General features: G+C 59.1%; 101 protein-coding genes and 1 pseudogene (2 of these 102 only partly in view). 79 read left to right on the top strand and 23 right to left on the bottom strand.

Features of this window, described 5'->3' with window-relative positions:
• The 13 genes from ACLI1O_RS06845 to ACLI1O_RS06785 all read left to right on the top strand — a co-directional run.
• Positions 1-442 carry the 3' portion of an acyl-CoA thioesterase gene (locus ACLI1O_RS06845; RefSeq protein WP_239268278.1) on the top strand. 437 nt of this gene lie to the left of the window's left edge, so only the last 442 of its 879 coding nucleotides appear in the window; its start codon lies beyond the left edge, outside the window; the stop codon is at positions 440-442.
• Positions 443-534: 92 nt separating this feature from the next.
• Positions 535-1,290 (top strand): YebC/PmpR family DNA-binding transcriptional regulator, encoded by a 756-nt coding sequence (locus ACLI1O_RS06840; RefSeq protein ID WP_023022595.1) that lies wholly within the window; start codon positions 535-537, stop codon positions 1,288-1,290.
• 193 nt (positions 1,291-1,483) lie between these two features.
• The gene (gene ruvC, locus ACLI1O_RS06835; protein WP_411706784.1) at positions 1,484-2,056 is read left to right on the top strand and encodes a crossover junction endodeoxyribonuclease RuvC; all 573 of its coding nucleotides are present in this window, start codon (positions 1,484-1,486) and stop codon (positions 2,054-2,056) included.
• 81 nt (positions 2,057-2,137) lie between these two features.
• Positions 2,138-2,746 carry a Holliday junction branch migration protein RuvA gene (gene ruvA, locus ACLI1O_RS06830; RefSeq protein ID WP_239268276.1) on the top strand — a complete coding sequence of 203 codons (609 nt, stop codon included), beginning with the start codon at positions 2,138-2,140 and terminating at the stop codon, positions 2,744-2,746.
• Positions 2,747-2,782: 36 nt separating this feature from the next.
• Positions 2,783-3,862, top strand: coding sequence for a Holliday junction branch migration DNA helicase RuvB (gene ruvB / locus ACLI1O_RS06825; RefSeq protein ID WP_239268274.1), 1,080 nt, complete (start codon positions 2,783-2,785; stop codon positions 3,860-3,862).
• Between the two features lie 89 nt (positions 3,863-3,951).
• Positions 3,952-4,302, top strand: coding sequence for a preprotein translocase subunit YajC (gene yajC / locus ACLI1O_RS06820; RefSeq protein ID WP_239268272.1), 351 nt, complete (start codon positions 3,952-3,954; stop codon positions 4,300-4,302).
• Positions 4,303-4,613: 311 nt separating this feature from the next.
• On the top strand, positions 4,614-6,497 hold the full coding sequence (gene secD / locus ACLI1O_RS06815; protein WP_239268270.1) for a protein translocase subunit SecD: 1,884 nt from the start codon (positions 4,614-4,616) through the stop codon (positions 6,495-6,497).
• 2 nt (positions 6,498-6,499) lie between these two features.
• Positions 6,500-7,672 (top strand): protein translocase subunit SecF, encoded by a 1,173-nt coding sequence (gene secF, locus ACLI1O_RS06810; protein WP_411706783.1) that lies wholly within the window; start codon positions 6,500-6,502, stop codon positions 7,670-7,672.
• Positions 7,673-7,744: 72 nt separating this feature from the next.
• Positions 7,745-9,520 (top strand): ABC transporter substrate-binding protein, encoded by a 1,776-nt coding sequence (locus ACLI1O_RS06805; RefSeq protein ID WP_239268266.1) that lies wholly within the window; start codon positions 7,745-7,747, stop codon positions 9,518-9,520.
• 50 nt (positions 9,521-9,570) lie between these two features.
• Complete coding sequence (locus ACLI1O_RS06800; RefSeq protein ID WP_239268264.1) at positions 9,571-10,116, top strand: adenine phosphoribosyltransferase; 546 nt, start codon at positions 9,571-9,573, stop codon at positions 10,114-10,116.
• A gap of 85 nt (positions 10,117-10,201) precedes the next feature.
• Complete coding sequence (locus ACLI1O_RS06795) at positions 10,202-12,496, top strand: RelA/SpoT family protein (RefSeq protein ID WP_284869392.1); 2,295 nt, start codon at positions 10,202-10,204, stop codon at positions 12,494-12,496.
• 193 nt (positions 12,497-12,689) lie between these two features.
• Complete coding sequence (locus tag ACLI1O_RS06790; RefSeq protein WP_239275215.1) at positions 12,690-14,774, top strand: bifunctional metallophosphatase/5'-nucleotidase; 2,085 nt, start codon at positions 12,690-12,692, stop codon at positions 14,772-14,774.
• A 109-nt stretch (positions 14,775-14,883) separates the two neighbouring features.
• Complete coding sequence (locus ACLI1O_RS06785) at positions 14,884-15,456, top strand: DUF421 domain-containing protein (RefSeq protein WP_410755690.1); 573 nt, start codon at positions 14,884-14,886, stop codon at positions 15,454-15,456.
• A 102-nt stretch (positions 15,457-15,558) separates the two neighbouring features.
• On the opposite strand, the gene ACLI1O_RS06780 is transcribed toward ACLI1O_RS06785, so the two are convergent.
• A complete protein-coding gene (locus ACLI1O_RS06780; protein ID WP_239268258.1) occupies positions 15,559-15,906 on the bottom strand; it encodes a hypothetical protein in 348 nt (115 codons plus the stop codon).
• A gap of 319 nt (positions 15,907-16,225) precedes the next feature.
• On the bottom strand, positions 16,226-17,110 hold the full coding sequence (locus ACLI1O_RS06775; protein ID WP_239275217.1) for a peptidylprolyl isomerase: 885 nt from the start codon (positions 17,108-17,110) through the stop codon (positions 16,226-16,228).
• 156 nt (positions 17,111-17,266) lie between these two features.
• Between ACLI1O_RS06775 and tpx the strand changes: the two genes are divergently transcribed.
• From tpx to hisS, 3 genes are all read left to right on the top strand, one after another.
• Positions 17,267-17,764, top strand: a complete 498-nt coding sequence (gene tpx / locus ACLI1O_RS06770) for a thiol peroxidase (RefSeq protein WP_239268254.1) — start codon at positions 17,267-17,269, stop codon at positions 17,762-17,764.
• Between the two features lie 169 nt (positions 17,765-17,933).
• A complete protein-coding gene (locus ACLI1O_RS06765) occupies positions 17,934-18,569 on the top strand; it encodes an MBL fold metallo-hydrolase (protein ID WP_239268252.1) in 636 nt (211 codons plus the stop codon).
• Between the two features lie 5 nt (positions 18,570-18,574).
• Positions 18,575-19,858, top strand: coding sequence for a histidine--tRNA ligase (gene hisS / locus ACLI1O_RS06760; RefSeq protein ID WP_239268250.1), 1,284 nt, complete (start codon positions 18,575-18,577; stop codon positions 19,856-19,858).
• 65 nt (positions 19,859-19,923) lie between these two features.
• Here hisS and ACLI1O_RS06755 read toward each other — a convergent pair whose 3' ends face one another.
• From ACLI1O_RS06755 to ACLI1O_RS06740, 4 genes are all read right to left on the bottom strand, one after another.
• The gene (locus tag ACLI1O_RS06755; RefSeq protein ID WP_284771480.1) at positions 19,924-21,333 is read right to left on the bottom strand and encodes an L-serine ammonia-lyase; all 1,410 of its coding nucleotides are present in this window, start codon (positions 21,331-21,333) and stop codon (positions 19,924-19,926) included.
• A gap of 169 nt (positions 21,334-21,502) precedes the next feature.
• Positions 21,503-22,171: an FMN reductase gene (locus tag ACLI1O_RS06750; protein WP_284771481.1), complete on the bottom strand. Its 669-nt coding sequence runs from the start codon at positions 22,169-22,171 to the stop codon at positions 21,503-21,505.
• A gap of 3 nt (positions 22,172-22,174) precedes the next feature.
• Positions 22,175-23,287, bottom strand: coding sequence for an LLM class flavin-dependent oxidoreductase (locus ACLI1O_RS06745; protein ID WP_284771482.1), 1,113 nt, complete (start codon positions 23,285-23,287; stop codon positions 22,175-22,177).
• 96 nt (positions 23,288-23,383) lie between these two features.
• The gene (locus ACLI1O_RS06740) at positions 23,384-24,253 is read right to left on the bottom strand and encodes a neutral zinc metallopeptidase (RefSeq protein WP_284771483.1); all 870 of its coding nucleotides are present in this window, start codon (positions 24,251-24,253) and stop codon (positions 23,384-23,386) included.
• A 241-nt stretch (positions 24,254-24,494) separates the two neighbouring features.
• Here ACLI1O_RS06740 and aspS point away from each other — a divergent pair, with 241 nt between their 5' ends.
• From aspS to ACLI1O_RS06660, 16 genes are all read left to right on the top strand, one after another.
• Positions 24,495-26,321, top strand: a complete 1,827-nt coding sequence (aspS, locus tag ACLI1O_RS06735; protein ID WP_023030669.1) for an aspartate--tRNA ligase — start codon at positions 24,495-24,497, stop codon at positions 26,319-26,321.
• A gap of 125 nt (positions 26,322-26,446) precedes the next feature.
• Positions 26,447-27,661 carry a phosphotransferase family protein gene (locus tag ACLI1O_RS06730; RefSeq protein WP_005279032.1) on the top strand — a complete coding sequence of 405 codons (1,215 nt, stop codon included), beginning with the start codon at positions 26,447-26,449 and terminating at the stop codon, positions 27,659-27,661.
• A gap of 31 nt (positions 27,662-27,692) precedes the next feature.
• Positions 27,693-29,078 (top strand): replication-associated recombination protein A, encoded by a 1,386-nt coding sequence (locus tag ACLI1O_RS06725; RefSeq protein WP_284771484.1) that lies wholly within the window; start codon positions 27,693-27,695, stop codon positions 29,076-29,078.
• A gap of 127 nt (positions 29,079-29,205) precedes the next feature.
• The gene (gene alaS / locus ACLI1O_RS06720) at positions 29,206-31,890 is read left to right on the top strand and encodes an alanine--tRNA ligase (RefSeq protein WP_284771485.1); all 2,685 of its coding nucleotides are present in this window, start codon (positions 29,206-29,208) and stop codon (positions 31,888-31,890) included.
• Between the two features lie 9 nt (positions 31,891-31,899).
• On the top strand, positions 31,900-32,451 hold the full coding sequence (gene ruvX, locus ACLI1O_RS06715) for a Holliday junction resolvase RuvX (RefSeq protein ID WP_284771486.1): 552 nt from the start codon (positions 31,900-31,902) through the stop codon (positions 32,449-32,451).
• Positions 32,452-32,488: 37 nt separating this feature from the next.
• Positions 32,489-33,682 (top strand): endolytic transglycosylase MltG, encoded by a 1,194-nt coding sequence (gene mltG, locus ACLI1O_RS06710; RefSeq protein WP_284771499.1) that lies wholly within the window; start codon positions 32,489-32,491, stop codon positions 33,680-33,682.
• Between the two features lie 35 nt (positions 33,683-33,717).
• A complete protein-coding gene (locus ACLI1O_RS06705) occupies positions 33,718-34,536 on the top strand; it encodes a shikimate dehydrogenase (RefSeq protein WP_284771487.1) in 819 nt (272 codons plus the stop codon).
• Between the two features lie 71 nt (positions 34,537-34,607).
• Entirely contained in the window at positions 34,608-35,009 is a 402-nt protein-coding gene (locus ACLI1O_RS06700; RefSeq protein ID WP_284771488.1) for an A24 family peptidase, read from the top strand.
• 61 nt (positions 35,010-35,070) lie between these two features.
• Positions 35,071-36,282: a chorismate synthase gene (gene aroC, locus ACLI1O_RS06695; protein WP_284771489.1), complete on the top strand. Its 1,212-nt coding sequence runs from the start codon at positions 35,071-35,073 to the stop codon at positions 36,280-36,282.
• Positions 36,283-36,822, top strand: a complete 540-nt coding sequence (locus tag ACLI1O_RS06690) for a shikimate kinase (protein WP_278724120.1) — start codon at positions 36,283-36,285, stop codon at positions 36,820-36,822.
• 55 nt (positions 36,823-36,877) lie between these two features.
• Positions 36,878-37,948: a 3-dehydroquinate synthase gene (gene aroB, locus ACLI1O_RS06685; protein ID WP_284771490.1), complete on the top strand. Its 1,071-nt coding sequence runs from the start codon at positions 36,878-36,880 to the stop codon at positions 37,946-37,948.
• Between the two features lie 2 nt (positions 37,949-37,950).
• Entirely contained in the window at positions 37,951-38,379 is a 429-nt protein-coding gene (gene aroQ, locus ACLI1O_RS06680; RefSeq protein WP_284771491.1) for a type II 3-dehydroquinate dehydratase, read from the top strand.
• Between the two features lie 133 nt (positions 38,380-38,512).
• Positions 38,513-39,619, top strand: coding sequence for an aminopeptidase P family protein (locus ACLI1O_RS06675; RefSeq protein ID WP_284771492.1), 1,107 nt, complete (start codon positions 38,513-38,515; stop codon positions 39,617-39,619).
• A 139-nt stretch (positions 39,620-39,758) separates the two neighbouring features.
• Positions 39,759-40,322 carry an elongation factor P gene (gene efp / locus ACLI1O_RS06670; RefSeq protein ID WP_023017433.1) on the top strand — a complete coding sequence of 188 codons (564 nt, stop codon included), beginning with the start codon at positions 39,759-39,761 and terminating at the stop codon, positions 40,320-40,322.
• A gap of 9 nt (positions 40,323-40,331) precedes the next feature.
• On the top strand, positions 40,332-40,970 hold the full coding sequence (gene nusB / locus ACLI1O_RS06665) for a transcription antitermination factor NusB (RefSeq protein WP_284771493.1): 639 nt from the start codon (positions 40,332-40,334) through the stop codon (positions 40,968-40,970).
• Between the two features lie 90 nt (positions 40,971-41,060).
• Positions 41,061-41,915 (top strand): PPK2 family polyphosphate kinase, encoded by an 855-nt coding sequence (locus ACLI1O_RS06660; protein ID WP_284849660.1) that lies wholly within the window; start codon positions 41,061-41,063, stop codon positions 41,913-41,915.
• A 134-nt stretch (positions 41,916-42,049) separates the two neighbouring features.
• Here the strand turns inward: ACLI1O_RS06660 and ACLI1O_RS06655 are convergent, their stop codons facing one another.
• The 3 genes and pseudogenes from ACLI1O_RS06655 to ACLI1O_RS06645 all read right to left on the bottom strand — a co-directional run bounded on the left by ACLI1O_RS06655 (position 42,050) and on the right by ACLI1O_RS06645 (position 44,459).
• The gene (locus ACLI1O_RS06655) at positions 42,050-42,571 is read right to left on the bottom strand and encodes a YbjN domain-containing protein (RefSeq protein ID WP_284771495.1); all 522 of its coding nucleotides are present in this window, start codon (positions 42,569-42,571) and stop codon (positions 42,050-42,052) included.
• A complete protein-coding gene (locus tag ACLI1O_RS06650; protein WP_005283185.1) occupies positions 42,564-43,055 on the bottom strand; it encodes a YbjN domain-containing protein in 492 nt (163 codons plus the stop codon). The genes ACLI1O_RS06655 and ACLI1O_RS06650 overlap by 8 nt, the downstream gene beginning before the upstream one ends.
• Positions 43,056-43,241: 186 nt before the next feature.
• Positions 43,242-44,459, bottom strand: a pseudogene (locus tag ACLI1O_RS06645) (IS3 family transposase).
• Between the two features lie 337 nt (positions 44,460-44,796).
• On the opposite strand from ACLI1O_RS06645, the gene ACLI1O_RS06640 reads away from it, so the two are divergent.
• The 4 genes from ACLI1O_RS06640 to ACLI1O_RS06625 all read left to right on the top strand — a co-directional run bounded on the left by ACLI1O_RS06640 (position 44,797) and on the right by ACLI1O_RS06625 (position 52,151).
• A complete protein-coding gene (locus ACLI1O_RS06640; protein WP_284772339.1) occupies positions 44,797-48,150 on the top strand; it encodes an AAA family ATPase in 3,354 nt (1,117 codons plus the stop codon).
• Between the two features lie 631 nt (positions 48,151-48,781).
• Positions 48,782-50,416: an IS21 family transposase gene (gene istA / locus ACLI1O_RS06635; RefSeq protein WP_239275901.1), complete on the top strand. Its 1,635-nt coding sequence runs from the start codon at positions 48,782-48,784 to the stop codon at positions 50,414-50,416.
• A gap of 2 nt (positions 50,417-50,418) precedes the next feature.
• Positions 50,419-51,216, top strand: a complete 798-nt coding sequence (locus tag ACLI1O_RS06630) for an ATP-binding protein (RefSeq protein WP_349837246.1) — start codon at positions 50,419-50,421, stop codon at positions 51,214-51,216.
• 437 nt (positions 51,217-51,653) lie between these two features.
• Positions 51,654-52,151, top strand: coding sequence for a 3'-5' exonuclease (locus ACLI1O_RS06625; protein ID WP_284771925.1), 498 nt, complete (start codon positions 51,654-51,656; stop codon positions 52,149-52,151).
• Between the two features lie 39 nt (positions 52,152-52,190).
• On the opposite strand, the gene ACLI1O_RS06620 is transcribed toward ACLI1O_RS06625, so the two are convergent.
• Positions 52,191-53,534: a TIGR01777 family oxidoreductase gene (locus ACLI1O_RS06620; RefSeq protein WP_284771924.1), complete on the bottom strand. Its 1,344-nt coding sequence runs from the start codon at positions 53,532-53,534 to the stop codon at positions 52,191-52,193.
• Between the two features lie 145 nt (positions 53,535-53,679).
• Here ACLI1O_RS06620 and pyrR point away from each other — a divergent pair, with 145 nt between their 5' ends.
• The 25 genes from pyrR to whiA all read left to right on the top strand — a co-directional run bounded on the left by pyrR (position 53,680) and on the right by whiA (position 81,301).
• Complete coding sequence (gene pyrR / locus ACLI1O_RS06615) at positions 53,680-54,288, top strand: bifunctional pyr operon transcriptional regulator/uracil phosphoribosyltransferase PyrR (protein ID WP_411706782.1); 609 nt, start codon at positions 53,680-53,682, stop codon at positions 54,286-54,288.
• Positions 54,285-55,241 (top strand): aspartate carbamoyltransferase catalytic subunit, encoded by a 957-nt coding sequence (locus ACLI1O_RS06610; protein ID WP_284771922.1) that lies wholly within the window; start codon positions 54,285-54,287, stop codon positions 55,239-55,241. The genes pyrR and ACLI1O_RS06610 overlap by 4 nt, the downstream gene beginning before the upstream one ends.
• 37 nt (positions 55,242-55,278) lie before the next feature.
• Entirely contained in the window at positions 55,279-56,616 is a 1,338-nt protein-coding gene (locus ACLI1O_RS06605; RefSeq protein WP_284771921.1) for a dihydroorotase, read from the top strand.
• 42 nt (positions 56,617-56,658) lie between these two features.
• Positions 56,659-57,819 (top strand): glutamine-hydrolyzing carbamoyl-phosphate synthase small subunit, encoded by a 1,161-nt coding sequence (gene carA, locus ACLI1O_RS06600; RefSeq protein WP_284771920.1) that lies wholly within the window; start codon positions 56,659-56,661, stop codon positions 57,817-57,819.
• A 25-nt stretch (positions 57,820-57,844) separates the two neighbouring features.
• Positions 57,845-61,186 (top strand): carbamoyl-phosphate synthase large subunit, encoded by a 3,342-nt coding sequence (gene carB, locus ACLI1O_RS06595; RefSeq protein ID WP_284771919.1) that lies wholly within the window; start codon positions 57,845-57,847, stop codon positions 61,184-61,186.
• Positions 61,170-62,009 (top strand): orotidine-5'-phosphate decarboxylase, encoded by an 840-nt coding sequence (gene pyrF / locus ACLI1O_RS06590; RefSeq protein ID WP_284771918.1) that lies wholly within the window; start codon positions 61,170-61,172, stop codon positions 62,007-62,009. Before carB ends, pyrF begins: the two co-directional genes overlap by 17 nt.
• A gap of 259 nt (positions 62,010-62,268) precedes the next feature.
• Positions 62,269-62,592 (top strand): integration host factor, actinobacterial type, encoded by a 324-nt coding sequence (gene mihF / locus ACLI1O_RS06585; protein WP_023017443.1) that lies wholly within the window; start codon positions 62,269-62,271, stop codon positions 62,590-62,592.
• A gap of 8 nt (positions 62,593-62,600) precedes the next feature.
• A complete protein-coding gene (gmk, locus tag ACLI1O_RS06580) occupies positions 62,601-63,170 on the top strand; it encodes a guanylate kinase (protein ID WP_005283138.1) in 570 nt (189 codons plus the stop codon).
• Between the two features lie 39 nt (positions 63,171-63,209).
• Complete coding sequence (rpoZ, locus tag ACLI1O_RS06575; RefSeq protein WP_005279075.1) at positions 63,210-63,512, top strand: DNA-directed RNA polymerase subunit omega; 303 nt, start codon at positions 63,210-63,212, stop codon at positions 63,510-63,512.
• Between the two features lie 138 nt (positions 63,513-63,650).
• Complete coding sequence (gene coaBC / locus ACLI1O_RS06570; protein WP_284771917.1) at positions 63,651-64,904, top strand: bifunctional phosphopantothenoylcysteine decarboxylase/phosphopantothenate--cysteine ligase CoaBC; 1,254 nt, start codon at positions 63,651-63,653, stop codon at positions 64,902-64,904.
• Between the two features lie 97 nt (positions 64,905-65,001).
• Positions 65,002-66,234 (top strand): methionine adenosyltransferase, encoded by a 1,233-nt coding sequence (gene metK / locus ACLI1O_RS06565; protein WP_284771916.1) that lies wholly within the window; start codon positions 65,002-65,004, stop codon positions 66,232-66,234.
• An 11-nt stretch (positions 66,235-66,245) separates the two neighbouring features.
• On the top strand, positions 66,246-68,276 hold the full coding sequence (locus ACLI1O_RS06560) for a primosomal protein N' (protein ID WP_411706781.1): 2,031 nt from the start codon (positions 66,246-66,248) through the stop codon (positions 68,274-68,276).
• Between the two features lie 52 nt (positions 68,277-68,328).
• A complete protein-coding gene (gene def / locus ACLI1O_RS06555; RefSeq protein WP_284771914.1) occupies positions 68,329-68,844 on the top strand; it encodes a peptide deformylase in 516 nt (171 codons plus the stop codon).
• A 75-nt stretch (positions 68,845-68,919) separates the two neighbouring features.
• Positions 68,920-69,861, top strand: coding sequence for a methionyl-tRNA formyltransferase (gene fmt, locus ACLI1O_RS06550; RefSeq protein WP_284771913.1), 942 nt, complete (start codon positions 68,920-68,922; stop codon positions 69,859-69,861).
• Positions 69,858-71,462 (top strand): RsmB/NOP family class I SAM-dependent RNA methyltransferase, encoded by a 1,605-nt coding sequence (locus ACLI1O_RS06545; protein ID WP_411701706.1) that lies wholly within the window; start codon positions 69,858-69,860, stop codon positions 71,460-71,462. The genes fmt and ACLI1O_RS06545 overlap by 4 nt, the downstream gene beginning before the upstream one ends.
• Before the next feature lie 10 nt (positions 71,463-71,472).
• Complete coding sequence (gene rpe / locus ACLI1O_RS06540) at positions 71,473-72,141, top strand: ribulose-phosphate 3-epimerase (RefSeq protein WP_284771912.1); 669 nt, start codon at positions 71,473-71,475, stop codon at positions 72,139-72,141.
• 11 nt (positions 72,142-72,152) lie between these two features.
• Positions 72,153-73,175, top strand: coding sequence for a bifunctional diaminohydroxyphosphoribosylaminopyrimidine deaminase/5-amino-6-(5-phosphoribosylamino)uracil reductase RibD (gene ribD, locus ACLI1O_RS06535; protein ID WP_284771911.1), 1,023 nt, complete (start codon positions 72,153-72,155; stop codon positions 73,173-73,175).
• Between the two features lie 38 nt (positions 73,176-73,213).
• The gene (locus ACLI1O_RS06530; protein WP_284771910.1) at positions 73,214-73,828 is read left to right on the top strand and encodes a riboflavin synthase; all 615 of its coding nucleotides are present in this window, start codon (positions 73,214-73,216) and stop codon (positions 73,826-73,828) included.
• A gap of 11 nt (positions 73,829-73,839) precedes the next feature.
• A complete protein-coding gene (locus ACLI1O_RS06525) occupies positions 73,840-75,117 on the top strand; it encodes a bifunctional 3,4-dihydroxy-2-butanone-4-phosphate synthase/GTP cyclohydrolase II (RefSeq protein ID WP_284771909.1) in 1,278 nt (425 codons plus the stop codon).
• Positions 75,114-75,587 (top strand): 6,7-dimethyl-8-ribityllumazine synthase, encoded by a 474-nt coding sequence (ribH, locus tag ACLI1O_RS06520; protein ID WP_411706780.1) that lies wholly within the window; start codon positions 75,114-75,116, stop codon positions 75,585-75,587. The genes ACLI1O_RS06525 and ribH overlap by 4 nt, the downstream gene beginning before the upstream one ends.
• A 32-nt stretch (positions 75,588-75,619) precedes the next feature.
• The gene (locus tag ACLI1O_RS06515) at positions 75,620-76,168 is read left to right on the top strand and encodes a PH domain-containing protein (RefSeq protein ID WP_005279101.1); all 549 of its coding nucleotides are present in this window, start codon (positions 75,620-75,622) and stop codon (positions 76,166-76,168) included.
• 3 nt (positions 76,169-76,171) lie between these two features.
• On the top strand, positions 76,172-78,241 hold the full coding sequence (gene uvrC, locus ACLI1O_RS06510) for an excinuclease ABC subunit UvrC (protein ID WP_411706779.1): 2,070 nt from the start codon (positions 76,172-76,174) through the stop codon (positions 78,239-78,241).
• A 44-nt stretch (positions 78,242-78,285) separates the two neighbouring features.
• On the top strand, positions 78,286-79,167 hold the full coding sequence (gene rapZ / locus ACLI1O_RS06505; RefSeq protein ID WP_172596749.1) for an RNase adapter RapZ: 882 nt from the start codon (positions 78,286-78,288) through the stop codon (positions 79,165-79,167).
• Between the two features lie 23 nt (positions 79,168-79,190).
• Positions 79,191-80,168, top strand: a complete 978-nt coding sequence (locus ACLI1O_RS06500; protein ID WP_411706778.1) for a gluconeogenesis factor YvcK family protein — start codon at positions 79,191-79,193, stop codon at positions 80,166-80,168.
• A 143-nt stretch (positions 80,169-80,311) separates the two neighbouring features.
• The gene (gene whiA / locus ACLI1O_RS06495; protein WP_284769763.1) at positions 80,312-81,301 is read left to right on the top strand and encodes a DNA-binding protein WhiA; all 990 of its coding nucleotides are present in this window, start codon (positions 80,312-80,314) and stop codon (positions 81,299-81,301) included.
• A 174-nt stretch (positions 81,302-81,475) separates the two neighbouring features.
• Here the strand turns inward: whiA and ACLI1O_RS06490 are convergent, their stop codons facing one another.
• A complete protein-coding gene (locus ACLI1O_RS06490; RefSeq protein ID WP_239268202.1) occupies positions 81,476-83,122 on the bottom strand; it encodes an L-lactate permease in 1,647 nt (548 codons plus the stop codon).
• A 568-nt stretch (positions 83,123-83,690) separates the two neighbouring features.
• On the opposite strand from ACLI1O_RS06490, the gene gap reads away from it, so the two are divergent.
• The 4 genes from gap to secG all read left to right on the top strand — a co-directional run bounded on the left by gap (position 83,691) and on the right by secG (position 87,308).
• Positions 83,691-84,698 carry a type I glyceraldehyde-3-phosphate dehydrogenase gene (gene gap, locus ACLI1O_RS06485; RefSeq protein ID WP_284771906.1) on the top strand — a complete coding sequence of 336 codons (1,008 nt, stop codon included), beginning with the start codon at positions 83,691-83,693 and terminating at the stop codon, positions 84,696-84,698.
• A gap of 128 nt (positions 84,699-84,826) precedes the next feature.
• Positions 84,827-86,044 carry a phosphoglycerate kinase gene (locus tag ACLI1O_RS06480; RefSeq protein WP_411706777.1) on the top strand — a complete coding sequence of 406 codons (1,218 nt, stop codon included), beginning with the start codon at positions 84,827-84,829 and terminating at the stop codon, positions 86,042-86,044.
• A 46-nt stretch (positions 86,045-86,090) separates the two neighbouring features.
• Entirely contained in the window at positions 86,091-86,873 is a 783-nt protein-coding gene (gene tpiA, locus ACLI1O_RS06475; RefSeq protein ID WP_239275225.1) for a triose-phosphate isomerase, read from the top strand.
• 198 nt (positions 86,874-87,071) lie between these two features.
• Positions 87,072-87,308, top strand: coding sequence for a preprotein translocase subunit SecG (gene secG / locus ACLI1O_RS06470; RefSeq protein WP_005279116.1), 237 nt, complete (start codon positions 87,072-87,074; stop codon positions 87,306-87,308).
• Between the two features lie 145 nt (positions 87,309-87,453).
• Here secG and pgl read toward each other — a convergent pair whose 3' ends face one another.
• The 5 genes from pgl to tkt form a co-directional block, all read right to left on the bottom strand.
• Positions 87,454-88,215, bottom strand: a complete 762-nt coding sequence (gene pgl, locus ACLI1O_RS06465; protein WP_239268194.1) for a 6-phosphogluconolactonase — start codon at positions 88,213-88,215, stop codon at positions 87,454-87,456.
• Positions 88,216-88,262: 47 nt separating this feature from the next.
• On the bottom strand, positions 88,263-89,198 hold the full coding sequence (locus tag ACLI1O_RS06460; RefSeq protein WP_239268192.1) for a glucose-6-phosphate dehydrogenase assembly protein OpcA: 936 nt from the start codon (positions 89,196-89,198) through the stop codon (positions 88,263-88,265).
• A gap of 14 nt (positions 89,199-89,212) precedes the next feature.
• Positions 89,213-90,745, bottom strand: a complete 1,533-nt coding sequence (zwf, locus tag ACLI1O_RS06455; RefSeq protein WP_237800863.1) for a glucose-6-phosphate dehydrogenase — start codon at positions 90,743-90,745, stop codon at positions 89,213-89,215.
• A 99-nt stretch (positions 90,746-90,844) separates the two neighbouring features.
• Complete coding sequence (tal, locus tag ACLI1O_RS06450; protein WP_239268190.1) at positions 90,845-91,930, bottom strand: transaldolase; 1,086 nt, start codon at positions 91,928-91,930, stop codon at positions 90,845-90,847.
• A gap of 32 nt (positions 91,931-91,962) precedes the next feature.
• Complete coding sequence (gene tkt / locus ACLI1O_RS06445) at positions 91,963-94,035, bottom strand: transketolase (RefSeq protein ID WP_239268305.1); 2,073 nt, start codon at positions 94,033-94,035, stop codon at positions 91,963-91,965.
• Between the two features lie 364 nt (positions 94,036-94,399).
• On the opposite strand from tkt, the gene ACLI1O_RS06440 reads away from it, so the two are divergent.
• Positions 94,400-95,344, top strand: a complete 945-nt coding sequence (locus ACLI1O_RS06440; RefSeq protein ID WP_239268188.1) for a heme o synthase — start codon at positions 94,400-94,402, stop codon at positions 95,342-95,344.
• A 53-nt stretch (positions 95,345-95,397) separates the two neighbouring features.
• Here the strand turns inward: ACLI1O_RS06440 and ACLI1O_RS06435 are convergent, their stop codons facing one another.
• The 5 genes from ACLI1O_RS06435 to mptB form a co-directional block, all read right to left on the bottom strand.
• Complete coding sequence (locus ACLI1O_RS06435; RefSeq protein WP_239268186.1) at positions 95,398-96,366, bottom strand: quinone oxidoreductase family protein; 969 nt, start codon at positions 96,364-96,366, stop codon at positions 95,398-95,400.
• 57 nt (positions 96,367-96,423) lie between these two features.
• Positions 96,424-97,452 (bottom strand): COX15/CtaA family protein, encoded by a 1,029-nt coding sequence (locus ACLI1O_RS06430; protein WP_239268184.1) that lies wholly within the window; start codon positions 97,450-97,452, stop codon positions 96,424-96,426.
• A 70-nt stretch (positions 97,453-97,522) separates the two neighbouring features.
• Entirely contained in the window at positions 97,523-98,287 is a 765-nt protein-coding gene (locus ACLI1O_RS06425; RefSeq protein WP_239268182.1) for an ABC transporter permease, read from the bottom strand.
• 83 nt (positions 98,288-98,370) lie between these two features.
• Complete coding sequence (locus ACLI1O_RS06420) at positions 98,371-99,300, bottom strand: ABC transporter ATP-binding protein (protein WP_411706776.1); 930 nt, start codon at positions 99,298-99,300, stop codon at positions 98,371-98,373.
• A gap of 6 nt (positions 99,301-99,306) precedes the next feature.
• A complete protein-coding gene (gene mptB, locus ACLI1O_RS06415; protein ID WP_239268178.1) occupies positions 99,307-101,031 on the bottom strand; it encodes a polyprenol phosphomannose-dependent alpha 1,6 mannosyltransferase MptB in 1,725 nt (574 codons plus the stop codon).
• Positions 101,032-101,246: 215 nt separating this feature from the next.
• On the opposite strand from mptB, the gene ACLI1O_RS06410 reads away from it, so the two are divergent.
• From ACLI1O_RS06410 to ACLI1O_RS06370, 9 genes are all read left to right on the top strand, one after another.
• Positions 101,247-101,984 carry a helix-turn-helix transcriptional regulator gene (locus tag ACLI1O_RS06410; protein WP_239268176.1) on the top strand — a complete coding sequence of 246 codons (738 nt, stop codon included), beginning with the start codon at positions 101,247-101,249 and terminating at the stop codon, positions 101,982-101,984.
• On the top strand, positions 101,981-103,420 hold the full coding sequence (gene sufB, locus ACLI1O_RS06405) for a Fe-S cluster assembly protein SufB (protein WP_005283048.1): 1,440 nt from the start codon (positions 101,981-101,983) through the stop codon (positions 103,418-103,420). The genes ACLI1O_RS06410 and sufB overlap by 4 nt, the downstream gene beginning before the upstream one ends.
• A gap of 4 nt (positions 103,421-103,424) precedes the next feature.
• On the top strand, positions 103,425-104,579 hold the full coding sequence (sufD, locus tag ACLI1O_RS06400) for a Fe-S cluster assembly protein SufD (protein ID WP_239268174.1): 1,155 nt from the start codon (positions 103,425-103,427) through the stop codon (positions 104,577-104,579).
• Between the two features lie 28 nt (positions 104,580-104,607).
• The gene (sufC, locus tag ACLI1O_RS06395) at positions 104,608-105,366 is read left to right on the top strand and encodes a Fe-S cluster assembly ATPase SufC (protein WP_005279139.1); all 759 of its coding nucleotides are present in this window, start codon (positions 104,608-104,610) and stop codon (positions 105,364-105,366) included.
• 46 nt (positions 105,367-105,412) lie between these two features.
• Complete coding sequence (locus ACLI1O_RS06390; protein WP_239268172.1) at positions 105,413-106,657, top strand: cysteine desulfurase; 1,245 nt, start codon at positions 105,413-105,415, stop codon at positions 106,655-106,657.
• On the top strand, positions 106,657-107,109 hold the full coding sequence (gene sufU / locus ACLI1O_RS06385) for a Fe-S cluster assembly sulfur transfer protein SufU (protein ID WP_005279143.1): 453 nt from the start codon (positions 106,657-106,659) through the stop codon (positions 107,107-107,109). Before ACLI1O_RS06390 ends, sufU begins: the two co-directional genes overlap by 1 nt.
• Positions 107,110-107,517 carry a metal-sulfur cluster assembly factor gene (locus ACLI1O_RS06380; RefSeq protein WP_239268170.1) on the top strand — a complete coding sequence of 136 codons (408 nt, stop codon included), beginning with the start codon at positions 107,110-107,112 and terminating at the stop codon, positions 107,515-107,517. It abuts the gene before it with no gap.
• Between the two features lie 94 nt (positions 107,518-107,611).
• Positions 107,612-109,243: an ABC-F family ATP-binding cassette domain-containing protein gene (locus ACLI1O_RS06375; protein ID WP_239268168.1), complete on the top strand. Its 1,632-nt coding sequence runs from the start codon at positions 107,612-107,614 to the stop codon at positions 109,241-109,243.
• Positions 109,244-109,248: 5 nt separating this feature from the next.
• Positions 109,249-110,577 (top strand): DUF2254 domain-containing protein, encoded by a 1,329-nt coding sequence (locus ACLI1O_RS06370; RefSeq protein WP_411706775.1) that lies wholly within the window; start codon positions 109,249-109,251, stop codon positions 110,575-110,577.
• Positions 110,578-110,636: 59 nt separating this feature from the next.
• Here ACLI1O_RS06370 and ACLI1O_RS06365 read toward each other — a convergent pair whose 3' ends face one another.
• Both ACLI1O_RS06365 and ACLI1O_RS06360 read right to left on the bottom strand, forming a co-directional pair.
• Complete coding sequence (locus ACLI1O_RS06365; protein ID WP_239268164.1) at positions 110,637-112,001, bottom strand: PFL family protein; 1,365 nt, start codon at positions 111,999-112,001, stop codon at positions 110,637-110,639.
• A gap of 1 nt (position 112,002) precedes the next feature.
• Positions 112,003-112,272 carry an ACT domain-containing protein gene (locus tag ACLI1O_RS06360; RefSeq protein WP_239268162.1) on the bottom strand — a complete coding sequence of 90 codons (270 nt, stop codon included), beginning with the start codon at positions 112,270-112,272 and terminating at the stop codon, positions 112,003-112,005.
• 115 nt (positions 112,273-112,387) lie between these two features.
• Between ACLI1O_RS06360 and ACLI1O_RS06355 the strand changes: the two genes are divergently transcribed.
• From ACLI1O_RS06355 to ACLI1O_RS06340, 4 genes are all read left to right on the top strand, one after another.
• Positions 112,388-113,056: an NAD(P)H-binding protein gene (locus tag ACLI1O_RS06355; protein ID WP_239268160.1), complete on the top strand. Its 669-nt coding sequence runs from the start codon at positions 112,388-112,390 to the stop codon at positions 113,054-113,056.
• 18 nt (positions 113,057-113,074) lie between these two features.
• Complete coding sequence (locus ACLI1O_RS06350) at positions 113,075-114,052, top strand: nucleoside hydrolase (RefSeq protein WP_239268158.1); 978 nt, start codon at positions 113,075-113,077, stop codon at positions 114,050-114,052.
• Positions 114,053-114,175: 123 nt separating this feature from the next.
• Complete coding sequence (locus ACLI1O_RS06345) at positions 114,176-114,922, top strand: ECF transporter S component (protein ID WP_126319066.1); 747 nt, start codon at positions 114,176-114,178, stop codon at positions 114,920-114,922.
• On the top strand, positions 114,922-115,343 hold the 5' portion of the coding sequence (locus ACLI1O_RS06340) for an energy-coupling factor transporter transmembrane component T family protein (protein WP_239268156.1). Its footprint extends 271 nt past the window's final position; 422 of the gene's 693 nt are visible here — the first part of the coding sequence; the start codon lies at positions 114,922-114,924; its stop codon lies beyond the right edge, outside the window. Before ACLI1O_RS06345 ends, ACLI1O_RS06340 begins: the two co-directional genes overlap by 1 nt.

Genomic DNA, 115,343 nt, shown 5'->3' with positions numbered 1-115,343 from the left:
GTGGACCGATTGGGATATCCGTTTGGTCCCTGATGAAGGCCGCGATGATGCCGCCGCGGAGGTAACCGGTGCTGGATATCGCCATATTTGGTTCCGCAATACCGGCGAGCTTGGGAGTGACCCCGCATTCCACCGCGCTGCGTTGACGTATATGTCCGATATGACCCTCATTCGGTCGGCGCTCATTCCGCACCAGGGGGAGAAGATCCAGTTGGCAAGCCTTGACCATGCGGTGTGGTTTCTCCGCCCCTTCCGCGTGGATGAGTGGCTGCTTTATGAGCAGGTATCGCCCACAGCGTCGCAAGGCACGGCCATCGCGCGCGGTAAATTATTCACTGAACAGGGCGAACTCGTCGCGCTGGTCAAACAGGAGGGCTTGACGCGGTTCCTCGATGAGGACCTAGGCAGCGGTTCCGCCCACGGCAATTGGCATAACGTCTAGAAAAGCTTGCGTATCCTGGGGGCGCTTTTCCCAGTTCGTGCAGGGCACGTATAATTGTCACCAGATTTAGAACCCAATTAGAAAGGGACTTAATGTCAGGCCACTCAAAATGGGCAACTACCAAGCACAAGAAGGCTGCCAATGACGCCAAGCGCGGCAAGGAATTTGCCAAGCTCATTAAGAACATTGAAGTGGCGGCGCGAACCGGCGGTGGTGATCCTGCGGCCAACCCAACGCTCGATGACATGATTAAGAAGGCCAAGAAGGCCTCCGTCCCCAATGACAACATCGAACGCGCCCGCAAGCGCGGTTCTGGTGAAGAAGCCGGTGGTGCTGACTGGGAGACCATCATGTATGAGGGCTATGGCCCCAACGGTGTCGCAATGCTGATTGAATGCTTGACCGATAACCGCAACCGCGCGGCTACCGATGTCCGCACCGCGATGAGCAAGAATGGCGGCAACCTGGGCGAATCTGGCTCGGTTGCTTATATGTTCTCCCGCACTGGGTATGTCTTGGTGGAAAAGGGTGAGCTGAGCGAGGATGACGTCTTGATGGCGGTCCTCGATGCCGGCGCCGAAGAGGTCAAGGACCAGGGCGAGAAATTTGAGATCATCTGCGCACCCACGGATGTGCAGGCTGTCAAGGAGGCCCTCAAGGAAGCCGATATTGAGGTCGATGACTCCGATAATGATTTCCGTGCCTCCGTCGAGGTTCCCCTCGAGGCCAATGACGCCAAGAAGATCTTCCGCCTCATCGATGTCTTGGAAGAATCCGACGACGTCCAGAACGTATATACCAATATGGACCTCTCCGATGAGGTACTCGCAGAACTCAACGCAGAGTAAGAATACTGCACATAGTGGGGCACTAGCTCGGTGGCGGCACTTCGCGCATGCGAAGATTCCGGTGCCGAGCTTTTGTTGTGTTTTTATTGGGACAGCCTAACATTCACGTCGTGTTGTAGAACATGTGTGTGTAAGACATAATAGGGAATTAAGACTAGAAACGACGAGGCCGCGGAACGGGGAGTGGGCGGGTGTGAATATCGAAGGCATGCGCGTGATGGGCATCGACCCTGGGCTCACTCGCTGTGGCCTGTCCGTAGTCCAAGCAGGCCGCGGGCGCGCAATTCTTCCCGTCTCCGTGGGCGTGGTGCGAACCCCGAGCGATAAGGATCTGACCAGGCGGCTCCTGCGGCTCTCTGTTGCGGCCAAGGAGTGGATGGACGATTATTCGCCGGATGTGGTTGCCATAGAGCGCGTCTTCGAACGCGGCCAGGTCTCAACAGTCATGCAGACTGCTCACGTCGTAGGAGTCCTTGTGCTCGCAGCCGCCGAGCGGGATATTCCGGTTTATATGTACACCCCGTCAGAGGTAAAAAAGGCCATTTCTGGTAATGGGCGCGCGGATAAGAAGCAAATGACGACCATGATCACCCGTATCCTGGGGCTTACGGAGCCGCCCAAGCCTGCGGATGCGGCGGATGCATTGGCGCTGGCCGTCTGCCACTGCTGGCGCGCGCCAGCGATCGTGAGAATGGATAGTACCGGGTTAGGGCTTGGCGCAAAGACCAGCGGCGTCCGCGGGCGGGGGAAGGGTGTTCAGCCCTAGCGCGCCACACCCCACAGGTTAAGTTTTGTTCATTATTAGGTCATGTTGAAAGCGCACACAGGTAGGAAGGCACGGTAGAAAATGATTGCGGCATTGCGGGGAGAGGTACTCCACATTGGTTTAGACCACGGCGTTATTGAATGTGGCGGTGTGGGCTATAAGTTCTTAGCCACCGCAAAGACGTTGGGAACCTTGCGCCGCGGAGAAACAGCCTTTGTGCTGACTACGTTGGTGGTCAAGGAAGACGCATTGACCTTATACGGTTTTACCAGCGACGATGACCGCGAAATGTTCCAAGTGCTGCAATCCGTGTCCGGCTTGGGGCCCAAACTGGCCTTGGCCGCGTTATCCGTCATGGGCGCAGAAGAGCTGGCCGCAGCCATTGGCGGGGAGGATGTTAAGGCGCTGCAGTCTATCCCGGGCGTCGGCAAGCGCGTGGCCCAACGCCTTACCCTGGAGCTAAAAGATAAGGTAAAGCGCTTTGCTGGAACTCCCGCGCCCGATGCTGCACCGGAGGCAACAGGTGCCGGTGACCCAGTTGTCGATAGTGTCACTGAAGCCCTCTTGGGCCTAGGATTTACTGAGAAGGCGGCTCGCCCCGTGGTGGAGGCGGCATACGCCGAAGCCCCTGCGGCGGATACGTCGACCTTGCTGCGCGCGGCCCTGGCCCAGCTGGGTAAGCAAGGCTAAAAGAACACGACGTCAAGAAGACACAAAGGCTACAGCATGTCCGATATTGAGCGCACCGAGTTCAACCTCCCAGAGGGGATGAGTAAGGCGCACGAATCCCAGCACAATAGTGATGTGGAAGCCACCGCTCACGCAGAAGAACACGATATCGAGCGCTCCCTGCGCCCCAAGTCCCTGACGGAATTCATTGGGCAGCCCAAGGTGAGGGAGCAGCTGTCCCTCGTGCTCACGGGCGCGAAGAACCGCGGGGTCACCCCGGATCACGTCCTGTTATCGGGACCGCCCGGTCTGGGTAAGACCACCATGGCGATGATCATTTCGCAGGAACTCGGCACCTCGCTGCGCATGACTTCGGGCCCAGCGCTGGAACGAGCGGGAGATCTCGCGGCCATGCTTTCGAACCTCATGGAAGGCGACGTGCTTTTTATCGATGAGATCCACCGCATCGCCCGGCCCGCCGAAGAAATGCTCTACATGGCCATGGAGGATTTCCGAATCGATGTCATTGTGGGCAAGGGGCCGGGTGCTACCTCGATCCCCTTGGAGATCCCGCCGTTTACGTTGGTCGGGGCCACAACGCGAGCGGGAATGCTTACCGGTCCGCTGCGGGATCGCTTCGGCTTTACCGCCCAAATGGAGTACTACAGCACCGAGGATCTCACCCATGTGATCAAGCGTGCGGCACATATCTTGGACGTCGCCATCGATGATGATGCCGCCGTAGAAATCGGCTCGCGCTCGCGCGGCACCCCGCGCATTGCCAACCGCCTGCTGCGCCGCGTGCGCGATTATGCGGAGGTCAATGGCACCGGACGCATCGATCTTTCCGCCGCGCAGGGGGCGTTGGAGGTATTCGACGTCGATGAAATGGGCCTGGACCGCCTGGACCGCGCCGTCCTCAATGCCCTGATCAATGGCCATGGTGGCGGGCCTGTGGGTGTTAATACCTTGGCCATCGCCGTGGGTGAGGAACCTTCTACCGTGGAGGAGGTGTGCGAGCCGTACTTGGTTCGCGCCGGCATGATTTCGCGCACCGGGCGGGGCAGGGTAGCCACCGCGGCCGCCTGGCAGCACCTGGGCCTGACGCCGCCCGATGGCGCGATTGGGTTGTTTTAGGCAAGCGTGGGCACCTCGCTGGTGCGGCCGCAGAGGTGGAACCGGCTCATGGTTTTTGTGAACGAAACGGTCTGGCATACTGGAAAGTTATGGAAATCATCTTTCTCATCATCATTGTCATTTTGTTCATCATTCCTTCCTTTATGGCGATGCGTAAGCAACGCCAGCGCCAAAACGACATGCAATCGCTGCAAAACTCCCTACAGGATGGAGACCGCATCGTGACCGCTGGCGGTGTACACGGCGTGGTGCGCGGAACCACCGATACCAGCGTGGACCTCGAGGTTTCCCCGGGCGTTACCCTCACCTTTGACAAGATGGCGGTGGTGCGCACGGAAAGCGAGGCCCAGAAACTTGACCGCGGTGGCGCAGACAACGCTGAAAGCAATAATGATGATGGATTCAACGGCGAAGAGGGCGAGCACTCCAACGACCGTTAATTCCTTATTAGCGCCGGCGACCTCTGTGGAGGAAGACATTAGCGCCGGCGACCTCTGTGGAGGAAGACGCGGGCGCACTCCCTGTGCACGCGCGGGGAATTCTCTAGGCCCGCCATTGGCTTATGAGAAACGTAGAACCTGACACATTTTCGCTGAATCGCGGACCCTGTTAAGGAAAATGTTGTTCCATGACGTACGATTGTGCGTTGTTAACGTGCCCGCGCCGAATCGGGCGGGCCGTATTTAATGTTTAATCACCCTGGTTTGCAGTGCACAGGAGAATATCGTTGTCCGCATCATCTCGAGGCGCTATGAAAAATAGGAACCGCCAATGGCCAAAGCGCGCCCTCGCGCTTTTTGGACTCATCGTGGTCGTTATCTATGCGCTGGTCTTTTTCACCGGAAACCGCCAAGCCACCCCAAAGCTAGGCATCGACCTGCAGGGCGGCACCCGCGTTACCTTGGCGCCCCAAGGTGAAGACCCCACCCAGGACCAGCTACGGCAGGCGCGCAATATTTTGGAACAGCGCGTGAACGGCATGGGCGTTTCTGGTTCCGAGGTCGTCATCAACGGCAATACCCTCGTCATCACCGTACCGGGCGAGGATGCATCCCAAGCCCAGGCGGTGGGGCAGACCTCCCAGTTGTACTTCCGCCCGGTGGCGCAACCCTCTGCGCCGGACATGGACAAGCTCGACAAACAGCTGGAGGATATGGCTAACCGCTGGGTCAAATACGGTGTCCTAGATAAGGACGAAGCCAACAAGAAGTTGGAAGACGTCACCAATGCCGTTGCCCAGCAAGAAGCGCAGGCTGAGGGTAAGGAACCGAAGGATGTCAAGGCACCGAAGGTTTCCGCTAAGCCCTTGGACGAGCCGTCCAACTCCATTGAGCAGACAGAGCGTCGCGATGAAGTCACCGAAATGTTGTTGAAGGACCGCCAATCGGACGATCCGACAACGCAAGCAGCGGCCTCTTCGCTCCTGACCTGCCAGGGCTCCGCTGACCCACTGGCTGGTGCGGACGATCCGTCCAAGCCTTTTGTGACCTGTGATTACGACAGCGGCACTCCCTACGTCTTGGAGCCAGCCCCGTTGCTCAACGGTGTTGAGGATGAAGACGGTACCCGTTTGACGGGTAATGAGATTGATACCAATTCCCCGATCAACGGTGGCCTGAACCCACAGTCCGGTCAGATGGAGATCAGCTTCTCCTTCAAGACTGGCGATGGCCCGAACGGCTCCCAGACCTGGGCTGACCTTACGCAGGAGCACCTGAACGACCAGATTGCCATCACCCTTGACTCGGCCGTCATTTCGGCACCTGTCATCCAGGGGGCTACCCCGTACGGTTCCGCTACCTCCATTAACGGTGAATTTAGCCAAGAAGAAGCCAATAACCTGGCCAATAATCTGCGCTACGGTGCATTGCCGCTGTCCTTTGCCGGCGAAAACGGCGAGCCCGGCGGCACCGTGGAGTCCATTCCACCGACACTGGGTAAGGCAGCCCTCGAGGCCGGACTGTGGGCTGGCTTGGCAGGCTTGATTTTGGTCATCCTTTACTCCTTGTACTACTTCCGAGCGCTCAGTGGTGTGTCCGTCATCTTCCTGCTCGGCTCCGGCCTGCTGACCTACGGCGCCATCGTGTTGCTGGGTCGTTGGATCGGGTACTCGCTCGACCTGTCCGGTATTGCCGGTTTGGTCATTGGTGTCGGTGCAACCGCGGACTCGTTCGTGGTCTACTACGAGCGCATCAAGGATGAGCTCTTAGAGGGCAGAACCTTCAGGTCCGCAACGCAGAAGGCCTGGGAGCGCTCGCGCAGCACCATCGTGACCGGTAACGCGGTGACGTTGATCGGTTCTGTCATCGTCTACTTCCTCGCCATCGGTGAGGTAAAGGGCTTCGCGTTCACCTTGGGCTTGACCACGATCTTCGACTTGGTCGTCTCCTTCTTGGTCATGGCACCGGTAATGCAAATAATCGGCCGCCGTCCAGCGGCAGCCAAGCCATCGATGAATGGTTTGGGCGGAATTTATGCGCTAATTGAAGAGCGGCGCGAGCGCGGCTACTACGGAGATTCCCGCGCTGCCGCTGGTGCGTCGCAGGCGCGCTCCACTGAAAATTCGGCATCCGTTGGCGCCAAATCGTCAGAGAGTTCTTCGCCCTCAGCAGCCGCGGAAGATGAGGAGAAATAATCATGGCCGTATCGACTAAAAATAAGATTTCCCGTTTAGATCGCCTCTATGAAGACGAGCGTGGCTATGACTTCATTGGCCACACCAAACGGTGGTACGGGATTACCGCCGCGCTCCTCGTCGGCGCCATCGCCGCCATCCTGATTCGCGGATTTACCCTTTCCCTCGACTTTGAGGGAGGAAGCACCTTGTCCATGCCCGCTGGGGACTTGAAAGAGGACGAGGTAGCTACCGTCTTTGAGGACTCCACCGGCGTTGAACCCGAACAGGTTCGCATCGTCGGCGCCGGCGATTCTGAGACGCTTGAAATCACCTCGGAGCGCTTGAGTCAAGAAGAGGTAGACAGCGCCCGGTCTGCCATCTACGAGGAATTCCAACCGAAGGATGAAAACGGGGAGGCCACCCCAGACGCCATCGGTTCTTCCACCGTGTCCGAATCGTGGGGCTCCTCGATTACGCAGCGCATGATCCTCGCCATGGTCGTATTCCTCGTTGCAGCGACCATCTATGTGGCGGTGCGCTTGCAAAAGATTATGGCTTTTGCCGCCATTTTGGCGCTGATTATCGATGGCATCGTCATCGCCGGTATCTACGCCCTCTTCGGCTTTGAAGTTTCTCCCGCCGTCATCATCGGTTTGCTCACCGTCCTGACCTTCTCCATCTATGACTCCGTCATCGTCTTTGACAAGGTCAATGAGAATACGGCGGGGCTGGAAGGCCAACGTTCTAAGACCTATGGGGAACTCGCCAACTTGGCGATTAACCAGACGGTCATGCGTTCCATTTCCACCTCCATCATCTCCGCGCTGCCTATTATCGCGCTGTTCGTCATCGCCGTATGGCTTATGGGCATCGGTACGCTGCGCGATTTGGCGCTGATCCAGCTCATCGGCGTCATCGAGGGTATTTTCTCCTCGATTTTCTTGGCTACCCCGTTGGTGGTGACGTTTGCTAATTGGACTAAGCGCGTCAAGCAGCACACGCAGCGTGTGCTGGATTACCGCGCGGGTAAGTCTGAGGACGGTGAACCGGCGGACGCGGGTTCTGCAAAGCGCAAGGTGGTTACGCCTTCCGATGTCGGGGCCAAGACGCACAAGGAAGTGGCAGAAGAACAAACTGATCACGGCAGCAGTGCCTCCGGCCATACAGGTGCTACGTGGCGCCCGGGCCGCTAAATGCCCTTGAACACGGCATAATCAGGCAGAGTAAGGCTTGGTCTTTTTAGGAGAAAAGGGGTTGTGCGTACCGTGGAACGCAGATTAGGCACCACACGGTGGTGGGGGCGCCGTCCCAAAATCATGGCGGTTGCAGCAGGGCTTTCCGCCCTGGCGCTGGTAGCGGCCTCGTGCAGTAGTGAGGAATCTGAGGGCGGTGACCAGGCCTCGCCCGCCGATCCGGAGTCCTATAACTACCCCGGGTATATGGTTAACTCTCAGCTGACCACGACGAATGCGGGCACCGCCTTCGGCAGCACCACCTCAGCGGCCCAACTTTCGGCGCGGCTTTATCCCGGTCTTTTTGTGCCGGGCCCCTCCGGACAGCTCATTCCCAATGCGGATTTGGTAGAGACCGAAGAGCTTCCGCCGGCAGCAGATAGTGATCAGGAAAGCGTGCGTTTGACGCTTGCTGATGACGCCACGTTCTCCGATGGTGCGCCCGTCACCTGCGATGATTACCTGCTTTCCTATACGGCTGGCACGCACCCGGTTGAATTTGCCTCGCATATGCCACTAATGAATGACATCGCCGATATCGAGTGCACACCGCAGAGCAAAGCCTTTACGCTGACTTTCCAGAAAGACCAGGGACATCGGTGGCGCCAAATGTTTGGCCCTGGCACCGTTATGCCTGCGCATGCGCTTGCGCAGAAGACGGACATGAGCATGGAGGATCTCAACGCGGCCCTGCATGCAGGAGACATGGCGGCGCTGCAGCCAGTAGCGGAATTGTGGCGCTATGGTTTTTCTACAGCCAAGGATGACTTTGACCCACAGCTGCAGGTGTCCTACGGCCCATTTACCGCGGATAAGATTGGTGATTCCGGCGAGGTCTTTTTAAAAGCCAATGAGCAGTATCGCGGCGACAAACCTGCCTTGGATCGCCTTGTCATATGGCCGGGTACTGCCAACGCACAGGAACTTGCGGATAAGGGCGTTCTCAAGGTGGCAGATTCCGCCACCGCGGCGCCCGATTGGCTTTCAGGGAACGCGGTTAAGGACGCAGAATCCGAGGAAGGCAACGACGCCTCAGAATCCACAAACGGATCTGGCTCGAATAAAGAAAGCGACTCCAATGCGGAGGGCTCCGCGGGCACAGAGAATGCCGAGTTTGAGACGATCACCAAGGTGGGCCTGCAAACCGATACGTTGACGCTGTCGCAGGCCGGGATTTTTGCGGAGCCTTCTGCTAGAAAGGCATTTGCTGCTTGCGTCGACCAAGCGGCGTTAGCACAAAAGAGCTCCGAAATATCTGGTGTCGATGTTCCCCCGGCTTATGTGCGCACCGTCTCTGTCCAAGATCCGGTGGCCCAAACGCTAGGCTCGGTGGCGAAGGACCACGAGGGAACGGACATGGCTGCGGCCGGCCAGTTGAACGGGTCCACCATCAGGGTGGGCTACGTTGGCCCGGATAAGCGCTATCAGGCGATGGTTGATGCGCTGCGCGCCTCTTGCGAGCCGGCGGGGATTACCATCGAGGATGCTGCGGCGGAGAACCTATCGCAGTTTTATCTCAACCCTGATCCGGAATCGGGGCAGCCAACCATTGATGCCTTCTTGGGCCCAGTCGATCCGCTGACCGAGTACTCCGCCGCTGATTCCAGTATTAAAAATTCCGTTCAGCTCAAGGAGCAGGAAGAGCAGCTGTGGGAGAGTGTTCCCTCCATTCCAGTCGCTGCGCAGCCGCGCGCGTTTATCGTTCACCGCGACGTGGAGGGTGTCCTGCCGTACACTGGCGTCTCGGGCATCGGCTGGAATATGGATCGTTGGCACGTGCCGGCAGAAGAACCTGTGGAGAAGGCCTAGGCCTTTTCGTTTTTAAATTTATTCTCGCTATTTAATTCTCAAGGAAGATGATGACTTCTCACTATGAATCAGCAGCACAAGCTTTGCGCGACAAGGTGCGCCTTGTGCAGGACTTTCCAGAAGAAGGAATTCTTTTTGAAGACCTCACACCGGTATTAGCCGATCCTGAGGCATTTCGGGCCGTTGTTGATGGTCTCGCGGCCGCCTGCGAGGAGCTGGGCGCGGATCTTATCGGCGGCCTGGATGCCCGCGGATTCTTGTTGGGCTCTGCCGTGGCGTACAAGCTGGGCTTGGGTATTTTGGCCATCCGCAAGAAGGGCAAGCTTCCACCGCCGGTATATACCGAAGAATACGAGCTGGAGTACGGCTCGGCCGCATTGGAGATCCCAGCCAGCGGCGTCGATGTGAAGGGCAAGCGCGTGGTGCTTGTCGATGACGTCCTGGCCACCGGTGGCACCCTCCACGGCGCCAAGCTGCTGCTCGAGTCTGCAGGCGCCGAGGTCGCGGGCAACGTCGTGGTGCTAGAAGTTAAGGGTCTTAATGGACGCGAACGCTTATCGGGCCCGCCGCTCATTGTGCTGGATGACGCTGACTAAGATGGTGTGTCTAAGCTAGATCACACGATCTGGAAAGGCGCTGCAGCCAGCAGTACAGGCTGCGGCATTGTGAAGGGCGGTAGAGATGGCCACGGATAAGTCAGCAAAACGCCAGGCTAATAACGGGATGCGGAGCATGTCTGCCCGGCTTGCTCGGTCACTGACCGGCGGGCGGGTCAAGATTAACCCCGCGCTCGATCCCCTCATGTCCATTCACCGGAAATTCCACCCCAAAGCGGATGCGGAACTACTCAACGCTGCCTATAACACCGCAGAAAGGTTGCACGAGGGAGTATTCCGCAAGTCGGGCGAGCCGTATATTACGCACCCCCTGGCCGTAGCCACGATTGCCGCGGAAATTGGTATGGATACCACCACCATCGTTGCAGCGCTCCTGCACGATACGGTGGAGGATACCGATTACACGCTTGAAGATCTGACCCGCGACTTTGGGCCAGAAGTCGCCCGGCTCGTTGATGGCGTGACCAAACTGGACAAGGTGGCCTTGGGTGCAGCGGCCGAGGCTGAGACCATCCGGAAGATGATCGTCGCCATGGCCAACGATCCGCGCGTGCTGGTCATCAAAGTCAGCGACCGTCTGCACAATATGCGCACCATGCGCTTTTTGCCGCCGGAAAAGCAAGCTAAGAAGGCACGCCAGACGCTAGAGGTCATCGCCCCCTTGGCCCACCGTCTGGGCATGGCGAGCGTGAAATGGGAATTAGAGGATCTGTCTTTTGCCATCCTCTATCCCAAAAAGTACGACGAAATCGTCCGCATGGTGGCAGAGCGTGCGCCCTCGCGCGATCGCGCCTTGAAGGAAATCATCAACCAAGTTAGCGCCGCCTTAAAGGAAAACGGCATCGAGGCTGAGGTAATGGGCCGGCCGAAGCACTACTGGTCCATCTATCAAAAGATGGTCGTGCGCGGCCGCGAGTTCGCGGAGATTTTTGACCTGGTGGGCATCCGCGTACTGGTGGATGACATCAATAGCTGTTACGCCGCCATTGGCGTCGTGCACTCCATTTACCAGGCTCTGCCTGGGCGTTTTAAGGATTATGTTTCCTCCCCGCGCTTTGGCGTCTACCAGTCTCTGCACACCACGGTGCTCGCGGACGGCGGAGCAACCCTAGAGGTGCAGGTCCGTACGCACGAGATGCACTACAACGCCGAATTCGGCGTCGCCGCGCACTGGCGCTATAAGGAAACCAAGGGGAAGAATTCTGGGCATCAAGAAGAGGTGGACCAGATGGCCTGGATGCGTCAGCTGCTGGACTGGCAGAAGGAAGCGGCAGATCCCAATGAGTTCCTCGATTCCTTGCGCTATGACCTGACGGCGCGCCAGATCTTTGCCTTTACCCCAAAGGGCGATGTGGTGGATCTGCCGGCGGGTTCCACCCCGGTGGATTTTGCCTACGCCGTGCATACGGAGGTCGGCCACCGCTGCATTGGCGCCAAGGTCAACGGCAAATTGGTGGCGCTAGAATCGCCGCTGAAATCCGGCGACAAGGTAGAAATCTTTACTTCCAAGGATCCCAACGCCGGCCCATCGCGCGATTGGCAGGAATTCTTGGTCTCGCCGCGGGCCAAGGCGAAGGTACGGCAGTGGTTTGCCAAGGAAAGGCGCGAGGAACACCTCGAAGCCGGACGCGATGCCTTGGCCTCTGAGGTGCAGCGCGGCGGCTTGCCGATGCACCGCCTGTTTACTGCCAGCTCCATGAAGCAGGTGGCAGAACAGCTGCACTATTCTGATGTCGATGCCCTGTACACGGCCATCGGCGCAGGCCACGTCTCCGCACAGCACGTGGCCAACCAATTGGTGGCCATGTTCGGCGACCGCGATGATGCCGTGGATGCCCTGGCCTCCCGAACCCCACTCTCGGAGCTCGAGCAGTCCCGCGCGCAGCATACTAAGGACTCCGCCTCCGGCACCGGCATCTTGGTGGAGGGAAGCCCCGATGTCATGGCTAAGCTTGCGAAGTGCTGCCAGCCGGTGCCTGGGGACGCCATTTTTGGTTTTGTCACCCGTGGCGGGGGAGTATCCGTGCACCGTGCGGACTGCGCCAACGCGGAAAAGCTCAAATCTGAGCCGGAGCGCATGCTGAAGGTGGAGTGGTCCTCTGGCACCTCTTCTACCGGCGCCTTTTCCGCAACTCTGCAGCTTGAGGCGTTGGACCGCCAGGGCCTGCTGTCTGAGCTGACGCGGGTTCTAAGTGATCAAAACATCAATGTGTTGACGATGAATTCTAACCGCGGCGAGGACCAAATTGCCACGATGCGGTTTACCTTCTCTGTATCGGATACCAAACAGCTGGGTTCCTTGATGACGACGTTGCGCAATACCGAAGGCGTCTTTGACGTCTACCGCGTGACTGCCTAACCGCCTGACCGCCCGGCTACCTCCCTGTGCGGTTGCTCGACAGAGCAACGCGCGGGCGACGCGCACGTGACGATTGCGTGAACTCTTGGCGGAAGAAAGGTAAAAGCCCATTTCACGGGCTTCATGCTTCCTGCGAATGGGTTAAGAAAGCGGTATATATTGTCTGAATACTTTCTACGACACAGGAGTAACTATGCAGTTCCGCCGCATTGGCCAGTTGGTGGCCGCTACTACCGCCACCGCCGTCGCGCTCTCCGGCACACACGCCCTAGCGCAGGAGGATACGACCACCATCTCGGTCACCAATATCACTGACCTGCACGGCCACTTGGAAGATGGCCTGAGTGACCCTGCTAAGGCGGGCGATGAGATTGGTGTGGCTCGCCTGCAATCGCTTATCAAGCAGGTCAATGAAGGCCAAGAGTTCAACCTCACCTCTTCGGGCGATAACGTGGGCGGATCTGCATTCGTTTCGGCCATCTCTGATGACAAGTACACGCTAGAAGCGCTCAACGCCATGGGGATGAAGGTCACCGCAGTGGGCAACCACGAATTCGACAAGGGCACTGAGGACCTAACGGACCGTATCCAGCCCGCTTCTGACTATCCCATCCTCGGCGCCAATGTGTTAAAAGACGGCAAACCGCTTTTGGACGCCTCCCATGTGGAAGAAATCGACGGCGTAAAGGTCGGCTACGTCGGCACCGTCACCCAGAACACCAAGTTCAAGGTATCTGCGGCAAAGATTCCGGGCGTCACTTTTACCGATCCAGTCGAGGCAACGAATAAGGAGGCCACCCGCTTGAAGGAAAGCGGCGAGGCAGATGTCGTGGTCTCCCTCTTCCACGAAGACGCGGAGGAATACGCAGAAGGCTTCAACAAAGACGTCGATATCCTCTTTGGAGGCGATACCCACCAGACCACCCAGGGAACGCAAGAGCGCGACGGCGCCCTGCCACTGCAGTGGGCGCAAGGCTACGAGTACGGCAAGCTGCTTAACGATGCCGATATTACCTTCGACAAGGCCGCGGGCGAGGTAAAGAAGATTGAGCTCAAGCAGTACGATGCGACTGATGCGGCGCAGGTAGAGCCGGATGCTGAGATTGCGGGCATCGTTAAGAAGGCACAGGATGAGGCCGAGGTAAAAGGCTCGAAGACCGCTGGCACAGTCGAAACCGACTTATTCCGCGGCTCCGATGAGGGGCAAAAGCCAGGTTCCAACCGCGGTGTCGAGTCCACCCTGAATAACTTCATCGCTGACGGGCAACGTTATGCCATGAGCAAGCAGGTTGGCGAGGACATTGATCTTGGCGTGATGAACGCCGGCGGTGTGCGTGCCGATTTACAGGGCGGCGATGTCACATACAAGGACATCTTTGAGGTCCAGCCGTTTGGTAACTCGGTTATTACCGCGAAGGTCTCCGGCAAGGACTTCATCACCGCTTTAGAAAACCAGTGGCAAGATGGAAGCAGTCGGCCGCGTCTAGCCATGGGGCTGTCCAATAACGTCCAGGTGGTCTATGACCACACGGCATCCCACGGCGAGCGCGTCAAGTCCGTGACCATCAATGGCGAGCCCCTCGACGCGGATAAGGACTATTCCATCGCGCTATCGTCCTTCCTCGCCTCCAGCGACAGCGAAAAGGGTGGCGATGGCTACTTTGAGGCAGGCTCCATCAAGGACAAGAACGATGTGGGATACATGGATGCCCAGGCCATGATCGACTACATCGCCTCCGGTGAGTCCGAGGTCCGCAAGGGGCAGGGCCAGATTGGCGCCCACATCGATGGTGACATTGCCCCGGGCAAAGAAATCACCGTCGATCTGTCCAGCTTGAATTACACCAGCGAGGGAGAGCCCATGGCCAAGACCGTCACGGTGAAGCTTGGTGATGAGGAAGCAACCGCCAATATCGATAATTCCAAGCAGGAAGGCGATGACCAATTTGGCGAGCGCGGACGTGCGCAAGTGACGCTTAACGTTCCAGAAGGCCTGACGGGCTCCCAAAACCTAGAAATCACCACCGATGCAGGCACGCAAGCGATCCTGCCCGTGAAAGTGGACGAAGCCGGCGGTGACGAGGCCGGCTCCCAAGAGGATGGTTCAGAGGATGAAGACTCCCCGAAGCTCCCGCAAGGCTCGTCTATTGGCGGCGCAGCCCTTGCCATCGTGGCGGCACTAGCGGCAGGAATCGCCTTTATTGGTTTGAACCCCCAGGTGCTGCCGGCACCACTGCGGTCCATCTTTGATGACCTGCGCAAGACCTTTCACATCTAATTAGGGATCCAAATCCTGTGGATACGCGAAAAGCGCTTTTCCTCGCTTAAAGGGGGAAAAGCGCTTATTTTTCTGTGCTGTGTCGTGCATCCTAGTAACCTCAAAAGCCGTGGATATCTTTGAACGGTTTTTACGCGAGGCTACTTTTCAACTAGGAATCGAGCTACATCGAGTTCCTGTTGTCATGTTGTCTACATTAGGCATCTATCTCGCCTTTATGGTCTTGGTGAAGCTTTTTGGTTCCCGCGTATTGACCTCCATGACGGCCTCTGACGCGATCATCATCATTATGTTCGGTGCTGTTGCCGGGCGTGTGATCATTGGTGTTCCACCTACACTAGCGGCGGGTGTTATCGGGCTGACCACACTGATGGCCTTGGAAGCTGCATTCGGGACCATTCGCAAGGTAGTGAAATGGACGCGGTTTTTAGATCGGCGTCCAGTCCTTATCGTCTTTCAGGGCGAGATGATTGACGATAATCTCACCGTTTCCCATATCACTCGCTCTGACGTGTATTCCGCGGTGCGAAAGGCTGGTTTAGCCCGCATGGAAGACGTTCAGATTATGGTTTTAGAGCCCACCGGGCACATATCTGTCATCAAGAATGGTCAGGACATAGACCCAGATATCTTTAATGACCTCGTTGGCTCTGGGTATATCAAACAGGCCAAAGAGTCTTAAAGAATTGATAGAGGGGGAAGAACTTCAGGACTACTTTTCGTACAACCGCCGTGCAGATAAATAAGAGCACGGCGGTTAATCGCCCTCAAGAGGCATCAACGTCTAGAAAGGAAGTTTGAAGTTCTTTAGAAGGTCATCGATGTTGATGTACTTATTGGCGAACGCGAAGAGAGTGCCCAGTGCGCCGACAGCAGCAGTAATGACTTCGATCCAGGCCTTGACGGACTCAGGATTCGCGTCCTTGGAAGACAAGGCTTGCGTATTCTTGGCGTCGTTTTTCTTGTTTGCATCAGAATCAATGTTCTGGCTAGGAGTGCTGGTGGAGGCAGTAGAAGAGCCTTGAGCAACGGTATTCACATTCTCCGCGGCAGTGGCCACGGTGGTGCCAGCGAGAGTAACGGATAGGGCGGTTGCGCCGGCGAGGAAGGCCTTGCGGGAGAAAAGCTTCATTGTGTTTCCTGTCAAGCTTGTGGTGTTCAAATTTTTTGGATATTAGACGGCTGCGTAGCTGTCTGAATTACCCGAGCTAATTTTAATAAAAAACATTATCAATAAGGAATGGGGGTGTTTGGAGGGGGTGATTAATGCAGATGGTGTGAATGGGAAGGATGTGCTTTCTGGAGCTAAGCGAGGTAGAAGGGTATTTAAGGAAAAGCATCGGATATGAAAATTCCCCAGCGCCACGCCACGATATAGTTCGTGCAGTGTGCTGGGGTGAGGCAAATGTAGAGGGAATGGGGGAGGCATCGGCAAGCGCCGATGCCGCAGACTAGGCCTTTACCGTAGCCTTTTTGATCTTTACCTCTTCTGCAGGCTTGCCATCCTCTTGGCCGCCTGGATTGCTACCTTGGTCACCGGTGTCTACGCCGGCCTCGGCAATCTTGTCTAGGGTCTTGAGGCCTTCTTCAGTGATGGTGCCGAAGTAGGTATAGTTAGGAGGTAACTCCGAGTCATCGTAGTTAAGGAAGAACTGGGAGCCGTTGGTATCTGGGCCGCTATTGGCCATAGCGACGGAGCCGCGGGGGTAGACAACTGGGTTCTGCGCGTCCTCGTCATCAGTTTCATCGGTGGGGTATTCATCAGCAAAGCTGAAGCCCGGGCCGCCGGCACCGGAACCGGTGGGGTCGCCGCACTGGAGCACATTCAAGCCACCGGAGGTCATGCGGTGGCAGACGGTGTCATCGTAGAAGCCGGAGTCAGCCAGTTCCGAAATGGCGTGGGTAGTACAAGGCGCAGTGGCGCGGTCTAGGTCCATCTCGATCGGGCCCTGGGTGGTATCGAAGGATACAGTAACAGTGCCCTCGGTGGATATATCCTTGCCGTCGGGCTTCTTGGCACCGTGGCCATCCTGCCCATTGTCCTTGTACTCGCACTGGACGGTTGCAGGCAGGGCTTCCGCGCGCTTGCCGCTCAAGGGCTCTGCCTTGGGTGCTTCCTGCGTGGTCTGTGCTTCCGAGGTATCTTCCGCCTGGATTTCGCCCTCAGAGTCATCGCGGGTGGAGAGGAAGTAAATCCCTCCGGCGATGCCGAGGATGACGACGAGCGAGGCTAAGGCGACGCCAAAAGGACGAGTCTTTTGTTTGCGGTCACGGGACTTTAGTTCGCGGTCGAGCTTGTGCAGCGCGTCTTCTCCGCGCTTTTTATTATCTGGCACCGTGGGACAACCTTTCTAGCGATTATCGGTGACGTGTCTCAACTAGGACGATTTTAGCGGCTTTGCGGCCATGGGGATGACTTGGCTCGGGGATTGGCTTAAGCAATAAGCGGAGAGCTATAGCGGGGAAGCAAAAGTATCAGTACGCTCGGGGCCATGGCTGAAGTTAATTTTTCTGACGAACCTACCCAAACCGCTGGTGAACTTCCCGCAGTAGGGGAGTCCATCCCAGAATTCACTCTCGTTGGCACCGACCTCTCTGAGGTCACCAAAAAGGATTTCGAGGGCAAGCGCCTCGTTATCTCGATTTTCCCATCCATCGATACCGGCGTGTGCCAGCAGCAGTTGCGCACCTTTAATGAAAAGGCTGCGGGCTTGGACAACACCGTTGTCTTGTCCGTCTCCCGCGACCTACCTTTTGCACTGGATCGTTTCTGCGCCGCAGAGGGCATTGAAAACGTGGACACCGCCTCCGATTTCCGCTCCGATTTTGGCGAGAAGTTCGGCGTGACCTTGCAAGGCTCCCCGCTCAAGGGCCTTTTGGCACGCTCCGTTGTGGTCACCGACGCTGACCACAAGGTCATCTACAACGAGTTGGTGCCAGAGGTAACCACTGAGCCGGACTACGATAAGGCACTTGCCGCCCTGCAATAAAGCTTTAAGCTGGCAGGATATTTAAATCTAGCACCCAGCCTTTCCCCATAACCCACCGTGGCTGTGGGGGTGAAGGCTGGGTGCTTTTTGCATGCTTGCGGGGCCCTTGAGTTCAGAGGGGCGCTGCGTTCGGGAGCGCTGTGGGTGCAGGTCTCGTTAGACTTAAAGCATGGAGATTCAAGGATTTACCGCGGGCCCATTTAGCACCAATACTTATATCGCGGCGGAGGGAAAGCGCGCTTTCATCGTGGATCCAGGCATGGATTCCACGTCGCAGGTTCTAGCGTACGACTATGACTATGAAGCCATCGTGCTCACGCACGGGCACATTGACCACACTCGCGAGGCCGGTGACTTGGCGCAGGAGCTCGATATCCCCGTTTATATTCATCCCGCAGATAAGTTCATGTTGGATTCTGGGGAGGGTGTTTCCGCCCAGGCACAGGAGTTATTCCACGCCTCGAGAATGGTGCCCATTTCCGATCTCCGCGAACTCCACGGTGGGGAAGAACTGGAGCTAATCGGGCATACATTTACCCTCCAGCACGCGCCTGGGCATTCGCCGGGGTGCGTATTGATCATTTCGGATACTTTTGCCCTTACCGGGGACGTACTTTTTGCCGGGGGAATGGGGCGGGTCGATCTGCCGGATTCTAATCCACAGGCCATGCTGGACTCATTGGCGGGACCGGTGTGGGATTTAGACGATAAGCTGGACATTCTTCCCGGCCACGGCCCAACCTCGACCATGCGTCAGGAGAGGGCGACCAACCCATTCCTGCGAAAATCCCATGGGGTAGTCTAGTGACCATGAGTGAAGAGAAGCGGTTCCAGGCACTGTCCGCACCGAAGGGTGTGCCAGACTATTTCCCACCAGAGTCTGCGACTTTTTATAAGGTCCGCCAGACCATGGTGGAACAGGCGCATCTTTCCGGCTTTCAGCACATTGAATTGCCCATTTTTGAAGATACCGCGCTCTTTGCCCGCGGCGTGGGCGAATCTACCGACGTGGTCTCCAAGGAGATGTACACCTTTGCAGATCGCGGCGATCGCTCAGTGACCCTGCGCCCAGAGGGCACCGCGGGTGTGATGCGCTCGGTCATTCAACACAATCTGGACCGCGGTCAGCTGCCGGTAAAGCTGAACTACAGCGGGCCGTTCTTCCGCTATGAGCGCCCGCAGGCAGGGCGCTACCGCCAGCTTCAGCAGGTTGGCGTGGAAGCCATTGGCGTCGACGATCCCGCATTGGATGCGGAGGTCATCGCCCTGGCGGATCGCTCCTATAGGGCCCTGGGACTTTCCGGGTACCGCCTGGAATTGACCAGCTTGGGCGACCGGAATTGCCGGCCCGCCTACCGCGAAAAGCTGCAGGAATTCCTGTTTAAGCTGGACTTGGATGAGGAAACCCGCCGCCGCGCGGAGATCAATCCCTTGCGCGTCTTGGACGATAAGCGCCCAGACATGCAGGAGCAGCTTGCCGATGCCCCATTGATGCTCGACTACCTCAACGCCGAGTGCCGCGAGCACTTTGAGACCGTAACCGGCATGCTGGATGATATGGGTGTTGCCTACGAAATCAACCCGCGCATGGTGCGCGGCTTGGACTACTACACCAAGACCTGTTTTGAATTCGTCCACGATGGCCTGGGTGCGCAATCCGGTATTGGCGGCGGTGGCCGCTACGACGGGTTGATGGCGCAGCTTGGCGGCCAAGATCTCTCGGGCATCGGCTATGGCCTCGGCGTCGACCGCGCCATCCTCGCCCTTGAAGCGGAGGGAATCACCTTAGAAGGCAGTGATTCCCGCGTGGACGTCTACGGCATTGCCTTGGGCGCAGCGGCCAAGCGCCGCATGACCGGGATCATCAATGACCTGCGCAAGGCGGGAATCGCCGCGGACATGTCCTTTGGTGATCGCGGCCTTAAGGGGGCGATGAAGGGCGCTGACCGCGCGGGCGCGCGCTTTGCTCTGGTCTTGGGAGACCAAGAACTAGACAATGGCACCGTCGCCGTGAAGGACTTGGCCGCCCACGAACAGCGCGATGTTGAACTATCGCAGCTGGTTGCCATTCTGGGGCAGGATCTAGAAGGCTAAACGCAGGATCAAAAAAGGGGGCACCGAAATTACTCGGTGCCGCCCTTTTATGTGCTTTTGACTGATTAGCACTCCACCTGGGAAACGCTAAAGCCCATCGTCTTGGCCAAGCCGCCGAGGGAGGTCTCCTTGTACTTGGAGAGCATATCGCGGCCCGTATCCGCCATGGTTTGTACGGCATTATCTAGGGTGACGTGGTGGGTGCCTTCACCCATCATCGCCATGCGGGCGGCGTTAATGGATTTCACCGCGCCGATGGCGTTGCGCTCAATACAGGGGATCTGCACTAATCCACCTACCGGGTCACAGGTAAGGCCGAGGTTGTGTTCAAGGGCGATCTCTGCCGCATTTTCTACCTGGGCAGGCGTTGCACCAAGGAGTGCTGCCATTCCCGCAGCGGACATGGACGAGGCGGAGCCGACTTCTCCCTGGCAGCCCACCTCGGCGCCGGAAATTGAGGCATTTTGTTTGATGATCATGCCGATTGCGCCGGCGGTGAGCAGGTAGCGGCGTGCGGATTCGCGGCAGAAGCCACCATGGAAATCGCGCGCATAGTGCAAGACTGCGGGAATGATGCCGCAGGCGCCGTTGGTGGGCGCGGTGATAACGCGGCCGCCCGCAGCGTTTTGCTCGTTGACCGCTAAGGCGAAGAGGTTGACCCATTCCATGGCGGAAAATCCAGAGTGTGGGTCATTTTTCTGCTCGAGCAGCTGCGCATACATCTTGGGGGCACGCCGCGGCACTCGGAGACCACCGGGCAAGAGGCCCTTGGTGGAAATGCCATCGGTCACGCATTCGCGCATGATGTCCCATACGAGGTCCAAGTGGCGCAGGACAAAATCCGCGCCGCCCTCGTCCTGATGAAGTACTTCCTCATTGGCGAGGACGATTTCCCAAATATCTTTGTCGTTGGCCTCGCAGAGGTTGAGCAGTTCTTCACCGGTGGTGAACTCATAAGGCACGGTATCTTCTACGGTTGCTGCGGCAACGCCGGCGGGTACCTCGTGGCTATCGGCCATCTCCGCGTCTAACTCTTTGCGGGAGAGGATGAAGCCACCGCCGACGGAGAAGTACTGCTCGTCTTCAGCCAAGATAGTGCCATCAGCATCCCAGGCCTTGAAGATCATGCCGTTGGGGTGCTGGGGCAGTGGCTCGTTCTCAAAGGCAATTTCGTAGTCGACGGAGCCGGACGGGCCGGAGATGTTGCCTTCACTGGGGATTATGCCGCCGGCTTGTGGCTCGGCATCGATGGGAACGGTCAGCGGCTCCCAACCGGCGAGTCCCAGAATGACGGCGCGGTCGGAGGCGTGGCCGCGCCCAGTGGCGGCAAGCGAACCGCGCAGCTCCGCGGAGACGCGGGCGGGATGGGTATCGAGGGATTCTAGAAATTGCTTCGCGGCGCGCATCGGCCCAACCGTGTGTGAGGAGGAGGGACCAATGCCGATGGCGAAAATGTCAGTAACGCTAATAGTCATGGTGAAAGCCTTAAGAAACCTTTCTTGGTAGCAAGAGAGTTATCAGTCCAAGAGCATGAAAAAGAGATTTTCTCAGGCGCGGGGATTCAAGTGGAACATTTCTAAAATTCAAGCGTAGAGAAATATGTGACATGTATCAATTTTAGAATATGCGATAGGTATTGCGGCGCTAGTGCTTTCCGTCGTATTGGGACAAAATTTCCTCGAAAGGCAGAAATTCCTCGTCCACTCCGATCCCAGTGGGGCGGGAATGGGGTCCGGGCTTAGGGGCATCGGCAAGCCCGGCGACCCGATCCGTTGGGCGGATCATCTGATCTGCAAGCTGGGTGGCGGCGCGCTCGATGCGGCTGCGAATGCGCGCGCCCTCGGCGGTGCCCAGATCTTCTGTTGCCTGGAAAATGCCGGTGGGAACGACGTGGGCGTGCAGGTAATTCAATAGGGGGCGCAGCGCATAGTCCAAGATGAGCGCGTGGCGCGGTGAACCGCCCGTAGCGGCAACGATGGTAGGCAGTTCCTCCAAGGCGTGCGAATCCAGAACATCAAAAAACATCTTGAACAGCCCGGAGTAGCTTCCTTGGAACGCGGGCGTGACGGCAATAAAGCCATCGGCCGTAGACAGCAGCTCTTTCGCTTCATCCAAGTGGGGCGTCGGGGCCGCCCAATTGGTCATGGCCGTGGCCAATTCAGAAGCAAGGGTGCGCACCTCAATGATGTGGGTGTTCACGCCTTCACCGCGTGCGGAAATCTTTGCCTCGGTGGCTTCTGCAATAGTCTCAGCTAATTGCCGGGTAGATGATGGCTCCGATAGCCCGGCCGTGAGGACAACCAAAGATCGCATTGTTTAGTCCTCCTTTCCAGGGCTTACGCGAAAGTGTGGGGAATCTGGGTGCTGCTTGAGCGTGGCATGCGTTGGTGGGTCTGAGGGTACATGGTCTGGTCGCCGCTGCTCAAAGCGTCGGCGGAGCTCTGGGACGACTTGAGTGCCAAGAATTTCTATCTGCTTGAGCACCACTTCTTGCGGCAGGCCCGCGTGATCGATGAGGAAGAGCTGGCGTTGGTAATCGCCCACGTAGTCCGCAAATTTCAGGGTGCGCTCAATAACCTGCTCTGCGGTACCCACGGTCAGCGGGGTGTAGTCAGTAAACTCCTCCAGGCTAGGCCCGTGCCCGTACACGGGTGCGTTATCGAAGTACGGGCGGAAGAACTTCTTGGCTTCCTCTTCAGTATCGCCAATGAATACCTGGCCGCCGAGACCCACGATGGCTTGGTCGGCCTGACCGTGGCCATAGGAGGCGAAGCGGCGCCGGTACATGGTGACCATCTTGGCCGTGTGTTCCTGATTCCAGAAAATATTATTGTGGAAGAACCCGTCGCCATAATAGGCCGCTTGTTCTGCAATCTGTGTAGAGCGAATTGAGCCGTGCCATACAAACGGCGGGACGCCATCGAGGGGCGCCGGGGTAGAGGTAAACGCCTGCAACGGGGTGCGGAATTTGCCCTCCCAGTTGACGCTATTTTCGCGCCACAGGCGGCGCAGCAAGTGGTAATTTTCCACGGCCAAGGGGATGCCTTGGCGGATATCTTTGCCAAACCACGGGTAGACGGGGCCGGTATTGCCGCGTCCCATCATCAGGTCCACACGGCCGCCGGAAAGGTGCTGCAAAAAGGCGTAATCTTCCGCGATCTTTACCGGGTCATTGGTGGTAATTAGCGTCGTGGAGGTAGAAAGCTGCAGGCGCTTAGTCTGCGCCGCAATATAGGCCAGGTGGGTCGTCGGGGAGGAGGGGACGAAGGGCGGGTTGTGGTGCTCGCCTGTGGCAAAGACATCGAGGCCCACTTCTTCCGCCTTGAGCGCGATTTCCGTAATATTGCGGATTCGCTCCGCCTCTGACGGGGTTTCGCCCGTCGTTGGATCGGTGGTCACATCTCCGACCGTGAAAATGCCAAATTGCATGGTGTCCCTTTCTACGTACCTATAATCATTGTACGTGACATGTCAACAACGTGGGAGGGGAGATTGTTCCCAAACGAGTAAAGAGGGGGACGGGAATTAGCTGTAGACCCCGCGCCCCAAGGTGTCGCACTCAGCCATCCGGCCGGAATTATAACCAGCAAGGAAAGCCCGCTGGCGTTGCTCGGAGGAGCCGTGCGTCCACGCATCGGGTTGGACCTGCCCGGTGGAACGCCGCTGGATATTATCGTCGCCCACAGCCTGCGCCGCGGTGACTGCGTCAGCGACCTGCTGCTGGGAAATCGGTTCCAGCAGCGCATCCTCGCCCTTATCTGCATGAGAAGCCCAAATACCTGCGTAGCAATCTGCCTGGAGCTCGATCTTTACCGCATTGGAATCCGCGCCGGGGTCGTTATAGTCAGATAGCTGCAGCGTGCCCTCGAGCTGCTGAATGTGGTGGCCAAACTCGTGGGCGACGATGTACATCTGCGCGAATGGGGCATTGTGCGCGCCGTAGTTGCTCAGGGAATCGAAAAAGGTGGTATCGAAATACGCCGATTGGTCGGCGGGGCAATAAAAGGGACCCGTGGCTGAAGAGGCGGTGCCGCAACCGGAATTGGTGGAGCCATTAAAAATCACCCGGCCAGGGTTGGTGTATTCGATGCCGGCTTGCTCGGGCAGCTCGGCGGTCCAGACGTTATCCACGCTCATGGCGGTAAACATGACCCGGCAGTCATCGTATTTATTGCCGTCTTCTGCCGTTTGGCAGTGATCGAAGGCAGAATCATCGGCACCGGAGTGGGACTGCTCATTGCCCAGGAGGGCGCCAATATCGGAGGGGTTTCCTCCCAATAAGAGGTAGAGCCCGACGAGCATGACGGAGCCGATGCCGCCGCCTAAAGCGAGGCCGCCGCCACCGCCGGAGGTTGCGCGCTGGCCATCGAAATCGGCACCAGATTTAAACGTCATGCCTAAATAGTGCCACACCTTTTCGGCGTCTTCAGTGCGTACCGGCCACATTTATGCGCGGTACTGGCAGCGGCGTCCGGTTCGCACCCATGCCTAGTGCCTTAAATGGAATTAATAGGAGAAGAAACGGCGATGGGATGTAGAATTGGCCAAGTTCCTAGTCTTGTGCTTGGTTGGGCGCGCGCTGTTTACGCGTGGCTGGACCCGCAAGTAACTCCATTTCAGAAGGGATTGAATTATAGTGCTGCGTACCCATTTGGCCGGTGAGCTCCGCAAAGAACTGGCAGAAGAGACCGTAACCCTAACCGGTTGGGTGTCTCGTCGCCGTGACCACGGCGGCGTGATCTTCATTGACCTGCGCGATCGTTCCGGCATTGCCCAGGTGGTCTTCCGCGAATCCGATGTGGCAGAGCGCGCCCACGACCTGCGTTCGGAATACTGCGTCAAGGTAACCGGCGTAGTGGAACCGCGCCCAGAAGGCTCCGAAAACCCGAACCTGCCTTCCGGAGACATCGAGGTCAACGTCACCGACCTGGAGGTGCTCAACAAATCCGCAGCGCTGCCCTTCCAGGTAGATGATCCTTCCGCCTCTGGCGAGGTAGGCGAGGAGACCCGCCTGAAGTACCGCTACTTGGATCTGCGCCGCGAGCGCCAGGCAAAGGCCCTGCGCCTGCGCTCCGCTGCCAACCGCGCGGCCCGCAACGTGCTGGATAAGCACGATTTCGCCGAAATCGAAACCCCTACCTTGACCCGCTCCACCCCTGAGGGCGCCCGCGACTTTTTGGTCCCTGCCCGCCTGAAGCCGGGCTCCTGGTACGCGCTGCCGCAGTCGCCGCAGCTGTTCAAGCAGCTGCTGATGGTGGCGGGCATGGAGCGCTATTACCAGATCGCGCGGTGCTACCGCGATGAGGACTTCCGCGCCGACCGCCAGCCGGAATTTACCCAGCTAGACGTGGAGATGTCCTTCGTGGATCAAGACGATGTCATTGCGCTTGGTGAAGAGATTGTCAAAGAGCTGTGGAAGCTCATCGGCTATGACATTCAGACCCCGATCCCGCGCATGACCTATGCCGATGCCATGAAGTACTACGGCTCCGATAAGCCGGATCTGCGCTTCGACATCAAGATCGTCGAGTGCACGGAGTTCTTCAAGGACACTACCTTCCGCGTCTTCCAGAACGAATACGTCGGCGCCGTAGTCATGGACGGCGGTGCTTCGCAGCCGCGCCGCCAGTTTGATGCATGGCAGGACTGGGCCAAGCAGCGCGGCGCCAAGGGCCTTGCCTACATCACCGTTGCAGAAGATGGCACTTTGGGCGGGCCAGTAGCCAAGAACATCACCGACGCGGAGCGCGAGGGCATCGCCGAGCACGTGGGCGCAAAGCCTGGTGACGCCATCTTCTTCGCCGCCGGCGATACCAAGTCTTCCCGCGCGCTGCTGGGTGCGGCCCGCGGTGAAATCGCCAAGAAGCTCGACCTCATCAAGGAAGGTGACTGGGCCTTTACCTGGGTCGTTGACGCCCCGCTCTTTGAGCCTTCTGCCGATGCCACCGCTTCCGGCGACGTGGCCTTGGGCCACTCCAAGTGGACCGCGGTGCACCACGCTTTTACCTCGCCGAAGCCGGAGTGGATCGATTCCTTCGACGAGAACCCGGGCGAGGCCACGGCCTACGCTTATGACATCGTCTGCAACGGCAACGAGATCGGCGGCGGTTCTATCCGTATCCACCAAGAAGATGTGCAAAAGCGTGTCTTCGAGGTCATGGGCATCGGCGATGAGGAAGCACAAGAAAAGTTCGGCTTCTTGCTTGACGCTTTCTCCTACGGCGCACCTCCACACGGCGGCATCGCCTTTGGCTGGGACCGCATCGTGTCCCTCTTGGGCGGCTTTGACTCCATCCGCGACGTCATTGCCTTCCCGAAGTCCGGTGGCGGCGTGGATCCGCTTACCGATGCCCCCGCGCCCATCCCTGCCGCACAGCGCAAGGAGACCGGCGTGGATTTCAAGCCGGAGAAGAAAAAGAACGGCGAAGAGGCTAAGGCCGCGAAATCAGAGCAGGAGAACTAGCTCTTAGGCTCGCTATCACGACACCATTTTTAGGGTAAGCGGGGCGCGCGTCCTCGCCGCAGCGGAAACTTGTGCGGCGAGGGTGTAGCCCCCGCTTTGTGTTGGCGGGCATACTGGATAGAACTATGGTTGATACACAGACAGTGCTTTCGGCCGATGAGGTCATTGGTGCCGCATCGGAAATGTTGTCGCGCCGCTTTGGTGGCACGCCGGAAATGTCAGACATTGAGGATCTAGGCGGATCCGGCAATGCTTTAGTCCTGCGCGCGAAGGTTGCCCCTAGCGCCTTTTTGCCGCATCGCTCTGTGGTCATCAAATACAATCCGGTCACCGGCTACGGCGTGGATGACGCGGCAATGCTGCGCGAGGTCGTGGCCTATCAATTCACCACCGCCTTAGCAGAAGACGTGCGCCCAGGGCCGGTGCTGCTTGCGCATGATTTAGACCGGCGCATCATCGTCCTGACGGATTTGGGGGAGGCCGAGACCCTTGCGGATGTGCTCTTAGAATCCGGCGATGAGGATCGCATTCGGATCCTGCGCTCCTTGGGCACGGCATTGGGGCATATCCACGTAGGCACCGCGGATCATGAGCAGGATTTCGAGACCCTGCTCAACCGCACCTTGCGGCATAACCCGGAATACGCCGATCACCAATCTGTGCGCGATCAGTCCCTGTATCGCTCCATCGGCATCGGGCTGAGCCTGCTTGATGAGGCGGGGCTTGAAGCCCCCGAAAGCTTCCGCAGTTTAGCCGATCAAGCCGCTGAATCCCTCGCCTCCGGCAAGGATAGGGCCTTTACTCCCTTCGATTTATCGCCGGATAACATCATCGTCTCCAAGCGCCTGCACTTCTTGGACTATGAATGGGCCGGTTTTAGGAACGTGGGCTTTGACGTCGCGTGCGTTATCGCGGGCTTCCCGCAGTTCCTGTTTTCTAAGCCAATTACGGATAAGGAAGCAGATATATTCCTCGCCGCATGGTCGCGCGAGGTATCTGAGGTGTGGCCGCGCTTTGCCGACGAAGACGAACTGCACGGGCTTATCGTCGCTTCCCTCATTGGCTGGGCCTTGTCGAGCGTGACCACGATGCACGCTGGCGGAATTGAGGGACTGGTTGCCCTTGCTAGCGGTGACGCGGAGATTGTCCATGACCCAAAGCGTTCGATCCTGCGCCCGCCGGAAAGCGGCCCTTTTAATGAGGACGAGCTATTGGTGCGCCAAGATTTGTACGAAACCTTTGACGCGCTCGCGCGCTACGCCGCCCAATGCGGGACCGCACCGTGCACGTCCATCGCGGAGTTTGGCACCATCGTTGCCCGCCGCGTCCACGACGAATAATCACTACACCTTTCTGGGGAGCTAAAACCACATGAGCCAGGATTCTCTCTTCGGCGCCTCTCCCAATGCCGGTGGCACTATGGGCGGCGAAGGCTCGCCATCGTCTTTTCCCACAGCCAATCTCTTTGCCACGCACTCCGGTTCGCCCTTGGCCGCTCGCATGCGCCCACAGACTCTAGAAGAGGTCGTGGGCCAGGACCACCTCCTTGCCCCCGGCAAGCCGCTGCGCCGCTTGGTCGAGGGGTCCGGCGAGGCTTCGGTCATTTTGTATGGGCCGCCGGGTACTGGCAAGACGACGATTGCCTCGCTGATAGCCAGCCAGATGGGCCAAAACTTCGTCGGCCTCTCCGCCCTTGACTCAGGGGTGAAGCAGGTGCGCGAAGTCATTACCCACGCCCGGCAGGAACTCATCCACGGCCGCCGAACGGTCCTTTTCATCGATGAGGTGCACCGTTTCTCCAAAACCCAACAAGACGCCTTGCTGGCGGCGGTTGAAAACCGGACGGTCCTGCTGGTTGCAGCGACGACCGAAAACCCATCCTTCTCGGTCGTCTCGCCGCTTCTTTCCCGCTCGCTGCTTTTGCAGTTGCACTCGCTGAGCGAGGAGGATCTTAAGGGCGTAGCCCGCCGCGCGTTAGACAGCGATCGGGGGCTAGGCGAGCGCGAGCTAAGCATTACTGATGAGGCGCTCAACCAGCTTGTCGTGCTCTCTGGTGGCGATGCCCGGCGCAGCCTGACCTACCTCGAGGCGGCCGCGGAAGCAGTCGACGATGGCGGCGAGATCACCGCGGCCACGATTACGGATAACGTGAATCGGGCGGTGGTGCGCTATGACCGTGACGGCGATCAGCACTACGACGTGACTTCTGCGTTCATCAAGTCCATCCGCGGCTCCGATGTCGATGCCGCGCTGCACTACCTAGCGCGCATGGTGGAAGCCGGCGAAGATCCCCGGTTTATCGCCCGCCGCCTGATGGTTCACGCCTCAGAAGATATTGGCATGGCAGATCCCACCGCCTTGCAAGTCGCCGTTGCCGCTGCAGAGGCGGCGCAACTGATCGGCTTGCCAGAAGCGCGCATCCCACTGGCGCAGGCAACGATTCACTTGGCGACGGCGCCGAAATCTCCGTCCGTCATCGCTGCTATTACTAAGGCGCAGGCCGATGTCGCGGCCGGCAAGGTGGGCCACGTGCCGCCGCACCTGCGTGATGGGCACTATGAGGGCGCCAAGCGGCTGGGAAATGCCACGGGGTATTCCTATCCCCACGATGACCCGCGCGGGGTAGTGGAGCAGCAATACCTGCCCGATGAGCTCGAGGGCACCGTATATTATGAGCCCACCGAGCACGGCGCGGAAAAGCGAATCTTTGACTATATTGGCCGTTTGCGCAGGATACTTCGCGGCAAGCGCCGCTAAGTGCGAACCGGCTCGACCGGTTTTGGCCCCACCGATGGGCACAGCCTGCCTACCTGTAGGTAAAGTTGGGTGGGTTAGAAAGCTTCTTGATGGAAGATAAAAGCTTAGACAGTTAGGATTATTGCTCGTGAAGACTCATGAGATCCGGGAACGGTTTACCCAGCACTTCGTCAATTCTGGTCACGAGGTTGTCCCCAGCGCCTCTTTGATCCTGGATGACCCTAACCTGCTTTTCGTTAACGCGGGCATGGTGCCCTTCAAGCCCTATTTCTTGGGCCAGCAGACCCCACCATTTTCGCAAGGCCTTGCCACCTCTATCCAGAAGTGCGTGCGCACCTTGGATATCGAGGAGGTGGGCATTACCACCCGCCACAACACCTTCTTCCAAATGGCGGGCAACTTCTCCTTTGGTCAGTACTTCAAGGAAGGCGCCATTTCCAATGCATGGAACCTGCTGACCAAAGACGTAGAAGACGGCGGGTTTGGCCTGGATCCGGAGCGCCTGTGGGTCACCGTGTACCTCGATGATGATGAGGCAGCGGAAATCTGGCGCGATAAGATCGGCGTGCCAGAAGAGCGCATCCAGCGCCTAGGCATGGAAGATAACTACTGGTCCATGGGCGTGCCGGGGCCGTGTGGCCCCTGCTCGGAAATCTATTACGATCGCGGCCCCGAATACGGCAAGGACGGCGGCCCGATTGCGGACGATAACCGTTACATGGAGATCTGGAACCTCGTGTTCATGCAAAATGAGCGCGGCGAGGGAACCGGAAAGGGCGATTTTGAGATCGTCGGCGAGCTGCCGAAGAAAAACATCGATACCGGCTTGGGCATCGAGCGCGTCGCCTGCCTCTTGCAGGGTGTAGACAACGTTTACGAGACCGACCTGCTGCGCCCGGTCATTGACGTCGCCGAGGAGCTTACCGGCGCCACCTACGGCGAGAAGGCAACGCAGCAGGAAAATATCCGCTTCCGCGTGGTGGCTGACCACTCCCGCACCGGCATGATGCTCATCTTGGATGGTGTTACCCCAGGAAACGAGGGTAGGGGCTATATCCTGCGCCGCTTGCTGCGCCGCATCATTCGCTCAGCAAAGCTGCTGGGTGCCGAGGGCGCTACCATGGAGCGCTTCATGAATACCGTCATGGATACCATGACCCCGTCCTATCCAGAGATTGCGGATAACCGCGAGCGAATCCTGCGCGTGGCCATCAACGAGGAAAAGGCGTTTTTGAAGACGCTGGAGTCTGGCACCAAGCTTTTCGATGAAGCCGTGGAGGACCTGCGCTCCACCCACCGCGCCAAGACCCAAAAGGTGCTCTCCGGTGACAAGGCCTTCGAGCTGCACGATACCTACGGTTTCCCCATCGACCTCACCCTGGAAATGGCGCAAGAGGCCGGCCTTGACGTGGACATGGACGGCTTTAATGCCGCCATGGGCGAGCAGCGCCGCCGCGCCAAGGCCGATAACCAGGCCAAGAAGCACGGTCACACCGACCTCTCCTTGTACCGCGACTGGGTGGATAATAACCCCACCGTATTCACCGGCTATGAGGAACTGGTCTCGGGTGCCAACGTCATCGGGCTGGTCAAAGATGGCCAAAAGGTCAACGAGGTACACGAGGGCGATGAGGTTGAGGTCATTTTGGACCACTCGCCGCTCTACGCTGAGTCCGGTGGACAGATGGCTGACCGCGGCCGCATTTCCGCGGGCGAATCCCTCTTGGAGGTCAATGACGTCCAGAAGATTGGCAAGAAGCTGTGGGTACACAAGGCTTCCGTTACCGCCGGTGGGCTCGACCTGGGCATGTCCGTTGAGGCTTCCGTAGATGAGAAGTGGCGCCACGGTGCGACCCAGGCCCACTCGGCTACCCACCTCATCCACGCGGCCCTGCGGCAGGTGCTGGGACCCACCGCAGTGCAGGCGGGCTCCCTGAACCGCCCGGGCTACCTGCGCTTTGACTTCAACTACACCGAGCAGTTGAGCCAGGAACAAATGGAAGAAATCGCGCTTATTACCAACCAGGCGATCGATTCCAATATGGCCGTCAACACCATTGAGACCTCGCTGGAAGAGGCCAAGGCGATGGGCGCCATGGCCCTGTTCGGTGAAAACTACGGCAACCAGGTGCGCGTGGTGGAAATCGGCGGACCATTTTCCATCGAGCTCTGCGGCGGTACCCACGTGGGTTCCTCGGCAGAAATTGGACTGGTTTCCGTGCTTGGCGAGTCCTCGGTGGGCTCCGGCGCCCGCCGCATTGAGGCCTACTCCGGCATGGATGCCTTCCGGTACTACTCCAAGGAAACCGCGCTGGTAGAGGGCGTATCCCGCGAGCTAAAGGTGCAGTCTGAGGAACTTCCGGAGCGGATTTCGCAGCTTTCGGAGCGGCTCAAGGCGGCCGAAAAGGAAATTGAGGGCCTGCGCAAGGCGCAACTGACCGCGCGCGCCTCTGAAATCATCGACTCGGCTACCGAGGTCAATGGCATCAAGACCATTACGCTCCAGCTTCCCGATGGCACCTCGGGCGGCGACCTGCGGACCGTGGCCACCGATATCCGCAACCGCATGAAGGATACGGCCGCGGTCATCGTGCTCGGCGCGGTGGATAAGGGCAAGTTCCCGTTCATTGCCGCCGCTACGGGCAAGGCGGTGGACGAGGGCGTGAAAGCTGGGGACATCGTCAAGCGCCTTGGCGAATACGTCAACGGCCGCGGCGGCGGCAAGCCAGACATGGCGCAGGGCTCTGGTACCGCGCCGGAAGGTGCGCAGCGGGGCTTTGAGGCCGTCAAGGATCTGTTGCAGTCGCGATAAGGATTCATTGTGGCAAAGGTTGAACCAGATTCCCCCGGAGTGGATGACCCAGGCGAGGGCCGCCGATTAGCACTCGACGTGGGCACAGTGCGAATTGGCGTCGCGGCATCCAACCGCGAGGCCACCCTCGCTACCCCTGTGGAAACCGTTCCCAGGAAGACCGGCTTCAAAGACCGCGATCAAGAAGACATTGATCGAATTCTCGAGCTTATTGAGGCATATTCCGCGGTAGAAGTCATTGTTGGTTTGCCGCGTGATTTACACGGAAATGGGTCAAAAAGTGTAAAACACGCGAAAGAAATTGCGTTTCGGATTCGACGCCGCTTGAATCAAGATGAAAATATAGATAAAGTTCCACCACCAGTACGCTTGGCTGATGAACGTTTGACGACGGTAGCGGCAACCACCGCGCTGCGCGCGTCCGGCGTGTCCGAAAAGAAGGGCAGAAAAATCATTGACCAAGCTGCAGCGGTGGAAATACTACAGTCCTGGCTGGATGGGCGTGCTAACGCGCTCCGCTCGGATGATGCAGTAGCCCAGCCTTCAAACTCAGGAGACTAAATACGTGAGCCGTAACCAACAACGCCTCGGGCGATCGATGGATGATAAGTACGTCAAGCGGCGCCAGCGCGGCATCGCCGTGGTGGTCGCATCCGTCATCGTCATTCTAGGAGCTCTGATCTACATCGGAGTACGCATCGGCACTTCTTCGGCCGACTACGAAGGGGCCGGAAACGGCACCACGCAATTGGTGGAGGTCCCCGAAGGATCCTCCATGTCCGAGCTGGGACCCACGCTCGTGGAAAAGAATGTGGTCAAGACCCAAGAGGCATTCGACTCCGCGGCATCGATGAACCACAGCGCCAGCCAGATTCAACCTGGCTTCTACCGGCTGCAAGAAGAAATGAGCGCGGCGAATGCGGTAGAGGCGTTGCTTGATGAAAACAACCGCGTGGACATGCTTGAGGTTCAAGGCGGTGCGACCTTGGAGGACGTCAAGGTCGTCGGCGGTGACGTGCGCTTCGGTATCTACTCCTTGATTTCCCAAGTCAGCTGCGATGACGGCAATTGCTTGGAGAAGGAAGAGCTGGAAAAGGCGGCGGCAGAAACCGATCCTAAGGAGCTCGGCGCACCGGATTGGGCACTGGATGCCATTAAGAAACGCGGCAATGACCCGAAGCGTATTGAGGGCCTTATTGCCCCTGGCCAGTACGTTCTGGACCCGAATATGAGCGCCAAGGACATCCTGAAGGATCTCATTACCCGCTCTGCCAAGCGTTATGAGGAAACCGATATCGAAAACCGCGCCAAGGCCATTGGGCTTTCGCCGTACGAGCTTTTGACCTCTGCCTCCTTGGTGGAGCGTGAGGCACCCGCCGGCGAATTCGACAAGGTAGCCCGCGTTATCCTGAACCGCTTGGACGAGCCCATGCGCCTCGAGTTCGACTCCACCGTGAACTACGGTCTGGAGGATGTCGAGCTGGCCACCACCGATGAGGCGCGTGGTGAGAAGACTCCGTGGAATACCTACGCTAAGGAAGGCCTTCCGGATACCCCGATTTCCTCGCCTTCTGATGAGGCAATCCGCGCGATGGAAGAACCTGCCGATGGTAACTGGAAGTTCTTCGTCACCGTGGATAAGGACGGCACCACCGTGTTCTCCGATACCTACGATGAGCACCTGGACCGTGTGGACGATGCTATCCGCTCCGGCGTCCTTGACTCTCAGCGCGAGGGTGAGGGAGCAGGAGCCGGCAACGGCGATGCCGCCTCGGACCAACCGGCTGAGTAGGCACTAGGCCGCAGCCAGAAAGGTAGACGCTCTCCATGCCGCGCGCCGCAGTACTCGGTAGCCCCATCGCACACTCGTTATCGCCTATCCTGCACAACGCGGGGTATACCGCAGTGGGGCTCAAGGAGTGGTCCTATACCCGCTTTGAGGTGACGGCCGATACCCTTGCCCCATTCTTGGAAGAATGCGGCCCCGAGTACCGCGGCTTTTCCGTGACCATGCCCGGTAAGTTCGCCGCGCTCGAGGTAGCAGAGGAACAAAGTGATAGGGCACGGCTTATCGGGTCCGCCAATACCTTGGTGCGCACCGAACATGGGTGGCGCGCGGATAATACCGATACCGAGGGCGTGCGCGGCGCCCTGCAAGAACTCATTGGGCTCCGCCCAGTCTCCCAGGCGCTTATCATCGGCGCGGGCGGAACCTCCCGCCCGGCGCTGTGGGCGCTGGCAGAACGCGGGATCGATCAGGTCACCATCTTGAACCGTTCCAACCGCCAAGCGGAGCTGCAGCCCTTGGCCGAGCGGCTCGGGCTCAATTTGCAGTATGCAACCTTTGACGATGACCTCGAGGACCTTTCCCGCTCCGCGGATTTGATTATTTCCACCGTGCCTTCGGCTGCGTTGGAGGATTATCGCTTCCAGCTTGCCCACGCCCCAGTGCTCGATGTGATCTATCACCCGTGGCCTACGACGCTCGCCGCCTGCGCCGCCGCGAATGGCTACTTCACCGTGGGTGGGCACGTCATGCTGGCGCATCAAGCGTTTAGCCAATTTGAGCAATTCACCGGGCTTTCCGCACCGCGCGAAGAAATGGTCGCGGCCCTGCAGGAAGAGCTTCGCCTGCGCAACCTCTAAGCACGCTGGGGATACGCCCATGTGCGCCGCCTTGCCATGAAGAGTGGCAAAGCGGCGCTTAGCCTTATGCCATGGGGATTTTCGGGGGAATACTTTATGGCCTGTGGGCAGCCGCCTTGTGCTGGTGGGATATTCGCGAGCGGCGCTTGCCCGATGCACTGACCATCCCCGTTGGGGTGTTATCGGTCACCTTTGCCACTTGGGGTGGGTTAGCCTGGCCATTGCTATACCTCCTAGTGGCGCTTTGTGGCGCCGGCATCGGCGGGGGAGATATTAAATTGGCCCTGCCGCTGGGCATGCTCGTTAGTGCCACGGCAGGCCCACTGGGGGTTATTATCGCCTGCGGCGGTTCCGCTGTACTCACGCTGCTCGCAAGCGGCATCGCGCGGGCCAAGGGCGGTGTGCCCCACGGGCCCTCGATGGTGCTATCGGCTGGGCTGGTTATGGCCGCGTATCCCCTCTTTGAGGGGTGAGGCGAATATATTGGGGTGCCTAGTTGCTCCGTGTGCATAGGTGCCGTGCGATAATACCCGCATGCTTCGTTGGACTACCGCTGGTGAATCCCACGGCCAGGCACTTATCTCCATGGTGGAGCACATGCCGGCCGGAGTACCCATTACCCGTGCTGAGATTTCTCATCAGCTGGCGCGGCGCCGCCTAGGATATGGCCGCGGTGCGCGCATGAAGTTCGAGGCCGATGAGGTTACGCTGCTCGGCGGCGTCCGCCATGGGCTGACGATTGGTAGCCCGATTGCCATCATGATCGGCAATACTGAATGGCCGAAATGGACCACCGTCATGTCCGCAGATCCCATCGATATGGAGGATGAGGACGTAGCAAAGGCGATGAATTCGGGCCGAGGTGCGCCCTTGCAGCGTCCGCGCCCAGGCCACGCCGATTTTGCGGGCATGGTGAAATATAACCACAGCGAGGCCCGACCCATCTTGGAGCGTTCTTCTGCGCGCGAGACCGCTGCGCGGGTTGCCGCCGCGACCGTAGCGCGGAACTTCCTGCGGGAAACGTTGGGCGTTGAGGTCTTTTCCCACGTGATTTCTATCGGCGCATCGCAGCCCTATGCCGGTCCTTCCCCCAGTTTTGCGGATATCGAGGACATCGATAACTCTCCGGTGCGCGCCTTTGGTAAGGATGCCGAATCTTCGATGATTTCAGAGATCGAAGCCGCAAAGAAGCAGGGAGATACCTTGGGCGGCATCGTCGAGGTAATCGTCGATGGCCTCCCCATTGGCCTCGGCTCACACATCTCGGGCGATGACCGCTTGGACGCACAGCTGGCTGGAGCATTGATGGGTATTCAGGCCATCAAGGGCGTAGAAATCGGCGATGGCTTCGATGAAGCGCGTCGACGCGGCTCCGAAGCCCACGATGAGATGGTCCGCACCGAGGATGGCGTAACTCGCCTGAGCAACCGGGCCGGCGGCTTGGAAGGCGGCATGACTAACGGGCAGCAATTGCGGGTCCGCGCCGCTATGAAACCGATTTCCACGGTGCCGCGCGCCTTGCAGACGATCGATATGGAAACCGGTGCCGATGCCACCGCAATTCACCAGCGCTCAGATGTTTGCGCCGTTCCGGCAGCAGGAGTTGTGGCTGAGGCCATGGTCTCACTCGTGCTAGCGCGCGCAGTTTTAGATAAATTTGGCGGGGATAGCTTGAGCGAGACCTGCCGTGCCATTGCTGCATATGAAGAATACGTTTCGCAGCGACTCGCCTTTAACCAGGAGTAAATGATGACAACGCCAACCGATGTAACGGGACAGCCACATCCTTGCGTCGTTTTGATTGGCCCGCCCGGGGCGGGAAAGTCCACGATTGGCCGCCGGCTTTCGCATGCGCTGAATTGCGATCTGGTGGATTCGGATCACCTAATTGAAATGGCCGAGGGAAAACCCTGCGGCGAGGTCTTTAGTGAGAAAGGCGAACCGGCGTTTCGCGAGCTCGAGGCCGAACATGTCGCTGAAGCCTTGCAGAAGGGTGGGGTAGTAAGCCTGGGCGGCGGCGCGGTGATGACGGCCTCCACGCGCGAGCTTCTGGAGCGCCACACCGTCGTCTTCCTCGATATTTCCGCAGAAGAAGGCGCGCGCCGCACGGCCGGCGACCGCAATCGCCCGGTGCTGGCGGCGGATAACCCGGTTGAACATTACCGGTCAATCGTGGAAACGCGCAGGCCTTTCTATCTTGAGGTGGCCGATTTTCGCGTACGCACGGATACTCGCTCCCCGCAGCAGGTCGTGGGCGATATCCTGGGCTTTTTAGAAACCCTCTAGCCGGGAACCCCACCCGCATCCCTGCAGGTTATCGCTGCGTAGAAAGGACAGTCCAATGCTCACCATCGCCGTTAACGGACCGAGCCCGTATGAGGTCCGCATCGGAGCGGGTCTTAGCGAAGATATCGCGCGGCGTTGTGCGGACACGGGTGCCGATAAGGCGGCGGTCATCTTCCAGCCTGCCCTGCGTACCGCCGCAGAAGAACTCGCGAAATCCGTAGAAGCGCAGGGCGTCACCCCCGTCTTGTGCGAGGTGCCGGATGCTGAGGCGGCCAAGCAACTGAGCGTGGTGGGAAACGTGTGGGACCGCCTTGGTGAGGCGGGTTTTAGCCGCAGCGATGTCGTCATCGGTGTAGGCGGCGGGGCAACTACGGATATGGCAGGCTTTGTCGCCGCCGGATGGATGCGCGGCATTAAGGTCATTCAGGTTCCTACGACCCTTCTCGCCATGGTTGATGCCGCGGTGGGCGGGAAAACCGGAATCAATACGAAGGTCGGGAAGAACCTCGTCGGCGCCTTCCACGAGCCGGATTCTGTATTCGTCGATCTGGAACGCCTAGACACCCTCCCACAGGCAGAAATCGTGGCTGGTTCCGCAGAGATCATTAAGACCGGGTTCATTCATGATCCGGTCATCGTGGAACGCTACGTGGAAAATCCAGGTGCTTGCCTTGACCCACGCGGTGTCCTGCCGGAATTGATTGAGCGTTCCATCGCGGTGAAGGCAGCGGTGGTGGGAGAAGACCTCAAGGAAGCCGGGCTGCGCGAGACCCTTAATTATGGGCATACCTTTGGCCACGCCATAGAAAGGCAAGAAAACTATGCGTGGCGCCACGGCAATGCGGTAGCCGTAGGCATGATGTTCATTGCCCACCTTTCCCACCAGCGAGGCCTGATAGATGCGGAACTCGTGGAATTGCACCGCAGCATCCTGACCAATATCGGCCTGCCTACGGCGTATCAACCCGGGAAATTCGCGGAATTATATGAGGCGATGACCCACGATAAGAAAAACCGCGACGGGAAGATCCGCTTCGTGGCGCTGACCGGAATCGGTGCGACGACGCGGATAGAGGGCCCCACGCGCGAAGAACTAGAAGCGGCGTATGCCGCCATTACGGAGTAGATATGAAAATCGTTGTTCTCAATGGCCCGAACTTAAATAGGTTGGGCAAGCGCCAACCGGACGTCTATGGTTCCACGACGCTAAGTGATGTCGAAGAACTGGTTTCCAAGCGTGCCGAGAAGCACGGGGCAGAGGTCGAGTTTTTCCAGTCGAATTTTGAAGGCGAGCTCATTGAGAAGGTCCACGAGGCCGCCGATGCCGGAAGTGCAGTCATCATTAACCCAGGTGGGCTGACGCATACCTCCGTTGCTCTGCGCGACGCCCTGGCAGAGATTGCCGATGGCGCCGGCTTCGTGGAGGTGCATATCTCCAACGTGCACGCCCGGGAGGAGTTTAGGCACCATTCTTATTTGAGCCCCATTGCCCGCGGCGTCGTCGCCGGTTTGGGAGTCTTTGGGTACTGCGCCGCGGTGGACTATCTATGCCAATAATCACCGGCCAGACCGATGCCCCTCGGGCGCAGATGGAAAGAAGGCATCGAACCTAGCCACCTGTGCCGCGGAAATAGTTATAGTGGAAGAATAAATTTTTAAGCTTCACTACGTTCCCGCAAAGGATGATTTTATGGCACTTGCAGATACCCGTTTCAGTGACCGCCGCCGGAAGCTAGCCGCCGAATTAGCCGGTCAGCGCATTGATGCGGTATTGGTAACCCACTTGATCCACGTCCGGTACCTGTCCGGATTTTCCGGTTCCAACGGCGGGATGCTGCTGCGCAAGGATCTCTCCGCGTTGATGGCTACCGATGGCCGCTATACCACCCAGATTGCCCAGGAAGTTCCGGATCTTGAGGCGGTCGAGGGCCGTTCTGTGGGCAAGGTGCTCCTACAGCAATTCGACAAGGATGAGACCCCGGTTCGCGTCGGCTTCGAAGCCGACTACATGTCCGTGTCGGAACTGGAAGATCTGAAGGATTCCGCACCGGATGGGGTCACCTTGGTGCCGATTTCTGGAATCATCGAGGACATCCGCATCACGAAGGATCCGGTAGAGCTAGAAAAGCTGGAGGAGATCGCGGCGCTTGCTAACCAGGCCTTGGAAGACCTTCTTGCCGCCGGCGAGCTGCGGGCGGGTCGCACGGAACGCGAAGTTGCCGCCGATCTGGAATTCCGCATGCGCATCCTAGGTTCCGAGCGAGTGAGCTTCGATACCATCGTGGCCTCTGGCCCGAACTCTGCCATGCCACACCACGGCGCGGACGATCGCGTGATCGAGGATGGGGACTTGGTTACCATCGATTTTGGCGCTCACCTGCGCGGATTTAACTCTGACTGCACCCGCACCTATGTCGTGGGTATGGCAAACGACTTTGCCAAGGAGATCTACGATGTGGTGCTGCGCGCCCAGCAGGCCGGCGTCGAGGCTGCGGTAGCGGGCACGTCGCTTTCCGATGTCGACGCCGCCTGCCGCAACGTTATCGCCGATGCCGGATACGGCGACTACTTCGTCCACTCCACCGGGCACGGCGTGGGCTTGGACGTGCATGAAGCACCCTTTGCCGCCACGACCGGTAAGGGCGAGCTGGCGCCAGGGATGACGCTGACCATCGAACCGGGCGTGTATGTGCCGGGCAAGGGCGGCGTGCGCATCGAAGATACGCTGATTATCACCGATGGAGCCCCGAAGATCATTACCGCCGCCTCCAAGGACTTTACTGAGCTGCCCGCATAGGTAGGCTTGGCCCCTGCGGCTCCTCCCTTTCTTGGGAAGAGATTTTAGGGGGTACCGGTGGCCTGCGGGTGCGGGCTATCCGGTAGGCTTATACTTTGCTTTCAACCTTTCAACCACAATATTCGGGAGTTTAACCGCAATGGCTGATACTACTGATTTCAAGAACGGACTCGTTCTCAAGATTGACAACAAGCTGATGCAGATCACCGAGTTTCAGCATGTTAAGCCGGGCAAGGGCCCAGCATTCGTGCGCACCAAGCTGAAGGACGTCGTCTCCGGAAAGACCGTGGACAAGACCTGGAACTCGGGTGTCAAGGTAGAAACCGCCACGGTGGACCGCCGCGACATGACCTACCTGTACAACGACGGCACCAGCTATGTCGTCATGGATGAAAAGACCTTCGAGCAGTTTGAGCTTTCGCCGGATAAGTTCGGCGATGCCGCACGTTTCCTGCTGGAAAACATGCGCGTGCAGGTCTCCTTCTACGAGGATGAGGCATTGTTCGCGGAGCTTCCTATCTCCGTCGACCTCAAGGTAGAGCACACCGAGCCAGGCCTGCAGGGTGACCGTTCCTCCGGCGGCACCAAGCCCGCCACGCTCGAGACCGGCGCCGAGATCCAGGTCCCGCTGTTCATTGAAATCGGCAATGTACTAAAGATCGATACCCGCACCGGCGAGTACCTGTCCCGCGTCAACAACTAGGGCCTTATCTTGTCTGATAACACTGCTAAGCGGGATATCAATCATAAACGGCATACCGCGCGCTACCGGGCGCGCCGGCGCGCAGCGGATATCCTCTATGAAGCGGAGAACCGGGACGTCGATCCCGTCGCCATTGTTGAGGATCGCGTTGCTTTGGCGCGCGAGGATCGCCACGCTGTAGCGCCCATCGCGGACTACACCAAGGTCATCGTCCAAGGCGTAGCAGAAGAGCTAGACGCTATCGATGACACGATCTCGCGTTACCTTTCCCAGAATTGGGAGTTGCACCGCATCCCCGCCGTCGACCGCGCTATCCTGCGCCTTTCGGTCTGGGAGCTATTGTTTAATCCGGATGTTCCCACCGCGACGGCCGTCGTGGAGGGCGTGGAGCTGGCCTCGCAGTATTCCCACGATCAAGCCGCACCGTATATCCACGCGGTCTTGGATGACGTCGCGCAATCTCGTTCCGAGCTAAGCCCGATGAATAACGGCGGCGATGAGGAAGAAAGCGACGCCGCGGGATCCGAAGACTCCCATGCGGACCCTGCGGCTTCGACGCACGCAGAGGCGCCAGGGGAGTCAGAGGAGCCCGAAGAGTCAGCCCCGGCTGCGGAAGCGGAAGCAGACGCGGAAGAGGAAAACTCCTAAATCAAACCGTTCCCCGTCTCCCGCTGCGCTATGCCGCGGGAGACAGCCGGTTCGCACGGCCCCAACCGTGGCGTTTGTACAATGATTGCCATGGGTAAATTTAAGATCAAAGATGCGCTCGACCTCCGCGCCGGAAAGACCTTTCAGCTTGCCGATGTCGATCCCACGGCGACTCCAGGATTCGATGGCTCAAAGTCTGACTTAGAAGACCGCTTCAAACACTATGACGATGAGCTCTATGATTTGCAGGAGCGCCTTTTTGCTAATGGCAGGGCGCATGCCGATGATGCACCCTCGCTTTTAGTAGTCCTGCAAGGAATGGATACCTCCGGCAAAGGCGGGGCCATTCGCCATGTCTTTTCCGTCTTTGATCCGCAGGGCACGAAGACCGTCGGTTTTGGCAAGCCGACGGAAGAGGAAATGAAACACGATTTCCTGTGGCGCATCCGCAAACACGATCCGGTTCCTGGGCAAGTCGTGGCCTTTGACCGGTCCCACTACGAAGACGTGCTGATTCAACGCGTGCACGAGTGGGGGGATGAGGAAGAGATCGACCGCCGCTTTGAGGCGATTCGTGAGTATGAGCAAGAGCTCGCCGGAAAGCGGGTAAAGATCTTGAAGGTCTTTTTGCACATCTCGCCGGAGTTCCAAAAGGAAAACCTCATTGAGCGGACCGAGCGCGAGGATAAGTACTGGAAGTACGATCCTTCAGATCTTGAAGAGCGCGGCTATTGGAATAAATACATGGCGGCCTATGAGGATGCCATCCGCCGGACGGATGAGCTTTGGGCGCCGTGGTTTGTTATCCCCACGGATAATAAGAAATACGCGCGCATGGCCTTGAAGTACCTCATTGTTGATGCACTGCGGCACCTGAACCTGTCGTGGCCTGCGCCCGAATTCGATCCGGAGGCAGAAAAGCAGCGCATCCTCGACGCGGACTAGGCACTAGCCGCGGCGCCTAGAGCCCAAGAGGGCAAGGCGCCCCAAAAATCCCCGCACCGTCGCCGCGCCCTAGCACGCGAATGCGCGAGGCGGGGCGAAACAAGTGCGGGGGAGAAGGCCTTAGGTAAGGCGGCTTAAGCGTTGTCGGACGGCGTGGAGTTTTCCTCGCTGCCGTTTCCGGCCTTCGCAGCGGTTTCAGATCCGAGCTTGGCCATTTCCTCGGCGGCAGACACCATGGCGTCCTGGCCGTTGATGACGGCGTCGACGGCCTTCTTCAAAGCGGTGGTAAGCTGCTCATCGGTCATTCCGGCGGCGGCGGGAATATCGCGCTCGGTGCGGACGACGAGCATATCGTCGTGCTCAGAAATAACGGCTCGCGCGCCGAATGCGACAGAGTTGATCTGGTTGGCAGCGAGGAAGAGCCCGGCATCGGCCTTGGAGAACGAGGCATCGGTTGGCACGTCGCAGCGCACGATGATAACGGAATCCAAGACCGCAAACATGGTGGGCAGGCCATTGAGGTTGGCGGTGGCGGCGTCGATTTCGCCTTCCACCTTGGTTAGCTCAATATCGAAGGTGCCCATGGCAGCAACGACGCGGTCCAGATCGACCTCGGGCAAATTGTTTTCGGTAGATGCGGTGGATGCATTAGTCATGGTTATGCTCCTCCCAGGTGACAAGCTGTGGGTAGTGCTCTTCAACAAAAGCCATGGACTGCAGCATGGAGTCCAAGGTGGACATCACGAAGGCACCGATCTGGTTGCGGGACAGGCCATGGGAAATGTTGATTTCGCGCACGCCGGAGACGGCCAGATTATTTTCGGACGATTCAAAAAAGCGCAGGGTCGGCGCGAAGTGCTGTTGGTTCCACTTGTTGAGAACCATGAGCAGTTGTGGGCCCTCCGAGGCTGGGGCATTACCGCGCCAGACGGAGTCCGCCACGAGGACATCGTCACGCACCTGCAGGGCAATAGCGATATTGGAAAAGCCGGTGCGCAGGATCTTTACCGTTTCACCTTCGCCGACGGTCTGTTCTTCTACGCGGTACTCGAGCTTTTCGGAGTCAAAAATCTCACCGATGCGCTCGAGGGTGACATCCTCAATGGGCGTATCGGGATACAGGGTTGGTTCTTCAGACACGTAAGTAGTCTCAATCCATGTACTAATCGGGGATAATGGTCAACCCTTTCTAGTTTACCTAACTACACCGGCGCTTTCTGGCAAGTGAGGATTGCGGCAGGTCTTGTTCACAGTCCGGCACGCGGACCGAAGTACGTGACTGGGGTTGCCCGCAAATCGTGGACACGTAGTAGAGCTACCTAGCGGTTAGGCAGCGATTTTTTCTTCGTTTCTGGTTTGGGTGATGTGATTTTCGAAATCGACAGGGCTGACCATCCCAAGGGCGGAGTGCCGGCGCCGACGGTTGTAGACTACTTCAATCCAGTAAGCCACAGCCTGACGCGCAGTATCGCGGGTTGCCCAGCGTTTCCGGTCGTAGAACTCGGTCTTAAGCGTCGACCAGAACGACTCGGCCATCGCGTTATCGAAACACACCCCAGTGCGCCCTACCGACTGAGCAACCCCTAGGTTGCGGCACACGTCCCAGAGCTGCTCGCTGGTAAATTGTGTTCCCCGGTCAGCGTGAAACACCAGCCCCTCAGGAACATCACTACGCAGTGTATGTGCCATCCGCAGCGCTCGTTCGACCAGGTATGTATCTTGCACGCTATCCATAGCCCAGCCCAGTACCCTGCGGGAATGACCGTCGCGAACTGCGCATAAGTACAACCAGCCCTCGCCGGTGCGCAGGTAGGTAATGTCCGACATCCATACTCGATTGAGCTCGCCGGTATCAAACATGCGCTTTACCAGGTCAGGAAGAGCAGATTTACGCTTAGATTGAATCGTTGTCACCGGCACAAAAGCACGCGGTGAAATCCCTTCAATGCCCATCAGACGCATCCGCTTGGCCACAGTCTTGCGATTCACACTGATCTGGTAGCGCTCACCTAGCTCTGCGGTGATCCGCGGAGCACCATAGACCTCATCGGAGTCTTTCCAAATCTGATGAATCTTGCGATCAACATCATCGTAAAATGATGCACGATCATCCTTACCGGTTAAGCGTTGCTGCTGTATATGGGTCCATTTGTAGTATCCAGACCGAGATACCTTCAACAAGCGTGCCATGCGCTTGATGCTGTAGTTAGCCTTCTCCTGCTGCATTAATTCGAACTTTTCTCTTCGCGTTGCCTTAAAGCGAAGAAGGCTGTCGCTTTTGACAAAAACTCATTATCCATCTTGGCTTCTGCCAGCTCACGACGCAGACGAGCATTCTCCGCACGAAGATCAGCCTCGCTTAATCCATCGGAAGATCCTTAGGCGTTGACGCTCATTTTTTACCCATCGGCCTAAAAGACCAGGTGCGACACCAATTTCTTTCGCTACATGAGCAATTGGGCGCTGCGATTCGATTACCAGGTTCGCGGCTTCGCGTCGATACTCAGGTGTGTATTTCTGGCGTTGTTGACTCACAATGAACATCCTCTCTTACGGACACAAGATCCGCACTAATCGGGTGTCCACTAAACGAGGGTAACCTCAGCTACTTCAGTCTCGGCCAGATCCTGAACAACTTCGACCAGCTCGCTAGTGGTGGAAGGGCCCTGTATCTTGGGCGCTTCAAGGAGAGCGGGAAGAGACATTCAGTTCTGAGACTATGCTACCGACGACACAGAGTGGCACAGTGCATTTTTTGGGGTAGGTGGGATCGTGCTCTAGGCGAACAACTGTTTGGTGCGAATTACCTCTTGTCCGAAGACTCCGATAAGTTAGTGACCGTTAAACCTCTCATGGACCCGCTCACTCTCTCGGAGGAATCGTGGCAATCACGTTTACTGAAGAATTTCGCCAAGCTCTCGATTTAATCAGCGCAGGACGAAACGTTCTCATCTCAGGTAAAGCCGGAACCGGCAAGTCCACGCTGTTGCGGGAATTCCTTGAGAACACGGGGAGCAAGAAAGTACTCGTCACCGCACCCACCGGTGTCGCTGCTCTGAACATCGAAGGCTTCACTATTCACCGAGCTTTCGGGTTTCGGCCATCGATGGTCCTGAGCGATCTAGAAAAGGGTGGTTCGTGGCACCCATCCACCATGACATGGGACGTGCTTAAGAAGACTGACATTCTCGTTGTGGACGAGATTTCGATGGTTCGTGCCGATCTCTTCGACATGATGGATCAGGCTCTTTGCCGTATCCGCGGGAATGGGAAGCCCTTTGGCGGTGTGCAGCTCGTACTCGTCGGTGACTTGCTGCAGTTGCCGCCGGTTGTCACTCCGAATGAAGCCGAGCTTTTCAATTCGGTGTGGGAGACCCCTTACTTCTTTTCCGCTCAGGTGTACGCTCGGCTGGACTTGGAAGAAATAAACCTAACTCAGGTCTGGCGTCAGGCTGACCCAACGTTTATTGACCTTCTCAACGAGGTTCGTGAGGGACGTGTCGGCGAAGAATCACTGGAAACCCTGAACCAGTTGGTTGCTCCCGATTTCGATGCGCCCGATGACTGGGTGACGTTGACGTCGCGTAAGTCGACGGTGGCAAGGATTAACCGCCAAAAGCTAGCCAACCTTCCTTCAGAAAAGTTCGTATCGGTTGCGGAAGGTACGGGAGATCTTCCAGCCAATTCCTTCAGCGGTGAGGACGAACTTCACTATGCCGAGGGGGCACGCGTCATGACGGTGATTAATGATCCGAAGGGCCGATTCGTCAACGGTAGTTTTGGTCAGATCGTGCGGGCAACTGGGCACGAGATCGATGTGAGGATTGACGCGACTGGTGAAGTGGTCACCCTGGCCCCACACACGTGGGAAATTAACCGGCCGGGAATTGATGGCTCACGCTTGGTTAGCCAGACAATTGGAACGATTAGGCAGTTCCCAGTCATTTTGGCTTGGGCCATTACCATCCATAAGAGCCAAGGCAAGACAATCCCAAAGCTCTACATTGATCTTGCCGGCGGTACTTCCACCGATGGGCAGTTCTACGTTGCACTATCACGTGCAGTTGATTTGGAACATCTGCGCTTTTCTACTCCGGTGGAGCCTCGTCACATACGTGCCAACAACGCCCTTGTCCGTCGTGTCAGACGAGAAGTAAGTAGCGGCGTCAATACCGACCGTGTGGTGCTCGTGTCATTCAACGGCGTGAATTTTGGCATGAGTGAACACGTCGCACGAATTCATGCGATTGTGTATCAAAATGGTAATCGGGTTGCGAGCTTTGGGTCGTGGATTAATCCGATGGCTGACCTCGGGGAATTTGGACAGCGCTATAAGATTCCGGTGGGCGGGCTCGCTATGGCACCGACGTTAGGAGATTTCTGGCCACTTCTCCTTCGTCAGGCTCAAGATGGCATCGTCGTTGGTGACCGTCTTGCCATGCTCGAGCGTGCCGTACGTCATCAAGAAAAAGGCATGGATGTTGCTCTCGGCATCGGGTACGAGGTGGGGGACTTTAGCTTCGAACCAGAAGGTGATGACGTCGTCAGCCGGTGTGAGTCGATGGCGGTTGCCTATGAGAATGGCACGATTGCCCCGTCACGCGGACAACTAGTTCCCCGCGCAGAACGGGAAACCGAAGGCGCAGTACTTATTCCTTCTTGGGCGCCGAAAGCGCCGATGATCTTGGACCAGCTGCAGGCCACGGATTCGGATAATGCATGGGCAGCGATGTCCGGTGGCACCGTGATGCCGCGTTCATTCGCGGAGGTGGAAGAGTGCGCCGAACTTCTTTCTGCATGGGCGGTATCGCGGGGCTTGTGGACGCAGGAGCTTTACGACGACATCCAGGCCCGCGTCGCACGCATCGATACCCGTACCGTGGAGCTGCCAGCGGTCGATAATGCCCCTGTGGATGTCCCTAGTCTCCTTGTTCCGGGGACTCGTATCGCTTTTACCGGGCGTAACGAGCTCCTCGGCGGCCCCGCCGATGACGAGCGCCTTGACCGCATCTGCCGTACCCGCCGCCTTGAGTACAAGAAGGGAATGTCGAAGACACGGTGTGATGTTCTCGTCGCTCGCGATGTAGCATCGATGTCTCGTAAAGCTCAGGCAGCTCGCGAGTTTGGGAAGCCGATCATCTCGCAGGACGATTTCGAGTACTGGTATGAACACGGTCCGTTCCTCGAAGCGCCCGCCCCCGCAGCGGACACCGGAGCTGCAGTAGTAGAGGAACCAGCCAGTGCTCCAGTGAAGGAAACTGAGGCCGCTCCGACGGCTGCTGCTACCGGTTCGCAAGTTGCGGAGGTAGAAAACAATGTCGCGCGGGCCGCGGACGTCCTGTCCCCAGGTACCCGCGTAGCGTTCCGTGGCTCTACCATCATTGACAATCAGCTTTACCCACAAGGGCCGGTGCTCCAAGAATTTTGCGCGGGGTTGGGTCTGGTCTACAAGCAGTCCGTAACCAAGACACGGTGTGATGTCCTCGTAACTGATGACCTCACAGCCCAAGACGGCAAAGCAAGCCTTGCGGTGCGTTACAACAAACCATTAGTGAAGCGTGAAGACTTTGCCGCATGGGCGCAGGAGCAACTGCGCGAGGAAGAGGAAGAAACGGATGTTGCTGCAGCCGCAACAGTTTCAGATCTGCAGGCGGCTAACCCATTCATTGTGGACGACGAGCCGTCTACCACTACGGAAGCAGTAGAGCCGGACACTAACACGGATCCTGAGCTTGGGGATGCCGCCGACGCCTCGGCTCCGCCCCAAGGCTGGAGCCTGTCTCATACACCATGGGAGCCGACACGCCAGGCTCAACCAGAGCCGTTGCCTGAGCAGCAACCATCACCCCGGGCAGATGCGACACAGCAGCGTGAGCAGAACGGCCAAGATGAATCCTTATCTTGGTTCGCGGAACCGTCGCCGAAGCAAGAATCTCCCTACGCGCCGGCACCATCAGCGGAACCAGCTCAGTCGACCCCTGCAGCAGCATTCCCGGTGCCCGAACCAGTTACAAAGCCGGTCCCGGAAACCTCTCAGCCCGGCAAGGAGAGAAAGTCCCCACGCTGGTTCAAGCGCTCAGCTCTAGGTTTGCTTGCGTTAACAATCGCAATATTCGTGGGAGCAGCTGTTGGTGCCCCAGATGCGTTCCTTGGACTAATGATACTCGCGTGGATGGTTGCGGCATTCGGCACCGTCCTCTTTGGTGCCGTTGCCCTTGTTACGTGGAAGCGCTGAGTAAGAACTGTTCCGACGAGACGGTTCCTTTATCAGTCGAGTCGGTACAACTCCTAGTCATCCGGCATTCCAGTGCCGGGGACGTAGTGAAGTCCGAGCTTCAAGGAGAGGGCAATCGACGCCTCGTTGAGGCGTCGATGATGGCGACGACGGGGAGCTATGCGAACCGTCCGCGTGCACTGGAAATCGCAGCAGCTGCGGCCTCCTTGGCAGGCCTTTCCCCTTGTGATTCGGGCGTGAAGCGGTAGTAGAGCTCTCCGGTACAGACTGGTCTGGGCTCTGAATCATAATTTTCCCGATGTAGTGAAACTGCTTGCATGCGTCGGCGTTATTCAACTTTAGCGGGCGGGGCGCGATGGGTGAAACGCTTCCAATAGATTTTGTTTCTATGCGGTGCCGTGTTGAACCCATTCAATTATCTATTCTAACGATCTAGAGTCAGCCTTGGGCCAGTCTTGCTACTTGACTTGTGAAGGTGGTTTACTTGACGCGCGACGCTATTTAGTACCGGTAGAGCGGTATCGAGTACCGACCGGTGCGGATATCGGGTACCGGGGGTAGTTTTTAGGCACTCTTTAGTGGACGGCCCACGCAGTGTGTACGCGTGGGTCGCGTTCACGTGGAAGGAGTGATGGTGGTGACGGATTACCGTGCCATCATGTTTGCCTTGGTTGCCGGGAATCGTTCCTGGAACCAGATTCGAGCCGATTTAGGGGTCTCGAAGTCGACGATTGATAAGGCCAGTCGCGTTGTAAGGGACCATCGACTCGATGCTCGTGGGATTGCTGGATTGTCGAATGCCCAGTTAGAGGAGCTATTTCCGGATAACCGGCGTCGCAACGATGCGGAGTTCCTCGCACCGGATTTCAAAAAGGTTGCTGAGCGGATGGTCTCTGGCAAGCGCGTGACGTTGAAAGTCGCGCACGCCAAGTACCTGGAGTTCCCTGTTGGTACTGGTCAGCGTCATTATTCGTATCGACAGTACTGTTCGCTGTTTGAGCATTATGTCGATGTTCATCAGCTGTCAGCGCAACTGAATCACGATCCCGGTGACGAGCTCATGGTGGACTGGTCGGGCGATGGAATGGTCGTTGTGGATCCTGTCTCAGGCCAGCGGGTTACCGCGCACTTGTTTGTAGCTTCATTGCCGCACTCAGGGATGATGCATGTATCGGCGTGGCCGGATCAAAAAATGCGGTCGTGGCTTTTAGCCCACCGTGCGGCTTTGGAGTATTTCGGTGGTTGTCCGCTGCGGTTGATCCCGGATAACGCGCTCACAGCCACGCAACAGATTTCCTGTGGGCTGCGGGGGCGTATCCCGGTTGCGGAGTATTCTACATTTGCCGATTTCTATCAGATAGGTATTACTGCGGCGAAAGGCTACCGGCCGCGGTATAAGGCGAATGTTGAAAAGGCCGTGGATATTGCCCAGCAATGGTGCGTGGAATACCTCGACGACCAGGAGTTCTACAGTTTCGACATGCTCAATAAGGCCCTCGAGGACCAAAGCGATTTCATCAACGATCGCCGTCCCTTCCGCGGGCAGGATATCTCTCGTCGCCAGTTGTTTGAAGACCATGAGCAACAGCTGCTGCGCCCATTGCCCGACCGGCGGTGGTCGTGGTCGCGGTGGAAGAAGTCCAAGGTCGCAATGAACTACCACATCCGGATCGCCAATCACTGGTATTCAGTGCCGTGGAAGCTAGCGGGCAAGTTCGTCGACGTGCAACTTTTTGATGACTATCTGGATGTCTTCTACGACGGTGAGATTGTTGCTTCACATCGTATTGCCCCTGCTAATTATGGCTACTCCACCTTGGATGAGCATGTCCCCGACAACCATAAGGACTTAAACACCCAGTGGAACCGGCAACGCTTGGAAGACTGGGCGAAAAGTATTGGGACCGCGACAGCACAGCTCATCGGCCAGATGTTTAACGCTCGTAAAGTCGAAGCCCAAGCATATTCTAGCGTTCTGGGCGTACTGAACCTATCGAAGGATTACTCCCGAATCGAACTCGAACAAGCCTGTGGTCAGCTGTTATCGCGCAAAGCAGTCCCCAGCGTCAACAAAGTAGCCCAAGAGCTCAAGGATCTAAAACAGGCCGCAGCACAGGCGTATTTGCCCACCGATGTACCACTGTCGACGGCCATCGACACTACGCGTGCGCACCGCCAACAGCCCACGGCGGACACGCCGGACTCTGTGTCGCATGTACGCGGGGCCGGGGCGTTTGCCTTCACTGATAAAGAATGGAAGGTATAGCCATGGCTCTTACCGATGAAGACTTCGAACTGCTCGGTTCTCTTCGCGGGATGCGTGTGTTTGCCACGACGCTGCAGGAGATCGTCAACGATCCCAGTCGTGACTTGGACTCCTTTGAAGACAAGATCAAAGAAGCTCTCGATGCTCAGGTAGCTGCACGTGATTCGAAAGTAATCGAAAAACTCGTCAAAGCCGCCAAGCTACCCAACGCGCTTGCGGCTTTGGAACGCTTTGAAGCACACAGCAACCGAGGGATCACTCCAGACCGTATTGAGCGGTTAGCTACCTGCGACTGGATTACCTACGGCAGAGATCTAACCATCGTGGGAGCTACCGGCACCGGCAAAAGCTTCCTCGCCCAAGGCCTAGCCGTGGCTGCGTGCCGGCATAAACTAACCGCACGCTACTTTAGACTCGCCGACTTAGCCGACGAGTTCGACGCCACAGCCGACGCTGCCTATGAGCGCAAAGCCCTCCTTGAGGAACTGACAAAGCCGGCTGTGTTGGTCATCGACGACTTCCTGGCCACGGACGTATCTGCCTTCGCCTTAGCCCAGGTATTCAACCTCCTGGTCAAGCGGGAGCATTCCTCAACCGTCATCGTCAGCCAGCACGAGCCGGAATACTGGTACAGCGTCTTTAGTGAAAACGCGATCGCCGACGCTGTCCTATCCCGACTTGCAAACAACGGCAGCAAACTCACCCTCATCGGTGAAGACATGCGCACCCGTGACGACTTCCAAGAAGAAAGGGGAACACTTAGCAAACAGCTCAAGCAACGTCAACGGTCCAAACGATAAGCGGGGGTAAAACCGGCTACCGGGCGGCTACCGCCACCCCGGTACCTGGTACCGCCTTACCGGTCCCTAAAACAAGCCCGCGTCATGTTTACTAGCGAGGAAGGGGGATTAGTACGTTTATTTGGTTGATAGGCGCTATCAGGATTGAGGGGAGGGTAGGGCTTGGTCTCGGAAAGTAGACACACCGGGGTCAGGCCCGATCGCGGATGGATCGAATATGTATTTAGCTTGAGCGTGCCAAGTTATTTGAGTGTGGGGTTAGTTTTATAGGTAATTGTCGAAGCTGTCGGGGTAGGCCACGACCATCTGGTTGATGGCTTGTTTCCAGCCGGAAACTCGGGCTCCTTTCATGAGTCTGCCGGCTGTCGCTGAGACTCGTTTGGACTGCTCTTTGCCCTCTGGGCTATGCCACCGCGATTTTGGAGGGAACTGAATGGGTGGACTCCGAAGAGGACGTGGATGAACTCACCGGATACCACTCAGTGTGCCAGGGCCCAGCACCGATTGTGCTGCATTCGGAGTCCAAAGCGGAGGAAGCCGCAGTGCTGGCTGCGCACATTAAGGACTGGACCCAGGGCGAAGAAGACGTCTCCATCGGCGTACTTACCCGTACCAACCAGCGCGGCGAAGAGATCGCCCGCCAATTGGGTGAGCACGACGTAGCCGTCAGTGCTGGCCGCCGCACCTCCACGGAGCGCCCAGTGGCAGTGATGACGATGCACAACGCCAAAGGCTTAGAGTTTACGCACGTCATCCTCCTCGACGTCAACGCCGCGGCCCTCCCTCAGCGTTACCTATTGAGAGGGCTTGCCCCCGCCGAGGCCGATGAAGCTCTTCAACGAGAGCGGGCGCTGCTTTATGTTGCGGCGTCGCGTGCCCGCGACATGCTCCTAGTCAGCGTGGTCGGGGAGGCATCGGAGCTCTTGCCTGCGTAGAGGCGTTTCGGCCGCCAAGAGTATTGCAATGGCCAGGCCTTAGAGCAGGTTTTCGCCGCCGAGTTCGTGCGCCAAGGCGCCCTGGATGGTGGGGTAGCGGAAGGTATGGCCTATATCCTCCAGTACCTGTGGCTTCACACGCTGGTCGGCCAAGGCGAGTTCTTGCGCGCCTTGCTTGCCCAGGAGCAGGGCTGGGCCGAATTGGGGGATCGGCAGTATGGTGGGGCGGTGCAATTCGGCTGCTAAGGCAGAGACGAAGTCCTTATTGAGCACCGGGCCTGGCGATGCCCCATTGACCGGCCCCGCAAGCTTCTCATCCACGATGGCGCGGATATAGGCATCGGTGAGATCGTCTAAGGCGACCCAGCTGTACCAAAAGTTGCCGTCACCAAAGGCGCCGCCAAGCCCTGTGGAAAACAGTGCGCGCAAGAGCGGCAGCAGGCCGGAATTGCCGGACATGACGATGCCGGTGCGGATATTGACCACGCGCTTTCCGGCCTCGCGGGCGGGGTCGCAGGCTCGTTCCCAGTCCGCCACGACATCGGCAAGAAAGCCCTCGCCGCGCTCGGCGTCCTCGGAAAGCAGCTCAGCGCCGCGCTCGGAACCGTAAAAGCCGATGGCAGAGGCGCACACCATCGCCTGCACGGAATCGGTCGCGGCGACCAGGCGGGCGAGGTTTTCGGTGGGGCCCACGCGGGAGTCGCGGATATCGGACTTGTGGCTATCGTTGAAGCGCCCAAAGATGGGTTCGCCGGCCAGGTGTACGAGCACGTCGATGCCCTCGAGGAGATCGGGCCGCGGGTGGTGCGGGCGCCACTCGCGCTGGCCTGCCTCCGCCGTGCCGCGCACCAGCGGGATCACGGTGTGGCCTAAGGTTTGTAGCTGCGCGGTCAGCGCGCTGCCCACACTGCCGCGCGAGCCGGTCATCGCGATGGTCAAGGGCTTGTGGCCAAGTTGGCCTTCGCGCAGGCGGTTTTCAAAGGCAATATCCTCGATGAGCTGGTGCTGCCGATAGGCGAATACCGAGGTGAGGGCCGCGGCGGGAATGCGGGTATCTACCTCGTCCGTGATCAGCGTCCCGTCTGGGTGATCGGCAAAACGGTGCGTATGGCGCCACTTGGCAAATTTGCGGATGGGGGCGTTGACGCACACATCGCTGAAACTATAGCCGGCCTGGTAGCGCGCAAGGTCGTGCTGAGCCGTCCACTGCAAACCACCGGGCAGGGCGAGCAGGGAGGTGCCAGTGCCCAGATCGGTGGCCTGCTGCACCGGCTTCATCAAGGTGAAGGGGGCGTTCAGGCGCGTGAGCGCCCCTGGCCGGGTATGCCATTGCCAGACGTGTTCGCGGGAGGCTGGGACTACGTGCTGCGCGGAGAAACTCACTGCGTGATGCACCTCTTTCGGCTAAGCCTCACCCACGGGGTGGGTAAGGTGCTAGAGTAATACGTGTCTATCAGCATAGACGTCTACAAGTTCATTGACAGGCATCCTTTAAGGACCGCACCGTGAGGCGGGGAAGGAGGTCACGATGAGTGGAACTGACGTGAACGCGAACGAATTGGAGCTTTTAAGCGCCGATGATGTCTCGCGTACCGTTGCACGCATCGCGCACCAGATTATTGAAAAGACGGCGCTCGATTCCGCGGAGGCCCCGCGGGTCATTTTGCTGGGCATTCCCTCAGGCGGAGTGCCCCTAGCGGAGCGCCTCGCGCAAAAGATACACGAGTTTTCCGGGGTCCCCGTTCCATGGGGCTCGCTCGACATCACGTTGTACAGGGACGATTTGCGCAATTTCCCGCACCGCGCCCTGCAACCGACCTCCATCCCAGACGGAGGCATCGATAATGCCACCGTCATCTTGGTCGATGATGTCCTTTATTCCGGCCGCACCATCCGCGCCGCCCTCGATGCAGTGGGCGATGTTGGCCGGCCTTCGATTATCCAGTTTGCCGTATTGGTGGACCGCGGTCACCGCGAAGTCCCCATCCGCGCCGATTATGTGGGCAAGAACCTGCCCACGGCGCGGGAAGAAGATGTCTCCGTATATATCCAGGACATCGATGGCCGCGATGCCGTAGTCCTCACCCGCTCTACGTCCGCGGGCGATGCCGCGCAGATAAGGGGAACGCACTCATGAAACACCTCATCGATAGCGCGGAACTATCCCGCGCAGAGATCATCGGCCTGCTGGATGAGGCCGATCGTTTCCGCGAGGCGCTCGATGGCCGCGAGGTCAAAAAACTGCCGACGCTGCGCGGGCGCACGATTTATACGCTCTTTTATGAAAACTCCACGCGCACGCGCTCGTCCTTTGAAACGGCCGGAAAGTGGATGTCCGCTGACGTTATCAACCTCTCGGCGTCTACCTCGTCCGTGAAAAAGGGCGAGTCCCTCAAAGATACGGGCCTGACGCTGGCGGCCATCGGCGCCGATGCCATCATCATGCGCCACCCCTCTTCCGGCGCGCCGCAACAGCTGGCCCAGTGGGTGGACCCAGATGGCAACGGCCCTGCCGTTATCAATGCCGGCGACGGTGCGCATCAGCACCCGACGCAGGCCTTGCTCGATGCCGTCACGATGCGCCAGCGACTGGGCCTGCGCGGCAATAATGGCTTTGAAGGCCTGAAGGTAAAGATTGTGGGCGATTGCCTGCACTCGCGTGTGGTGCGCTCCAACGTGGATCTCCTGCACACCTTGGGCACGGAGGTCACCCTCGTGGGGCCTGCGACCTTGATGCCGTGGGGCGTGGACAAGTGGCCGGTCCGCGTGTCCTATGACTTTGATGCAGAGCTTGCGGATGCCGATGTCGTGATGATGCTGCGCGTGCAGCAAGAGCGCATGGACGGCGGTTTTTTCCCCTCCCACCGCGAGTACGCGCAGCTCTTCGGGCTCTCGCAGCAGCGCGCCGCGGCGCTGCACAAGGACGCCATTGTCATGCACCCAGGTCCCATGCTGCGCGGCATGGAGATCAACTACGCCGTGGCCGATATGGATAAAACCACGGTATTGCAGCAGGTCAATAACGGTGTCCACATGCGCATGGCAGTGCTTTTTACGCTGCTGACCAATGGGGACAACGCCGGGATTTAAACCGGGCAGAGCATAAGCCACGTAAAAGGGAGAGAAAATGACTACGTACCCAGCTACCGGCCGGCTGTCCGCCCCGGCCGAGAACCCACTACTGATTAAAAATATTCGCCTGTACGGGGAAGGCGAGCCCACCAACGTCCTCATCCGCGGTGGCGTTATTGACGCCATCGGCCCCGAGGTGCAGGCAGAAGGCACCGAGACCATCGACGGCGGCGGCAACGTGTTGCTGCCAGGCCTGGTTGATATGCACGTGCACCTGCGCGAGCCAGGCCGCGAGGATACCGAGACCATCGAGTCCGGTTCCAAGGCCGCGGCCAAGGGCGGGTTTACCGCGGTCTTTACCATGGCCAATACCACGCCGGTCACGGATCAGCCCATCATCGCCGAATCCGTGTGGGCGAAGTCCCAGGCGCTGGGGCTTTGCGATGTCCACCCGGTTGGCTCCATCACCAAGGGCCTAGAAGGCAAGTCCTTGACGGAGTTCGGCATGATGGCGCGTAGCGATGCCAAGGTGCGCATGTTTTCTGATGACGGCAAGTGCGTGCAAAACCCACAGCTCATGCGCCGCGCGCTGGAATACGCCAAGGGAATGGACGTGCTACTGGCCCAGCACGCCGAGGATGACCGCATGACCGGTGGGTCTTCCGCCCACGAGGGCGAAAACGCCGCACGGCTGGGCCTGCGCGGCTGGCCGCGCGTGGCGGAAGAATCCATCGTTGCCCGCGATGCCCTGCTCGCTCGCGATTACGGCAACCGCGTGCACATCTGCCACGCCTCCACGCAGGGCACGGTGGAGCTCCTGCAGTGGGCGAAGGAACACGATATTCCGCTTACCGCAGAGGTCACCCCGCACCACCTGCTGATGACCGATGACAAGCTGCGCACCTATGACGGCCTTTTCCGCGTGAACCCGCCGCTGCGCGAACAGCGCGATACGGAGGCGCTGCGCCAGGCGCTTCTTGATGGGACCATTGACTGCGTCGCCACCGACCACGCGCCGCACGGCTCCGAAGACAAGTGCGTGGAATTCGAAAATGCGCGTCCCGGCATGCTGGGATTGGAGTCCTCGCTGGCGGTCATCGCCAAGCTCTTTGTGGAAACCGGCCTGGCGGACTGGCGCTTTATTGCCCGCGTCATGTCCGAGCGCCCCGCCGAGATCACGCGCCTGCCAGGCCACGGCCGCCCCTTGGAAGTAGGGGAGCCAGCTAACTTAACCATCGTCGACCCGCAACACCACTGGGTATCCGATTCCGCTCAGCTTGCATCCAAGTCCCAGAACAACCCGTACGCGGGCGAGGAATTTGGTGCGCGAGTTACCCACACCATCTTGCGCGGCTCGGTAACGTTCGATCTGAACGCCGCAACCCATGACTAACCTTGCACACAGAAACCAATCAAGGCACAGAAAGGCCACGACGTGACTGATAAAACCCCAGCAATCCTCGTCCTTGCGGATGGGCGTACCTTCCGTGGCTACGGCTTCGGCGCGACCGGCACCACCCTCGGTGAGGCCGTATTTACCACCGCGATGACCGGTTACCAGGAAACGATGACGGATCCGTCCTACCACCGCCAGATCGTCGTCTCCGCCGCCCCGCACATTGGCAATACCGGCTGGAACGATGAGGACAACGAGTCCCACGGCAATAATATCTGGGTCGCAGGCCTGGTTATCCGCGATCTGTCCCGCCGCGTATCCAGCTGGCGCGCCGAGCGCAGCTTGAGCGAAGAAATGCAGGCCCAAGGCGTCATCGGCATCCGCGGCATCGATACCCGCACCCTGGTGCGCCACCTGCGCAACTATGGTTCCATCTCCGCGGGCCTCTTCTCCGGCGAGGCCGCCACCCGGCCCGTCGAGGAACTCCTCGAGGAAGTAAAGAGCCAATCCTCCATGGAGGGCGCGGATCTTGCCGCCGAGGTATCCACCGATAAGCCCTATGTTGTTGAGGCCCAAGGAGAAAAGAAGCACACCATCGTCGCCTTTGACATGGGCGTGAAGTCCGCAACGCCGCGCTACCTCTCCCAGCGCGGCATCGAGACCATCGTAGTGCCGTCAACGACCACCTTTGCAGAAGTTCAGTCCTATAACCCGGATGGCGTCTTTGTCTCCAACGGCCCGGGTGACCCGGCTACTGCCGATGACACCGTTGCCACCATCAAAAAGGTGCTCGCGGCGGACATCCCGTTCTTTGGCATCTGCTTTGGCAACCAGCTGCTCGGGCGCGCGCTGGGCCTAGATACCTACAAGATGAAATTCGGACACCGCGGCATCAACGTCCCGGTACGCAACCTGCTGACTGGCAAGATCGACATCACCTCCCAAAACCACGGCTTCGCGCTGAAAGCGCCAGATAACTACGACCTGGCCGAGAAGGACGCCGAATTCGCCTCGGACTTCGGCCCGGCCCACATCACGCACATCTGCTTGAACGATGACACGGTCGAGGGCGTCGCCCTGCGCAATGGCATGGCCTTTTCGGTGCAGTACCACCCGGAATCCGCCGCCGGCCCGCACGATGCCAACCCGCTCTTTGATCAATTCTTAGAGCTCATGGCCAACCACACCCCGAAAAAGTAGTCACCCAGGAAAAGGAAGAAATATTATGCCAAAGCGCACTGACATTAATCACGTCCTGGTCATCGGCTCCGGGCCCATCGTCATCGGCCAGGCCTGCGAGTTCGACTACTCCGGAACCCAGGCCTGCCGCGTCCTCAAGGAGGAGGGCCTGCGCGTGACCCTGGTGAACTCGAACCCGGCCACCATCATGACCGACCCCGAGTTCGCTGACCACACCTACGTCGAGCCCATCGAACCGGAATACATCGAAAAGATCCTGGTCAAGGAGTCCGAGGAAGGCCACCCCATCGACGCCGTGCTGGCTACCTTGGGCGGGCAAACCGCGCTGAACGCCGCGGTGCAGCTGGACCGCCAGGGCATTTTGGATAAGTACGATATCGAGCTCATCGGTGCCGATATCGATGCCATCGAGCGCGGCGAGGACCGCCAAAAGTTTAAAGACATCGTGGCCTCGGTAGGCGGGGAATCCGCCCGCTCGGCGGTGTGCCACAACATGGATGAGGTCCACGAGACCGTCGACAAGCTCGGCCTTCCCGTTGTGGTGCGCCCGTCTTTTACCATGGGTGGCCTGGGCTCTGGCCTGGCCTTCAATAACGAGGATTTGGACCGCATCGCCGGCGGCGGGCTTGCGGCTTCGCCGGAGGCCAACGTGCTCATCGAGGAATCCATCCTCGGCTGGAAAGAATTCGAGCTCGAGCTCATGCGCGATGGCGATGACAACGTGGTCGTCGTCGCCTCCATCGAAAACGTCGATGCCCTGGGCGTGCATACCGGGGACTCCGTGACCGTGGCGCCGGCGCTGACGCTGACGGACCGCGAGTTCCAGAAGATGCGCGATCTGGGCATCGACATCATCCGCGAGGTCGGCGTTGATACCGGCGGCTGTAATATCCAGTTCGCCTTGAACCCGGATGATGGCCGCATCATCGTCATTGAGATGAACCCACGCGTCTCCCGCTCCTCGGCGCTGGCCTCCAAGGCCACGGGGTTCCCCATTGCAAAGTTGGCCGCGAAATTGGCCATTGGCTATACGTTGGACGAGGTGCAAAATGACATCACCGGCGAAACCCAAGCGGCGTTCGAGCCGACCTTGGATTATGTCATTGTCAAGGCGCCCCGCTTTGCCTTCGAGAAGTTCCCCGGCGCCGATGACACCTTGACCACCACGATGAAATCGGTGGGCGAGGCCATGGGCATCGGCCGCAACTACATCTCCGGCCTGAATAAGGTGATGCGCTCGCTGGAAAACAAGCCCAACGGGTTCTGGACCAAGCCAGATGAGTACTTTGCGGGCGAGCGCGCCACCGACGTGCAGGCGGTGCTCAAGGATCTCGAGCGCCCCACCGAGGGCCGCATGTACGATATCGAGCTGGCCCTGCGCCTTGGCGCTACGGTCGACGAGGTCCACGAGGCCTCCGGCGTGGACCCATGGTTCATCGCGGAGCTCGAGGGCCTGGTGGAATTCCGCCAGGAGCTTGTTGATGCCCCCGTGCTCACCGAGCAGCTCCTGCGCGAGGCCAAGGTCTTTGGGCTTTCCGATGCCCAAATTGCCGCCCTGCGCCCCGAGTTCAACGGCGAAGACGGCGTGCGCAGCCTGCGCTGGCGCATGGGCATTCGCCCCGTCTTCAAGACCGTCGATACGTGCGCCGGCGAGTTCGAGGCGCAAACGCCATACCACTACAGCTCCTATGAGCTGGACCCCGATGCCGAAACCGAGGTCCACCCGGCGCCGGAAGGCTCGAAGGGCAAGGTCATCATCTTGGGCTCTGGCCCGAACCGCATTGGCCAGGGCATCGAATTCGATTACTCCTGCGTGCACGCCGCCCTTGAGCTTTCCCGCAAGGGCTATGAGACCGTGATGGTCAACTGCAACCCTGAGACGGTATCGACCGACTATGACACCGCTGATCGCCTGTACTTCGAGCCGCTGACCTTCGAAGACGTCATGGAGGTCTACCACGCAGAGGCAGCCTCCGGCGAGGTCGCCGGCGTGTTGGTGCAGCTGGGCGGCCAAACCCCGCTGGGTTTGGCCGAGCGCCTCGATGCGGCCGGCGTGCCGGTGGTGGGCACCAGCCCTGCGGCCATCGACTCCGCCGAGGACCGCGGCGAATTCGGCAAGGTACTGGACGCGGCCGAGCTGGCAGCGCCATCGTATGGCACCGCCACCTCCTTCGAGGAGGCCCGGAAGGTCGCGGCCTCCATCGGCTACCCGGTTCTGGTTCGCCCCTCCTACGTGTTGGGCGGCAGCGGCATGGAAATCGTCTACGATGAGCAGTCGCTGGAGAACTATATCGAGCGCGCCACCGAGCTCTCCCCAGACCACCCGGTCTTGGTGGACCGCTTCTTGGACTCGGCCATCGAGATCGACGTCGACGCCCTGTGCGACGGCAACGAGGTCTACTTGGGCGGCGTGATGGAGCACATCGAGGAAGCCGGCGTTCACTCCGGCGACTCCTCCTGCGCCCTGCCGCCGATGACGCTGGGACCAGAGGACATCGACAAGGTACGCGAATCCACGCGCCGCTTGGCCGAGGGCATTGGCGTAAAGGGCCTGATGAACGTCCAGTTCGCCTTGAAGGATGACATCCTTTATGTCATTGAGGCCAACCCGCGCGCATCGCGCACCGTTCCGTTCGTGTCCAAGGCGACCGGCGTGCCGCTGGCTAAGGCCGCCGCCCGCATCATGATGGGATCTACCATCGCGGAACTGCGGGAAGAAGGTCTCATCCCATCGGCCTACGACGGCGGCTCCTTGCCGCTTGACCACCCGATTGCGGTCAAGGAAGCGGTCTTGCCCTTCGAGCGCTTCCGTCGGCCAGACGGCAGCCTTCTCGATACCCTGTTGTCGCCGGAGATGAAGTCCACCGGTGAGGTAATGGGGCTGGCCACCAACTTTGGTGCGGCCTATGCCAAGGGTGAAATCGCCGCCTTTGCCGTGCCGCCCACGGAAGGCACCATCTTCGTCTCCGTGGCCAACCGGGATAAGCGCACCCTGATTTTCCCCATCCAGCGCTTGGCGCGCATGGGCTACAACATCGTCGCTACCGCAGGTACCGCGCAGATGCTGCGCCGCAATGGCATCGAGTGCGAGGTTGCCGTCAAGGTCTCTGAGGCCAAGGAGGGCGAAGAGTCCATCGTGGACAAGATTTTCAACGGCGAGATTGACTGGATTCTCAATACGCCAGCCGGCTCTGCCGGTGCGCGCCACGATGGCTACGATATCCGCGCCGCAGCGGTGCACATGGGCCTGCCGCTCGTCACGGTGGTCCAGGGCATTACGGCGGCGGTGCAGGGCATCGAGGCGCTGCGCCAGGGTGATTTGCAGGTCCGTGCACTTCAGGAGCTTGAGCATGGCCCACGCAACTAAATCCTTTGGCCAGCGCTTGGAAGGCGCCGGCCGCGAGCGCGGGCGGCTTTGCGTAGGCATCGACCCGCACCCGTACCTCTTAGAGCACTGGGGGCTGGAAAATACCGCAGAAGGCCTGCGCACCTTCAGCCTGCGCTGCGTCGAGGCCTTTGCGGACACCGCTGCCTTGGTAAAGCCGCAGGTGGCCTTCTTCGAGCGCTTCGGCGCTGCTGGCTTTGCGGTTTTGGAAGAAACGCTGGCCGGCCTGCGCGAGGCAGGATGCCTGACGGTAGCAGATGCCAAGCGCGGCGATATCGGCTCCACGATGGAAGGCTATGGCGATGCCTGGCTAGGGGAGACCTCGCCGCTGCGCGCTGACTCGGTTACACTTTCGCCATACCTCGGCGTTGGGGCGCTGGGCGCGGCCATTACCATGGCGCAAGAAAACAACCGCGGAGTATTCGTCCTCGCGGCAACCTCTAATCCAGAGGCGCGCGCCATTCAGGCGGTGCCCGCGGGGACTGCGGACTCGATTGCCCAGGCGGTTATCGATGAGTGCGCCGCCTTTAATGCCTCAGCGCTTGAGGCTGGCGTTGCTGGAAGCGTCGGCGTTGTGGTGGGCGCGACCGTCGAGAACCCGCCCCGCTTGGACGCGCTTAATGGCCCGGTGCTGCTTCCCGGCGTCGGCGCCCAGGGGGCGGGTCCCGCGCAGGTGCACTCCACTGTGTCTGCGTGCCCGCAGCTTGGGTTCGCCAATGTCTCGCGCGCCGTCTTGCAACGCGGCCCCCAGGTCGATGACCTGCGCAAAGCGGTGATCGATACCGCAGACCAATTCCGGGATTAGAACACGCGGCGGGGCCAATTAACGGCCGCGCCGTTTACCTGGTATTTTGGTCTAAGCATGTGCGTTGACGTGCTAAAACGAGCGGCCCATCTGGGCCGTTGATCGTCATCGTGTCACTAGCGGTGCTAGGATAATCAGAAGTCGGTGTGCTCGAAGGTTCAGGGTAACTTTCCGCGGTATTTCCATCGCGTTTGGCAGCCGGAATCTGGTACCAAGTATCAGAAGTAATAGAAGCAATCTAATGAATCGGAGGAAACTCGTGGCCCTTCCAAAGTTGACTGATGAGCAGCGTAAGGAAGCTCTCGCAAAGGCCGCTGAGGCCCGCAAGGCTCGCGCTGAGCTCAAGGCTGCGCTTAAGCGCGGCGAAACCGACCTGAAGGACGTGCTGGAAAAGGCTGAGACCGATGAGATCATCGGCAAGACCAAGGTTTCCGCACTCCTCGAGGCTCTGCCTAAGGTTGGCAAGGTCAAGGCCAAGGAAATCATGGAAGATCTGGAGATTGCGCAGACCCGTCGCCTGCGCGGTCTGGGTGAGCGCCAGCGTCGTGCTCTGCTTGAGCGCTTCGGTTACGACGACGAATAATCACGTCTATGGCTGACGCAACTGCTCGCGGTCGCCTCGTCGTGTTGGCGGGTCCTTCCGCAGTGGGGAAATCCACCGTAGTCTCGCGTCTACGGCATGACGTCGAGGGGCTGTATTTCAGCGTGTCTATGACTACGCGCCAGCCCCGCCCCGGGGAGCAAGATGGCGTGGATTATTTCTTCGTCACCCCTGAGGCCTTTCAGGAACGCATTGATGCCGGTGAGATGCTCGAATGGGCAGATATTCACGGCGGATTGCAGCGTTCCGGAACACCCGCCCGGCCCGTAGAAGAGGCCTTAGACGCCGGTCGCCCGGTTCTCGTCGAGGTCGATTTGGCCGGTGCGCGCAGCGTTCGCAAGGCCTTGCCGGAAGCGGATTTGGTCTTCTTGGCACCGCCTTCGTGGGAGGTGTTGGTAGAGCGCCTGACCGGTCGCGGTACCGAACCGCAAGACGTCATTGATCGTAGGTTGCACACTGCGTACGAGGAACTAGCTGCACAGGATGAGTTTGATCACGTTGTGGTCAATGAAAACCTAGATGAGGCAGTGGCCGCCATTAGTGATATCCTGCGTGGATAGACTCTTTTTTGACCATCTTCAACCAATGTAAAGGTGCATGTGACTAACGTGACCACCCCTTCTAACACTGAATCCGCGAAGTCGGAACCGGTATTTGATGACCCGATTGGCATTACGGACCCGCCAATCGATGAGCTGTTGGACAAGGTTTCTTCCAAGTACGCCTTGGTGATTTTCGCTGCCAAGCGTGCGCGCCAGATCAATAGCTACTACCAAGAGCAAGATGAAGGCGTCTTTGAGTTCGTCGGCCCACTGGTTAACCCAGAGCCCGGCGAGAAGCCACTGTCCATCGCGCTGCGCGAAATCGATGCAGGTCTGTTGGACCACGAGGAAGGCAAGTAACTAGCGCGCGCTTTCGCGTGCGCACCTTGTGCCTCATTTCAGCCCCGTCCGGCCAACCCCATATGGTTTCACTTCTGTGGAACTACCGGGGTGGCTGGGCGGGGTTCTTGTCATGCCTGCACGGTACGATTGGGCGATGTGACTGACTTAAATTCTCCTCGCAATATCGTGTTGGGCGTTGCCGGTGGCATCGCCGCGTATAAGGCCTGCCACTTGGTGCGCAATTTCAAAGAACATGGCGATAATGTCCGCGTCGTTCCTACAGAAAGCGCATTGAACTTCGTAGGTGCCGCCACTTTTGAGGCATTATCCGGAAATCCGGTTTCCACCAGTGTTTTTGAAGCCGTCGAGGACGTTCAACACGTAGCTGTAGGGCAGGAGGCCGATGCCGTGGTCATCGCCCCTGCCACGGCTGATCTTATTGCCCGCCTGGCCGCGGGACGCGCCGATGATCTCTTGACCGCGACCGTGCTGGTGGCAACGTGTCCTATCATTGTGGCGCCCGCCATGCACACCGAAATGTGGAATAACCCAGCGACGCAACACAACGTAAAGATCCTGCGCCGGCGCGGAATTACCGTCATGGAACCAGCGCACGGGCGCCTTACGGGTAAGGATACGGGCGCAGGCAGGCTGCCGGATCCAGAACAAATTGCCGCCATCGCGCGCACCGAGCTCGCGGGTTTTCATATCGATCACAGCTGGACGGGGCTGAAGGTGGTTATTTCTGCCGGTGGCACCCAAGAGGAATTGGATCCGGTGCGTTATTTAGGAAACCGTTCCTCGGGCAGGCAGGGCTTTGCGCTGGCAGAGGTGGCCGCGCACAAGGGCGCGGATGTCACGGTTGTGGCCGGCAATACGGCGGAGCTGCCCGTACCGAGTGGGGCTACGATCCGGAACATCGTTTCTGCGCAAGACTTGGAGGCCGCGATGCGCGAGGAATCCCGCGATGCCGATATCGTCATCATGGCCGCTGCGGTCGCGGATTACCGGCCCGCGAATGTGGCCGAGTCCAAAATGAAAAAGGGCAAGGCGGATGATGCGCTTGCCGCGCTGGAGATGGTGGAAAACCCAGATATTTTGAAGTCTCTCGTGGCAGCCCGCGAGGAGGGCGAGGTGCCGCAGAAGTGCGTCATCGTCGGTTTCGCGGCCGAGACGGGGGATGCCAATTCTTCGGCGCTGGATTATGCGAAAGAAAAGTTTGCGCGCAAGGGGTGCGACGTACTGATGGCCAATGAGGTTGGCCGCGGCGTGACCTTTGGCCAGGAAAGCAGCGAGGGGTGGATCCTGCGACGAAACGAGGAACCGCAGCGCGTGGAGCATGGATCTAAGCAGGTCGTCGCGGCGCAGATTCTGGGCGTCGTGAATGAAATGATTGAATCGGGAAATTAAATATTGCGTTTATAGACCGCTTGGTCTAGGGTTGCCTTGTGATGGGTTGGGGCAGAATGCCTCGGTATCGAATACGTAATAATCAAAGGAAGTTTTTGTGACTGATAACGCTGCAGTGGAAGCTCGTCTTTTTACAAGCGAGTCCGTTACTGAGGGGCACCCGGATAAAATCTGTGACGCCATCTCGGATGCCATCTTGGATGCACTTTTAAAAAAGGATCCGGAGTCTCGCGTTGCCGTGGAAACGCTGGTTACCACCGGCCAGGTGCACGTCGTGGGCGAGGTCCGCACCAACGCTTACGTGGAAATTCCGGCTCTTGTGCGCGAGACCCTAAAGTCCATCGGCTTTACCTCTTCCGATGTGGGCTTTGATGGCAATACCTGTGGTGTCAATATCGCCATCGGCGAGCAGTCGCAGGAAATCGGTGCCGGCGTGGATACCTCCACCGAGGCGCGCGACCAGGGCGCGGATTATGACGAGGAAAATGATACCGCCGGCGCCGGCGACCAGGGCCTGATGTTTGGTTACGCGTCGAATGAAACCGCGGAGTACATGCCGTTGCCCATCGCCTTGGCGCACCGCCTGTCCCGCCGCCTGACCCAGGTGCGCAAAGAGGACATCGTGGACCACCTGCGCCCGGACGGCAAGACCCAGGTGACCTTCGCTTATAACGACAATAATGAGCCCTCTCACCTGGATACGGTCGTTATTTCTACCCAGCACGATCCTGAGGTTGATAGCCAATGGCTAGAAACCCACCTGCGCAGCGAGGTGCTCGATTGGGTTATTAAGGATGCCGGGCTCGATAAGTACTACACCGATGAGACCAACCTCTTGGTCAATCCTTCCGGCTCCTTCATCTTGGGCGGTCCTATGGGCGATGCTGGCCTTACCGGACGCAAGATCATCGTGGATACCTACGGTGGCATGGCCCGCCACGGCGGCGGTGCCTTCTCCGGCAAGGACCCCAGCAAGGTGGACCGCTCTGCGGCCTACGCCATGCGCTGGGTGGCCAAGAATATCGTCGCGGCAGACCTGGCGGATCGCGCAGAGGTGCAGGTGGCCTACGCCATTGGTCGCGCCAAGCCGGTTGGCCTCTACGTCGAGACTTTCGGAACCGCGAAGCAGAACTTGACCGATGAGCAGATCCAGGCCGCCGTTAATAAGGTCTTTGACCTTCGTCCGGCCGCCATTATCCGCGAATTAGGTCTGCTGCGTCCTATCTACGGCCAGACCGCCGCCTACGGCCACTTTGGCCGTACCGACGTTGACCTGCCGTGGGAGCAGTTGGATCGTGTGGAGGAATTGCGCGCTGCCGCTGGTCTGTAGAATGTGGGCTTATGCCTAAGAAAACACCTGCCGCCCGGAAACCGGTCGCGCGGGTGTTGCCTCTTTTGGGGGTTGCCCACCTCGATCGGGGCTTTGATTACCTGGTAGATGAGGCCGAATCCGATAGCGCCCAAGCCGGGGTGAAGGTGCGCATTCGGTTTAATGGGCGCTTGGTGGATGCGATCATCGTCGAGCGCAAGCATGAGTCCGATTTTGGTGGGCAGCTGCGCTTTATCGAGCGGGTCATCTCTCCATTCCAGGTCTATCCACCGCAACTGTCCCGGCTGGTGGAAGCCCTTGCGGATCGCTATGGCGGAATTTGCTCCGATATCATTCGCTCCGCCATTCCGCCGCGGCACGCAAAGGCAGAAGAAGCGGATTTGGATACGCCGTGGGAAGAACTCGGCGCAGCCAGCGAGCCCGATTTATCCGGGTGGTCTGCCTATCAACATGGGGAAACTTTTGTTGATTCCATCTTGGGCGGGAAATTGGCCCGCGCCGCGTGGCAAATCGCTCCCGGCGATGAATGGGAAGATGCGCTCGCGGCCTTAGCGGCCAAGGTTGCCCTGGGCGGGGGAGGAGTCCTAATCGTGGTCCCAGACCAAAAGGTGGTGGACTCCCTTGAAAACGCCCTGCGCGGTGTTGTGGGACCGAAACAAATTACGGTGCTGACCAATAGCATGGGCCCGCAGGCGCGCTATCGCCGCTATCTTTCGGCCTTGGTGGGGCAGGCGCGAATCGTCATTGGCACGCGCTCGGCGGCTTTTACCCCCGTGGACAACCTGCAGCTGGCCGTCATTTTTGATGATGGTAACGATAACTTGGTGGATAATATCAAGCCCTACGTCCACGCCCGGGAGGTGCTTACCACCCGCTCTGCCTTTGAAAATTGCAGCTTCATTGCGGTCAACCATTCGCGGACGGCGGAAACCCAGTTATTGGTGGACTCTGGGTGGGCACATGACCTCATCCCGAGCGCCTCAACCATCGAGGCCCGCCGGCCCGATATTTTGGCCATTGGCGCCTACGGGCTATCCATTTCCAGGGACTTAGAGGGCGGTACGACCTCTGTGCAAGCCCCAGCCTTTCAGGCGGCGCAGCAAGCCCTCGACCGCGGCGAACCGGTGCTAGTGCAGGTCCCGCGCAAGGGGTATGCGCCTATCTTGGCCTGTGGAAAGTGCCATTCTCCCGCGCGGTGCCGGCACTGCAATGGTCCATTGGGGTTGCCTCCGAGCTCCGAGCGCTCAAGCGAGGAAGCCGTCATGCCTACCTGCCGCTGGTGCGGGCGCATTGCTACCAATCATCGCTGTACCGAGTGCGGATCGCCGCGCCTGCGCGCCATCGTCTTAGGCTCTGAACGCACCGCGGAGGAAATGGGGCGCGCCTTTCCCAATACGTCCGTCGTGGTCTCTGGCGGCAATAAGGTCGTGGGCTCAATTGAGAATGCCCCGGCATTAGTGATTGCTACCCCTGGCGCCGAGCCGCGGGTGAATGGCGGCGCCTATGGTGCGGCGCTCCTGTTGGACGCGGGCACCTTATTAAACCGGCAAGACTTGCGCGCCACCGAGGACTGCCTGGCCAAATGGGCGCAGGCGGCCACCATGGTCAGGCCGCATTTTAAGGGCGGGCGCGTCATCATCGCCGCGGATCCGGAACTTCCCGTCGTCCGCCACTTCATGAGCTGGGACATGGTCGCGGCCGCGGCAGAGGAATTGTGCGCCCGGCGCGAGGTGCGCTTTCCGCCGGCCGTGCACTTCGCCGCCATCGACGGGGCGGACGCGGCTCTGGATTCCTTCGAGCAGTTGGTGGATCTGCCAGAGCACGCCGAGGTCTTAGGCCCAGTTCCGCTCCCGCCAGGGGACAGCCTCCCCGGGGAATACGATGTGGACCGCTTTGGCCCACCCCAACGCCTGGTGGTGCGCGTCCCGCTGGGGCCGCGATCGCAGCTGGGGCGCGCGCTGCGCAAGGCCAATGCGGCGCGCAGCGCGCGAAAAGATGAATTGCCGCTTCGCATCACGGTCGATCCCATTCACGTGGGCTAGAAGTGTGCATAGACTTAAGCGGTTAGGCAGTACAAGAGAAAGGGATAAATCAGTGGCGGAATTAGACATCAGGCTCTACGGGGATCCCGTACTGAGCACGCGGGCCGAAGAGATTACGACCTTTGATTCCAGCCTGCGCACGCTGGCGCAGAACATGTTGGAGACCATGGATGCCGCCGGCGGGGTGGGGCTCGCGGCGAACCAGGTGGGCATACTCAAGCGCATCTTTGTCTATGACTGTTCGCCTATCCAGGCCGGATTGCGCGGGGTTCTCATCAACCCCGTGTGGACGCCGCTGGGAGAAGACATGCAGACTGGCCTGGAAGGATGCCTATCCATCCCGGGGATTCGCGCCGATACGCCGCGGCACAACCGGGTATTTGTCTCTGGGCGCGATGTAGAAGGCAGGCCGGTGGGGATGGTCGCCTCAGGGCTTTTGGCTCGGTGCATTCAGCATGAAACCGATCACCTTGATGGAGTGTTATTCCTGCGCCGGCTTGGCGATGCCGACCGCAAGGCCGCCATGCGTACCATCCGCGAAGCCGATTGGTTTAATAGCGCGGGGTAGGCGAGCTTCGGCAACGCAGGCAGGCTCGTTGTACCCTAGAATTTTCACCCGAGACCTCGAGGAGACTCATCCAGTATGCGGATTATTTTTGCCGGCACCCCAGAGCCGGCGGTGGTGGCATTGGAGAAATTGCTTGCCTCCAGCCACGAAGTGGTAGCGGTCATTACCCGGCCCGATGCGAAGAAGGGCAGGGGCCGCAGCCTTCACCCGAGCCCGGTCAAGGCCTTAGCGCAAGAGCACGGCATCGAGGTGCTGACCCCATCTACGCTGCGGCCTGGCACGGAGGATGGCGATAACCTGCGCCAGCGCCTGGCGGAGCTGCAGCCCGAGGCCATCCCGGTGGTGGCCTACGGCAACCTCATTAGCAAGGATCTCTTAGACGTCGCGCGCCATGGTTGGGTTAACCTGCACTTTTCCCTTCTTCCCGCTTGGCGCGGCGCGGCGCCGGTGCAGGCGGCTATCGCAGCGGGCGATGATATTACCGGCGCGTCCACCTTCCGGATCGAGGAAGGCTTGGATACGGGCCCGGTATTCGGCACGGTGACAGAAGGCATTACCGGGACGGATACCGCAGACGATCTGCTCACACGGCTGGCGTATGCCGGGGCGGATCTCCTGGTCGCCACCATGGATGGGCTAGAGGCTGGCACGCTGGAGCCGCAGCCCCAAAGCGGCGAGGCCACCTATGCGCCGAAGATTTCCACCGACGCCGCCCGCATTGACTGGGCGCAGCCTGCCTTCGCCATCGACCGGCATATCCGCGCCCACGCACCGGGCCCGGGCGCGTGGACGCTGCTTGACGATGCCCGCCTCAAGCTCGGCCCGGTGAGTCTTACCGAGGGCATCGGCAAGCAGCTGCAGCCGGGCGAGGCGCTGATTCGCAAGGACGCGGTGTACATCGGGACCGCGACGCAACCGGTGCAGCTGGATAGGATTCAGCCGCCGGGCAAAAAGATGATGAATGCGGCCGATTGGGCGCGTGGATTAGGAAAGAACGCAGAGGTGAGGTTCCAGTGACTGGTGGATTCCGCTCCCGCAGCAAGTCCGGCGACAAGGCGCCGGAGGCTACGCAGCACGGCAAGAATGGTGCGCCCCAGCGCGGCAATGCGCAGCGCGGTAGTGCGCAGCGTGGCCAAGGCAAGCGTGATCAAAGCAAACGTGGTCCGCTACGCCAGGGCAACCGAGGTCATCGGGATACCCGGGGTGGCCGGGGTAGCCGGAATGCGGGCGCGCAGAACGCAGGCGCGGGGAAGTCCCTTGTGCAGGCCGCCATCGACCAGGGCGTGGATCCGGCCCGCGCCGTCGCCTTCGATGTGGTGCGCCGGGTAAGCGAAGAGGATGCGTTTGCCAACCTTGTCCTGCCAAAGGCGCTGCGCAAGCAGAAGCTCACCGGCCGCGATGCCGCGTTTGCCACGGAGATTACCTATGGCACCCTGCGCACCTTGGGCGTGCTCGATGCGGTGATCGCGCAGTGTTCCTCGCGCGAGTTGGAGGCAATCTCGCCGGTGGTCATCGATGCCCTTCGCCTGGGCACTTACCAGATTCTCTATACGCGCGTGGAACCCCACGCGGCGGTAGATACCTCTGTCCGGCTCGTCGTGGCGGGCGGGGAGGAAAAAGCTAAAGGGTTTGCCAATGGCATCTTGCGCACCATTACCCGCACGCCGCCGAATGAGTGGCTCAAGCGTCTTGCCCCAGAAGGCGAAATCGCAGGCCTGGCCTTTAGGCATGCGCACCCAACATGGATCGCGGAGTCCTTTGCCCGCGTTGTGGACCCCGAGGAATTGCCCGCTGCCTTAGAAGCGGATTCCGAGCGCCCGAGCGTGCACCTGGTGGCACGGCCGGGCGAAATTTCCGCCGAGGAATTGGCGCTGATTACCGGAAACGAAGAAGGTACCTATTCGCCCTACGCGGTGTATATGGACTCCGGGGATCCAGGCCAATTGGAACCGGTCCAGCAGGGCATGGCCGCGGTTCAGGATGAAGGCTCGCAGCTTATCGCTCGCGCCGTCTGCGAGGTGCCCGTCAGCGGTACTGACCAGGGCCGCTGGCTCGACCTGTGCGCGGGCCCGGGTGGCAAGGCGGCCCTGATGGGGGCCTTGGCGCGCATCGAGTCCGCGCACGTCGATGCCGTGGAAGTATCGGCGCACCGTGCGAAACTGATTGAAAAGACCGTGCAAGGGCTGCCGGTGACCGTCCATGTGGCCGATGGCCGCAACCCGCAGGTCGGCTCGGGATTCGATCGCATCTTGGTGGACGCGCCGTGTTCGGGGCTGGGCGCATTGCGGCGCCGCCCAGAGGCGCGGTGGCGGAAATCGGAGGACGATATTGCCGAGCTTTCGACACTGCAATTCGAGCTCTTGTCCTCTGCTTTAAAGCTCGTGCGCCCGGGCGGGGTGGTGGTGTATTCCACCTGTTCGCCGGATCTGCGCGAAACCCGCGCCATCGTGGACCAAGCGGTAGACAAGCTGGGTGCGCAGGAACTGGACGCACGGGATTTTATCCCGGATATGGGCAATGTAGGGAAAGAAAAATCCGTCCAAATGTGGCCGCACCGCCACGGCACCGATGCCATGTTCATGGCGGTGCTGCGGCGCGGCGATGAGGAAGGGCGCTAGGATTAACGGTATGCCTGCACCACTTATTTCTCCATCAATTTTGGCTGCTGACTTCGCGCGGCTAGGTGAACAACTAGAGGCCATCTCGAATGCCGATTGGATCCATGTAGACATCATGGACGGGCACTTTGTTCCCAACCTTTCCTTCGGTCCGGATATTACGGCCACGGTGAAAAGGTCCACGGATAAGCCGCTTGACGTGCACCTGATGATTGAGGAACCGGCGAAATGGGTGGAGACCTATATCAATGCCGGTGCCACCACCATCATTTTTCATGTGGAAGCGGTTGAGAGTGAGGTAGCCGCGGTGGAATTGGCAGAAAAAATCCGGGATTTGGGCGCGCGTGCGGCCTTTTCCATCAAGCCGGATACGCCCATTGAGCCGTGGCTGGATAAGCTGCACCATTTTGATGAGGTGCTGGTCATGTCCGTGGAACCAGGTTTCGGCGGCCAGAAATTTATGCCCGATATGCTGGAGAAGGTCCGCGCCCTGCGCGAGAGCATTGACCAGCAGAACCTGGATACCGTCATTGAAATCGATGGCGGCATCGATCCGGAAACCATTGGCTTGGCCGCGGAGGCCGGGTGCGATTCCTTCGTGGCGGGTTCGGCCGTATTCAAATGCGATGATCCAGCGCAGGCGGTGGAAGAACTGCGCGCGCTTGCAGCACGGTCATAATGGCCGGCGCGATGGATGCAACGAATATTTCCGAAGCATTGCTTCAGGCCATGCAGGCCGGCGCGGCGGTGCGCGGTACCACAAGCCCCAATCCACCCGTAGGCGCGGTGATTTTATCCGCAACCGGTGACGTTGTGGGGCGCGGTGCGACCCAGCCGGTGGGCGGTGCTCACGCGGAAGTCATGGCGCTGCGCGCAGCCGGCGAAAAGGCCCGCGGTGGCACGGCCGTTGTTACCCTGGAGCCCTGCGCGCATACGGGAAGGACGGGGCCTTGCGCCACGGCGCTTATCGATGCCGGAATTGCTCGCGTGTTCTACCTCCATCCCGATCCCACGCCCCAAGCAGGCGGTGGCGCGCAAGCCTTGGCCGCAGCCGGGGTAGAAGTGGGCCGGCTCACCGCGCCGGATGGCGTCGAAGACGCGGTGCGTGCTTGGTTGCGCGCGGTAAAGCTGCAGCGCCCGCACGTGACCCTAAAATTCGCGCAGACCTTGGACGGGTTTACCGCTGCGGCCGATGGCACGAGCCAATGGATCACCAGCCCCGAGGCCCGCGAGTGGGTCCATGCCGATAGGGCGCGGCGCGATGCCATCATCATCGGCACTGGCACTGCGCTTGCCGATAACCCCTCGCTTACCGCACGTTGTAGCGATGGGCGTTTGCGGGAGCACCAGCCGCGCCGCGTGGTCATCGGCAAGCGCGATCTCCAAGCCGCGGGGGAGAAGGCCTCTCACCTGCAGCAGCTGGGATTTGAGCAATATGACACCATCGAGGGCGCGCTCGACGAGCTGTATGCCAGCGGCGCCCGCGACGTCTTGGTGGAAGGCGGGGCGGGACTGGCCCAGAGCTTCATCGAGGCCGGTGTCGTGGACGCGCTGGCGGCGTATATTGCCCCCATCCTGCTCGGCCAAGGGCGCGGAATTCTGGCGAATGCGGTGGCGCACACGCTTGCCGATGCCCCACGTTTTACCACCGTGCGCACCACCAGCCTCGGGCCCGATGTCCTCGTCGAATACGAGGCGCGGAATGAGCGTTAAAAGATTAGATACTTAAGAGACGAATACAAGGGGTTTCATTGTTTACAGGGCTAGTACAAGAACTCGGCACGGTAGCCGCGCTCGAGCAACAGGCGGATGCGCTGCGGCTGAGCATTCGCGCACCACAGACGGTGAGTGACGCGCGCCTAGGAGATTCCATTGCCATCAATGGCGTGTGCCTTACCATCGCGGAATTGGATGGGGACAACTTCTTTGCCGATGTGATGCAAGAATCGTTGGACCGGACGGGACTCGGGCAACTGGTAGAAGGCGCGCGGGTGAATGTCGAGCCGGCATTGTTGCCCACCACCCGGCTGGGTGGACACATGATGCAGGGCCATGTCGATGGCACGGCGCGCTTGGTCTCGCGCGAGCACTCGGAGCACTGGGACGTGCTGCGCTTTAGCTTGCCCCGCGAACTCGCCCGGTACGTCGTGGAAAAGGGCTCCATCGCGGTCAACGGCACGTCCTTGACGGTCAGCGCCGTAGGCGAAGATTGGTTCGAGGTCTCCCTCATTCCCACCACTTTGCGGGAGACGACGCACGGTGAATCTCAGGTCGGCGATATCGTAAACCTCGAGGTGGATGTGCTGGCGAAGTACGTGGAAAAGATGCTTCACCCCGAATCCGGAATTGCTCAAGCAAAGGACTAGACTGCTAGGTTATGTTCGCGACTGAAGAGAGCATCCATTTTGATGCCATCGATCACGCCATTGCGGAGATTGCCGCCGGCAAGCCCGTCATCGTCATGGATGATGAAGGACGGGAAAATGAAGGGGATCTGATCTTTGCCGCGGAGCTGGCAACCCCGGAACTGGTCGCGTTTATGGTGCGGTATTCCTCCGGATACGTGTGCGCCTCGCTATTGCCGGAAGATTGCCAGCGGCTCGATTTGCCGCCGATGATGGCGCATAACCAAGATGTGCGCCAGACCGCCTATACGGTCACCGTGGATGCGGCGACGGGCTCTACCGGAATTTCTGCGGCCTCCCGCGCGGAAACCATCCGCCGCTTGGCGGATCCCTCGACCCGGTCCAGCGACTTTACCCGGCCGGGTCACGTGGTTCCCCTGCGTGCACGGCCCGGTGGGGTGCTGGAGCGCGATGGTCATACGGAAGCCGCGGTCGATTTGGCGCGCCTTGCTGGCCTTCGCCCCGCCGGCGTGCTGTGCGAAGTCGTCTCCGAAGAGGACCCAACGGACATGGCCCGCGGGCCGGAGCTGCGCCGTTTTGCCAATAAGCACGGCCTCGCCCTGATCTCTATTGCGCAGCTCATCGAGTGGCGCCGCCACCATGAGATGCAAACCCAGCGCGCGGTAGAAACCCGCCTGCCCACCGAATACGGCGAATTCACCGCGATTGGTTACCGCCATGACCTCGATGGCCAAGAGCACATCGCCTTGATCGCCGGCGATCCCGCGCAGCTTCGCGGCGCCCGCGATGTTGTGGTGCGCGTGCATTCCGAGTGCCTGACCGGAGACGTCTTTGGCTCGCGCCGCTGCGATTGCGGCCCCCAGTTGCAGGAATCCCTGCGCAAGGTGCAGGAAGCCGGCACTGGAGTAGTAATTTACCTGCGCGGCCATGAAGGCCGCGGGATCGGATTGGTGCACAAGCTGCAGGCGTACCGGCTCCAGGACGAAGGTTGGGATACGGTCGATGCCAACCTGGAACAGGGGCTGCCAGAAGATGCCCGCGAGTATTCCGTGGCCGGCCAGATCCTGAAGGACCTTGGGGTGGAATCAGCGCAGCTGCTGACCAATAACCCTCACAAGGGCGAAGGCCTTGCCGGCTTTGGCATTGAGGTCAGTCGGCACACCCCGCTGACCATCGCGGCAAACGCCGATAATATTCGGTATTTGCGCACCAAACGCGACCGCATGGGTCACAATCTTCCGCAGGTGGCACAGTGGGACGCGCAGCACGAAGGAGAATTAGGTAAATGAGTAAAGAAGGATTGCCCGCTATCGCGCAGGTAGATGCGCGCGGCCTCCGTGTCGCGGTCGTGACCGCGACGTGGAACGAAGAGGTCTGCGATCAGTTGCACCAACAAGCGGTGGAGACTGCGCGCGCTAATGGGGCAGAGGTCGCGGATTTCCGCGTCGTCGGTTCCCTGGAACTGGGCGTGGTTGTCCAAGCAGCCGCGCGGAAGTTCGATGCCGTCGTTGCCTTGGGCTGCGTCATCCGCGGCGGTACCCCGCACTTCGATTACGTCTGCGATTCCGTCACCCAAGCCCTAACGCGCATCTCCTTGGATGAATCGACGCCGATTGGCAATGGGGTATTGACGGTCAATGACCAGCAGCAGGCCATCGATCGCGCAGGCTTTCCTGACTCGGCGGAAAACAAGGGCGCAGAATCCATGATTGCGGCTTTAGATACCGCGCTGCAATTGCGTAGACTAAACGCAGATTAAAGGCAGGCAGGACTTCCGGAGGAGTAAAGCACATGAATGAGGCCGCAGCCTCGAATGAATCCCACCCGCGCCGCTCTCTCAGCGATGCAGAGGTATTGGCCTATACCAGCGCGGATCCCTTCGCACGGACCACGTCGAAGCCGTGGGAATATACCGCCAAGTCCCCGTTCTTGCGCAAGATCGCCATCGGCTGGGTCATCCTGGTCATGGCCATCCATATTTTCATGGGTGTCACGCTCGATATCTCCTTTACCGGCGCGCACGTGACCACCATCGATAAATTCGCTTTCCCCGGCGTGGGCGTAGTCATTTCCATCTTGTCCTGGATTGCGCTGAACCGGCCGCGGCTGCAAGCCAATGAGGATGGGGTAGAGGTCCGCAATATCATCGGCACGCGCTTTTACCCGTGGCAGGTGGTCTACGGACTATCCTTCCCCGTCGGCCAGCGCATGGCCCGCCTCGAGCTGCCCGAATTTGAGGCCGTGCCCGTGTGGGCGCTGCAATCCGGCGATAAAGATACCGTGATCACAAAAGTCCGTGACTTCCGCGATCTGGAAGCCAAATACATGCCGCAGGATTAAGCATTGGCAGATCCAACCACCTATCGCCCCGCCCCAGGAACCATTCCGACGGAGCCGGGCGTTTATAAGTTCCGCGATGAAAACAAGCGCGTCATCTACGTAGGCAAGGCCAAAAACCTGCGGGCGCGCCTGTCCAATTATTTCCAAGACATCACGCAGCTGCACCCGCGCACGCGGCAAATGGTGTTGACCGCCAGCTCCGTGGAGTGGACGGTTGTTGCCAGCGAAGTTGAAGCGCTGCAGCTGGAATATACCTGGATTAAGCGGTTCGACCCGCACTTCAACGTCATGTACCGCGATGACAAGACATATCCCATGCTTGCCGTCTCGGTGGGAGAGGTCGTCCCGCGCGCCTTTTTCTACCGCGGCCCCCGCCGCAAGGGGGTGCGCTACTTTGGCCCCTATTCCCACGCTTGGGCTGTGCGCGAAAGCCTGGATCTGCTCACCCGAGTCTTCCCCATGCGCACCTGTTCCAAGGGCGTATATAACCGTCATGAGCGGCTGGGACGGCCGTGCCTTTTGGGATACATCGGCAAGTGCGACGCGCCCTGTATCGGGCGGGTAAGCAAGGAAGAACACCGCGAGACCGTCAATGAGTTGGTCTCGTTCATGAACGGCAACACGGCGGGCGTTAGGCGCAAGCTGGTCAAGGACATGGAGGCTGCCGCCGAAAACCTGGAATTTGAGCGCGCGGCGCGGTTGCGCGATGACCTTGGGGCCATCGATAAGATTATGGAGCAACAAGCGGTTGTCTTCGCCGATGGCACCGATGCCGATCTGATTGCGTTTAATTCCGATGAATTAGAAGCCGCCGTCCAAATCTTCCACGTCCGCGGCGGCAGGATTCGCGGCCAGCGCGGCTGGGTCGTTGAACGCGCCGGTGACCAGGCAACCTCTGAGCCCATTGAGGAGGGCCAACCCGATCCCGCCTTGCCCGCATTGGTGCAAAACTTCCTCATCCAGTTTTACTCGGATGCTGTAGAGCGCGAAGAACAAGAAGCCCGCGAGGACGCGGCTTTAGCTGCGGATGTGCCGCGGCGCGGCGTGGACCAAGAATCGCATATGGAACAGCGCCACGTCCACGTCATCCCGCGCGAGATTCTGGTCCAGGCCATGCCGGAGGAGTCCGAACAAGTGGTCTCCCTCCTGGAAGACCTGCGCGGTGCGCGCGTCGATCTCCGCGTTCCCCAACGCGGGGATAAACGCTCCCTTATGGATACCGTGGAAAAGAACGCCAAGGAGCAGCTGCGCCAGCATAAGTTGAAGCGCGTCGGCGACCTCACCGCGCGGTCCGCGGCGCTGCAGGATATCCAGGATGCCTTGGGCATGGACCAAGCACCGCTGCGCATTGAGTGCACCGATATTTCGCATATTCAAGGCACCGATGTCGTCGCTTCCTTGGTGGTTTTTGAAGACGGCATTCCAAAGAAGTCCGATTACCGGCGCTACCGCATCAAGGAGGCGGCCGGCGACGGGCATTCCAATGACGTTGGCTCCATTGCTGAAATCACGCGGCGCCGGTTTAAGCGCCATAACCAAGATAAGTTGGTGAACCCGGACGAGGAAAAAGAAGAATCCTCCTTCGCGGAAGAAAAGGTGGCGGAAGAATCCGCCGAGGCAGGCCGCCGCTTTGCCTATCCTCCTCAGCTTTTTATCGTCGACGGTGGCGCACCGCAGGTGGCTGCGGCGCAAGAGGTATTCGATGAACTGGGCATCGTCGATGTCACCCTCGTGGGGCTGGCTAAGCGCTTGGAAGAAATTTGGGTGCCAGGCGATGATGAACCGGTGATTTTGCCGCGCAATTCCCAGGCCCTGTTCTTGCTGCAGCAAATTCGCGATGAGGCGCACCGCTTTGCCATTACCTACCACCGGCAACAGCGGTCTAAGCGCATGCGCTCTTCGGCGCTTGATGCAATTCCTGGTCTCGGTCCGCAGCGCCGGACGGATTTGGTGAAGCATTTTGGTTCAGTCAAAAAGCTCAAGGCTGCTTCGGTGGATGAGATCTGCGAGGTCAACGGCTTTGGGCCAAAACTGGCGCAGACCGTCTACGATAAGTTGCACGACGCACAGTAAATAGGCAGCATTCTGGCAGAAGTGTAGAGCGCGAAAACGCTAGACTGGTGTGCATGACGCACTTCGAGACTCCGCCCATCTTGATTACCGGCATGTCCGGCGGCGGGTTGAGTTCCGCCGCCAAGGTTTTTGAGGATAAGGGCTACTACGTGGCGCATAATATCCCGCCGCGCGCCATCGTGGACCTGTGGAAATTGTGCAACCAGGAAGAAACGCCCGTTGAAAAGGTTGCGGCGGTAACGGACGTGCGTTCCCGCATGTTTCCGGGGTCCCTCATGGAGACCATCGATGAGTTAACGGCATTGGGTATGAAGCCCACCGTGCTCTTCCTCGATGCCCGCGATGATGTGCTCATCCGTCGCTTCGATTCTGTGCGGCGTACGCACCCATTGCAGGGCGAAGATACCTTGAAGGTGGGCATTCAACGCGAACGCCAAGCGGTGGCGGAGATTCGGGATCGCTCCGATATCATCATTGATTCCACGAACCTCTCGATTCATGACTTGCGCCGGGCTATCGAAGCTGCGTTTGGCGAGTTTCAGAATACGAACCAGCACGTCACGGTGGAATCCTTCGGATTTAAGAATGGTTCCCCGCGCGATGCCGATATCGTTGTCGACGTCCGCTTTTTGCCCAATCCCTACTGGATTCCGGAGCTGCGCGGCTGCCGCGGTACCGATGCGCCGGTGGCCGATTATGTCCTGTCGCAACCGGCCGCCCAGAAATTCGTGGATAATTTTGTCGCCATGTTTTCCACCATGCTGGAGGGATACCGGCACGAGGGCAAGAACTTCATCACCGTGGGCGTCGGCTGTACCGGCGGGCATCACCGCTCTGTGGCGGTAGCTGAGGACATCGCCAAGCGTCTGCGCGCCAATGACACCCTTGACGTCAGTATTTTGCACCGGGATATCGCCCGCAATTAGGGCTGAGGAGCACTAAAAACTGTATGGAACACCCTTCTCATATGGTCTGCCTTGGCGGCGGCCATGGTCTTTATCAAACCCTTTTATCCGCCAGGCGCAGCAATGCAGCGGATATTTCTGCCATCGTGACGGTTGCCGATGATGGCGGATCTTCGGGGCGCCTGCGCCGGGAATTGGACATCATTCCACCCGGTGACCTGCGCATGGCTTTGGCGGCGCTAGCCGATGACAATCGGATAGGCGAGCTGTGGGGCAAGACCCTTCAACACCGCTTCGGCGGCAATGGCGCTATGGCAGGCCATGCCGTGGGCAACCTCATGATCGCCGGGTTGACCGGGGTTTTGGGCGATTACCAGGCCGCCTTGGACGCGGTGGCGGAGCTTACCCACTCGCACGGGCGGGTCATCCCCGTGGTCCCGCATCCCTTAGAGATTGAGGCCGATGTCTCAGGGCTTGACGATGACCCCCGGGTCATGCGCCAGGTCCGCGGCCAGGTCGCGGTGGCATCGACGCCGGGCCATGTGCGGCGGGTGCGCATCCTGCCTGAAGCGCCCCAAGCGAGCCCTGCTGCGCTGGAGGCCATTAGACAGGCTGATCTTATTACCATCGGTCCGGGATCCTGGTTTAGCTCCGTGCTGCCGCATACGTTGGTGCCAGAGATCGTGCAGGCCATTTCTGAATCCAATGCCTTGCGCGTGGTTATGCTCAACCTGTCGGCCGAACCGGGAGAAACCCAAGGCTTTTCCGCGGAGCGCCACGTGCACGTGCTGGCTCGTCACGCCCCAGATCTACGCATCGACCGCATCGTCCTAGATGCGGCAGCACTGCCAAATGAGAGCGAACGGGTATATGTACAGCGCGCTGCGCAAGCCTTGGGCGCACGCGCGGTATTTGCAGATGTCAGTATCCAAGATGACAATGGACAGCGATTGATGAAACACGATCCAGACAAACTTTCTTCTGTCATCGTGGATCTTTATAACGAGTACCGGCGGGCCTAGCTAAGTTCAGGCCAGCCAGTCCTCAGGGCGCGGGACACGGTAAAATGAGAAAATTCCGTTTCCCACGCAGTAGTTGGTGTGCGTGGGACCGTGCATTGCACAAGCGTCATTCGTGACTGTGACAGAGAAATGGGGCGAACTAGGTGACCACACCGTTGACCGAACAGGTCAAAGAAGAACTAGCGGCGGTTGGCGTGACACGTCAGTCCGCGCGCGCTGCGGAGCTCGCATCGATCCTGCGCTTTGCCGGAGAAGTAGATGTCTCTGGTGAGAGCATGGCCTATGAGCTGGAGCTTGATAACCAGGCTATTGCGCAGCGCATCCTCGTGGCTTTAGACGAGCTCTACGGGATCGAAGCGGAAAGCCACGTTGTCGGCCCTGCGGGGACGGTGAAGAAATCGCGCGTCATCGTGCGCATCACTAAAGGGGCAAAGGAGCTTACCCGCCGCCTAGGCCTGATTACCCGCTCCGGTCACGCCGTGGTGGGGCTTCCGCCGCAGGTCATTTCCGGCACCGTGGCTGATAGCGAGGCGGCGTGGCGCGGTGCCTTCCTTGCGCACGGTAGCCTGACGGAACCCGGGCGTTCTTCGGCATTGGAAGTCAGCTGCCCCTGCCAGGAGGCCGCGTTGGCACTCGTGGGATGCGCACGGCGCCTGGGAATTTCCGCAAAGACTAAAGAGACCCGCGGCGAAGATCGCGTGGTCGTCCGCGACGGCGATGCCATTGGCGCGTTGCTTACCCGCATGGGCGCGCAAGTGACCCGCCTGTCTTGGGAAAAGAAGCGGGTAAAGCGCGAAGCGCACGATACATCGCGCCGGTTGGATAACTTTGATGATGCCAACCTGCGCCGCTCGGCACGGGCCGCCGTGACCGCCGCGGCGCGCGTGGATAGGGCGATGGAAATCTTGGGCGATGACGTTCCCGAGCACCTGGCCGATGCCGGCCGCCTGCGCGTGCAGCACCGCGAGGCTTCCTTGGAGGAGCTTGGCCGGCTGGCGGATCCGCCCATGACCAAGGATGCGGTGGCCGGACGCATTCGACGCCTACTGTCTATGGCGGATAAGCGGGCCGAAGAACTGGATATCCCCGATACCAATGAATCCATCTCGGACGATCTTTTTGGTGACTCTTAGCCGCAGGGCACGGCCTAAAGCAGTTATTTGATCCACGAAAGGCGGGAAGGAAAGCACTGAAGTGCTTGTCCCTCCCGCCTTCTGTTGTGCCGCGGCCCAGCACCGAGGATGATTTGGTGCTAGGCGGGGGCAGGGGCTTAAAGCCGGTGGCGGCCTAAGCTTTATGGGACCGCCTTATGGGACCAAGAAGCCCAAGACGTTGGTCATCAAGAAGACGATGACGCAGACAACGGCCAAGAACGCGATGGAGTAGCCCACGACGTTCTTCAAGATGACGGATTCCTTGCCCTCCATGGATACGGCGGTTGCCGCAATAGCCAGGGACTGTGGCGAAATCATCTTACCCACAACACCACCGGAGGTATTGGCGGCCAGCATGAGGTCAGGGTTGACGCCAATGCGGTCAGCGGCGGCGACCTGGAGGTTACCAAAGAGCGCGTTCGCGGAGGTATCGGAGCCGGTAACCGCGGTACCAATCCAGCCCAGCACGGGAGCGAAGAGCGCGAAGATGGAACCGGCGGAAGATACGAATTCACCGATGGCGATGGTCTGGCCCGAGTAGTTCATCGTGTAGGCCAAAGCGAGGACCAAGACAATGGTCAGCCCGGAGAACTTCATGCGGTTGGCAACTTCACCGAAGGCCTGCACGGGTTGGGCGAAGCTGAGCTTGTAGCGGCCATTTTCGTTCCAGAAGTGGTAAACAATGGCCACGATAATGCCGGAGAGCAAGAGCAAGGTACCGGGGTTGCCAAAGACATTGAAGCTAAAGCTGGTGTCCATGGCTTCGCCGTTGGTGCCGATGACGGTGCCATCCAGCAGCGGCCACGCGAACTTCAGCTTCCAGAAGCCGAAGATGGCTGGGGCTGCGGTTGCGATGGCAAATACTGCGGTAACGACGGCGTAGGGCAGCAGGGCCATCCAGATGCGGCGGCCATTGAGGTCGGTCGACGTTTCTGCGGCGGGCAGCTCCATGCGCTCGCGCAGCTGCGCGACGCCGCGTGGCTTCCACACGCGGAGGAAGATGAAGGCGGCACCCAAAGATACGATGCAGGCAATAACGTTGGTGAGCTGGTAAGCAAAGAAGGTTGCGGTCAGCCACTGTGCGGCGGCAAAGGAAATGCCGATGACCGCGGCGGCGGGCGCCGTTTCCTTCACGCCGCGCATGCCGTCGAGGATGAATGCGATAAGGAACGGGACGATCGCGGCGATGACCAACACCTGCAGGGCAATAAGGCCTGCGATATCTTGGGTTTGCTCAGCGGTACGTCCGCCAACCTCACCGGCGGTGGTGACCGGAATGCCGACCGCGCCGAATGCCACTGGGGCGGTATTAGCAATGAGGACCACCGTCGCTGCGCGCAGCGGCTTGACGCCGAGCGCCATAATCATCGTGGCGGTGATAGCAACGGGTGCGCCGAAACCCGCAAGGGCTTCAAGGAGGCCACCGAAACAGAAGGCGATGAGCATCGACTGGATGCGGATATCTCCATCGCCTAAGAGGTCGAAGGTCTTACGCAAATCCTCGAAACGGCCCGAGGCGACCGTGATCTCGTAAAACCAAATCGCGGTGATGATAACCCAGACAATGGGCAAGAGGCCAAAGAGTCCACCGCGGACCGCGGAGGACAGTGCCATATCCACGGGCATCGCAAAGGCGACTATGGCAAGGATGATGGAGGTCGCAAGGGCGACGGCTCCTGAAGTATGTGCACGGGCTTTAAAGCCCATCAACATAATGAAGAAAGCCACGAGGGGGAGAATCGCCACGAGCGCGGTGAGCCCAAGACTGTCTCCCACAACAGAGGTATTTATCTCAAACATTGAGTATCCTCGATTCTAACGGGGGTACTATCGCAGGCGCATTCGGTCTGCGGGGGACTTAAATTTGTTGCCCACGCGTTTCAGGCGAGAGTTAGCGCCCAGCGAATGCCCGAGTGCTACCTGTAACACAGTGAGTTAGCGCAAGCATATCGCGTCATAAAGAATGCTGTGTGATTTGGGTCAAGTAATTTATAGTACTCCGTCTCTAGCGACCAGTGTGCGAGCCGTTTCTGGCGACCGTTGTGCGAGCAAGCCTGGACATATTGTGGGCTGTGATATATCGCACATTAACGGTGTAAAGTCCACATGAATCCACCTAAACGGGCTTGAACAGCCGGAATATTCGGGAGAAACAAAAATACCCGGGAAGATTGTACGCCTAAAACGGAAAACTTTCAGATGCTGCGCGCCCAGTATTGAAGGCCACTGCACGCGTCATGAAGGCTCTGTAGTATTGCGGTTGTTGGGCAAAGCCTCGGGCACCTTACTCACCCTGAGCAGTAAAGTACTCGAAGGACCCGCGGTAGGCCCATAGAAATAATTACTCGACTCTTTGAGGAGATTTACAGTGACTACCCGCGTAGGCATTAACGGCTTTGGCCGCATTGGTCGTAACTTCTTCCATGCTGTTAACCGGACCGACAACGACCTTGAGATCGTTGCTGTCAACGACCTGACCGATAACCACACGCTTTCTAACCTGTTGAAGTACGACTCCGTATTGGGTCGCTTCGACGGCGAGATTACCTACGACGATGACTCCATCACCGTCAACGGCAACCGCATCCAGGTCTTCAACGAGAAGGACCCGAAGAACCTGAAGTGGGGCGAGCTGGACGTGGACCTCGTTATCGAGTCCACCGGCCTGTTCACCAACGGGAACGACGCAAAGGCTCACATCGAGGCCGGCGCCAAGAAGGTCATCATTTCCGCTCCTGGCAAGGAAGTTGACGCAACTTTCGTCTACGGTGTTAACTCCGACACTTACGATCCTGCTAATCACAACGTTATTTCCGCAGCTTCCTGCACCACCAACTGCCTGGCACCTATGGCCAAGGTCTTGAACGATAAGTTCGGTGTGGAAAAGGGCCTGATGACCACGGTTCACGCTTATACCGGTGACCAGCGCCTGCAGGATGCTCCTCACAAGGACCTGCGCCGCGCCCGCGCCGCAGCGGTCAACTTGGTACCTACCTCCACCGGTGCAGCAAAGGCCGTCTCCTTGGTTCTGCCTGAGCTGGAGGGCAAGCTGGACGGCTACGCAATGCGCGTTCCAGTCATCACCGGTTCCGCAACGGACCTGACCTTCACCGCTTCCCGCGACGTCACCGTTGAGGAGATCAACGCCGCACTCAAGGAGGCAGCTGAAGGCGAGCTGAAGGACACCCTCGCATACACCGAGGATCCGCTGGTTTCCACCGACATCGTGACCTCCCCGCACGGCTGCATCTTCGACGCCGGCATGACCAAGGTCTCCAACGGCAACCTGGTCAAGGTGCTGGGTTGGTACGACAACGAGTGGGGCTACACCTCCCAGCTCGTCCGCATGACCAACCTGGTTGCAGACAAGCTCTAAAGTCCTGAAACCGAGCACCCTTTAATGCGATACCGGCCACAACGAACGCCCTGACGGCACGACGTTGTGGCCGGTATCATTTTATGTAGGAACCTCGATTGCAGAACCCACTTTAAAAGGAGTAACACATGGCTTTTAAGACCCTAGATAACCTGCTTGAAGAAGGCGTAGAGGACCGCCACATCTTGGTGCGTTCTGACTTCAACGTGCCGCTCGATGATGACGGAAATATCACCGACCCGGGCCGCATTACCGCTTCTCTTCCGACCATTAAGGCGCTTGTCGATGGCGGCGCGAAGGTCATCCTTTCCGCCCACCTCGGCCGCCCCAAGGGTGAGGTAAATTCCAAGTACTCCTTGGCCCCAGTCGCAGAGGCGCTGTCCGAGGCCCTGGATCAATATGTTGCCTTGGCCAACGACGTCACCGGTGAAGACGCCCACGAGCGCGCAAACGGGCTAAACAGCGGCGATGTCATGCTGGTAGAAAATGTCCGCTTTGACCCGCGCGAGACCTCCAAGGATGAGGCAGAGCGCGGCGAATTTGCTGAAGAGCTCGTCGCCTTGGCCGCCGATAATGGTGCATTCGTTTCCGACGGCTTCGGCGTTGTTCACCGCGCACAGACGTCTGTGTATGACGTCGCCAAGCGCCTGCCCGCCTACGCCGGCAAGCTGGTGGAAAAGGAATTGGACGTATTGTCCACCGTGGCCAAGGATCCAGCGCACCCTTACGTCGTCGTTCTGGGCGGCGCAAAGGTATCCGACAAGCTCGGCGTTATTGAAGCACTCGCCGGAAAGGCCGACAAGATCATCATCGGCGGGGGCATGTGCTACACCCTGCTGGCCGCTAAGGGCTACGACGTTCAGGAGTCCTTGCTGCAAGAGGACCAGATTGAAAACTGCAAGAGCCTGCTGGAGCGCTTCGGCGACAAGATCGTCCTTCCGGTAGATCTCACCGCCGCCAGCGAGTTCGCCACAGACGCTGAGACCAAGGTTGTTGAGCTCGATGGCATCCCTGAGGGCTGGATGTCGCTGGACATTGGCCCCAAGTCCGTCGAGAAATTTGCCGCCGTACTGGCAGATTCCAAGACCGTATTCTGGAACGGCCCCATGGGCGTATTCGAAATGGAAGCCTTCTCCAAGGGCACCGCTGGGGTGGCGCAGGCGATTATCGATGCCACCTCCTCCAACGGTTCCTTCTCCGTCGTCGGCGGCGGCGACTCCGCAGCCTCCGTGCGCACCCTGGGCCTCGATGAGGATGGCTTCAGCCACATCTCCACCGGCGGCGGCGCATCCCTTGAATACCTCGAGGGCAAGGAGCTGCCGGGCGTTTCCGTGCTCGAGGCATAAACCGCCTGAAATAGCTCAATATAGGCGTACACAGAAAGGATTAATCATGGCACGTACACCACTTATTGCTGGCAACTGGAAGATGAACCTCGATCACATTGAGGCCATCGGCTCCGTTCAAAAGTTTGCTTTCTCCCTGCCGGAGGATTACTACGACAAGGTTGATGTAGCCTACATGGTTCCATTTACCGATATCCGCACCATTCAGACCCTCGTTGAGGGCGATAAGCTGAAGATCACCTACGGTGCGCAGGACATCTCCAAGCACGAGTCCGGCGCCTACACCGGTGAGGTATCCGGTCAGATGCTGAGCAAGCTGGGCTGCAGCTGGGCAGTCGTCGGCCACTCCGAGCGCCGCGAATACCACGGCGAAACCGACCAGCTGGTCGCTGAAAAGGCCGCAGCGGCCCTGGACAATGGCATCAGCCCGATCGTCTGCGTGGGCGAGCCACTCGATGTGCGCGAAGCCGGCACCCACGTTGACTACGTGGTGAACCAGACCCGCGATTCCCTGCAGGGACTGAGCGCCGAGCAGCTATCCAAGACGGTTATCGCCTACGAGCCCGTGTGGGCCATCGGCACCGGCAAGGTTGCCTCCGCTGATGACGCGCAGGAAGTATGTGCTGCAATCCGCGGCTTGGTCAAGGAGCTTGCAGGCGACGAGGTCGCCGAGGGCATCCGCATCCTGTACGGCGGTTCCGTGAAGGTCGATTCCGTTGCTGATATCGTCAGCAAGCCGGACGTGGACGGTGGCCTGATTGGCGGTGCTTCCTTGGTAGGAGAGGACTTTGCCAAGTTGGCCGCCAATGCCGCTAATGCCGTTAGTTAACATGCGTTAACAACCATCACAAGGTAACTGTTGTGCCGCGGGTTGGGGTGAGTCCCGCCCGCGGCATGGTGTACAGTAGGCCCTTGTGATTGCTTTGCGTAGGCAAAGCCGGTAAGTACTTCGCGCCGGTGGCTAGCGTGACTTTCGGTAGTACATCGAAGGTGCCACTGGGCGCACGTTGAGAAAAGGAAGAACCTCATGGTCTTAGCACTGGAAATCATTTTGCTAATTTCAGCTATTTTGATGTCCATCTTTGTGCTTTTACACAAGGGCAAAGGCGGCGGCCTGTCTAGCCTTTTCGGCGGCGGCGTGCAATCGAACCTGTCCGGTTCGACCGTGGTGGAAAAGAACCTAGACCGCTATACCGTCGTCATGGTGATTATCTGGTTGGCCTGCATCGTTGGCCTTAACCTTATCCAGGCCTACGCTTCCTAGGAAGCACGCAGCAGGCCCCCGCTAACCGCTAGCGGCGGCCAACCGCGCAAAACAGCGCCGGTACGTCAGTCCCTTAACCTTTCGCAAGAAGGGACCGAGGTACCGGCGCTGTATGCGTTAAGCGGCGGTGCCGGCGCTGCTGGCTTTACAGCTCCTGCGCGGCATCGTCTGCAAGGAAGAGGATCGTTTCCTTCGTCCCTTGCGCACCAGCGGCCGGGCACTCTTCAGCGTCGACGCCGTCAACGATGTTCTTTGCGGCAGCGGCCTTTTCCTCCCCGGCAACCAAGAGCCAGACGCGCTCAGACCTGTTGACCGCCGGCAGCGTCAGGGTGATGCGCTCGCTGGGCGGCTTCGGCGAATCGTGTACCGGTACCGCGAGTTCTTCCTGCTCACGGATGGCAGGAGAGTGGGGGAACATGGAGTTAATGTGGCCTTCTGCGCCCATGCCCAAAAGGTGTAGATCGAAGCCTAAAGGTGCGAAGTCCTTCAACTCTGGCTCGTAGGCATTTGCGGCCGCCTCCATGGAGACCGCACCGAGGTCGAAACCGTGGATATTCTGATCCGGGATATCCACGTGATCGAGCAGCGCGGAACGCGCTTGGCCTTCGTTGGAATCTGGGTCGCTGACCGGGACATTGCGCTCATCGCCAAAGAAGATGTGCACGCGGGACCAATCGATGCGCAGGGCAGGGTAGTTCTCGCCTTGCTGCTGGGCGGCGAAGTCCAAGCGCGCGAGCTCGTGCAGGAGCCCAATTCCTGCGCCCCCGCCAGTTAGTACGACTCTTGCCACGCCGTCACCATGGAGGCCACCATTGCCGGCCTGAATACCGGCGATGGTCTCAATAAATTTGAGTGCGGCTTGGGAAATAAGGTCATCTACATCGCTGACGCGGTGAAGCGTTACCATTCGGTATCAGAATCCTTTGCAAAGAATCGGTATGAGCAAGTGCGCTATTAAAGCTTACTGTAGTCTACTTCTCCCAGAGCACGCAGCGCCTGAGCATAAGTTTTATCGGCGTCGAGGTGCCGCAATTCCTCGGAGAGGATTTCGGTTTGCGTGCGCGGGCTCAAGCTGACCAGCGAGTCTGGCGTACCAGGCACGCGCACCCGCACGGTGCGCTCATCCACGACATCCACATCGACGTGGGTCGTCTCCCGGTTAAAGCGCAGGTGGGTAACCGGGAAATAGTCACTATTAGCTTCCTCGGCCATGCGCTGTACCGGGACGCTCAGGCGGTCAAGCAGCCACCCCGCAGCGAAGTTTGGCGCGGGATGCCCGGCGGGGCCGGCGACCTCTACCGATAGCACCTTTTCATGGGGATGGTGGTCGAGTGCCGATGCGACGACGCCGCGCCACAAGGTAATGGAGGCCCAGGACATATCGGAATCGCCGGGGGAGTAGCCATTAGAAAGCGCGCGCAGATCCTGCTCGCCCACGGTGCCTTTATGCGCCACGTTGGTGATGCGGCGCTGCGCCAACTTGCCCACGGGGCTTTCGGAGGGAACCTGCGGGCACAGGTTCGGCCACCACGCAACCAGCGGGGTATCCGGCAGCAAGAGCGGGGTGAGCACGGACTCGGCTTGATCCGCCAGCGCCCCGTGCAATTGCATGACGACGGTCTCGGACGCACCGGCCTCGCCACCGACGCGGAGCTGGGCATCGAGCTGGGTATCAGTATTTGGATCGCCGGGGACCACGACGAGCACGCGGGAGGGGTGCTCATGAGAGGCATCGCGCACAGAGGCAAGGATTTGCTCGAGATCGTCGCCTTCTTGTGCCTCAACGATGAGGGTGAGCACCCGGCCCGTGGTGCGGGTGTAATGCTCCTGGGCATCGACAAGCTTCTTGGCAATTTCACCGGTGGTGGTATTAGGCAATGGGATAATCATTGACTACGTCCCTTCTATGGGCGGCGCCAGGAATGGCCCCGGCGGCGCAGCATCTTATCGGCTGAAGTGGGCCCCCAGGTGCCCGCCTTATAATCTTCGGGCTCACCATGCTTGGACCAATAATCGAGGATCGGATCCAAAATGGACCACGATAGCTCGACTTCCTCATTAGTGGGAAACAGGGATGATTCATCGAGGAGCGCATCCAAGATGAGGCGCTCATAGGCCTCCGGGGACTCCTCGGTAAAGGCCTCGGCGTAGGCGAAGTCCATATTCACATCGCGGACTTCCATGGTGGAGCCCGGGACCTTTGAGCCAAAGCGCATGGTCACGCCCTCATCGGGCTGAACGCGGATGACCACGGCATTTTGGCCGAGGGCATCGGTTTCGCCATCGACAAAGGGCTGGTTCGGTGCGGCCTTGAAGACCAAGGCGATCTCGGTGACTCGACGCCCCAAGCGCTTTCCGGTGCGCAGGTAGAAAGGCACGCCTCCCCAGCGCCGAGAGTTGACCTCCAACGTGCACGCCGCATAGGTCTCAGTAGTGGAGGCGGGATCGAAGCCCTCCTCCTCACGCAAGCCCTTCACGTATTCCGAGCCCTGCCAGCCAGCGGTGTACTGGCCACGGGCGGTGGTTTTATTGAGCGGATGGACCGGCTGCGTAGCGCGCAGCACCTTGACCTTTTCAGCGCGCAGCGCCTCCGGTTCAAAGGAGGAAGGCTCTTCCATTGCCACGAGGGCGAGCAGCTGCAGGAGGTGGTTCTGAATGACGTCTCGGGCCGCGCCGATTCCGTCATAATAGCCAGCGCGGCCGCCAAGCCCAATATCTTCGGCCATGGTGATTTGCACGTGGTCGATATAGTGCGCGTTCCACATCGGCTCAAAAATCTGGTTAGCAAACCGCAGCGCCATGATGTTTTGCACGGTCTCTTTACCCAGGTAGTGATCGATGCGGAAGACAGCAGATTCTGGGAAGACCGCGTTGACGATCTCATTGAGCTCGCGCGCAGATTCCTGGTCGTGGCCAAACGGCTTTTCGATGATCACTCGGCGCCACGAGTCCTCCATGGAATTGGCCATGCCCACGCGTTCCAATTGGTGGCAGATATCGGAGAAAAACTCTGGCGGCACCGAAAGGTAGTATGCCCAGTTGCTTCCCGTGCCGCGGGCTTTATCCAGCTCGGCCAACCGCGCAGAAAGCTTGTCGAAGCCCTCATCGTCGAAGGAGCCTTGCACGAACTCGATTCCTTGGGATAAGTGCTCCCACACGTCGTGGTTAAAGTCAGTGCGGGCACCGGCTTCTACCGCGCTGCGGAAATAATCGCAGAAGTCCGCGTTATCCCAGTCCCTGCGGCCATAGCCGACGAGCGTGAAGCCAGCGGGCAAGAGACCGCGGCTGGCAAGGTCATAGATGGCCGGCAGGAGCTTTTTGAAAGCTAAATCGCCGGTCACACCAAAGATGACCATGCCCGCGGGGCCCGCGATGCGTGGCAATCGTTTATCGGCGGCATTACGCAAGGGATTGACCCAAGCGGCTGAGTCCGTCACGGATTATCCTTCCTGGAGGGAAAAGCTAAGTAGTCTTTCAACTAGTGGCGGCATAATGCCCCGCCGGCTATCCGGCGGGGCTAGGACCACGGTCGTAGTTTACGCGAGTCGTTGTTTGAGGGAATCAAGGAGGTCATTCCACGCGGCGACGAACTTATCCACGCCCTCGCGCTCGAGGACCGCGAAGACATCTTCTAGGTCAATGCCCACCGATTCGAGCTGGGAGAAGACCTTCTCGGCTTCTTCGCCGGCGGTGGAGAGGGTATCGCCGTGGAATCCACCCTCCTGCAGTACCGCATCAATGGTCTTTTCCGGCATGGTATTTACCGTGTGCGGGCCAGCCAGCTCGGTCACGTACAGCGTTGCTGGGTAGTCGGGGTTTTTCACGCCGGTGGAAGCCCACAGTGGACGCTGTACGGGCGCGCCTTCGGGGAGGCCGTTATCACCGAGCAATTCCTCTTGGAAGAGGGCGTAGGCACGCTGCGCGTTGGCAACACCGGCCTTGCCGCGGAGGGACAGGGCCTCATCGGAACCGATAGCCTCCAAGCGCTTATCAACTTCCGTATCTAGGCGGGAGACGAAGAACGATGCGACCGAGTGAATCTTGGTAACGTCTTTGCCATTATCAGCCGCGCGCTTGAGCCCGGCCCGGAATGCGGCGATGACCTCGCGGTAGCGAGACACCGAGAAGATCAGGGTGACATTGACGCTGATTCCCTCTGCCAAGGCATCCTCGATAGCGGGGAGGGAGCCCTTGGTAGCCGGAATCTTGATCATCGCATTGGGGCGGGCCACCTGGTCCCACAGTTCGCGGGCCTGCTTGAGAGTTGCCGCGGCATCGTCGGAGATGCGCGGATCCACCTCGATGGATACGCGGCCATCCTGGCCGTCGGTCTCAGCATAGATATCGGCAAAAAGGTCACAGGCGTTTTGTACGTCCGTAATGGCCAGGGAGTAGACGGCTTCATCGGCCGAAGCGTTCTTCTCCTTCAAGGCCGCCAGGTCTTCGTCATAGGCCGTGCCGCTGGTCATGGCGGTGGCGAAGATGGCCGGGTTGGTGGTTACGCCCACGATGGACTTGGAGGAAATAATCTCCTTCAAGTTTCCGGATTCCAAGCGCTGGCGCGAGAGATCATCGAGCCACGTGGAGGTGCCCAATTGGGCAAGTTCAGAAATGTTGTTCATAGTCATTCCTTTTAGCGTCGGTGAGGTGGGGCTTAGCTTTGGGCTTCGGCGATGCTCTCGCGTGCGGCATCGGCCACCGCAGCAGAGGTAAAGCCAAACTTTTCGAAGAGCTCATCGCCGGGAGCGGAGGCCCCGTAGTGCTCTAGGGAGACGTTGCGGCCGAAAGTACCAGTGTACTTGTGCCAGGACTGAGCGAGGCCGGCCTCGACGGAAACGCGGGCCCTCACGCTGCTGGGCAGAACCGATTCGCGGTACTCTGCGTCCTGCTCGTCGAACCACTCCAGGCACGGCGCGGATACCACGCGAGCGGCCGTGCCTTCGCTTTCGAGCTGCTGGGCGGCCTCGACGGCTAGCTGTACCTCCGAGCCGGTGGCCAGCAAGATGACATCGGGCTCATCCTTGGAGCCTGCGACCAAGGTGTAGGCACCGCGGCGAACGCCATCGTGTGCCTTTTCCTTGGTGCCTTCCAAGATGGGGAGGTTCTGGCGGCTGAGCGCAAGGCCCTTCGGGGCTGCCTTGTATTCCATCGCTGCGGCCCAAGCTTGCGCGGTTTCATTGGCATCGGCAGGCCGGATGACGGACAAATTCGGAATGGCGCGCAAGGCTGACAGGGTTTCTACCGGCTGGTGGGTAGGGCCGTCTTCGCCCAAACCAATGGAATCGTGCGTCCACACGTAGTAGGTATCGGTAGACATCAGCGAGCCGAGGCGCACGGCAGGGTACTGATACTCGGAGAAGATCAGGAATGTACCGCCATATACGCGGGTATTTCCGTGGAGGGCGATGCCGTTCATGATGGCGGACATCGCGTGCTCGCGGATGCCAAAGTGAAGGTTGCGGCCATAAGGCTGTGCGGACCACTTATTGGTGGTGATGTTTTCAGGGCCGAAGGAATCCGCGCCCTTAATCACGGTGTTATTGGACCCCGCCAGGTCGGCCGATCCGCCCCACATTTCGGGCAAAGCGGCGGCCAGCGCCTGAATGGTCGCCTCAGAGGCCTTACGGGTGGCAATCGCATCCCCTGGCTCCCATGCGGGGAGCTCGGCATCGAAGTTCTCCGGCAATTCGCGGGCGCTCATGCGGTCGAAGAGCGCCTTATTTTCGGCGTTGTCCGCTGCCCACGCGTCGAACTTCTCTTGCCACTGCGCGTGCTTTTCAGCGCCACGATCGCGCAGCTTGCGGGTGTGGGCCAAGACCTCATCATCAATGTGGAAGGTCTTTTCTGGGTCGAAGCCGAGGACTTCCTTGGTGGCGGCAACTTCGTCATCGCCAAGCGCGGCGCCGTGGACGCCGCCGGTGTTCATCTTGGTCGGGGCAGGGTAGCCAATGACTGTCTTCACGCGGATGAAGGAGGGGCGCTCTGTTTCCTGCTGTGCATTGCGCACTGCCTCTTCAATGGCAACGACGTCCTCGCCGGACTCAACGGTCTGGACGTGCCAGCCGTATGCCTCATAGCGCGCAGCGACGTCCTCATTGAAGGCGATATTGGTGTCATCCTCGATGGAAATGCGGTTGTCATCCCAGAAGACAATCAGGTTGCCCAGCTTCTGGGTACCAGCCAAAGACGATGCCTCAGCGGTTACGCCTTCCTGCAGGTCGCCGTCGGAGGCAATGGTGTAGACGTAATGATCGAAGGGGGATTGGCCGACTGGTGCCTCAGGATCGAAGAGGCCGCGCTCTTTGCGGGCGGCCATCGCCATACCTACCGAAGATGCCAGACCCTGGCCGAGTGGGCCGGTGGTGATCTCCACGCCATCGGTGTGGTGCACCTCAGGGTGGCCAGGGGTAAGGGAGCCCCAGGTGCGGAGCTGCTCGAGATCTTTCATCTCCAAACCGAATCCACCCAAGAAGAGCTGGATGTAAAGGGTCAGGGAAGAGTGGCCGACAGACAATACGAAGCGGTCGCGGCCTGCCCAATTCACGTCATTGGGGTCGTGATTGATAACGCGCTGGTAGAGCGTATAGGCGAGGGGAGCCAGCGACATCGCCGTGCCCGGGTGTCCGGAGCCGCAGTTTTGGACGGCATCGGCAGCAAGCACGCGCACAGTGTCGACCGCGCGAGTATCAGTGTCTGTCCAGTCGTCCGGATAACGGCGCTCGACCATAGCTTGCAGGTCTGGGGACAAATTATCTTTCGACACGGTATAAGGCCTCGCTTAAATCTAGGCGTTAATTACTGAACTCCACACAGTCTAGTTACTTTTTTGACGGCGGTGCGGAATTATTGAAAGCCGCGGGGAACCGGTAAGCTGGCATGGCTAAGCGGTGTACGGCACAGCATTAGTTACTCTCTGCATTTCCGCTGCATTGATACGATCCATGTGTAGCGCATTTTAAATGTAAGCCATAGTGTGAATTAATTCTCCGGAACTTTTGTGCCGGGGTGTGCGACCACTACACCGTGGGCATACCGCACTGTGTAGCGTGTGTGCTGTAGATCAACGTCTGTTCAGATAGTGGAGGAATTCCTTGGAGACCATCAAGGCCTATTTTGCGCTAACGAAGCCGAGGATTATTGAACTCCTCCTCGTGGCCGCAATTCCGGCGATGCTCCAAGCACAACGGGGCGTTGAGGCGGTTTCTGAAAATATCTGGCTCATCATTTCCACCATTTTCGGCGGATGGATGGGCGCTGCGGCCGCCCATACCTTTAATAACGTGGTCGATTATGAAATTGACCAGAAGATGCAACGCACCCGCGCGCGGCCGCTAGTGCGCGCCACGATTTCGAAGCGGAATGCGGCGATTTTCGCCTGGATCATGCTCGTGGTTTCGGTGCTTTGGCTGGGAATCCTGGCCAATTCTTGGTTGGCGGCGTTCTTCGTCATTCTGACGAACTTTTTCTACGTCTTCGTCTACACCAAGTTTTTGAAGATGCGCAATGCCCAAAACATCGTGTGGGGCGGTTTAGCGGGGTGCATGCCGGCCATGGTGGGCTGGGCAGTCATCCGCGATAACGCGCCAGCAGGCGAGCCCGACCGCTGGTGGCAGGCAATAGTCCTATTCCTTATTATCTTTTTCTGGACCCCGCCACACACTTGGGCCTTGGCCATGAAATACAAGGAAGATTACCGCAAGGCTGGGGTGCCGATGCTGCCGGTAGTGGCAACGGAACAAGAGGTAACCCGCCAGATTGTGTGGTATTCCGTCGGCACGGTCATCGTCACGCTGCTTATCGTTCCCGCGGCATCGTGGATTTACCTCATCGCCGCCGTAACTTCTGGCGCGGTCTTCTTATGGCTAGCCATCCGCCTGCACCAAGGCGTAAAGAAAGGCGCAAAGGTAAAACCCATGCGCCTGTTTATCTATTCAAATAACTACCTATCGGTACTCTTTATTGGCCTGTCCATCGATGCCGTCTTGGGCTGGGAGCCAATCGGCCGGATGCTTGGTTGGTCCGCCACCCTGTTTTAGATCCCAGTAGCATGCTGAAGCGCGAGCCTTCGTGGCTCGCGCTTCTTTCTGCATTAGTCCTGCTTTACCCGCAGAACAATAGAACCGGTGGTGCTGCGCGATTGTAGATCGCGGTGGGCCTGCTCTGCTTCCTTCAAGGGATAGGAGGCCGATACGTTGAACTTGAGGTCTCCGTCCATGACGGCCTGGACGACTGCTTGCGCGCGCATCTGGAATTCGCCCTCTTGCGCCGTCCACGCGCCGAGCGAAGGCCGGGTCAAGAAGATGGAGCCATGCTTATTGAGCAGCTGGGGATCGATGGGCTCAACCGGGCCAGAAGCGGCGCCAAAGAGTGCGACGGTGCCGCGCGGGCGAACGGCCTCGAGCGATTCGAAGAAGGTGGATTGCCCCACGCCGTCATAGACCACATCGACGCCGCGGCCGCCATTAAACCGGCGAACCTGCTCGCCCAGACAATCGTTGTAGCGGAAGACGTGGTCGGCGCCGCACTTGTACGAGATCTCTTCCTTTTCATCGGTGGAGACGACCGTGTAGACCGTAGCGCCCAAAGAGGAAGCCATTTGGGTCAACAGCTGGCCCACGCCGCCCGCACCAGCGGTGATGAGACACGTGGCGCCTTCGCCAAGCTCATACACGCCGTGGGAAAGGAAGTGGGCGGTCATGCCCTGTAGCAGCATGGAGGCAGCGATCTCGGTGGGGAAATCATCCGGTACGGCGACAAGGCCATTCCGGGGGACGCAGACCTGCTCGGCATAGGAACCAAAGGCGTGGTGCCATGCCACCAAGGTGCCTTCCGCAATTTCCCCCTTGGGATCGTGGACAACGCGCCCCGTTCCCTCAAAGCCAGGGATAAAGGGCGTCTGGGCGTTATAGATACCCTCGCGGTAGTAGGTGTCGATATAGTTCACGCCCGCTACGGTGACATCGACTAAGACCTCGTCCTCAGCGGGCGTGGGCGCAGGAACCTCGGCGTAGCGCAGGACTTCCGGCCCGCCCGTTTCTGTGATCTGGATAGCATGCATAAGGCCATGCTATCCCACAAAGCCCAGAAGCTGCAGAAAAATGGTGCTGCCTAAATCCTAAACGGCGGCGCGTTCCTCATTTAATGATTGCTGGCGAACGGCGTATTTATCGTCGCCGGCGGGAGAGCCTGAGATGAGGTCCGGCGTGCCGCCGACGCGGTGGCGCCCGTGTGCCCAGAGCAGGGCGGTAAAGCCGGTGACCACGGCGGACATACCGATGTGGAAGGGGACCGTCCACCGCGGCACGCCCAGGTAGAACTGCAAGACGCCGACGGCCCACTGGATGAGGATGCAGACGATAAGGACCCACCCGGTCTTCTTGGTCTCCTGCGGGGTGCGGTGCTTGTACAGCAGGAAGACGGTGATGGCGGTAAAGATGAGGTAAACGTACATGCACATCGCGTGGGCGATGGCCATGGATTCGGTATCCACATCCAAGCGGCCGTCCATTCCCACGCCGGAGTCGCCGGAGTGGACGCCGGAACCGGTCACCATCGTCCCGGTGATCAGGACGATGGAGAGGGCGATGGTCGCGATGACGGCGAGGATGCGAATAGCTTGTGGGAACCGCGGCTGTGCGGTGCCATCATCGGGTTCTTTGATGCGGGCGTACAACATGCAGGCAAGCCACACCAGCACCATGGAGGGCAGGAAGTGAAGCGCCACGGACCACCAGCGCAGATCTAGGTGCACGGAGATGCCGCCGATGACGGCCTGCAGGACGATGCCGGCCACGTTAAGCCATGCATAGACCCTGAGCTCAGGGCGGCGGCAGGCCATATACATGGCGATGACTGCCGCGCCGGCGGCGGCGGAATCAACAAAGGTGAGCAGGCGGTTACCAAATTCAATGATCTGGTGGATTGCCGGGGCTGCGCCTTCGACCGGCACCAAGGAACCAGGCTGGCATTGGGGCCAGGTGGGGCAGCCAAGGCCGGAACCGGTGACGCGGACGATGGAACCAGATACGGTGATGCCGCCTTGGCAGAAGATCAGGATCAGCGCGATAAGTCGCTGTTGCTCCACGGTAGGGACGGCTTCTTTAAAAAAGCGTTTAGTTCTGGTCCAGTAATTCACAAGGTGCATCTTACTAGGGGGTGTGTAGCGAGCCGAAACCTTTGGCTCTATTTCGCGGGGAACTGGGTATAACTCACATTTAGCCGTCGAAGCGGAACCAACGAACGGCCGCATACGACGCCACTGCCAGCCACGCGGTCAAGGAAATGAGCTCGATGCCGGGGAAGGTGGAATTGGAGGCATCGGCAAGCGCGCCCGCTAGCGCCACCGTAGGAACGATATTGAGCAGGCCATTATCGCCCAAGCCCTGGGAATACAGGGCCCAGCCGACGATCGCCAGAAGGATAAACCAAATGAGGTTAGCCAGCGCGAGTACGGCCTCAGAGCTAAGGGTCCCGCCAAGCACCAAACCCATAGCGGTAAAGGCGGCGACGCCGAAAATGAGCGAGACGATCATGAGCAGAATGCCGGGCGCACTGATGCGCAGGCCCAAGGCAAAGGCCGTGGCACCGAGCACGAGAATCTGGAATACCACCATCGTCAACACGCCGATGATTTTGCCGCCGATAATCGCCCATGCCGGTACGCCGGAGGCGCCGGTGCGCTTTAAGGCCCCGTAGCGGCGGTCAAAGGCCAGGGAAATGGCTTGTCCGGTAAAGCCAGCCGATGTCGCCGCCACCGCAAGCACCATGGGAAAAACCTCGTGCAGACCATGGCCGGTGGTGGATTCCAAGTGTGCGGTCCCAATCAGGATGGCGAGCGGGATAATGATGCTGAGCAATTGTTGCTCGCCGTGGCGCAGCATGAGCTTGGCTTCCATGCCGCCTTGGGCAAGGATGATGGCGCCTGCACTCGCTCGTTTGGGTGCCGGGCGGAAGGTGCCGGGGGAAAACGTTGCGCTCATATTCGGGGCCTATTCCTTGAGAATTTAAAGTGGTGGTTGTAGGTACTGGTGATTCTAGGATGAAGACAGGACACAGGGCTTCATCAACTGCGCAAGTGCCTGCCTGTGAGATCGAGGAATACTTCCTCGAGGTTCCGGTGGTGGGATTCCAGGCTTCGCAAAAGCACGCCTTGCCGGGCGAGATCGGCGGCGAGGGCGGAAATCAGTTCCGGCGAACTGGGCTGGCTCACCCTGTAGTGCAGCGGCCGCGAGGCGGTCGTGGGGATCCCAATTCGCTGCAAGGCGTCCAAGTCAACTGCGGAGTTGGCGCTAAAACTAAAACCGGCGCCCTCGCCCTGGGAGGTAAGTTCTGCCGGGGTTCCCTGCGCCACGAGCGCGCCGTGATCCATGATGGCGATATGATCTGCCAGCGATTCAGCCTCATCCATCAGGTGGGTGGTTAATATAACGGTGGCCCCGTCGCGCTTGAGGGCGCGGATGAGATCCCATACGGCGAGCCGGGATTGGGCGTCCATGCCCGCGGTGGGTTCATCGAGGAAAACCAGCTCTGGCCTGCCGATGACCGCGAGTGCGAGCGATAGCCGCTGTTGTTGCCCGCCGGAAAGGCGCCGGTAGGACGTGCGCGCAACGCCTTGCAAGCCGAGGGTCTCGAGCAACCACTGCGGTGACAGTGGATTGGCGTTATAGCGAGCAGTCAATTCCAACATCTCTAGAACGCGGATGCCTGAGTAGGATCCGCCGCCTTGTAGCATGATCCCCACTTTTTCGCGCACCTTATCTGGTGCGGTGCTGGGGTTAAAGCCCAATACCTTAATGGAACCTGCGGTGGGGTGTATAAAGCCTTCAGACATTTCGATGGTGGTGGATTTGCCAGCACCATTGGGCCCCAGCAGGCAGAATATTTCGCCATGTGCAACGCTCAGGCTGAGCCCATTGACGGCTGCCGTGGGGCCAAATTTCTTTACCACACCATCCAAGGACAGGGCGGGGCTATCGGCTGGAATTACATTCACGGGTGCCTAGTTTAAGACACGGATTCCATTTCGGCGCATAGCAACCCACCACACTCCGGTCACTACGGCGAATGTGCAGGCAGCGGCGATATAAATGGAAAGCACCGTTCCCGCAGGTAGGCCTAAGCCACGCGGCAGGACGAAAAAGCTCATCGCACCGGTATAGGCAACGACGCTAAACCGGAAGATGTGCCGGTTCGCCCACGCCGCCAACGGCAAAACGGCCCACAGGATGTACCAGGGGTGGACCACCGGGAAGAAAATGACGAGTACCAGGGTAGAAATTCCCAAGCCGCCGACGGGGTGGATATATCCGCGCAGGGTGGCATACAGCATGCGGGCCATAAAAGCGACTGCGACCAAGACACCGAAACTGCGGGTGATGGTCAATATGGCGTCTGTATGGTCCCCAAGCCCTAAAAACATCCCGAGGAAACCCGCACCCACTCCCACAGCCGTAGATAGGGAAAGCCAAGAGCGAATCGTGGCGGCGCCGCCTTGCCCGGTAATCCACCCGAGGTTAATGCCTGTGATGAGACTGATGAGCGCAATGGTGGCTATGAGCACCGCAGTCTGCACGGCGATGGCCGTGAATAAGGCCTGCCAGCGCGGCACGCGTGTCTCCACATGTAGGTGGCGGGCATACGCCATGCCGATAAATCCGAGCCCAATAAAGCCGGTGACCTTGACCATTCCGGCGCTGGATAGGAAAATTCCCGAGGCTATCAGCGTTAAGTAGGCCCCTCTTTTATCCTGCCCCAGCTTATCGATGCCCCTTAATCCAAGCTCCATGCCCAGCAACGACAATCCAAGCATGATGGATTCATTATGAATACCGCCGACGAGGTGAAGGACGGTCAGCGGGTTCAAGATGCCGAGCCATAGTGCGGAGGCGGGGGAGACGCGGCATCGCTGAGCAAGCTGTGTGATGGCCCAGCCGGCCACGATGATTCCTACGATGGAAAGTAGGCGGTGGGCAATGACGCCTAAGACAATGGAATTTCCGGTGACGATGCTGACTATGGCCGCCAGCCCCAGGGCAACAGGTCCATACGGTGACGGTGAATTTGCCCAGATAAACGGCACGGAACGCGCGAGCTCGTTGCCAGCGCCCAAGAGCTGCACAGGGCCGGCGGAATAGGGATCCATCCCTTGGGCCACGATGGAGCCATTGGCCAAATAAGAATAGATGTCTTGGGTAAATAAGGGTGCGGTGAAAATGAGGGGGATAACCCACCCAGCCCACGTGATCCACAGCTGGCGTGGGGAGACCAGCCGGCGGGAGCGATCGCTGGCGGGCTCGCCGGGTCGCGCCTGGCGCAGCGGGGTGCCCACGAAGGGGGCGAGGAAAATCCAGGCCGTAACTAAAAGCCCCACGCCCACCATGACGAGCGCAGACGAGGTCTGGAGCATACGCGACATGAGGGAGCCAAAGGGCACATTGTCATAAGGATTGCCCACTACAGGCAGCGCGCCTGCTCCCAAAGCGCCAAAGGCAATGAGGAGGGATCCGACGGTTCCGGCCCACCGCAGGATGAAAAAGGTGCGCTTTTGGGAGACCGTGGTGTGCTGCAGTTCCTCTGGCGCCTGGGCGATGAAATCGTAGCGAGTATCCCCGGCTTGCGCGCCGGTGCCTTCGGCATGCAGCTGCGCGGAACGAGAACCTGCGGTGCCCAAGCGTGGCAATTCCGCCTTTACGCTCTCGAGCACTCCCCGTAGTTTCCCTTTCATGGCTTAAGACCTTACGCGAGGACCGTGGGGTGGGAAATTCACCCCCGCCGCCACGCCCGGTGACTGCAATGGTGGCATTCCGGAATGAATTAAGGAACACTAGTGTTGTCTAATGATGAAAGCGCAGTTATGGCGCTTGCGTAGCGACGGCAATTCCGGCGCGACGGAGCACGGTGGCTGCAGGCAACTGACCTAAGGAAGGGAGGTTTTAGGGCATGGGTAACTCACAGCGCGCGGCAGCGGCGCATGTGGCGGTGAAAGAATCGCGGTCCACGGATGGTGATACCCGCCGCCAGGTACTGCTGCTATTGCTTAAAGATGGCCCTGTAACCGCCTCTTACCTGGGTGAGCGCCTTGGTCTTTCGACCGCCGGGATCCGCCGGCATTTAGACATTCTGGTGGAAGAAGAACTAACGGAAGTTGTCGAGCGCCGTCCAGTTTCTCGTTCGCGGATGCACTCCGGAGCGGGTCGTGGGCGACCGGCAAAGCACTTCCGCCTGACGGATCGTGGGCGTGCGCAATTTGGCCACGCCTATGATGAATTAGCTTCTGAAGCGTTGACCGCGCTGCGCTCTGCGGGCGGTTCAGAGGCTGTAAAGAACTTCGCTAAGGCTCGGTTTGAGCGCATCATCGCCGATGTGCGTCCCTTCGTGGACGCGGAAGAATCGGTCGAGGAAGTAGCGCGCAAACTGGCTGAAACCCTGGATAAGCACGGGTACGCCGCAACCGTGGACCGCGCTGGCCAGGGAGTGCAAATCTGTCAACACCACTGCCCGGTTGCCCATGTGGCGGCGGAGCATCCCGAACTGTGCGAGGCAGAGCAGGAAGTCTTTTCCGCCCTCTTAGGCAAACACGTACAACCTTTGGCGTCTATCGCAGATGGCCACGGAATTTGTACCACGAATATCCCCTTGACACCTGTCAAAACTAATACTGAAAGGAGCGAGTCATGACCCAAGCACAATCGGCACCTGACAATAAGATGACCGATGATGAGATCATCGATTCCATTGGTGCGTATGAGTACGGCTGGCACGACTCGGACTCGGCCGGCGCTTCTGCCGCCCGTGGCCTGAACGAGGACGTTGTCCGCGATATTTCCGCAAAGAAGGGCGAGCCCGAGTGGATGCTGAACCAGCGTCTCAAGGCTCTGAATATCTTTGATAAGAAGCCTATTCCCTCTTGGGGCGCAGATCTCTCCGGCATCGACTTTGACCAGATCAAGTACTACGTCAAGTCCACCGAAGAGCAGGCGCAGACCTGGGACGACCTCCCGGATGATATTAAGGCCACCTACGATAAGCTGGGCATCCCTGAGGCGGAAAAGCAGCGCTTGGTTGCCGGCGTGGCCGCACAGTACGAGTCTGAGGTTGTCTACCACCAGATTCGCGAGGACCTGGAAAGCCAGGGCGTTATCTTCGTCGATACTGATACCGCGCTGCGCGATTACCCGGAGCTTTTTAAGGAACACTTCGGCACCGTTATTCCTGCCGGTGACAATAAGTTCTCCGCGCTCAACTCCGCAGTGTGGTCCGGTGGCTCCTTCATTTACGTGCCGAAAGGCGTGCACGTTGATATCCCGCTGCAGGCCTACTTCCGTATTAATACCGAGAACATGGGCCAGTTCGAGCGCACCCTCATCATCGTGGATGAGGATGCCTACGTTCACTACGTGGAAGGCTGCACTGCGCCCATCTACAAGTCTGACTCCCTGCACTCCGCGGTAGTTGAGATCATCGTGAAGAAGGGCGGCCGCTGCCGCTATACGACGATTCAGAACTGGTCCAGCAACGTCTACAACCTGGTGACCAAGCGTACCAAGGTGGAAGAAGGCGGCACCATGGAATGGGTCGATGGCAACATCGGCTCCAAGGTCACCATGAAGTACCCGGCCGTGTGGATGACCGGACCGCACGCTAAGGGCGAGGTACTTTCCGTCGCCTTCGCTGGCGAGGGACAGTTCCAGGACACCGGTGCGAAGATGACGCACATGGCGCCCTACACCTCCTCCAATATCGTCTCCAAGTCCGTTGCCCGCGCCGGCGGCCGCGCTGCTTACCGCGGCTTGGTGCAGGTCAACCAGAATGCGCACCACTCCACGTCCAACGTGGAATGCGATGCCTTGCTCGTGGACAATATCTCGCGTTCGGACACATACCCGTATAACGACATCCGCAACGAGTACGTCACGTTGGGCCACGAGGCAACCGTTTCACAGGTTTCTGAAGAGCAGCTGTTCTACCTCATGTCCCGCGGCATTGCGGAAGAAGAAGCAATGGCAATGATCGTGCGTGGCTTCGTTGAGCCGATTGCTAAGGAGCTGCCGATGGAGTACGCCCTCGAGCTCAACCGCCTCATCGAACTGCAAATGGAAGGATCGGTCGGCTAAAGAAATGGTCGCTTCGAACGAATTCAATCCGGATAAGATCACCAAGGGTGACGTCTTTACCTCTACCAACGTGGAGGATTTCCCGGTACCGCACGGCCGCGATGAGGTCTGGCGCTTTGTTTCCCTGCGCAAGCTGCGGGGCCTGCACAACGGGGAGTTTGCTCAAGCGGTTGCCCAGGACGTCAAGGTAAGCGAGCACCCAGGCGTTTCTGCGGAGACTGTAGACCGTGACGATGAGCGTCTTGGCCGCGTGGGCAAGCCTTCTGACCGCGTGGCCGCCCAGGCATGGACCTCCATGCCCGAGGGTCAAGTGGTAGCCATTGACCCTGAGGTGCAGGTGGAAGATCCCATCACCATTACCTATACGGGCAAGGGCGAGGACGTGACCTCTTTCGGTGCCACCTCCATCGAGGTCGGTCACCATGCAGAAGCCACCGTTGTGCTGAAGTACGTTGGTTCCGGCACCCACGCGGATAACGTGGAGTTCATCCTTGGCGATGGCGCACACCTGACCGTCATCGTGGACGTCGACTGGGAAAACGATGCTGTCCACTTGTCTAACCAGGTAGCACAGGTGGGGCGCGATGCCGTGCTGCGCCATAACTGCGCCATCTTCGGCGGCGAGGTCGTGCGCATTGTCCCGCGCGTGAACTTCACCGCTCCCGGCGGCGACGCTGAGTTGCTGGGCGTGTACTTCGCCGATTCTGGTCAGTACTTCGAAAACCGCATGCTCGTGGATCACTCGGTTCCGAATTGCCGCTCCAATGTCCTGTACAAAGGCGCATTGCAGGGTGAGAAGAAAAACGAGGCTCGTACCTGCTGGGTAGGAGACGTGCTTATCCGCTCCAACGCACAGGGCACCGATACCTATGAGACGAATAATAACCTCATCCTTACGGACGGTGCGCGCGCTGACGCTATCCCGAACCTGGAGATTGAGACCGGTGAAATCACCGGCGCCGGCCACGCCGCAACGGTTGGACGCTTTGACGATATTGAGCTGTTCTACCTGATGTCGCGCGGCATTCCGGAGGCAGAGGCTCGTCGCCTCATCATTCGTGGCTTCTTCAATGAGGTCATCCACCGCATCCCGGTGCAATCCCTGTCCGAGGAACTGGAAAACCGCATTTCCGAAGAACTGGAAAAGATCTCCGCTTAACGCACTTACAGAAGGAAACCCACACACTATGTCTACTCTGGAAATTAAGAATCTCCACGCCCAGGTTCTGCCGAACGAAGAAAACGGCGAGCCCAAGGAAATCCTCAAGGGCGTCAACCTCACCATTAACTCCGGCGAGATCCACGCCATCATGGGTCCTAACGGCTCCGGCAAGTCCACCTTGTCCTACACCATTGCTGGTCACCCGAAGTACGAGGTCACCGAGGGCGAGGTGCTTCTCGATGGCGAAAACCTCCTCGACATGCCCGTCGACGAGCGCGCTCGCGCCGGCCTATTTTTGGCCATGCAGTACCCAACCGAGGTGCCGGGCGTAAAGGTATCGCAGTTCATGCGCTCCGCCGTGACCTCCATCCGCGGCGAGGCCCCCAAGCTGCGCGAGTGGAATAAGGAACTTACTGAGGCTCGCGAGAACCTGAAGATTGATAAGTCCTTCATCTCCCGCTCCGTCAACGAGGGCTTTTCCGGTGGCGAGAAGAAGCGCCACGAGGTCATGCAGCTGGACATCCTAAAGCCCAAGTTCGCGGTCATGGATGAGACCGACTCCGGCTTGGACGTTGACGCGCTGCGCATCGTTTCTGATGGCATCAACCGCTACCAGGATGACACCAATGGCGGCATCTTGATGATTACCCACTACAAGCGCATCCTGAACTACGTGCAGCCGGATTTCGTGCACGTATTCGCTAACGGCCAGGTTGTGAAGACCGGCGGGGCCGAGCTGGCAGACCAGCTTGAGTCTGACGGCTACGACCAGTTCCTGCAGTAAAGACCAGCCCAGTGCTGGTTCATCCTCGATGAATCGAAGAAGTTTTATGTCTGGATTTGATGTAAACGCAATTAGGGAGCAGTTCCCAATCCTGCAGCGCACCGTGCGCGGCGATAAGCCGCTGGTGTACTTGGATTCGGGGGCTACCTCCCAGCGCCCGTTGCCGGTGTGGAAGGCAGAGGAGGAGTTCGTTCTCCATACCAACGCCCCCGTCCACCGCGGCTCTTACCAGTTGGCTGAAGAGGCGGATAACGCTTATGAGTCGGCCCGGCAGGCCATCGCGGCCTTCGTTGGTGCGGACCGCGATGAGATTGCCTTTACCAAAAACGCCACCGAGGCGCTCAATGAGGTTGCCTATACGCTTTCCGATGAGCGCGCGGGCGAGCTGTACGTAGGAGAAGGCGATACCGTCGTCATCACGGAGCTTGAGCACCACGCCAACCTCGTGCCTTGGCAACAGCTCTGTGAGCGCACCGGTGCCACCTTGAAGTGGTACTCGTTGACTGACGATGGCCGCATCGACTTGGATTCGCTCGAGCTTGATGAATCCGTCAAGGTTGTTGCGTTTACTCATCAGTCCAATGTGACTGGCGCTGTATCCGATGTCGAGGAAATGGTGCGCCGTGCCCGTGCGGTCGATGCCATGGTGGTGCTCGATGCCTGCCAGTCCGTCCCGCACATGCCGGTAGATTTCCATGCCTTGGATGTGGATTTCGCCGCATTCTCGGGCCACAAGATGTGTGGCCCGAATGGCGTGGGCGTGCTCTACGGCAAGGACGAATTGCTGCGCAAGCTTCCCCCGTTCCTCACGGGTGGCTCCATGATCGAGGTAGTGAAGATGGAAGGAACCACCTTCGCGGAACCGCCCACGCGATTTGAGGCGGGAACGCAGATGACCAGCCAGGTCGTCGGCCTCGGCGCCGCGGTGAAGTTCCTCGAGGAGGTGGGGATGGATAATATCCATGCCCACGAGCAAAAGCTCACCGCTTATGCCTTGGAACAGCTTCGTGAGATTCCGGGCCTGCGCATCATCGGCCCAGAAACGGCCGAGAACCGCGGCGCGGCCATCTCCTTTACCGTGGAGGGCGTGCACCCGCACGATCTGGGTCAGGTTCTGGATGACCAAGGCGTTTCCATTCGAGTAGGCCACCACTGCGCGTGGCCGCTGCACCGCGCCTGCGGTGCGCAATCGACCGCGCGCGCTAGCTTTTACCTGTACAACACGGAAGCCGAAGTAGATAAGCTGGTAGAAGCCATTAAGGCCGCCCGCGATTTCTTTGGAGTTGCCTAATGAATCTAGATTCGATGTACCAAGACGTGATCTTGGATCACTATAAAAATCCGCAACACGCGGGGTTGCGCGAGCCGTTCCAGGCAGAGGTTCACCACGTGAACCCCTCGTGCGGCGATGAGCTCACGTTGCGCGTCAACCTTTCCGCGGACGGCAAGACCGTTGAAGATGTGTCCTACGACGCCGAAGGTTGTTCCATCTCGCAGGCATCGACGTCCGTCATGGCGGAAGAGATCGTCGGCTTGCCCTTGGAGGAAGCCAATAAAAAGCTTGCCGAGTTTGAAAAGATGGTCACCTCCCGTGGCCAGGACGAGGGCGATGAGGACATCATCGGCGATGGTGTTGCCTTTGCAGGTGTTTCTCAATACCCGGCACGAGTTAAATGCGCGCTGCTAGGGTGGAAGGCTTTTCAGGCCGCCACCGCAGATGCGCTCAATGAAGTGGAGAAGTAAATGACCGATCCCGTAGATCCTTACCAGAACGAGAATTCGTCCTTCAGCGCAGGCGGTGAGCGGCCAGAGCAGACGGAAGAACAGCTGTCGAAGGCCTTTGACATCACCGAGTTCATGCGCGATGTCATCGACCCGGAGCTCGGCATCAACGTCGTTGACTTGGGCTTGGTCTATGACCTGTGGCTGGAAGAAAAGGACGGCAAAGAGCTTGCCATGATCAACATGACGTTGACCTCGCCGGCCTGCCCTTTGACCGACGTCATTGCGGAACAGGTTGAGGACATTGTTACCGGCAAGAAGCTTGCCGATGGCGTGCGTATCAACTGGGTCTGGATGCCACCGTGGGGCCCACACATGATTTCCGAAGAAGGCCGTGAGCAGCTCCAAGCTCTGGGCTTTGCGGTTTAATCACCACGGAATGTCTAAAAGGCGGCGGTAGTTTTACCGCCGCCTTTTTTGCGCGAATTAGTGCCTTGGCCTTTGGTTGCTAGACTGGCTTGTCGTGATTGTGACCAATGATTTTGAGGTACGCGTAGGCGCCCGCACGCTTCTCGATGCCCCCGGACAGCACCTCCGCGTCCAGCCCGGCGACCGCATCGGGCTAGTGGGCCGCAATGGTGCGGGAAAGACCACGACCATGCGCATCCTGGCAGGCGAGACCGAGCCTTATGGCGGTACTGTCTCTCGTTTGGGCCCGATTGGTTACCTTCCGCAGGATTCGCGCGAAGGCAATATCGAGCAAACCGCGCGCGAGCGCGTGCTTTCTGCCCGCGGGCTGGATGATATTAAGCGGCGGATGGCCAAGCAACAAGAGCTGATGGAAACGGCCACGGATGAGAAGTTCCGCGATAAGGCCATCCGTAAATACTCCCGGTTGGAAGAGCAATTCGACTCCTTGGGCGGCTATGAGGCTGATTCCGAGTGCGCCCAAATCTGCGATAACCTAGGCTTGCCTCAGCGCGTTTTGGATCAAAAACTCAAGACGCTATCGGGTGGCCAACGCCGCCGCGTGGAGCTGGCACAGATCCTTTTTGCAGCCAGCGAAGGCTCGGGTAAATCCCAGACCACGTTGCTCCTCGATGAGCCGACCAACCACCTAGATGCGGATTCCATCGTCTGGCTCCGCCAGTTCCTGTCCAAGCATGAGGGCGGACTGGTCATGATTTCCCACGACGTCGAGTTGCTCGAGGCCGTGTGTAATAAGGTCTGGTTCCTCGACGCGGTGCGCGGCGAGGCGGATGTCTACAACATGGGTTATAAGAAGTATCTCGATGCCCGTGCTACAGATGAGGCACGCCGGCGCCGCGAGCGCGCGAATGCCGAAAAGAAGGCCTCCGCGCTGCAAAAGCAGGCCGCCAAATTGGGTGCTAAGGCCACCAAGGCATCTGCGGCGAAGCAGATGCTGAACCGCGCCGAGCGCATGATGAATGACCTCGATGAGGTGCGCGTTGCGGATAAGGTAGCCAATATTAAATTCCCCGAGCCCGCCCCGTGCGGCAAGACGCCCATGAACGCCAAAGGCTTGACCAAGATGTACGGTTCGTTGGAGGTGTTCGCGGGTGTGGACCTGGCCATCGATAAGGGCTCCAGGGTCGTTGTCCTGGGGTATAACGGTGCCGGTAAGACGACCTTGCTCAAGCTCTTGGCGGGGGAGGAGCGCACCGATGGTGAGGGTGGCATCGTCAGTGGCCACGGATTGCGCATTGGCTACTTTGCGCAGGAGCACGACAGTATCCACCCGGATAAGAGCGTATGGGAAAACACCATTGAGGCCTGCCCCAATGCGGACCAGCAAGAGCTGCGCGGGCTGCTGGGAGCGTTTATGTTTTCCGGCGATAAACTGCAACAGCCTGCCGGAACTCTGTCTGGCGGTGAGAAAACCCGCCTGTCCCTGGCTACGTTGGTCTCCAGCCGCGCGAACGTGCTGCTTCTCGATGAGCCGACCAACAACCTCGACCCCATCTCTCGCGAGCAGGTGCTCGACGCGCTTAATACCTACACGGGCGCGGTGGTCTTGGTTACCCACGATCCGGGCGCGGTGAAGGCGCTCGACCCTGAGCGGGTGATCATCATGCCAGATGGCGATGAAGACCTGTGGTCCGATGAGTACATGGAAATCGTCGAGCTGGCTTAAGCCTGATGAAAACGCTGATCGAGAGGATGCCCGCCTGGCGGGATAAGTTTTGGGTCATTCCCGCGGTTGCAGTGGCGGTGGCCGTCGTGGCGGCCGAAGGCATGCTCGCACTCGATCGCAACTTCGACCTGGCGCTCTCTCGGCTCTATGACGGTAGCGCGGAAAGCGCCCAAGGCCTGCTCACCGCCGTGGCCACCGCCACGCTGTCCCTGGCCGGAACCCTGTTCTTTATCACCCTGACCGCGCTTTCCGGAGTGGTGACGGTGATGGGGCCGCGCCTATTGCACGAATTTTTGAAGGACCGCTCCATCCAGTCCACGCTGGGGATCTACCTGGCGACCTTTACCTATTCGCTGCTCTCTCTGCGTGCCGTGCGCGCCGGTGGTGAAGGCAAGCAAGAACACGTTCCCTCGCTGAATGTCGCAGTCGACATTGCCTTGGCGCTAATTTGCGTGGTCTTTTTGATTTATTTCATCGTCCAAATCGCGCAGTCCATCAGCATGTCTCACGTGGTGCACGTGGTGGCCCAAGACGTGGAAGAGCACATGCGGCGCCTCATTGAGCGTGGCGAGGAAGAGAAGGTCTCCAAGGCACCAGGTTCGGATTTCTATGAATCCGCTGACGCAACCCGCAGCTCTCAAACGGGCTACCTGAAATTCGTGGACTACGAGTCCATTGCCCAAGCGGCGGCCGAAGAAGATTGCGCGGTTCACTTAGGTGTGGCCCCCGGCGATCTCGTGCTTGAAGGAGAGGTCATCGCCCACGGCGTGCCGCACATGCCGGAAAACATTGAAAAGCACATCGTGGTCACGCAGCACCGTGAGGATGCCTCCGCGCACGACCCGCGGTTTACGGCCCGGCACCTCGCGGAGATTGCCGCCCGCGCTTTAAGCACCGGCGTCAATGACCCTTATACGGTCATCGACATCATTGACCGCTTCACGCAAATCTTGGTGGTCATTGGGGACAAGCGCTTGCCGCAAGGGATCATGCATATCGATGGCGAGTTCCGCTTGGACTATCAAACCTTTAGCTACGAACAGATCATTGAGGCGATGTTCACCCAAATCCGCCGCGATGCGGCCGATAACGCCGAAATCTACCTCAGCCTGCTCAACAACCTAGCCAAGGCGGTCGCGCTGCTGCGCACCGTGGAGCGCCGCAATGTCCTAGATGAAGCAGCGGAGGCCATCTACTCCGATGCCGGCCGCCAGGTCGGCGGCGAGGTGGAATTGCGCCAGTTAGAAGATTCTTTTCAGCACTTCAAAGCAAACCTCGCCCGGTGGGAAGAATCCGAGAAGCCGGGCGAAGAGAATGAAGACTCCGAGTCCTAAGAGGAGCTTGGCGCGCTTGTCCTAGGCGCGCTTCCCCCTAGGCGTGGAGTACTCGACACCTAGTTGCGGAAACCGTGTACCGGTGCAGGGATGAAGCCGCCGCGGTTGATGAACTGCGAATTGCCCACCTGATTGACCGGGATGATCGGTGCATAGCCCAAAAGCCCACCGAAGCTGACCTCGTCGCCCACCTTGGCACCAGGTACCGGAATGACGCGCACGGCGGTGGTCTTATGGTTCATCACGCCGATTGCGGCTTCATCCGCAATCATGCCGGAAATCGTGGCCGCAGAGGTATCGCCGGGGAGTGCGATCATGTCAAAGCCTACCGAGCAGATGGCGGTCATGGCCTCCAACTTGTCCATGGAAATGGAGCCGGACTTTACGGCATCGATCATGCCCCTGTCCTCAGAGACGGGGATGAAAGAACCGGACAAGCCGCCCACGCGCGAGCATGCCATCATGCCGCCCTTCTTGACGGCATCGTTAAGCAGCGCCAATGCCGCCGTCGTGCCGTGCGTGCCCACCTGATCGAGGCCCATGTGCTCGAGGATGTGCGCCACGGAGTCGCCGAGTTCTGCCGTGGGGGCCAAGGAGAGGTCAATGATGCCGAAGGGAACGCCGAGGCGCTCGGAGGCCATATTGCCCACGAGCTGCCCGGCGCGGGTGATCTTGAAGGCTGCCTTCTTCACTTCCTCAGCCACCTGATCCAGGCTTGCGCCTTCCAAGGAGCCGAGGGCGCGGTCCACCACGCCGGGGCCGGAGACGCCAACGGAGACGACGCAGTCAGGCTCCTCGATGCCGTGGAAGGCACCGGCCATAAACGGGTTATCGCCCACGGAGTTGGCAAAGACGACGAGCTTGGCGCAGGCGATTGCGGAATCATCCTTGGTCAGCTCAGCGGCTTCCTTGATGACCTCGCCCATTTGCTTCGTCGCATCCATGTTGATGCCGGCGCGGGAGCTGGCGATATTGACCGAGGAGCACACTACGTCTGTCTCGGCCAAGGCTTCGGGGATGGAGGAAATGAGTTTTTGCTCTGCGCTCGTCGCGCCCTTTTCTACCAGCGCAGAGTAGCCGCCGACGAAGTTAACGCCCACCTCCTTCGCGGCCTTATCCAGCGCCTGCGCGGCATCGACGGGGTTGCCGTCCAAGCCTGCTACAACGAGGGAAATGGGGGTGACGGAGATGCGCTTGTTGACGATCGGGATGCCGAGCTCACCTTCGATGCCCTCGCATACCTCAACCAAGCGGCCTGCTTGCTGCGTTACGCGGTCATAGATGGCCTGGCAGGTTGCCTCCATGGTCGAGCGCGTACATCCCAGCAGGGAAATGCCCATCGTCACGGTACGGATATCGAGACGATAGTTTTCGATCATCTCGATGGTGTCCAAGATATTGGTGGTATTAAAACGCGTGCTCATGTTAAATCTCGTTCATGGCGGTAAAGAGGTCTTCGGACTGAATGCGGATGGATTGCTGCTTTTCCTCCGCAACCGGGCGCATCCGCTCCTTGATGGTCTGGATGGATACGGCATCCGCATCGAATTCGACGCGGAGGATCATGGTGAAGTAGTCACCCATCAAGGTCTGCGAGACGTCAACGACGTTGATGTCCAGTTCAGCAAGGGTCGTGGTCACTGCGGCAATGATTCCGGTGCTATCGGCACCGGTAACGGTCATAATGGCATACATAGTCAGTATTCTATCTGGTTCGGTGTGTAACGCTCGCACCGCGGTCGCGGCATGTTCTGGCACCGCTGAAAAGAACCGCTGCAGCATAAAAATCGCGCTGTTACCATTGGGCGCTATGGCTGATACTAAGAAAAAGGTTTTGTACATCGGTGGACACGGCAAGGTTGGCCTGCTGGCGGCTCCAAAATTAGCGGAAGCTGGCCACGAGGTTCACTCGCTTATCCGTAACCCAGAGCAAAAGGCCGATATCGAGCAGGCCAACGCTACGCCGGTTATTGCAGATATTACCGAGCAGTCCGTTGACCAATGGGCCGAACTATTCGCAGATTATGACGCAGTTGTATGGGGTGCCGGAAACGGCGGCCGTGGCGGCGCGGAACTGACGTGGGCCGTCGACCGCGACGGTGCTTTGGCCGCCATCGAGGCCCTAGAAAAGCTGGGCAAAGACGTTCCTCAGTTCGTCATGATTTCTTATGTCGGCTCCCAGGTTGCGACGACCGATCCAGCCGATGAAAAGTGGTACGCCTACGTGGAATCCAAGAAGGAAGTGGACAACCGCTTAGCCGATAGCTCTATCCCGCACATCATCCTGAAGCCCGCTGGCCTGACGGAGGAGCCTGCGCAGGGGCTGGAATTTGTTGAGGACAAGATGCTGCAAGAAGGTCAGACCTCGTCTCGTGACCTGGTGGCAGACGTCATCGTAGAGGTACTGGGCCGCGAGGAGCTTCCGGGCTCTCCAGTCGTATTCGTTGACGGCGACAAGCCAGTAAGCTCCATTAATTAATAGTCAGCCAGACTATCAATGAGTGTTTCGCGCCCAGCCGTCTTGCTCGACTGCGATCCAGGGATTGATGACTGTCTCGCCCTAATGTACTTAGCGGGGCTGCATCACGCGGGCGAGATCGAATTAGTGGGCGTGAGCACGACTGCTGGAAACGTCGCGGTCCAACAGACAGCCGCCAATGCACGGTGGATTTTGGACCTTTGTGGATTGCCGGAGGTTCCCGTCGCCTCAGGGCGGCCGGCTCCGCTCGAAGTAGAGCTGACCACGACACCTGAAACCCACGGTGAGTCCGGCTTGGGTTATCTTTCCGCGCCCGATCACGATTTCGCCGATATTCAGTGGCAGGAGTTGTGGTCGAGCGCCATTGCCCGCAACCCGGGGCTACACCTCATCGTCACCGGGCCGGTAACTAATTTGGCAGACTTCGAGCGGGAGCATGGCGATGCCGTTGCGCAGTGCGGCTCGATTACCATCATGGGCGGTGCCGTTAATTACCGCGGCAATACGACCCCGACCGCGGAGTGGAATTTCTGGGTAGATCCCCACGCGGCAGCACGTCATTTTTCAGCCTCAGCAGAATTGCACAGTACGCTGTGCTCGCTCGAGGTCACCGAGCAATTTCTTATCACCCCAGAGCGCTTGGCAGAAATTCAGGGGCTTCTTGGTACACACCCGATGACGGAAAAATTGCCGGAGATCCTGCGGTTTTACTTCGAGTTCCATCAAGTGCAAGAAGAAGGCTACCAAGCCCAGATCCATGACCTTCTGACCTGCATCATTGCGCTTAAGAAGGTGCCGTTTGAGGCTGTGGATACGACCATAGACGTGGAAGCGGATTCTGCGCTGATGCGCGGTACCAGCGTCGCGGACCTCCGCAACCATTGGGGCCGGCCAACTAATGCCTCTCTGGTGACCAGCGCGGATATTCCAGCTGCTCACCGCGAGTTCGACAGGGCGCTGCGCATCTTGGGCGCGCGTGTTGCTCTAGGCGAATAAATCTTTTACCCTAATCCGCAGCGCATACGCCACATTTTTCCTACGCTGAGGTGACATAGGCTGGGACTACAAGAGCAGTGTGCCCCAATCTCTTTTTCACATTGATGGATTAGGAATACCTCTATGCCTCAGCTTTCTCTTACCCCTGCCCGCCGGGGGATGGTCATCGCGGGCGCCGCGCTCGTCGTCGCCACGTGGATCTACTTGGTGCTTTTCCGCCCAACTGATTGGGAGTCCGTAGCGGGCTCCGCCGAAGCCTTGATCACCCTGGCCGGCTACCTCATCGGTGCGGCCTTGTTGCTCGCCGGCACCGTGCCGTCCCTGCCGGCTCGTACCATCGCCATTATTCCCATCGCGTTGGTTCTCAACATCGTGGTGGGCCAAATCATCGGTTCGAGCGGTATTCCACTGTATATCGACTCCGTGGGAACCATCCTGGTGGCGGCACTGGCAGGCCCCATTGCCGGGCTTGCTACCGGTACACTGTCTTCAGTGGTCTGGGGATTGCTCAACCCGATGGCACTCCCATTCGCCGCCGTTTCCGCGGCTACCGGCTTCCTTTCCGGCTGGGCCATCCAAAAGGGCGCTTTTAGCAAGATCTGGAAGGTCATCGTCAGCGGTGCCATCATCGGCATCATCTGCGGCATGCTCGCCGCACCCGTGGCCGCGTTCGTCTACGGCGGTACGGCTGGTGTCGGTACCGGCGCGCTCACGTCCCTCTTCCGCGAACTCGGCAACTCCTTGATTGCGTCCGTCACGATGCAATCACTTATCTCCGACCCACTGGATAAGGCAGTCGTCTTCCTCATCGTGTGGGCTGCCGTGAAATCCTTGCCTAAGCGCACCCGGGAATCCTTGCAGCCTCGCTAATGTATCGCCTTCACCCGTCGACGGTCCTCACCATTGCTGCGTGCGGTTGGCTACTTATCCTCGCTCTCAATAGCCCACTAGTCTCTGCAGTGGTAGCTGGCGCAATGCTTGCCTATGGCGTGTGGGCCACGAGATCCCTTGCGATCGTCTTGGCCTCTGCAGCGCTCTGTGTTCCGGTGGCCTTATCGATGTTGGTGATCCACGCCCCCTATGGCGATAACCAGCTGATTCCGCTTATTACAAGCGATGGCCTGCTCATCGCCGCCACACTAGCCCTGCGCTTTTTCGCGCTCATGGTGTGCTTCATCGTGGCGATGTCCGTGCTGCGGATATCCGATATTGCGAAATGGCTACAAGTCTCGCGCGCTGGGCACAAAATTGCCTATATCGTTGGTGCTTCACTGCAGTCTTTACCGCAAGG

This window comes from Corynebacterium sp. LaCa78, assembly GCF_046717505.1.
GTDB lineage: Bacteria > Actinomycetota > Actinomycetes > Mycobacteriales > Mycobacteriaceae > Corynebacterium.
The sequence above is the reverse complement of the archived record's forward strand: the minus strand, read 5'-3'. Positions and strand labels throughout refer to the sequence as shown.

What these genes read in the sequence shown, in the direction of transcription:
- ACLI1O_RS06780 (WP_239268258.1), bottom strand. Translation starts at nt 15,906, where the DNA reads ATGAAGCTTTTCTCCCGCAAGGCCTTCCTCGCCGGCGCAACCGCCCTA.
- sufC (WP_005279139.1), top strand. Translation starts at nt 104,608, where the DNA reads ATGTCTACTCTGGAAATTAAGAATCTCCACGCCCAGGTTCTGCCGAAC.
- ACLI1O_RS06525 (WP_284771909.1), top strand. Translation starts at nt 73,840, where the DNA reads ATGTTCGCGACTGAAGAGAGCATCCATTTTGATGCCATCGATCACGCC.
- mptB (WP_239268178.1), bottom strand. Translation starts at nt 101,031, where the DNA reads ATGAAAGGGAAACTACGGGGAGTGCTCGAGAGCGTAAAGGCGGAATTG.
- ACLI1O_RS06655 (WP_284771495.1), bottom strand. Translation starts at nt 42,571, where the DNA reads ATGACTAATGCATCCACCGCATCTACCGAAAACAATTTGCCCGAGGTC.
- yajC (WP_239268272.1), top strand. Translation starts at nt 3,952, where the DNA reads ATGGAAATCATCTTTCTCATCATCATTGTCATTTTGTTCATCATTCCT.
- ACLI1O_RS06380 (WP_239268170.1), top strand. Translation starts at nt 107,110, where the DNA reads ATGACCGATCCCGTAGATCCTTACCAGAACGAGAATTCGTCCTTCAGC.
- ACLI1O_RS06500 (WP_411706778.1), top strand. Translation starts at nt 79,191, where the DNA reads ATGGAACACCCTTCTCATATGGTCTGCCTTGGCGGCGGCCATGGTCTT.
- aroC (WP_284771489.1), top strand. Translation starts at nt 35,071, where the DNA reads ATGCTTCGTTGGACTACCGCTGGTGAATCCCACGGCCAGGCACTTATC.
- ACLI1O_RS06790 (WP_239275215.1), top strand. Translation starts at nt 12,690, where the DNA reads ATGCAGTTCCGCCGCATTGGCCAGTTGGTGGCCGCTACTACCGCCACC.
- ACLI1O_RS06700 (WP_284771488.1), top strand. Translation starts at nt 34,608, where the DNA reads ATGGGGATTTTCGGGGGAATACTTTATGGCCTGTGGGCAGCCGCCTTG.
- secF (WP_411706783.1), top strand. Translation starts at nt 6,500, where the DNA reads ATGGCCGTATCGACTAAAAATAAGATTTCCCGTTTAGATCGCCTCTAT.
- aroQ (WP_284771491.1), top strand. Translation starts at nt 37,951, where the DNA reads ATGAAAATCGTTGTTCTCAATGGCCCGAACTTAAATAGGTTGGGCAAG.
- sufB (WP_005283048.1), top strand. Translation starts at nt 101,981, where the DNA reads ATGACCCAAGCACAATCGGCACCTGACAATAAGATGACCGATGATGAG.
- ribD (WP_284771911.1), top strand. Translation starts at nt 72,153, where the DNA reads ATGGATGCAACGAATATTTCCGAAGCATTGCTTCAGGCCATGCAGGCC.
- pyrR (WP_411706782.1), top strand. Translation starts at nt 53,680, where the DNA reads ATGAGTGGAACTGACGTGAACGCGAACGAATTGGAGCTTTTAAGCGCC.
- ACLI1O_RS06675 (WP_284771492.1), top strand. Translation starts at nt 38,513, where the DNA reads ATGGCACTTGCAGATACCCGTTTCAGTGACCGCCGCCGGAAGCTAGCC.
- carB (WP_284771919.1), top strand. Translation starts at nt 57,845, where the DNA reads ATGCCAAAGCGCACTGACATTAATCACGTCCTGGTCATCGGCTCCGGG.
- hisS (WP_239268250.1), top strand. Translation starts at nt 18,575, where the DNA reads ATGAGTGAAGAGAAGCGGTTCCAGGCACTGTCCGCACCGAAGGGTGTG.
- ACLI1O_RS06435 (WP_239268186.1), bottom strand. Translation starts at nt 96,366, where the DNA reads ATGCATGCTATCCAGATCACAGAAACGGGCGGGCCGGAAGTCCTGCGC.
- fmt (WP_284771913.1), top strand. Translation starts at nt 68,920, where the DNA reads ATGCGGATTATTTTTGCCGGCACCCCAGAGCCGGCGGTGGTGGCATTG.
- ACLI1O_RS06605 (WP_284771921.1), top strand. Translation starts at nt 55,279, where the DNA reads ATGACTACGTACCCAGCTACCGGCCGGCTGTCCGCCCCGGCCGAGAAC.
- aroB (WP_284771490.1), top strand. Translation starts at nt 36,878, where the DNA reads ATGCTCACCATCGCCGTTAACGGACCGAGCCCGTATGAGGTCCGCATC.
- ACLI1O_RS06740 (WP_284771483.1), bottom strand. Translation starts at nt 24,253, where the DNA reads ATGACGTTTAAATCTGGTGCCGATTTCGATGGCCAGCGCGCAACCTCC.
- ACLI1O_RS06480 (WP_411706777.1), top strand. Translation starts at nt 84,827, where the DNA reads ATGGCTTTTAAGACCCTAGATAACCTGCTTGAAGAAGGCGTAGAGGAC.
- ACLI1O_RS06610 (WP_284771922.1), top strand. Translation starts at nt 54,285, where the DNA reads ATGAAACACCTCATCGATAGCGCGGAACTATCCCGCGCAGAGATCATC.
- tkt (WP_239268305.1), bottom strand. Translation starts at nt 94,035, where the DNA reads ATGGTCGAGCGCCGTTATCCGGACGACTGGACAGACACTGATACTCGC.
- pyrF (WP_284771918.1), top strand. Translation starts at nt 61,170, where the DNA reads ATGGCCCACGCAACTAAATCCTTTGGCCAGCGCTTGGAAGGCGCCGGC.
- ACLI1O_RS06430 (WP_239268184.1), bottom strand. Translation starts at nt 97,452, where the DNA reads ATGCACCTTGTGAATTACTGGACCAGAACTAAACGCTTTTTTAAAGAA.
- ACLI1O_RS06410 (WP_239268176.1), top strand. Translation starts at nt 101,247, where the DNA reads ATGGGTAACTCACAGCGCGCGGCAGCGGCGCATGTGGCGGTGAAAGAA.
- ACLI1O_RS06350 (WP_239268158.1), top strand. Translation starts at nt 113,075, where the DNA reads ATGAGTGTTTCGCGCCCAGCCGTCTTGCTCGACTGCGATCCAGGGATT.
- tpiA (WP_239275225.1), top strand. Translation starts at nt 86,091, where the DNA reads ATGGCACGTACACCACTTATTGCTGGCAACTGGAAGATGAACCTCGAT.
- ACLI1O_RS06355 (WP_239268160.1), top strand. Translation starts at nt 112,388, where the DNA reads ATGGCTGATACTAAGAAAAAGGTTTTGTACATCGGTGGACACGGCAAG.
- ACLI1O_RS06365 (WP_239268164.1), bottom strand. Translation starts at nt 112,001, where the DNA reads ATGAGCACGCGTTTTAATACCACCAATATCTTGGACACCATCGAGATG.
- mltG (WP_284771499.1), top strand. Translation starts at nt 32,489, where the DNA reads ATGGATGATAAGTACGTCAAGCGGCGCCAGCGCGGCATCGCCGTGGTG.
- rpe (WP_284771912.1), top strand. Translation starts at nt 71,473, where the DNA reads ATGCCTGCACCACTTATTTCTCCATCAATTTTGGCTGCTGACTTCGCG.
- ACLI1O_RS06425 (WP_239268182.1), bottom strand. Translation starts at nt 98,287, where the DNA reads ATGAGCGCAACGTTTTCCCCCGGCACCTTCCGCCCGGCACCCAAACGA.
- ACLI1O_RS06630 (WP_349837246.1), top strand. Translation starts at nt 50,419, where the DNA reads ATGGCTCTTACCGATGAAGACTTCGAACTGCTCGGTTCTCTTCGCGGG.
- ACLI1O_RS06515 (WP_005279101.1), top strand. Translation starts at nt 75,620, where the DNA reads ATGAATGAGGCCGCAGCCTCGAATGAATCCCACCCGCGCCGCTCTCTC.
- gmk (WP_005283138.1), top strand. Translation starts at nt 62,601, where the DNA reads ATGGCTGACGCAACTGCTCGCGGTCGCCTCGTCGTGTTGGCGGGTCCT.
- ACLI1O_RS06755 (WP_284771480.1), bottom strand. Translation starts at nt 21,333, where the DNA reads ATGACTATTAGCGTTACTGACATTTTCGCCATCGGCATTGGTCCCTCC.
- ACLI1O_RS06370 (WP_411706775.1), top strand. Translation starts at nt 109,249, where the DNA reads ATGAAAACGCTGATCGAGAGGATGCCCGCCTGGCGGGATAAGTTTTGG.
- ACLI1O_RS06390 (WP_239268172.1), top strand. Translation starts at nt 105,413, where the DNA reads ATGTCTGGATTTGATGTAAACGCAATTAGGGAGCAGTTCCCAATCCTG.
- tal (WP_239268190.1), bottom strand. Translation starts at nt 91,930, where the DNA reads ATGAACAACATTTCTGAACTTGCCCAATTGGGCACCTCCACGTGGCTC.
- ACLI1O_RS06460 (WP_239268192.1), bottom strand. Translation starts at nt 89,198, where the DNA reads ATGATTATCCCATTGCCTAATACCACCACCGGTGAAATTGCCAAGAAG.
- sufU (WP_005279143.1), top strand. Translation starts at nt 106,657, where the DNA reads ATGAATCTAGATTCGATGTACCAAGACGTGATCTTGGATCACTATAAA.
- ACLI1O_RS06795 (WP_284869392.1), top strand. Translation starts at nt 10,202, where the DNA reads ATGGCCACGGATAAGTCAGCAAAACGCCAGGCTAATAACGGGATGCGG.
- ribH (WP_411706780.1), top strand. Translation starts at nt 75,114, where the DNA reads ATGAGTAAAGAAGGATTGCCCGCTATCGCGCAGGTAGATGCGCGCGGC.
- ACLI1O_RS06800 (WP_239268264.1), top strand. Translation starts at nt 9,571, where the DNA reads ATGACTTCTCACTATGAATCAGCAGCACAAGCTTTGCGCGACAAGGTG.
- ACLI1O_RS06560 (WP_411706781.1), top strand. Translation starts at nt 66,246, where the DNA reads ATGCCTAAGAAAACACCTGCCGCCCGGAAACCGGTCGCGCGGGTGTTG.
- sufD (WP_239268174.1), top strand. Translation starts at nt 103,425, where the DNA reads ATGGTCGCTTCGAACGAATTCAATCCGGATAAGATCACCAAGGGTGAC.
- ACLI1O_RS06490 (WP_239268202.1), bottom strand. Translation starts at nt 83,122, where the DNA reads ATGTTTGAGATAAATACCTCTGTTGTGGGAGACAGTCTTGGGCTCACC.
- ACLI1O_RS06690 (WP_278724120.1), top strand. Translation starts at nt 36,283, where the DNA reads ATGATGACAACGCCAACCGATGTAACGGGACAGCCACATCCTTGCGTC.
- secD (WP_239268270.1), top strand. Translation starts at nt 4,614, where the DNA reads ATGAAAAATAGGAACCGCCAATGGCCAAAGCGCGCCCTCGCGCTTTTT.
- ACLI1O_RS06750 (WP_284771481.1), bottom strand. Translation starts at nt 22,171, where the DNA reads ATGCGATCTTTGGTTGTCCTCACGGCCGGGCTATCGGAGCCATCATCT.
- secG (WP_005279116.1), top strand. Translation starts at nt 87,072, where the DNA reads ATGGTCTTAGCACTGGAAATCATTTTGCTAATTTCAGCTATTTTGATG.
- ACLI1O_RS06840 (WP_023022595.1), top strand. Translation starts at nt 535, where the DNA reads ATGTCAGGCCACTCAAAATGGGCAACTACCAAGCACAAGAAGGCTGCC.
- ACLI1O_RS06745 (WP_284771482.1), bottom strand. Translation starts at nt 23,287, where the DNA reads ATGCAATTTGGCATTTTCACGGTCGGAGATGTGACCACCGATCCAACG.
- efp (WP_023017433.1), top strand. Translation starts at nt 39,759, where the DNA reads ATGGCTGATACTACTGATTTCAAGAACGGACTCGTTCTCAAGATTGAC.
- ACLI1O_RS06765 (WP_239268252.1), top strand. Translation starts at nt 17,934, where the DNA reads ATGGAGATTCAAGGATTTACCGCGGGCCCATTTAGCACCAATACTTAT.
- ACLI1O_RS06660 (WP_284849660.1), top strand. Translation starts at nt 41,061, where the DNA reads ATGGGTAAATTTAAGATCAAAGATGCGCTCGACCTCCGCGCCGGAAAG.
- ACLI1O_RS06345 (WP_126319066.1), top strand. Translation starts at nt 114,176, where the DNA reads ATGCCTCAGCTTTCTCTTACCCCTGCCCGCCGGGGGATGGTCATCGCG.
- pgl (WP_239268194.1), bottom strand. Translation starts at nt 88,215, where the DNA reads ATGGTAACGCTTCACCGCGTCAGCGATGTAGATGACCTTATTTCCCAA.
- ACLI1O_RS06705 (WP_284771487.1), top strand. Translation starts at nt 33,718, where the DNA reads ATGCCGCGCGCCGCAGTACTCGGTAGCCCCATCGCACACTCGTTATCG.
- tpx (WP_239268254.1), top strand. Translation starts at nt 17,267, where the DNA reads ATGGCTGAAGTTAATTTTTCTGACGAACCTACCCAAACCGCTGGTGAA.
- istA (WP_239275901.1), top strand. Translation starts at nt 48,782, where the DNA reads ATGGTGGTGACGGATTACCGTGCCATCATGTTTGCCTTGGTTGCCGGG.
- ruvB (WP_239268274.1), top strand. Translation starts at nt 2,783, where the DNA reads ATGTCCGATATTGAGCGCACCGAGTTCAACCTCCCAGAGGGGATGAGT.
- ruvA (WP_239268276.1), top strand. Translation starts at nt 2,138, where the DNA reads ATGATTGCGGCATTGCGGGGAGAGGTACTCCACATTGGTTTAGACCAC.
- ACLI1O_RS06360 (WP_239268162.1), bottom strand. Translation starts at nt 112,272, where the DNA reads ATGTATGCCATTATGACCGTTACCGGTGCCGATAGCACCGGAATCATT.
- ACLI1O_RS06725 (WP_284771484.1), top strand. Translation starts at nt 27,693, where the DNA reads ATGAGCCAGGATTCTCTCTTCGGCGCCTCTCCCAATGCCGGTGGCACT.
- ACLI1O_RS06730 (WP_005279032.1), top strand. Translation starts at nt 26,447, where the DNA reads ATGGTTGATACACAGACAGTGCTTTCGGCCGATGAGGTCATTGGTGCC.